The organism is Pseudomonas sp. FW305-96, from assembly GCF_058783825.1.
In genome coordinates, this window is the sequence record NZ_JBYSYW010000002.1 from 56166 (window position 1) to 139941 (window position 83776).

Genomic DNA, 83776 nt, shown 5'->3' on the forward strand with positions numbered 1-83776 from the left:
CAGGTAGCGCTTGTAGATGGTGAAGCCCGGCTCGAGGTTGCCACTTTTCAGGAAGTCGTCGAACTGGGTCTTCCATTTGTCGAATTCGGCGATGTCGGCTGCGGTGAAGTAGCTGCGCGAAGGGTCGAGCAGCTTGATGTAGCTGTCATAGATGATGACCGAACGGGCGTCGTCCAGCGGCGGCTTGCTGTAGTGGTGGCGCTTGAGCAGCTCGACGATGTTGAGGCTGGCGACCACTTCGTCGCGGTCCGGCTGCAGGCTGTCCCACTTGTTGGCGGCGGCCGCATTGCCACCGAGCGTGAGGCTGCCCAGGCCGATCATGAGGGCGAGGGCGGTGCTGGGGAGGAAATGCTTCATGCTGATTCGACGTGGAGGCAATTGATCACGCATAGTAGGCCGTCTTATCCGTTCGCCGGTTCCATCGGAGCCGGACGCATACTGCAAAAAGCCTGGGACTTGGCGTGCCCAGGCTCGGTCATATGATTCAACTATGGAGGCACTGTGAAGGCATTGCAAGGCGTTGACGGACATGTGGCGTGGGTCGAGGCCGAGCGCCCGGCCTGCGATGCCGGGCAGGTACGTATCCGCGTGGCCGCCGCGGGCCTGAACCGCGCCGACCTGCTGCAGCGGGCGGGGCTGTACCCGCCGCCTCCTGGTGCCAGCCCTTATATGGGGCTGGAATGCGCCGGCGTCGTCGAGGAAGTCGGAGCGGGTGCCGATTGGCGTGTGGGCGACCGGGTCTGTGCATTGCTCGCCGGTGGTGGCATGGCCGAGGAGGTGGTGGTCGACGCCCGTCATGTGCTGCCGGTGCCCGAAGGGTTGAGCCTGCAGGAAGCCGCTGCGATTCCCGAGGTGTATGCCACGGCCTGGCTGAACATCTTCCAGCTGGGGGCATTGAAGGCTGGCGAGAAGGTATTGGTGCATGCCGGGGCCAGTGGTGTGGGCTCGGCGGCGATCCAGCTGTGCAAGGCCTTCGGCAACCCGGTGTGGGTCAGCGTCGGCTCGCCGGAGCGGCTGGCCTACTGTGAGTCGCTGGGGGCCGCAGGTGGCGTGGTGCGCAATGGCAACCTCGATGATCTCAAGCAGCTTGGTCCATTCGATGTGATTCTGGACCCGGTGGGCGCCAGTTATGCGCCGCTCAACCTGCAGCTGCTGGCCCGTGACGGGCGTTGGGTGATCATTGGCCTGATGGGCGGACGCAAGGTCGAGCTGGACCTGGCGCTGGTGTTGGGCAAGCGCCTGGAAATCACCGGCTCCACGCTGCGCAACCGTGATGACGGGTTCAAGGCCGAATTGTTGCGCGAATTGCGCCAGCAGGTGTGGCCGTTGTTCGCCGAGGGGCGACTGTCGCCACAGTTGGTCGATACCTATCCGGTCGAATTCGCCGAAGCGGCCTATGCGGAACTGGCAAGCAACCAGGTTTCCGGGAAGCTGGTGCTGGTGATCGATCCAACCCTCGTTTGATGGCGGTTCGTGGGAGCGGGCTTGCGCCGCGATGACGATACAGAGGTTGTCATCCCTTCGCGGTGCAAGCGCGCTCCTGCGCCTGTCCAGGCCTTACTCGTGGTTCGGTGGCACCAGGATCGTGTCCCTGGCCTCAGGCAGCATCCCTGGATAATCCAAGGTGTAATGCAGGCCCCGGCTTTCCTTGCGCTGCATGGCCGAACGGATCATCAACTCGGCCACCTGCGCCAGGTTGCGCAGCTCGATCAGGTCACGGCTGACCTTGTAGTTGCTGTAGAACTCGTCGATTTCGTCCAGCAGCATGCGCACCCTGTGCTCGGCCCGTTGCAGGCGCTTGCTGGTGCGCACGATGCCCACATAGTCCCACATGAAGCGCCGCAGTTCGTCCCAGTTGTGCGCGATGATCACGTCCTCGTCCGAATCGGTGACCTGGCTTGCGTCCCAGCAGGGCAGGGCGCGGGGCATGGCGACCTGGTCCAGGCGCGCCTCGATGTCGGCGGCGGCGGCGCGGCCATAGACGAAGCATTCGAGCAGCGAGTTGCTGGCCATCCTGTTGGCGCCATGCAGGCCGGTGAAACTGGTTTCGCCGATGGCGTACAGGCCAGGCACGTCGCTGTGGCCGTGCTCGTCGATCATTACCCCGCCACAGGTGTAATGGGCCGCAGGCACCACCGGGATAGGCTGGCGGGTGATGTCGATACCGAAGGTCAGGCAGCGTTCGTAGACCGTCGGGAAATGGCTCTTGATGAAGTCGGCCGGCTTGTGGCTGATATCCAGATAGACGCAGTCCACCCCCAGGCGCTTCATCTCGTGGTCGATGGCGCGGGCGACGATATCCCGTGGCGCCAGCTCTTCACGTGGGTCGAAGCGCGGCATGAAACGCTCGCCGTTGGGCAGGCGCAGCAGGGCGCCCTCGCCGCGCAGGGCCTCGGTGATCAGGAAGCTCTTGGCCTGCGGATGGTACAGGCAGGTTGGGTGGAACTGGTTGAACTCCAGGTTGGCCACCCGGCAGCCGGCGCGCCAAGCCATGGCGATGCCGTCGCCGCAAGCACCGTCGGGATTACTGGTATAGAGGTAGACCTTGGCCGCGCCGCCGGTGGCCAGCACGGTGAAACGGGCACCGAAGGTGTCCACCTCGCCGGTGTTGCGGTCCAGGACGTAGGCGCCAAGGCAGCGATCTCCGTCCAGGCCCAGGCGCCGCTCGGTGATCAGGTCGACGGCCACGCGCTGTTCCAGCAACTGGATGTTCGGCCGCTTGCGCGCCTGCTCCAGCAACGTGGTGAAGATAGCGGCACCGGTGGCGTCGGCGGCATGGATGATGCGCCGGTGGCTATGGCCCCCTTCGCGGGTCAGGTGGAACTCGAATCCACCGTCGTCGACGCTGTAGTGTTCGTCGCGGGTAAACGGCACGCCTTGCTCGATCAGCCACTGGATGGCCTCGCGGCTGTGCTCGACGGTGAAGCGCACGGCATCTTCATGGCACAGGCCGCCACCGGCGTTGAGCGTGTCCTCGACATGCGACTGCACGGTATCTGTGTCATCGAGCACCGCGGCGACACCGCCCTGGGCCCAGAAGGTAGAACCGTTGGCCAGGTCGCCCTTGCTCAGCACGGCAATGCGCAGGTGGCCGGGAAGGTTCAGTGCCAGGCTGAGACCGGCGGCACCGCTACCGATCACCAGGACATCATGTTGGAATTGTTGGCTCATGTCGGGACACTAGTAATCTTTGGAGGGGGCACGGCACAATAGTCGGGCGCCGATGGCATTGTGAAACTATCGTGAAACCGGGTCGGGGTGCCTTTATAGCAGCCCCGGGCGCCTGATTTCCAATGGCACTTGCGGGTGGGTGGCGATCTTTGTGGGAACTTTCCGATACCCCTGGAAATCCTATACAGGCTGCCCGTACGCCACAGGTTGCTGCGGCGACGCAAGGCGCCGGCTCTATTCTGGGCTGGCACCTGCGTAACGAAAACTGATTATCGGCGCAGCCGGCCGTGACCGCGTTGCGTCTTCCGTGCGAGCCGACCAAGGGCCGCAGGAAACTTGCTTGGAGGGGAGAACTTTTGCGAAAAGCCCGAGTCTATGGTTGCAAGCCTGAACGATGGCTGTTGCAACGCTCCTTCGAGATCACTGAGGAGTGTTCATGCTAACCCAGGAAGAGGATCAGCAGCTTGTCGAGCGCGTGCAGCGTGGCGACAGGCGAGCGTTCGATCTGTTGGTGCTGAAGTATCAGCACAAGATTCTCGGGTTGATCGTGCGTTTCGTACACGACACCCATGAAGCGCAGGACGTGGCGCAGGAAGCCTTCATCAAGGCATACCGTGCGCTTGGGAATTTTCGCGGTGACAGTGCGTTCTACACCTGGCTGTACCGCATCGCCATCAATACGGCGAAGAACTACCTGGTATCCCGTGGAAGACGGCCACCAGACAGCGATGTGAGCTCCGAGGATGCGGAGTTTTACGACGGCGATCATGGTCTCAAGGATCTCGAGTCCCCAGAGCGCGCGTTGTTGCGGGATGAAATCGAAGGCACTGTCCATCGAACCATTCAGCAACTGCCCGAGGACTTGCGCACGGCACTGACCCTGCGCGAGTTCGACGGACTGAGTTACGAAGACATTGCCAGTGTCATGCAATGTCCGGTGGGTACCGTGCGCTCTCGAATCTTCCGCGCTCGGGAGGCCATAGACAAAGCCCTGCAACCTTTGTTGCAGGAAACCTGAGACAGCGGCGATAGCCAAGAGAGGAACCGCCATGAGTCGTGAAGCTTTGCAGGAATCGCTGTCCGCGGTGATGGATAACGAAGCGGACGAACTGGAACTGCGTCGCGTGCTGAACGCCGTCGACGATGCCGAAACCCGTGCCACCTGGTCGCGTTACCAGGTTGCCCGTGCAGCCATGCACAAGGAGCTGCTGTTGCCCAAGCTGGACATCGCCTCGGCGGTTTCCGCGGCGCTGGCCGACGAGGCCGTGCCGGCCAAGGTCAAGCAGGGCCCGTGGCGCAGCATTGGCCGTCTCGCCGTGGCCGCTTCGGTGACCGTTGCCGTACTGGCGGGCGTGCGTTTCTACAACCAGGACGAGATCACTGGCGCCCAGCTGGCCGCCCAGCAGCCAGCCCAGCAGGGCCTGAGCATGCCGCAGGTGCAAGGCCCGGCCGTATTGGCAGGCTATAGTGAAGGCAACGAGCAACCGACCGGGCCGATGGCCAACGGTGTGCTGCAGAACCAGGCCGGCTGGGATCAACGCCTGCCAGGCTACCTGCGCCAGCACGCCCAGGAGTCCGCGCTGAAGGGCAACGAAACCGCGCTGCCTTACGCCCGCGCCGCCAGCCTGGAAAACCGCTAAGTAAGGAGGATCATGCGCGCGCTACCTCTCCTGTCGCTGCTGCTTGGCAGCAGCCTGACGGTACAGGCCCTGGCCGCCAACTCTTCGCCCGAGGCGAGCGAGTGGCTCAACAAGCTGGCAAGGGCCGAGCAGCAGCAGAGTTACCAGGGTTCCTTCGTCTACGAACGTAACGGCAGTTTCTCATCCCACGATATCTGGCATCGCGTCCAGGACGGCAAGGTCAGTGAGCGGCTGCTGCAGCTCGACGGCTCGGCCCAGGAAATCGTGCGGGTCGACGGCAAGGTGCAGTGCGTCAGTGGCAACTTGGTCAGTAGCGTGAGCGCCGCGCCGGACACTGCCGCGCGGGTGCTCGATCCCCTGAAACTGATGAGCTGGTATGATCTGAGCGTGGCAGGCAAGTCACGCGTCGCCGGGCGCGACGCGGTGATTGTCTCGCTCACCCCGCGTGACCAGCATCGCTATGCCTTCGAATTGCACCTGGATCGACGTACCGGCCTGCCTCTACGCTCGTTGATGCTCAACGACAAGGGCCAGTTGCTCGAGCGCTTCCAGATGACCCGCCTGGACACCGACGACGTGCCGACCGACGCCGACCTCAGCGCCGGTGCTGCCTGCAGGCCGGTCGAACAGGTCGCCTCCGGCACCTCCGAAAGCGCTGCCGGGTGGCGTTCCGACTGGTTGCCGCCGGGTTTCGAGCTGGTCAACAGCTCGGTGCGGCGCGACCCCGAGCGCAAGAGTACCGTCAGCAGCCTGATGTATGACGATGGCCTGGCCCGTTTTTCGGTGTTCCTCGAGCCGATCGGCAACGAGCCCGGTATCGATACCCGTGCCCAGCTCGGCCCTACTGTCGCAGTGTCGCGGCGCCTGACCACGCCCAAGGGCAAGGTGATGGTCACGGTGGTCGGCGAGATTCCGCTGGGCACTGCCGAGCGTGTCGCCTTGTCGATGCGGGCCCAGGATGCCCAGGCGCGTCAATGACTGAGCAGTGCCCTGACAGCTCTTGTTACACAGAGCTGACATGAAATTAAGGCATTGTCATTTGCAATCCTGCCGCAAATTTTCTATAGGTCAGGCTTCTCGGAGTCTGGCCTTTCCTGCGTCTGCGGGAACCTTACTGCTAACTACGCTCGTTGTGACGGGAGCCGTATGTCAATACCACGCTTGAAAACCTACCTATCGATGTTCGCTGCCGTGCTGATGCTCGGCCAGGTGCTCAGTGCCCAGGCCGAGGAGTCTCTGCCGGACTTTACCACCCTGGTCGAGCAGGCCTCGCCGGCGGTGGTCAACATCAGTACCAAGCAGAAGCTGCCGGACCGCCGTGTCGCCGCCGGGCAGATGCCCGACCTGGAAGGCCTGCCGCCGATGTTCCGCGAGTTCTTCGAGCGCAACATGCCGCAGCAGCCGCGTTCGCCGCGCGGTGATCGCCAGCGTGAGGCGCAGTCGCTGGGTTCGGGCTTCATCATTTCCAGTGACGGCTACGTGCTGACCAACAACCATGTGGTGGCCGACGCTGACGAGATCATTGTCCGCCTGTCCGACCGCAGCGAGCTGCAGGCCAAGCTGGTGGGTACCGACCCACGCACCGACGTGGCGTTGCTCAAGGTCGACGGCAAGAACCTGCCGACCGTCAAACTGGGCGATTCGGAAAAGCTCAAGGTCGGTGAGTGGGTGCTGGCCATCGGTTCGCCGTTCGGCTTCGACCACTCGGTGACCAAGGGTATCGTCAGCGCCAAGGGCCGCACGCTGCCCAACGACACCTATGTGCCGTTCATCCAGACCGACGTGGCGATCAACCCGGGCAACTCCGGTGGGCCGCTGTTCAACATGAAAGGCGAGGTGGTGGGCATCAACTCGCAGATCTTCACCCGTTCCGGCGGCTTCATGGGCCTGTCGTTCGCCATCCCGATCGACGTGGCGATCGATGTATCGAACCAGTTGAAGAAAGACGGCAAGGTCAGCCGCGGCTGGCTGGGCGTGGTGATCCAGGAGGTCAACAAGGACCTGGCCGAGTCGTTCGGCCTGGACAAGCCGGCCGGTGCCCTGGTGGCCCAGGTCCTGGAAAACGGCCCGGCAGCCAAGGGCGGCCTGCAGGTGGGCGACGTGATCCTGAGCATGAATGGCCAGCCGATCGTCATGTCCGCCGACCTGCCGCACCTGGTGGGCAGCCTGAAGGATGGCGAGAAAGCCAAGCTTGAGATCATCCGCAATGGCAAGCGCCAGAACCTGGATGTGACCATCGGCGCATTGCCCGAGGATGACGCCGACATCGGCATGGGTGCGGGTGCCGATGGCAGCGCCGAGCGCAGCAGCAACCGTCTGGGCGTATCTGTCGCCGACCTCAGTGCCGAGCAGAAAAAGTCGCTCGAACTCAAGGGCGGGGTGGTCATCAAGGAAGTCCAGGATGGCCCGGCGGCCATGATCGGCCTGCGTCCGGGCGATGTGATCAGCCACCTGAACAACCAGGCCATTGCCTCGGCCAAGCAGTTCACCGAGATCGCCAAGGAACTGCCGAAGAACCGTTCGGTGTCCATGCGCGTGCTGCGCCAGGGGCGTGCCAGCTTCATCACCTTCAAACTGGCTGAATAAGCGGATTGCAAGGTAGGAAAGGGCAGCCTCGGCTGCCCTTTTTCTTGAGCAAGCAGGAGTAAAGGTCCTGCGTGGGAGCGGGCTTGCCCCGCGATATTGTCAGATCAGGCAACAATTTCAACTGATCGGACGCCATCGCGGGGCAAGCCCGCTCCCACGCTAACCGATAGGCAGGTGACAAGGGTTCTCCCATATCCCTGCGGCTTGAGGTACAATTCCCGGCTATTTTTCGGCGGGCGTCCGGCTCGCAGCCTTTTCGAGTGTTGACCTGTGAGTGATTTGAGTCATATCCGCAATTTCTCCATCATCGCCCACATCGACCATGGCAAGTCGACGCTGGCCGACCGTTTCATCCAGATGTGCGGTGGCCTGTCGGCGCGCGAAATGGAAGCCCAGGTCCTCGATTCCATGGACTTGGAGCGCGAACGCGGTATCACCATCAAGGCCCACAGCGTCACGCTGCACTACAAGGCGCAGGATGGTAAAACCTACCAGCTGAACTTCATCGACACCCCCGGCCACGTTGACTTCACCTATGAAGTCTCGCGCTCGCTGGCGGCGTGCGAGGGCGCGCTGCTGGTGGTCGATGCCGGCCAGGGCGTCGAGGCGCAATCGGTGGCCAACTGCTACACCGCCATCGAGCAGGGCCTGGAAGTCATGCCCGTGCTGAACAAGATGGACCTGCCCCAGGCTGACCCGGACCGCGTCAAGGACGAGATCGAGAAGATCATCGGCATCGACGCCACCGACGCCGTGGCTTGCAGTGCCAAGAGCGGCATGGGCGTCGACGAGGTGCTCGAGCGCCTGGTACATACCATCCCCGCTCCGACCGGTGAGATCGACGCCCCGCTGCAGGCGCTGATCATCGACTCCTGGTTCGACAACTACCTGGGCGTGGTCTCGCTGGTGCGTGTGCGCCAGGGCCGCGTCAAGAAAGGCGACAAGATCCTGGTCAAGTCCACCGGCAAGGTGCATCTGGTCGACAGCGTTGGTGTGTTCACCCCGAAACACACCCAGACCGCTGATCTGAAAGCCGGTGAAGTGGGCTTCATCATCGCCAGCATCAAGGACATCCATGGTGCGCCGGTGGGCGACACCCTGACCCTGTCCAGCACCCCGGAAGTCGAAATGCTGGCGGGCTTCAAGAAGATCCAGCCGCAGGTCTACGCGGGCCTGTTCCCGGTCAGTTCCGACGACTTCGAGGACTTCCGCGACGCCCTGCAGAAGCTGACCCTGAACGACTCGTCGCTGCAATACATGCCGGAAAGCTCCGACGCCCTGGGCTTCGGCTTCCGTTGCGGCTTCCTCGGCATGCTGCACATGGAGATCATCCAGGAGCGCCTGGAGCGCGAATACGACCTGGACCTGATCACCACCGCGCCAAGCGTGATCTACGAGCTCGAGCTCAAGACCGGTGAGACCATCGTCGTCGACAACCCATCGAAGCTGCCGGACGTCTCGTCCGTCACCGACTTCCGCGAGCCGATCGTCACCGCGACCATCCTCGTGCCGCAGGAGCACCTGGGCAACGTCATCACCCTGTGCATCGAGAAGCGTGGCGTGCAGCGCGACATGCAGTTCCTCGGCAGCCAGGTGCAGGTGCGCTACGACATGCCGATGAACGAAGTGGTCCTGGACTTCTTCGACCGGCTCAAGTCCACCAGTCGCGGCTACGCGTCGCTGGACTACCATTTCGACCGCTACCAGTCGGCCAACCTGGTCAAGCTGGACGTGCTGATCAACGGCGACAAGGTCGATGCCCTGGCCCTGATCGTGCACCGCGACAACGCCGCCTACAAAGGCCGTGCGTTGACCGAAAAGATGAAGGAACTGATCCCTAGGCAGATGTTCGACGTGGCGATCCAGGCAGCTATCGGCGGCCAGATCATTGCGCGGACAACCGTCAAGGCGCTCAGAAAGAACGTACTGGCCAAGTGCTACGGTGGTGACGTCAGCCGTAAGAAGAAGCTGCTGGAGAAGCAGAAGGCCGGTAAGAAACGCATGAAGCAGGTAGGTAACGTGGAGATTCCACAGGAAGCCTTCCTCGCTGTGCTCAGGTTGGATAGCTAGGTCCTATGTCGCTAAATTTCCCGCTGTTGCTCGTCATCGCCGTCGCTGTCTGCGGTCTGTTGGGTCTGATCGACCTGCTGTTCCTGGCCCCGCGCCGGCGGGCGGCGATCGCCAACTACCAGGGCAGCGTCAGCCAGCCTGAAATGGCCGTGGTCGAACGCCTGAACAAGGAACCCTTGCTGGTTGAATACGGCAAGTCGTTCTTCCCGGTGCTGTTCATCGTGCTGGTGCTGCGTTCGTTCCTGGTCGAGCCGTTCCAGATCCCTTCGGGGTCGATGAAGCCGACGCTGGAAGTGGGCGACTTCATCCTGGTGAACAAGTTCTCCTACGGCATTCGCCTGCCGGTGATCGACAAGAAGGTCATCGAGGTGGGTGATCCGCAGCGCGGGGATGTGATGGTGTTCCGCTACCCGAGCGACCCCAACGTCAACTACATCAAGCGTGTGGTCGGCCTGCCGGGCGACGTGATCCGCTACACCGCCGACAAGCGGCTGTTCGTCAATGGCCAGGCGATTGCCGAGCAGCTGGTCGGCAGCGAGCCGGGCACCCTGGGCAGCGCCGAGCTGTACAAGGAAAAGCTCGGTGAAGCCGAGCACCTGATCCGCAAGGAAATGACCCGCTATCGCATGCCGCCGGACCAGCAGTGGACCGTGCCGTCCAGTCACTACTTCATGATGGGTGACAACCGCGACAACTCCAACGACAGTCGCTTCTGGGATGATCCGAACATTCCCAAGGAACTGCATGGCATGGTTCCGGACCGGAATATCGTCGGCAAGGCCTTTGCGGTCTGGATGAGCTGGCCAGAGCCGAAACTCAGCCACTTCCCGAACCTGTCGCGGGTCGGGCTGATCCATTGAGTAACGACGGCGCTGTCCATGGACGGCGCCGATTGCATTTCTGACATAGGCTGTGTTCTCAGGGAACGAGGCTTTCGCCGTTGTCGGCGTCTGACCACAGTCAAACCGTCTTTCAGGATGTTGATTTGAACAACGCGTTGAACATTGCCGGGGTCGCCCCATGAGTGGTTCCCTTGCACGCCTGGAGCGCAAGCTCGGCTATACCTTCAAGAATCAGGACCAGATGCTGCTGGCCCTGACCCATCGCAGCTACGCCGGGCGCAATAACGAGCGCCTGGAGTTCCTGGGTGATGCCATCCTCAACTTCGTGGTCGGCGAGGCGCTGTTCGAGCGCTTCCCGCAGGCGCGTGAAGGCCAGTTGTCGCGTCTTCGCGCCCGTCTGGTCAAGGGCGAGACCCTGGCGCGGCTGGCCCGCGGCTTCGACCTGGGCGAATACCTGCGCCTGGGCTCGGGCGAGCTGAAGAGCGGTGGTTTCCGTCGCGAGTCGATTCTTGCCGACGCCCTCGAGGCCTTGATCGGTGCGATCTACCAGGACGCCGACATGCAGACCGCACGCGAGCGAATCCTCGCCTGGCTGACCGACGAGTTCGATGGCCTGACCCTGGTCGACACCAACAAGGACCCCAAGACGCGCTTGCAGGAGTTCCTGCAGTCGCGTGCCTGCGAGTTGCCACGTTACGAAGTGGTGGATATCCAGGGCGAACCGCACTGCCGGACCTTCTTCGTCGAATGTGAAGTGGTCCTGCTGAACAAGAAAAGCCGCGGCCAGGGCGTGAGCCGGCGTATCGCCGAGCAGGTCGCCGCCGCCGCCGCATTGATCGCCCTGGGCGTGGAGAATGGCAATGACTGAGAATACTTCGACCCGCTGCGGCTATGTGGCCATCGTCGGTCGCCCCAACGTGGGCAAGTCCACGCTGCTCAACCACATCCTCGGCCAGAAGCTGGCGATCACCTCGCGCAAGCCGCAGACCACCCGCCACAACATGCTCGGCATCAAGACCGAGGGTGACGTGCAGGCGATCTACGTCGACACCCCCGGCATGCACAAGGCCAACGACAAGGCACTGAACCGCTACATGAACCGCAACGCCTCGGCGGCCCTGAAGGACGTCGACGTGGTGATCTTCGTGGTCGACCGCACCAAGTGGACCGACGAAGACCAGTTGGTGCTGGAGCGCGTGCAGTACGTGACCGGCCCGCTGATCATCGCGGTCAACAAAACCGACCGCATGGAAGAGAAGGCCGAGCTGATCCCGCACCTGCAGTGGCTGCAAGAGCAGCTGCCGAACGCCGAAGTGATGCCGATTTCCGCGCAGCAGGGGCACAACCTCGAAGCGCTGGAAGCACAGATCGCCAAGCACCTGCCCGAGAACGATCACTTCTTCCCCGAAGACCAGATCACCGACCGTAGCAGCCGCTTCCTGGCCGCCGAGCTGGTGCGCGAGAAGATCATGCGTCAGCTCGGTGCGGAGCTGCCGTACCAGATCACCGTGGAGATCGAGGAATTCAAGCAGCAGGGCCATGTGCTGCACATCCATGCGCTGATCCTGGTTGAGCGCGACGGCCAGAAGAAGATCATCATTGGCGACAAGGGCGAGCGCATCAAGCGCATCGGCTCCGAGGCGCGCAAGGACATGGAAGTACTGTTCGACTCCAAGGTCATGCTCAACCTGTGGGTCAAGGTGAAGGGCGGCTGGTCCGACGACGAGCGCGCCCTGCGTTCGCTGGGTTACGGCGACCTGTAAGCCCTTCGGCGGCACTGCCTCTGCTCCTGTGGGAGCGGCGATGCGGCGGCCCGACTTGCCTCGCGGTGGTGAACGCGGGGCAAGTCGGGCCCCTCAACGCCGCTCCCACAGTCATGTCCGATATCGAGTGGTCTGTGATGGAACAACCCACCCCCCAGCCGGCCTACGTGCTGCACAGCCGCGCCTACAAGGAAACCAGTGCGCTGGTGGACTTTCTTACCCCGCAAGGCAAGGTACGCGCCGTGCTGCGCCGGGCGCGGGGCAAGGGCGGTAGCCTGGTGCGGCCGTTCGTGCCGCTGGAGGTGGAGCTGCGCGGGCGCGGCGAGTTGAAGAACGTCGGCCGTCTGGATGCCGTCGGTATTTCAGCCTGGTTGCACGGTGACGCGCTGTTCAGCGGGTTGTACCTCAACGAACTGCTGATGCGCCTGCTGCCCGCCGAGGCGCCGCATCCGGCGCTGTTCGAGCACTACACCCTGACCTTGCAGGCCCTGGCCGCCGGGCGTGCGCTGGAGCCGCTGTTGCGCTCCTTCGAATGGCGTCTGCTGGATGAGCTGGGTTATGCCTTCACCCTGGACCATGACGTCAACGACAGCCCTGTGGTCGCCGAAGGCCTTTATCGCCTGCAGGTGGATGCGGGCCTTGAGCGGGTCGAACTGTTCCAGCCCGGTTTGTTCAAGGGCGGCGAACTGCTGGCCCTGGCCCAGGCCGACTGGGAGGCGCCTGGCGCCTTGCTTGCCGCCAAGCGCTTGATGCGCCAGGCACTGGCGGTCCACCTGGGGCCCAAGCCATTGGTCAGCCGGGAACTGTTTCGCAAGCGCTGAGCACGACGTATGCTGTGGCCCTCAACTTTCAGGAGTGCCCCTTCGTGACTCACAGCAACCGCATGCTTCTCGGCGTCAACATCGACCACGTGGCGACCCTGCGCCAGGCCCGGGGCACCCGCTATCCAGACCCGGTCAAGGCCGCCCTGGACGCCGAGGAAGCGGGTGCCGACGGCATCACCGTGCACCTGCGCGAAGACCGCCGGCACATTCAGGAGCGCGACGTGCTGCTGCTCAAGGACGTGCTGCAGACCCGCATGAACTTCGAGATGGGCGTCACCGAAGAGATGATGGCCTTCGCCGAGAAGATCCGCCCGGCGCATATCTGCCTGGTGCCGGAAACCCGCCAGGAACTGACCACCGAAGGCGGCCTCGATGTCGCCGGCCAGGAGGCGCGGATCAAGGCGGCTATCGAACGCCTGTCGCGCACCGGTGCCGAGGTGTCGCTGTTCATCGATGCCGACGAGCGGCAGATCCAGGCCTCGCGCCGTGTCGGCGCGCCGGCCATCGAGTTGCACACCGGCCGTTACGCTGATGCCGAGACACCGACCGAAGTGGCAGAGGAACTCAAGCGCATCGTCGATGGCGTGGCGTTTGGTGTTGGCCAGGGCCTGATCGTCAATGCCGGTCATGGCCTGCATTACCACAACGTCGAGGCGGTGGCCGCGATCAAGGGCATCAACGAGCTGAACATCGGCCATGCGCTGGTGGCCCATGCGCTGTTCGTCGGCTTCAAGGCCGCGGTGGCCGAGATGAAAGCGCTGATCGTCGCTGCTTCGCGCTGAGTCAATCGCGAGGTAAGCACCTCCCACAGGCTTTGCTGGAGCTCCTGTGGGAGCGAGCTTGCCCCGCGATAGCTTTACTCGGCCTTGAATACCAAGGTGAACCGCGTCGGCCCTTCGACCTGGCTCGTGACCTCGACCCGCCCCCCATGCAATTGCATGATCGACTTGACGATCGCCAACCCCAGCCCGGTTCCGCCCTCCAGCCGTGAACGCCCGGCTCCTGCCCGGTAAAAGCGTTCGAACAGGTGCGGCAGGTGCGTCTCGTCTATCCCCGTGCCCTGGTTCTGCACCCACACGGCAATCTCGTTGCCCAGCCGCTCGATACCTACGGCGACCGGCTTGCCCTCTGGTGCATGGCGAATCGCATTGCTCAACAGGTTCGACAGCGCCCGCTGGAACATCAACCGGTCCGCCAGGGCCGTGCCCCAGCCTTGCAGGTGCAGGGAGATACCCTTGAGCTCGGCACTGAAGGCGAACAGTTCACTCACCCGGGCCACTTCGTCCGCCAACGTCAGTGGCGCCAGGGCAACCTGGGTCTGCGGCTGGCTGACCTGGGCGAGGAACAGCATGTCGTTGATGATGCGGTTGAGGCGGGTCAGCTCCTCGACGCTGTCTTCGAGGGCTTCGCGGTACTTGTCGCCGTCACGCTCGCGGGCCAGGGTCACCTGGGCCTTGCCCATCAGGTTGCCGATGGGCGTGCGCAGCTCGTGGGCCAGGTCGTCGGAGAACTGCGACAGTTGGCGCACGCCCTGGTCGAGCCGGTCGAGCATGACGTTGATGGCGCGCGCCAGGTCGGCCAACTCACTGGGCAGACCTTGGTCGGGCAGGCGGTGTGCCAGGTCCTGGGCCGAAACCTGCCCGGCGATCCGGCGAAAGTGCCGCAACGGGCGCAGGCCGCGCTGCACCAGTTTCCAGGCGGCGATGCCGATCAGCACCAGCAGCAGCGGCAGGGCCAGCAGGGTCGAGTGCAGGTAGGCTTGCAGCAGGCTGTTGTCATCGCTGCGGTTGAGTGACATCAACACTTTTACCGGGGTGTCGTCGCGCAGGCGCATCAAGCGGCTGGCGGTGAGGATCTGATTGTCGCCGTCGTCGCGCCAGGCATGGAAGGTCAGCCGTTCGTCCGCTTCGAGGTTCAGCAAGTGCTGGGACTGCATGGCCGGGCCAAGGCTGAGCAGCGCTGGATGGCGGCCATTGACGGCCAGCACGCTGAGGCTGAGGTTGTCATGGCCCATGACCAGGTCGAGCAGGGGGTGGGCCCGGGCGCTGAGGTCGTCGCTGCGCAGGTCCACCCGCAGGTTGTGCTCGACCTGCTGCATCTTGCGCGTCAGGTCCTTGCGTGCCCGGCTATCCAGTTCATGGTCGAGGGCGAATACCGCCAGGCACGCCAGCAGCAGCACCAGCGCCGCGCCCAGCAGGGTGACGCCCAGGCCCAGGCGCAACGACAGGCTGGGGCGCTTCACGCCCGCGCCTCGAGCACGTAGCCGACGCCGCGCAGGGTATGGATCAGCTTGTCGTCGAAGGGGTCGTCGATCTTCGCCCGCAGGCGGCGGATCGATACCTCCACCACGTTGGTGTCGCAGTCGAAGTTCATGTCCCACACCAGCGAGATGATCTGGGTACGTGACAGCACTTCGCCGCTCTGGCGCATCAACAGGTGCAGCAAGGCGAACTCCTTCGCCGTCAGATCGATGCGCTGGCCGTTACGCCAGGCGCGGTGTCGGCCGGGGTCGAGCTCAAGGTCGGCGACCTTCAATGTGCTCGGCTGCAGGCGCTGGTCGTTGCGCCGGAGCAGGCTGCGGATACGCGCCAGCAGTTCGGGGAATTCGAACGGCTTTAGCAGGTAGTCGTCCGCGCCCAGGTCCAGCCCCTTGACCCGATCGGCGAGCCGGCCGTGGGCGGTGAGCATCATGATCCGCGTGGACGACTCGGCGCGCAGGCGCTGTAGTACGCCCCAGCCATCGAGCCCGGGCAGGTTGACGTCGAGGATCACCAGGTCGTAGGGCTGCTGGCGGGCCAGGTGCAGGCCGTCGGTGCCGGTGTAGGCGCAGTCGACCACATAGCCGTTTTCGCGCAGGCCTTGCTGCAGGTAGTCAGCGGTACGGGGTTCGTCCTCGATGATCAGTAGGCGCATGGTCGGGCTCTGTGTGGAAAGGGGGCGATTCTCGACCCTGTAGTGACATCAGGGTCAAGCGGCGAGGATGTTACTGGATGCGAATGGCGATAAGAGGAGGATTGCTGATTTGTAATCTGCAGGTCATATGGGCGACAGGCTTGTCGTCATCGCGGGGCAAGCCCACTGCCACGAGTTTCTGTGGGGATTTCAGGACTGTAATGTCCGCCTCACCTTGCTGTTAGCTGCGCCTTGCCATGATGGCCCTGTCGATACGGTTATCACGAGGCAAGCACGATGAACCTGACCAAGTACCTGCTGCTGGCGATCCTCGCCCTGGGCAGCACCAACGTTTTCGCCGAGGGTGGCGCGGAGCGTTCCAAGCAATTCTGGCAAGCCTTCCGCGAGGACCAGGCGCGTCTGCATGGCGACAAGCAGCAGGCCGTGGCCGAGCGTGAGCGCAAGGCCGAAGAGAAGGCCCGCGAGCTGGCCAAGGATTGAGCACCACACGCCTGCGCCGCGACAGCTCCTCGGCGCAGGTGAGCCTGGGCGCCCGAATGGGCGCCTTTTTTTATTTACGCGCCAGCAATGTGGCGCGGCGTGGCGCCGGCAGGCCTTCAATGGTCTTGCCGTGGTCATTGGGGGCGAGGAAATCGCCAAGCGACTGGTAGCGCATCCACTCGGTGCTGCGTTGTTCCTCGACGCTGGTGACGCTGACATCGACGCAGCGCACATCGCTGAAGCCGGCGCGGCGCAGCCAGCGCTCCAGGGCTGGCACCGACGGCAGGAACCATACGTTGCGCATCTGCGCGTAGCGGTCCTCGGGCACCAGCACCTGGTTTTCGTCGCCCTCGATCACCAGGGTTTCCAGTACCAGCTCGCCACCCTTGACCAGGCAATCCTTGAGCGCCAGCAAATGCTCGATGGGCGAGCGGCGGTGGTAGAACACGCCCATGGAGAATACGGTGTCGAAACCTTCGAGGTTGGCCGGCAGCTCTTCGAGGGCGAACGGCAGGTGCCACGCCGGCAGGTCCGGCAGGTACTGCTGCACGGCCTGGAACTGGCAGAAGAACAACCAGTTGGGGTCGACGCCGATGACCATGTCGGCGCCGGCACCGAGCATGCGCCACTGGTAGTAGCCGTTACCGCAACCCACGTCGAGCACGCGTTTGCCCTTGAGATCCAGGTGCGGGCCGACCCGCGACCATTTCCAGTCCGAGCGCCATTCGGTATCGACATGCACGCCGAACAGGTCGAACGGGCCCTTGCGCCAGGGCGACAGGCCCATCAGCGCCTGGCGCATCTGCGCCCGGGTGGCGTCGTCGCAGGCGCAGTCCAGGCGCAGGCCGTCGACCAGGTCGATTTCGCTCGGGGTCAGCTGCGGCAGTGCGTCGAGGGCGCCGCGCCAGCGATCGAGGTCGCCGTGGCCCTTTTCCAGCTTGCTTTCGAGTTGTGCCTGCAGGCCTTGGGACCAGGTGGCAAGGGGCGTGCCGGCCAGGCGGCGGACGAGGGGGGACAGATCGATCATGGCAGGGCTATCAGCGAGGCAAAGTTGAGGCATTGGAACCAGGGCACGACCTTGGAGAAGCCGGCGGCGCGCAGGCGCGCTTCATGGGTTTCCAGGGTGTCGGGTTTCATCACGTTCTCGATGGCGCTGCGTTTCTGGGCGATTTCCAGTTCGCTGTAGCCATTGGCACGCTTGAAGTCCAGGTGCAGTTCGTTGAGCAGTTCCTGCTCCTGGGCGTCGGTGAAGCGCAGTTTCTCCGAGAGAATCAACGCGCCGCCCGGCAAAAGTGCCTGGCGGATGCGGGCAAGCAGGTCCAGGCGCTGTTCGGGGGCGACGAACTGCAGGGTGAAGTTCATTGCCACGACCGAGGCCGGCTCGAAGGGCAGGGCCAGAATATCGGCCTCCAGCACCTGCGCCGGCAGCAACTCCTGGAACATCGAGTCCTGGGCTGTGAGGTACTGTCGGCAGCGCTCGACCATGGCCGCCGAGTTGTCCACCGCGATCACCCGGCAGCCGTCCGTGCGCACATGGCGACGCAGCGCCTGGGTCACTGCGCCCAGCGAGGCGCCGAGGTCGTACAGCGCGGAGTTGGGTTGGGCGAAGCGCGCGGCAAGCACGCCGAGGTTCTCGACGATGGTCGGGTAACCGGGCACCGAGCGCTTGATCATGTCCGGGAACACCTGCACCACGTCTTCGTTGAAGACGAAGTCGGGCACCTGCTCCAGGGGTTGGGCGAATAGGCGGTCGGGTTGTTTGCTCACGGTGGGTCCAGGCGGCTGGCAATCTACAGGGGCGGCATTCTAGCCAAACCACGGCAAGCTTGCATGACTGGCTGACCGGCGCCGTGCGCTCAGTTGACCCGAATGGCGCAATCGAAGGTCTGTACGGGACGTACTTCCGGGGCCCAGGGCTGCTGGTAGACCAGGATCAGGTGGCCCTCACCAGCGGCCTTGGCCTGGAAGCGCCAGCTGGACAGGCCGCCGCTGCCGACGATGCCGGCTTGCTCCGGAGAGCTGTACACCTCAGGGCCGAGGCTGCGCAGGATCTCCGAAGCCGGGTTCTGCACCAGCCAGCGGTAGCCGGTGGTGGGGTTGCTGGGCAAGGTGAGGGTCAGGGTCTGGCCGACCTGCAGGCGCTTGGGGCATTCGCTTTCGCCGTCCAGTTCGACGGTGCGTTGCGGTTGCTGGGCGCAGGCGGTGAGCAGGGCCAGGGCGGCGGGGACGAGCAGGCGAGGGAGGGACATGTTGGCTCCTGAAGCTGGAATGGCCTGAGGATAACCGAAGCTGTCGGAAGTTTGTGTGGTCTGCGCGGGCTCTATCGCCGGCAAGCCGGCTCCCACAAGTAGGATACATGCCGCACTGTGTGGGAGCCGGCTTGCCGGCGATAGGGCCGCAACGCGGCCCCGTCCTCTTTAGAACAATACTTTCGCCACGTCGGCGAAGCGCTTGGCGAAATGTACGCTCAGCCCGTCCTTCAGATACTCGGGCAATTCTTCGAAATCGCCACGGTTGGCCTCCGGCAGGATCAGTTCGAAGATCTTCTGTCGCCGCGCGGCGATCACTTTCTCGCGGACCCCGCCGATCGGCAGCACCTGGCCGGTCAGGGTCAGCTCGCCGGTCATGGCCACGCCTCTCTTCGGCGGCTGGTCGCGAGCCAGCGACAGCAAGGCACTGGCCATGGTCACGCCGGCGCTGGGGCCATCCTTGGGGGTTGCGCCCTCGGGCACGTGCAGGTGAATGAACGCCTCGTTGAAGTAGCCGGGCGTGCCACCGAACTGCTTGAGGTTCGAGCTGATGAAGCTGTATGCGATCTCCGCCGATTCCTTCATCACGTCACCCAACTGCCCGGTGAGCTTGAGACCGCGGTTGAGGCTGTGGATGTGGGTGGCCTCGATCGGCAGGGTGGCGCCGCCCATGCTGGTCCAGGCAAGGCCGGTGATAACGCCCTTGCCGGCCAGCACCTGCTCGCTGCGGAACACCGGCATGCCCAGGGCGGGCTCGAGGTCCTTGGCGGCAATCTTGAGCTTGGCGTCCGGGTCTTCCAGCAGTTTGACCACCGACTTGCGCACCAGCTTGCCCAGCTGTTTCTCCAGCTGGCGCACACCGGCTTCGCGGGCATAGCCCTCGATCACCGCGCGCAGCGCGGCGTCGTTGATGCTCAGGCTGGTCTTGGCCACGCCGGCCTTGTCCAGCTGCTTGGGCCATAGGTGGCGCTTGGCGATGGCCAGCTTCTCTTCGGTGATGTAGCCGGAAAGGCGGATCACTTCCATGCGGTCGAGCAAGGGGCCGGGGATCGAGTCCAGGGTGTTGGCGGTGCAGACGAACAGCACCTTGGACAGGTCCAGGCGCAGGTCCAGGTAGTGGTCGAGGAAGTCGACATTCTGTTCCGGGTCGAGGGTTTCCAGCAGCGCCGAGGCCGGGTCGCCCTGGTAGCTCTGGCCCATCTTGTCGATCTCGTCGAGCATGATCACCGGGTTCATCACCTCGACCTCCTTCAGCGCCTGCACCAGCTTGCCCGGCTGGGCGCCGATGTAGGTGCGGCGGTGGCCCTTGATCTCGGCCTCGTCACGCATGCCGCCGACGCTGAAACGGTAGAACGGCCGGCCCAGGGATTCGGCGATGGACTTGCCGATGCTGGTCTTGCCTACCCCGGGCGGACCCACCAGCAGGACGATGGAGCCGCTGATCTCACCCTTCCAGGCGCCGACGGCAAGGAACTCGAGAATGCGTTCCTTGATGTCGTCGAGCCCGGCGTGGTGGCGGTCGAGTACCTTGCGCGCGTGCTTGAGGTCGAGCTTGTCCTTGCCGTACACACCCCAGGGCAGCGCGGTGGCCCACTCCAGGTAGTTGCGGGTGACGGCATACTCCGGCGAGCCGGTCTCGAGGATCGCCAGCTTGCCCATCTCCTCGTCGATGCGTTTTTTCGCTTGCTCGGGCAGGGTCTTGCCCACCAGGCGCTGTTGGAACTGCTCCACGTCGGCGCTGCGGTCGTCCTTGGTCAGGCCCAGCTCCTGCTGGATGACCTTGAGCTGTTCCTTGAGGAAGAATTCGCGTTGATGCTCGCCGATCTGGCGGTTCACCTCGGCTGATATCTCGTTCTGCAGGCGGGCGACCTCGACCTCCTTGCGCAGCATCGGCAGGACCTTTTCCATGCGCTTGAGCATGGGCACGCAGTCGAGCACTTCCTGCAGCTGGTTGCCGGTGGCCGAGGTGAGGGCGGCGGCGAAGTCGGTCAGCGGCGACGGATCGTTGGGGCTGAAGCGGTTGAGGTAGTTCTTCAGTTCTTCGCTGTACAGCGGGTTGAGCGGCAACAATTCCTTGATCGCGTTGATCAGGGCCATGCCGTAGGCCTTCACTTCGTCGGTGGGCTCCGCCGGCTGGCGTGGGTAGTCGACCTCCACCAGGTAGGGCGGGCGGTGGTGCTTGAGCCAGGTGCGGATGCGCACGCGGGTCAGGCCCTGGGCGACGAACTGCAGCTTGCCGCCTTCGCGGCTGGCGTGGTGGACCTTCACCAGGGTGCCGTATTCGGGCAGGGCCTTGGTGTCGAAGTGGCGGTGGTCCTCCGGCGGGGTGTCCATGAAGAACAGCGCCAGGGAGTGGTGCGGGGTCTTGGCGACCAGATCGAGGGTTTCGGCCCAGGGTTCTTCATTGACGATCACCGGCAGCACTTGCGCGGGGAAGAACGGGCGGTTGTGGATCGGGATCACGTAGACCTTGTCCGGCAGTTGCTGGCCGGGCAGGGCGAGATGGTGACCGGGGGCGGTCGCGGGATCGAGATGTTCGACTTCGCTGTGTTCGTCGGGATGTTCCGGGAAATCCTGCTGGTCGCTCATGGGGCACCTGCGTGAATGGCTATGGTGCTTAGATGGGGCGGTGGTTGGCAGGTTTCAATGGTAGACGAAGGGGGGAGAACTGCGGAGGGAAACAATAGCGGGGCAAGCCCGCTCCCTCGATGGGAGTGGGCTTGCCCCGCGACAGGCGTGATGCTTACTCAGCCAATTTGTAAGCGATGATGTAGTCGCCCATTTTCGTGCCGAGCGAGCCATGGCCGCCTGCAGTCACCAGCACGTACTGCTTGCCATCCTTGCCGGTGTAGCTCATCGGCGTGGCCTGGCCGCCTGCCGGCAGGCGAGCCTTCCACAGCTCCTGGCCGTTCTTCACGTCGTAGGCGCGCAGGTACTGGTCCAGGGTGCCGCTGAGGAAGCCGACACCGCCGGCAGTGACGATCGAGCCCCCCATGCTTGGCACGCCCACCGGCATGCCGATCGGTACCGGGGTGCTGTCACGGGTGGTGCCGTTCTTGTGCTTCCACACCACTTTGTTGGTGAACAGGTCGATGGCTGCCACGTAGCCCCAGGCCGGCGCCTGGCACGGAATGCCCAGCGGCGACATGAACGGATGCATGGTCACGGCGTACGGCGCACCGGTGTTCGGCTGCACGCCGCTGGTTTCGCTCTCGCGCTTGCTGCCTTCGGCGACCTGCTCGCGTGGGACCATCTTCGACACGAAAGCCATGTAGTTCGGCGAGGTGAAGAGGATCTGGCGCACCGGGTCGACCGAGACGCTGCCCCAGTTGAACACGCCGACGTTGCCCGGGTAGACCAGGCTGCCCTGCTCGGACGGCGGGGTGTACTGGCCTTCGTAGCGCAGGCTGCGGAACTGGATGCGGCAGAGCATCTGGTCGAACGGCGTGGCGCCCCACATGGCCTGTTCGGTCAGGTCAGGGCCGAGCAGGTTGAGGTCGGAACGGGCCTGGGTCGGTGCGGTGTGGTCGCCCTTGACCGCGCCTTGGGGGACCGGGATCTCGCGGATCGGCACGATCGGCGTACCGTCGCGGCGGTCGAGCACGTACAGGCTGCCTTGCTTGGTCGGCACGATGACCGCCGGCTTGACGCCGTCGTCGGTCTTCAGGTGCACCAGGGTGGGCTGGCTGCCGACGTCCATGTCCCACAGGTCATGGTGGGTGAACTGGTAGTTCCAGCGCGCCTTGCCGGTGGCCAGGTCCAGGGCGACGATGCCGGCGCTGTACTTCTCGGCGCCAGGGGTGCGGTCGGCGCCCCACTGGTCGGGCGTCTGGTTGCCCAGCGGCAGGTAGATCATGCCGAGGTCTTCGTCGACGCTGGCGATCGACCACATGTTGGCCGAGTTGCGGCTGTAGAACTTGCCGTCGGCCAGGGGCTTGGTGTCTTCGGGGTTGTTGCTGTCCCAGTTCCACACCAGATGGCCGTCGTGCACGTCGTAGGCGCGGATCACGCCGGACGGCTCGTTGGTCGACTCGTTGTCGGTGACGTGGCCACCGATGATCACCAGGCTGCGGGTGATCGCGGCCGGCGAGGTGGAGTAGTAGCCACCGGCGGTGAACGGGCCGATGCCGCGGGTCAGGTCGATCACGCCCTGGTTGGCGAAACCTTCGCAGACCTTGCCGGTGTCGGCGTTGATGGCGATCAGGCGGGCGTCGGCAGTAGGCAGGTAGAGGCGGCGCGGGCAGGCCTGGGCCACGGCCTGGCCTGCGTCGGTGATCTTCGGCGCGGGGCTGCCATCGCGGCTGACGTAGCTGTTCTCGTCATAGTACGAGACGCCGCGGCAGGTCATGTGGGCGAAGCCCTTGAAAGTGCCGGTGGGGCTCTTGACCTGCGGATCAAAGCGCCAGATCTCGGCGCCGGTATCCGGGTCCAGCGCCAGCAGGCGGCTGTGGGCGGTGCAGGCGTAGAGCATGCCGTTGACCTTCAGCGGCGTGTTCTGGTTGGTCAGCTCCACCGGGTCGTTCTCGGTCGGCAGGTCGCCGGTGCGAATGCGCCAGGCCTCTTCCAGGCGGTAGGCGTTCTGCGGGGTGATCTGGCGCAGCGGCGAGTAGCGGTCACCATGCTCGGTGCGGCCGTAAGCCTGCCATTCACCGTCGGGCATGGCCGGGGCGGCGCTGCCCATTTCGCTGTTGTCGCGGGTGAACTCGCCACGGATCTCGCCCGGGTGAGTGAACTGGCTGGCCAGGGCGGTGGCGCCGGAGGCGACCACGGCGACGCTGAGCAGGGCAGTGTTGACCTTCGATGCAGGGCCCACCAGTGGGCGGCGCGCCCACGGCAGCAGCAGGACCACGCCGATGGCGAACCAGATGGCCAGGCGAGGCACCAACTGCCACCAGTCAAGGCCCACTTCCAGCAGCGCCCAGGCGGTGCTGCCCAGCAGTACCAGGCCATACAGGCCCAGGGCGATGCGACGCTTGGCCAGCAGCAGGATGCCGGACAGGGCGAAGCCGATACCGGCAATCAGGTAGTAAAGCGAGCCGCCCAGCTGGCTCAGCTTGATGCCGCCGGCCAGCAGGGCCAGGCCCATCAGCAGCAGCAGCACGCCCATCAGGCGCGGTAGCCAGCGGGTTCCATTCTTGGCACCGTCAGTGCTCATCGTCTGTTCTCCGTAGTGTGAAAGGGTCGGGTTAGAAACTGCTCTGGATCTTCAGGCCGCCGATCAACGCGTCGTCGACCCGCGACACCCCGCCCGGATGGCGGATGTACTGCAGGTTCGGGCGTACGGTGAGCCAGTCGGCCAGGTGGATGCCGTAATAGAGTTCGGCGCTGTACTCGGTGTCCTGCACGGGCAGGAAGCCGGGGTTGTCGTAGTCGTCCAGGCCGTTGGCCTGGTTGATGAGGCGGGCGTTCTTGCGATAGCCGGGGTTGACGTGCACGCGGGCCAGGGCGAAACCGATGTCGTCCTTGGCGCGGGCATCGAACGGCCCTTTGTAAACCACACCTGCCTGCACATAGTTGTCGATGGCATTGGTCTTCTTGTCGTGCACCGTGGCGTTGGCGAACAGGCTCAGGCCGCGGGACTGGTCGGAGGCCAGCGAAGTCACCTGCTGCTGGGCACCGAGCCACAGGCCGTGCTTGCTCGAGCTGCTGCGATAGGCGGCGCCGCTGATGGCGGCCGGCGTACCGTTGCTGTCCTTGAGTACATCCTGTGCCTTGGCATTACTGTAGTAGTAGCCGGCGCGATATTCCCCTTTCAGGCCATTGACCCGTGGGCTCCAGACCAGTTCTATCGGCATCACCGCGCCCTGGGTGCCGCTGCCGCTGAGCTTGAAGCCGTTGCCGCTCTCCAGGTTCGAAGGGTTCTGCTCGAACACGCCGACCTGGGCGTAGAGCGCCTCGTTCAGGTTGTAACGCACGCGCAGTGCCCACTGGCTGACCGGCCAGTTGTACCAGATGCCGCCGACCCAGTTGCCCACCTGCGAGCCGCAGAACGCCAGGTTCTGGAAATCGCAGGGGAAGCTGTTGAAGTCCTCGCCTTCGCCGAAGCGGCCGAATTTCACGTCCAGCGCGCCATCGAAGTATTTCTGCTTGATCCACATCTGCGTCAGTCGCCAGGTCTGGCCACGGCCCCAGACTTCCTGGGCCGAGGTGAAGCCGCCGACGCGCGGGTCGTTGATGCGGTCGTTGCTGATGTTGTTGCCGTGGCGTTCGGTGACGGTCAGCTGCACCTCGGTGTCGTGCCAGCCGAGGATCTTCTGCAGGTCCATGTTCACGCCGAAGGTGAACTGGTCGCTGTAGCGTGCGGCGCGGTCGTGGCTGTAGCCACCGTGCAGGTTGCTGCCCATCTCGCCGGTGTAGCCAAGGGTGAAGTCATAGCCCCTCTCCAGCAGTTCGCTGCGGGTACCGCCCCAGTCGCCGAGCATCCACTTCGAGTCCTTGGCGAACATTTCGCTGGCACTGGTGGTAGGGGACAGGGCACCGAGCAGGGTGGCGAGGGCGAGGCCGGAGTAACGGGTATTGGGCAGCTGGAGCATGAGATAGCGCTATCTTTTGATTGTTGAGGAAACGGCAAGCGCAACGAGGCCTGAAAGCATCGAAGGGAAATGGCTGCGATTGAGGAACGATGAAGCGATTCAGCTTGCGGCGGGGAGGATATAGGGGAAGTTGTAAGAAAAAAAGACAAAATGTCGCAGGGGATTGTTGCTGATGGCGTAACAGTCACCTGGCCCATCGCGGGCAAGCCCGCCCCAGCGTGGGAGTGGGCTTGCCCGCGATGCGGTCAGAACGAGGTGCGCAAGCCAACCTGCACACTACGCCCCGGCGCCGGCGCGATATCGCGCAGGATCGAGGTGGCATAGCGCACGGTCTGGTCGGTGAGGTTCTCGCCGCGCACGAACGCCAGCCATTCACTCTGGCCGATGTCGAAGCGATACCCCAGGCTTGCGCCAAGGGTGGTGTAGCCGTCGGTGCCGGTTTCGTTGGCCGGTTTGCGCCGTTGCGACGCGGCATGCTGCACATCGACCCGCGCTTGCCAGCGATCCAGTTCCCAGACCAGGCCGCTGTTCAGGCGCAGCGGTGCGATACGCGGCAGCGGCTCGCCGCTGTTGAGGTTCTTGGCCCGGGTGTAGTCGCCGGACAGTTCCAGGGCGAAGCTGCCGTAGCGATTTTCCAGCAACGTCCAGCGGTCCTGGGCCTCGATACCGTAGAAGCGTGCGCGCACACCCTGGTAGGCATACTCGGGGATATCACCGTGATCGTGATCATGGTCGTGGTCATGATCGTCGCCATGGTCGTGATCATGGCCTTCACGCAGGTTGCCGGTGCCGATCAGGCCGATGTAGTTGCGAAAATGGCTGTAGAACACACCGACGCTGCCCTTGTGGGTGCCGTTGTCGAAGCGCAGGGCCAGGTCGCCGGAGATGGCCTTTTCCTTGTTCAGGTTCGGGTCACCGATCTCGTAGGCGCCGGTCGCCACGTGGGCGCCGTTGGCATACAGCTCGTAGAAGGTCGGCGCGCGCTCGGTATAGCCGAGGTTGGCGGCCAGCGACCAGATCGGGTCGAGCTGGTACACCGCGCCCGATGACAGGCTGAAGGCGTTGAAGCTGCTGGCGCTGTCGGCCCCGGCAAAGGTTTCGTTGCCCTTGGCATCCGGATCGACCCGGGTGTGTTCCATGCGCGCGCCCAGGCTCAGGTTCAGGCGCTCGCTGGCCTGCCATTGTTCGAGCAGGAACAGCGCCAGGCTGTCGGTATCGGTGTGCGGGACAAAGGCTTCCTCGCCCAGTGCGGAGAACTCGTTGCGGCTGACCTGAGCACCGATCACGCCCTCGACCGGCCCCAGCGGCTGGTGGCGTGCCTCTATGCGTGCCTCGTAGCCCTTGTTCTTGAAGGTGGTGTGCACTTCACCGCTTTCGATCTCACGGTGCTGGTAGTCGGTGTAGCCGGCATCGACCTTCACCGAGCTGAATGGTCCGTCGAGATCGCGCAGTTCCGAGGCGAAGCCGTAGTGGTCCTGCTGCATGTCCAGGCGTACGCCGGGCTCGGCTACCGAGCCGTAGTTGCTGTCATAGCGGCTGTAGGACAGACCGGTATAGCCGTGATCCCAATGATAGGAACCACCGATCGCGCCGCCGTCCTGGCGTCCGTCGCTGTTCTTCAGGCGGTGCTCGCTGCCGGGCTCGTCGGCGTCGCGCACCTTCGAGCTGCGGGCATAGCCGGGGATACGCAGGTCGTTGAACTGGCGGCTGTTGGCATCCAGGTGCAGGGCGAAGGCGCCGTTGCCGGCCTCCAGTTTGCCGGCACTGCTGCGCGTGGTGTCGGCGCCGCCGTAGCGCAGTTCGCCCGCGCCATGGATGCCTTCGATGGGCGTGTCGGGGATGCGGTTGTCGAAGGTGTTGACCACCCCACCGATGGCGTTGCCGCCGTAGAGCAGGGCGGCCGGGCCGCGGACGATCTCGACCCGCTCGACGGTCACCGGGTCCAGCGGCACGGCGTGGTCGTAGGACAGCGACGAGGCATCCAGGGCACCGACGCCGTTGCGCAGGATACGAATGCGGTCACCGTCCAGGCCGCGGATTACCGGGCGGCTGGCGCCAGGGCCGAACCAGGTGGAGGCGACACCAGCCTGTTTGTTGAGGGTCTCGCCGAGGCTGCCCTGTTGCTGCTGCAGCAGGTTGTCGCCTTCAAGGACGGTGCTCGGGGCAGCCAGTTGGGCGTTGCCCAATGGGTTGGCGGTAATCACCTGGGGTTGCAGTTCCACGGCCTGGCTGGAAGTCGAGGCCAGCCAGAGCGCGACGGCAAGGGGGGAGAGGTGCAGCGGCATGTGACGCATGGGGATGTGGCGTTCCTTGGCAGATTCTTTGTGTTGTTACAATATAACATCACTATTTCAGCACAAGGCTTCCCGTGCTTGCCAGTGGTTTTTGCATCGTCTTCAGCCGGCCTGTGGCGGGACAAGCAACCTCGATTCCACCCGCTCGCTACACTCGTGTAAGGTGCGCACCTTCCCGAACCTGGAGCACTGCATGAGCACGGCCAACCATAACGCGCTGCACGGCAAGACCCTCGAACAGATCCTCACCGAGCTGGTGGCGCACTATCAGTGGCAGGGTCTGGCCGAACGCGTCGACATCCGCTGCTTCAAGAGCGATCCGACGATCAAGTCGAGTCTGACCTTCCTGCGCAAGACCCCATGGGCACGGGAGAAGGTCGAGCAGCTGTACGTGAAGCTGCAGCGCAAAGGCTGATGCCGCGCCGGCCTTGGCTTGCCCTGGCGGCTGTGCTCGGCTGGGCGGGGCTGGCGATCCAGCTGTACCTGGTACTGCTGGCACGTTGGCAGGAGCAGGCCAGCCTGGTCGGCGGGATGGTCAACCTGTTCTGCTATTTCACCGTGCTGAGCAACACGCTGGTGGCCACGGTGCTCAGCCATGCCGCATTCGGCCGCGACTCGCCGGCCAGGCGCTGCTTCCTTTCACCTGTGGTCAGCTCGTGCGTTGCAGCCAGTATCGTGCTGGTGGCGCTGGCCTACAGCCTGCTACTGCGCCACTTGTGGCAACCCCAGGGCTGGCAATGGCTGGCGGACGAACTGCTGCACGACGTGATGCCGCTGTTGTTCACCCTGTACTGGTGGTTCGAGGTGCCCAAGGGGCGGCTGCGGCTCTGGCATCTGGCAGCCTGGGCACTGTACCCGATGCTGTATTTTGCCTTCGTGCTGCTGCGCGGGCATGAGATCGGGGTGTATCCCTACCCGTTCGTCGACGTTGCGCGGCTGGGCTATGGGCAGGTACTGATGAATGCAACAGGGGTGCTGGCTGGGTTCTGGGCGATCGGGCTGGTGCTGCTGGGGCTGGACCATTGGCGAGGACGGCACTGAGGCAGCAGCACCCTCGGCAAAACTGTTTATTTCGCCACCCTCGTAGTATCGCGTGTAAGCATTCGCTTACTCGTTATGTAAGTGATTGCTGTAGGGATCAGTAAATCAATGTCGTTTCCAGTGGCGTAATTTTTCCAAGTAATTGAAATATATATTTTTTATAAATATCAGAAGATGTTACGCCTGAATCATCCTGAGATATTCGTTGCTTGTCCCAAGGCGGGGAATCGCTAGTATTCGAACTGTGTCTACGGACTGACACAGGCTCTCACGGATGATGGCCAAGGACATCGCGGGATGCGATTCATCAGGACGATGATTGGGACATACAGGGACTACGGAAAAAATGTGGGCGGGTCAAACCGCCCCTTTTTTTTGCCTGCTGAAAATGAAAAAAGGCCCTCGCGGGCCTTTTTCGTACCTGGGCGCTGTCAGCGCTCCAGATCGGCGATCTTGCCAGGCTTGCCATCCCACTCTTCGGCGTCCGCCAGGGCGTCTTTCTTCTCGGTGATGTTCGGCCAGATCTCGGCCAGCTCGGCGTTCAGCTCGATGAAGTTCTCCATGCCGGACGGCACTTCGTCTTCCGAGAAAATCGCCTGGGCCGGGCACTCAGGCTCGCACAGCGCACAGTCGATGCATTCGTCCGGGTGAATCACCAGGAAGTTCGGGCCTTCGTAGAAGCAGTCCACCGGACAGACTTCCACGCAGTCGGTGTACTTGCATTTGATGCAGTTGTCGGTGACGACGAAGGTCATTTCTAATTCTCTCCTCAGGCGACGGCAGCTTGCCCTTCCTTCCAGGGCAGCGCGGTTCACGGTGCTGGCTGCAGACCAGGCTAATAACCTGCAGCCTTCGCAAACCGCGCCGGATTCTACCAGCTTGCGCGGTGGGCCGTTATAACAGGTTTTTCAGTTGATATAGCATTTCGATAGCTTGGCGCGGCGTCATGTCGTCCAGCTCCAGCTTGCCCAGCTTCTCGATGGCCGGGTGTGGCAGGCTGGCGAACAGGTCGCTCTGGTGCGGCACGTGAGGCGTATTGTCGTGCGGCGTTGCAAGCGGCGCTTCGTGGGGCAGGCTGGTGGTCTCCAACCGGCCCAGATGCTCGCGGGCACGCTGGATCACCGCCGCCGGCACGCCCGCCAGTTGCGCCACGGCCAGGCCGTAGCTCTGGCTCGCGGGGCCCGGCAGCACGTGGTGCAGGAACACGATGCGTTCATTGTGCTCGGTGGCGTTCAGGTGCACGTTGGCCACCAGCGGCTCGCTGTCCGGCAGCACGGTCAGTTCGAAGTAGTGGGTGGCGAACAACGTGTAGGCGCGCAGCTGGGCCAGGCGCTCGGCGGCGGCCCAGGCCAGCGACAGGCCGTCGAAGGTGCTGGTGCCGCGGCCGACTTCGTCCATCAGCACCAGGCTGCGGTCGGTGGCATTGTGCAGGATGTTGGCGGTTTCGCTCATCTCGACCATGAAGGTCGAGCGCCCGCCGGCCAGGTCGTCGCTGGAGCCGATACGGGTGAAGATACGGTCCACCGGCGACAGTTCGCAGGCGGCTGCCGGCACGAAGCTGCCGATATGCGCCAGCAGCACGATCAGCGCGGTCTGGCGCATGTAGGTGGACTTACCGCCCATGTTCGGGCCGGTGATGATCAGCATGCGCGTGCTGTCGTCCAGGCCCAGGTCGTTGGCCACGAACGGCGTGGTCAACACCTGCTCGACCACCGGGTGGCGGCCCTGCTCGATGCGCAGGCACGGCTCGTCGACGAAGCTTGGGCAGTTCAGGTCCAGGTTCAGGGCGCGTTCGCCCAGGTTGCTCAGCACATCCAGCTCGGCCAGCGCCGCGGCGCTGTCCTGCAGTGGCGCCAGGTGCCCGATCAGGGTTTCGAGCAAGGCATCGTAGAGCATCTTCTCGCGCGCCAGGGCACGGCTCTTGGCCGACAGCGCCTTGTCCTCGAACGTTTTCAGCTCGGGGGTGATGAAACGTTCGGCGCCCTTGAGCGTCTGCCGGCGGATATAGTCGGCGGGTGCCTGTTCGGCCTGCTTGGTCGGCAGCTCGATGAAATAGCCATGCACGCGGTTGTAGCCGACCTTGAGGTTGGCCAGGCCCGTGCGGGCCTTCTCGCGGGCTTCCAGGTCGATGAGGAACTGGCCGGCGTTCTCGCTGATCGACAGCAGTTCGTCCAGTTCACTGTCGTAGCCGGTCTTGAGCACGCCACCGTCGCGGATCACCGCCGGCGGATTGTCGATGATCGCCCGCTCCAGCAGGCCAGCCAGCTCCGGGTAGGTGCCGGTGATCGCGGCCAGGCGCGCCAGGTGGGGTGCCTCCAGCTCGGCCATGGCGTTCTGCAGCTCGGGCAGGGCGCCGAGGGCGTCGCGCAGGCGCGCCAGGTCACGCGGGCGGGCATTACGCAGGCCGATACGCGCGAGGATCCGCTCGATGTCGCCGATTTCCTTGAGCTGCGGCTGCAGCTTTTCGAAGCGGTAGCCGTCGAGCAGGCAGCGGATCGAGTCCTGGCGTGCCTTGAGCACCTTCAGGTCGCGCAGCGGACGGTTCAGCCAGCGGGTCAGCAGGCGGCTGGCCATGGCGGTCTGGCAGCGGTCGATGACCGATTGCAGGGTGTTGTCGCGGCCACCGGCCAGGTTGATGTCCAGCTCCAGGTTGCGGCGGCTGGCGGCATCGAGGATGACGGTGTCGTCCAGGCGCTCGTGGCGCAGGCTGCGCAGGTGGGGCAGGGCTGTGCGCTGGGTTTCCTTGGCATAGCCCAGCAGGCAGCCGGCGGCGCCGATGGCCAGGGTCAGCTTGTCGCAGCCAAAGCCCTTGAGGTCCTGGGTGGCGAACTGCTGGCAAAGGCTCTTGCGTGCCGAATCACGGTCGAAGTCCCAGGGGGCACGGCGCCGGGCGCCACGGCGCTTCTCCGCTGGCAGGCCCTGCGGCCAGTCATCCGGGATCAGCAGCTCCACCGGGTTGATGCGCTCGAGCTCGGCCAGCAGGTTCTCCCAGCCCTTGATCTCCTGCACGGTGAAATTGCCGCTGGTGATGTCCAGCACCGCCAGGCCGAACAGCCGCTCATCGCCGAGCAAGGCGGCAATCAGGTTGTCGCGACGCTCGTCGAGCAACGCCTCATCGCTGATCGTGCCCGGGGTGATGATGCGCACCACCTGGCGCTCCACCGGGCCCTTGCTGGTGGCCGGGTCGCCGATCTGCTCGCAGATCACCACCGACTCGCCGAGCTTGACCAGCTTGGCCAGGTAGCCTTCGAGCGAGTGGAACGGAATCCCGCACATGGGAATCGACTGGCCCGCCGACTGCCCGCGGGCGGTCAGGGTGATATCCAGCAGTTTCGCGGCTTTCTTCGCATCTTCGTAGAAGATCTCGTAGAAGTCGCCCATGCGGTAGAACATCAGCTGGTCCGGGTGCTGGTTTTTCAGCTTCCAGTACTGCTGCATCATCGGGGTGTGTGCGGAGAGATCAGACATTCAGGGCCTTACAGCGGGTGGTCTGGTGGCAAATTTCGAAACCGTCAATGGTACAGGCTTTTTCCGCTGGGCGCAGGTTGGATGGGTGGGGCAAATCTGCGCGGGCTGTCAGGCGTTGGCCTCAGCCCGGGTGGCCGAAGAACTGGTTGAGGAGGATCAGTTCCATGATCACCACCAGCACGCAGAACATCACGAAGCCTCGGCTAAAGACTCGCCGTGGCCGTTCAAAGGACGGCCAGTCCTGGATGTTCAGGGCCGCCATCAACGCAATGATCAAGCCGACAAGCAGGTAGGTGGGCCAGCGGCGTCGCGGCGAAAGGTCCATGCCGTTTTCCGATCCATGGTAAGAGATGCCGACGATAGCGATGGCCCGGGGGAGGGGCAACCTTTGTTTTCCGCTTGCCTGGCCATTGCATTTGCGCTGTTACGGTTGCATTATGCGCATTATGCAAAAACGCAACGTAGCCTCCGTACTCAGAGAACTGCTCGCCCGCCACGGCCTGTCCCCCACAGAGCTGCATCGGCGCACGGGCGTGCCTCAATCCACCCTGTCGCGGATTCTCAGCGAGAAGATCGTCGATCCTTCGGACAAGCACGTCTCGAAGATCGCCGAGTACTTCGGCGTGAGCACCGACCAGTTGCGCGGCCGCGTCGAACTGGGCGAATCGCGTGACGCGGCCCCTCTCACTCAAGGCCATGCGGCCCTGAGCGACATCAGCCTGTGGGACGATGAAACACCCGTCGAGGACGACGAGGTGTCCGTGCCTTTTCTTCGTGAGGTCGAGTTGGCAGCAGGATCAGGAAGATTCGTCATCGAGGAAAGCGAGAATGCTCGCTTGCGCTTCGGCAAACGCAGCCTGCGCCACAATGGCGTGCAGTTCGACCACGCCAAGTGCGTGACGGTGCGTGGCAACAGCATGTTGCCGGTGCTGCGCGACGGCGCCACGGTCGGGGTCAACACCGGCAAATGCACCATCGGTGACATCATCGACGGCGACCTTTATGCCATCAACCACAACGGGCAGCTGCGGGTCAAACAGGTGTACCGCCTGCCTACCGGCATTCGCCTGCGCAGCTTCAACCGCGACGAACACCCTGACGAAGACTACAGCTTCCAGCAGATGCAGGAAGAACAGATCAGCCTCCTCGGCCACGTCTTCTGGTGGGGCATGTACGCTCGTTGATACCGACCCTCGATAAAAACCCGCCTCGGCGGGTTTTTTTTCGCCCTCAGAAAAGCCCTACACACCGCATCCGATAAGGCCTTCATGCATTTCGGCAAATGCCTGTGCATAAATATTTCTAAAAATGCATTGACTGCATATGCATGCATGCATAACCTGTATCTCAAGCCGGTCAGCAACCGGTTGTTACACAGGCAGCGATGAACAGGCCTCGACTGTTCAGAGGGTTGGCAACTGGCCCGGGTGTGCAGCGTAAAGCACCACGATCAGTTATTCGGCGGGCAGGCGGCCGCGGTCGGAGTCACTAATTTGAAGCGGAACCGTGCGGCGTCACCAGTCGTGGCCGGCGGTTCGACAACGCATTACTGAAAAGCCTGCGAAGCGGGCTTTTTGGAATGCCGAGGCAATGCGCGGGCCAACGTCCCGCCAGCTTCATTCCTACGGAATTCATCGCAACGGAGGTGAAATGAGTTTCGAAATCATCAACATGGGCGCGGCGCCCACGGGCGTCGGCGGCGACACGGTGCGCACCGGCTTCGACAAGGTCAACCGTAACCTGGCGCTGATCAGGGATCGAGCGTTGCAGGCGAACTACTCACCACTGGTGGGCCAGCTATACCGTGAAGTGGGCGTGGCGGCGTCACACACCATCGTGTCCAGCTTCACGCTGCGGACAAAAATGCCTGCCGAGGATGGAGTTGCTCCGCTGGTAAGGCTGCATGGCTGTGTGAACGGTTATACCTCGCCCATCACCATCGATATGAGCTGGTACTTCTATCTGGGCCAGGTCAATACCGCGGTGGCCTTGGTCAATACGTCGTCGCCGAACATAGGTTCCCTGGCATCTGGGGGCGGGCTGAAGATCACCGTCTACGCCGAGAACGGCAAGGCAAATCTGCACTTCAAGCTGCCTATGGGCATTTACCTGCCGCGCTTTGCCGTGAGTTGTACCAACCCTGGGGCATTGTCCGTGGACAACGGTCTGGAGGCGGGCTGGACCGTCGTCTTCGATGCTCCTGCGCCACCCAGCAACCTGGTGCAGGCACCGTTTAACGTCGTCACCACCCTCAACACAGCCAACTGCAAGGTTGGCAACGATGGCACGATCAAGGTGGCCTGAATGCGCGCAATCATCACGCTGCTCAATGATGGCAGCACCCACGATATCACCCCTGCCGACGCCCTCCTGGCTTCGACACTGGTTAGTGAAGGTGTCTTCCGGGTGACTGGCAGCCTCGGTCTGGTGCCTTTCCCCCCCGTGAGCGTGGGCTGGGGCTACTCGCTCAGCCAGATGGACAGCAAGGCTGACGTGGCGGTTGAACATGATGAAGTCTCCGGCGACCTGCTGGTGACCGTGACCCGCGACGGCCAGCCCTATCGGCTGGTCAGCACGTTGATGCTGCATGTCCTGGCCGAGGATCTTCCCGTCGTGCCGATCATCCAGTCGATGGAGGGTTGAGCGTGGCTTTATTTCAAGGAGACAGGACTTTGACAAGTGAACAACAGGCATTGCTCGACATGCCGCTCTGGCTGGTGATCGTCCTGGCATTGCTGGGCGGCCTGTCAGGCGAAATGTGGCGGGCCGACAAGGCCGGTGCTCGTGGCTGGGCATTGCTGCGCCGCCTGGCACTGCGCTCTGGCGCCTGCATGGTCTGCGGCGTGTCGACGGTAATGCTTCTGTACGCCAGCGGCATGTCGATCTGGAGCGCCAGTGCCTTCGGCTGCCTCACCGCCATGGCTGGCGCAGACGTCGCCATTGGCCTTTACGAGCGCTGGGCGGCTCGCCGCCTGGGCATTGAACAACCGGTGTCAGGCGTAGACGCTGACGATCGCCGGCCGTGAGCAGGGAGTTTTCATGAACGAAACACAACTGGCGCAACTGCTCGCCGCACTAAACAACCAGGCAGCGGTGCAGACGGCCCTGGGGCAGTCGATCGAACGCCTGGCGCTCAGCAACGAGCAACTCGTGGCATATCTGAAAAGCCGTGAGCCTGATCCTGACGCCCCTCCTTACCTAGATGGCTCCAAGCCAGCCTGAATTCTTTCCGTACTTGCAGCTGCTGTACCCGCCCGTCCGGGATTCCCCGCGACGGCTTTCATCATGTTCAAGGAGAACACCCTTATGTCGATTCTTACCCAAGGCACCCAGATCTATGCACTGGTTCCGCCGGTTTCCGGTACTGGCCCGCTCAGCGTGCTGGAAGTCGAGCATGTGACCTCGTTCGAGCCGGGCGGCGCGCCGGCGGAGCAGATCGAGGACACCACCCTCGATGCCGCAGAGCGTACCTACCAGAAGGGCCTGCGCACCCCGGGTACCGCCACCCTCGGCTTGAACGCCGACCCGACCAATGCCAGCCACATTCGCCTGCACCAGCTGTCCGAGGCCAAGGGCAGTACCACCGTCAAGTGGGTAGTGGGTTGGTCCGATGGCAAGGACGTGGCGCCGACCGTCAACAGCAAAGGCGATGGCTTCGAGCTGCCAGCCACCCGTACCTGGTTCGCCTTCGAAGGCTACGTGGCCGACTTCCCGTTCAACTTTGCGCTCAATTCGGTGGTTACCACCTCGGTGAGCATCCAGCGCACCGGCGGCTCCACCTGGGCGAAAAAGGCCTGAGCCCGGAGGACTGAATGAACATCAATCAACTCAAGGCCCTGGGCGGTATCGTCGACAGCCAGCGGGTCCGCAAGGAAGTGGTCTGGAACCGGCCTGATCCGCAGACCGGGGAAATGCTGGCCCAGACCCTGGTGGTGCATGTGCGCCGTCATTCGTTCGGAGTGATCGAGCGTCTGTTCGCTGAACAGGCGTCGTCTCATAGCCGCAACGCGCATTACCTGGCCGCGTCCATCAGCCTCGGCGAGGAGGGGGACGAGCCGTTAGGCGTCGAAGACGCGTTCAACCTCGAACCCTCGCTGGGCTTCGTGCTGCTCAACGCCATCAACGAAGTCAATGGCACCGGCAATACACCGGCAAAGAACTGACGGCCGCCGATGAGTTCTGGCATGAGCTGGTGCTCAACGGCATCGGCGGCCGCACGATCAGCGAAGCCAAGGAACGGCTGAGCTACGCAGAAGCCAGGGACTGGGCGCAGTACATCCAGCGCCATGGCTCGTTGCACGGCGGTCGCCGGCTGGAAGCCAGCATCGCCATGTTGGCGCTGCAGGCCAACCATCAAGCAGGCGGCACTGCCGAGTTGATCGATTTCATGCCTCACGAGCGGCGCCAAGGGGTGTCGCTCGAGAGTGCCATACAGCAGTGGTGCTGATGATCGGCACCACCTTCTTCACGAAACCCGCCACGGCGGGTTTCATCATGATCAGGGAGTAGGCCCATGGCAACCAACCTTGCCAGTTTCAGCCCGACGATCGACCTCTCCAGCCTCGAACGGGCACTGTCAAGGGCCTCGGCCCTCAGTGACCGCACCCTGCGCGAGATGCAGAAGAATGTCGAGGCTTTCAATACCAAGTACCTCAAGAGCGTAGGCGCGGTCGCCGATTCGAGCCTGGACATCTCGAGGAGAGCGCTGGATCGCTTCCAGTCCGCCTACGCGCCACCGAGCTGGGAGCAGGCCGTGCAGGAGGCCCCCGAGCGGCCCTACAGCGAGGCGCTGCGCAAGCAGCACGCCAGCGCCGAGCTCGAGGTGGCGAAGATGAGCATGAGCAAGCGCCAGGGCGGGTTGGCCGACCAGCTGTCCAAGGTGGACGAAGGCTACTACGCCGAACGGGCTCAGTTCGAGCAGGCCAACCCGCTGGGTGCCGCAGGCCCCGATGGCGCGAATTACCAGCAGCAGCTGGAGGACATGCGCGCCCGGCATGCCGACATGACCAACCAGGTACTCAACGACTACGACATGATGAGTCAGGCGCGTGGCGACTGGATGGTCGGCGCCTCTGCGGCTTGGGAGGAGTATCTGGAGACCTCCGGCAACGTCGCGGCGCAATCGCAAGCGGTCTTTGCCAGCGTCTTCGATCGCATGGGCAATGCGGTGCAGACTTTTGCCACTACCGGCAAGCTGTCGTTCTCTGACTTCGCCAAGTCGGTGATCGCCGACATGGCCGCGCTGGCCGCCAAGACTGCAGCCTCCAAGGCTCTGAGCAGTCTGCTCGGGTTCGGCATGAACCTGGTCGGTTCGTGGTTCAGCGGTGGCGCCGCGCCAACTGCCACCAGCATGTCCGTGGGTGGCACCAGCACCACCTTCACCCCGCAACTCAACGCCTCAGGTATGACCTATGGCGGCTCCGCCTTCGCCAAGGGGGGCGCCTTCACCAACGGCGTCGCGACCACGCCGACCCTGGCGCCGATGGCGCTGTTCGGCGAAGCCGGCCCTGAAGCGATCATGCCACTGACCCGCGGCGCCGATGGCGCGCTGGGCGTTCGCGCGCTGGGCGGCGGCTCCGGCGCCAGCCACAGCAGCGAAGTGGTGATCCAGCAGACCATCAACGTGGCCGCGGGCGACGGCAATAGCGCGGCCGGCGAGGGCAATGCCCAACGCCTGGCCAACGCCTATGCCGGTGCCGCCCGCCAGGGCGCCAGCGAACAGATTTCCCGCGAGCTGATGCCGGGCGGGCAGATCTGGTCGGCGATTCACGGCCGCTGAGCAAGGAGAACATCACATGGAAACCTTTACCTGGAGCCCGAAGACCGAACCGACCGGGACCGTGGAGTACCGCGTGCGCACGGTGCAGTTCGGCGACGGCTACCAACAGGCGGTGGCCGACGGGATCAACAACCGCAGCCAGTCCTGGCCGTTGGTGTTTATCGGCGACGAAATCAAGATCCGCGCGATCGCCGAGTTCCTCGACCGTCACGCTGGCAGCCGCGCGTTCCGCTGGACCGCGCCACTGGGCAAGCCGGGCCTGTATCGCTGCAAGGGCTACCAGCCCACCGCCAAGGGTGGTGGCTTGTACAGCATCAGCGCGACGTTCGAGCAGGCCTTTCACCCATGACCGAGGAGAGCCGCCATGGCGCTGATCAATGACATCCAGAAACTCGAACCGGGCGCGGAAATCGTGCTGTTCGAGATCGACGGCAGCGAGTTCGGTGCTGATACCCTGCGCTTTCACGGTCATGCCATCACCCATGAACCCGATGTGCTGGACGCGGCTGACCTGCCGGCTCGTTCGATCTGGTGGCAGGGCAATGAGTATGCCGCCTGGCCGGTGCAGATCGACGGCATCGGTGCCAACAGCAATGGCAGGGCCACCCGCCCGAAGTTCACCGCCGGCAACGTCGATGGCCGGGTCACGGCGTTGTGCCTGGCCTTCGAGGACCTGCTCAAGTTCAAGCTGACCGTGCGCCAGACCCTCGGTCAGTACCTGGACGCGCGTAACTTCGCGACTGGCAACAGCCAGGCCGATGCAACCCAGGAGGCCTTGGAGATCTGGTTTCTCGACCAGAAGACCCAGGAGGACGACGAGCAGGTGCAGTGGGAACTGTCCTCGCCCGGCGAGATCGACAGCCACGGCCTGCCAGGCCGACAGATGACCGCCTATTGCCATTGGGCGATGACCAATGGCTACCGTGGCCCGAACTGCGGCTATACCGGCAGCCTGCGTTTCGATGACGAGGACCGTCCCACCGACGATCCGGCCAAGGATCGCTGCAAGGGGGGGCTGCGCTCATGCAAGCTGCGCTTCGGCGAGGCGGCCGAACTGCCCCACGGCGGCTTCCCGGCCGTCTCGCTGATCGCCCGGAGCTGAAACATGGCACCTGACCTGCTCGAGGCGATTCGCGTCCATGCTGCCGAGGACTACCCCCGCGAAGCTTGTGGGCTGGTCATCGACCGGGCCGGGCGGCTGGTCTATCAACGCTGTCGCAATACCGCCAACGAACCCGGCGAAGAGTTCCGCATCGATCCGCACGACTACGCGGCGGCGGAAGACCTCGGGGAGGTTGTCGCGGTGGTGCATTCGCATCCTGACGCCAGCAGCCTGCCGTCCACTCGCGATCTGGCCATGTGCGAGGCCACGGGGCTGCCTTGGCATATCCTGTCCTGGCCGGAAGGCGACCTGCGCACGATCCTGCCCAAGGGCGACACCCCGTTGCTGGGGCGTCCCTTTGTGCATGGCCTGTGGGATTGCTGGCAGGTATGCGCCGACTGGTATCAGCGCGAATGGGGCCTGACTTTTGCTCCCTATGCCCGCGAGGATGGCTGGTGGGAGGATGCCCAGGGTCCGAGCCTGTACGAGCAGGCCTATGTCGATGCCGGCTTCGTCGCCGTCGACACCCCGCGACGTGGCGACATGCTGGTCATGGCTATCGGTCGTACCGCGCACCCCAACCATGCCGGTATCTATCTGGGCAATGATCCGCGCCTGCCCGGTGAGCAATGGACGCCCACTGGTGCCGGCCCGTTCCTGCTGCACCATCTTTATGGGCGCCCCAGCGAAGTGATCGTGTTCGGTGGGCCGTGGCTGGATCGCACCCGGCTGGTGTTGCGCCACCGCGATGCCGAGGTTGGCGAATGAGCGGCTTTCGATTCATGCAGATTCGCACAGGAGGCCCTAGATGGCTGTATCCGTGATCAATGTGCCAGCCCTGACCACCATCAAGTTGTCCGGTGTCCTGGCACGCAAGTTTGGCCGGGAACACCGGCGCCGCCTGGACAGCGGCCAGGCCTGGGAAGTGTTCCGGGCCCTGCGCAACACCCTGGAAGGTTTCGAGGAGGAGATCCGCCGGCTTGACCGTCTTGGCATGCGTTTCGCGATCTTCCGCAATCGCCGCAACGTCGACAGCAATGCCTTCGCGCTGGGCGGCACCAGCGAGCTCCGTATCGTTCCGGTACTGGCCGGCAGCAAGCGTGGCGGCATCCTGCAGACCATCGTCGGGGCGGTGATGATCGTCGGCGGGATGTACTTCGGGCAGACCTGGGCGGTGCAGATGGGCGCCGGCCTCATGGCCGGCGGCGTGATGCAGATGCTCAGCCCACAGCCCAAGGGCCTCAAGCTCAGCGCCAGCCCTTCGAACACGCCGGGCTATGCCTTTGGCAATGCCCGCAACACCGTCACCACCGGCCTCCCGGTGCCGCTGTGCATCGGTAAGCGTCGTTGGGGCGGGGCGATCGTCAGCGCCGCCATCTACGCCGAGGATCGCCTGTGAGGCCAGGGCATGGCTCGGTCAATACGGCTGCCCCGGGCAGCCGCTTTTCGCAGAAGGAGTTGCCATGTCAGCAACCACCATTGATTCGCCGTTGACCCGCGTCAGACTCGGTGGCCAATTGCGCCAGTTCGGCAAGACCTTCGAACTGGCGGTGAACACACCGCGCGAGGCGATCAAGGCCCTGTGCGTGCTGGTGCCTGGTTTCGAGCGCTTTCTCGCCAATGCCCGCTCGCGTGGCCTGGAGTTTGCCGTGTTCAACGACCGCCGCAATGTCGGCGAGTCAGAGCTGGGTTTCCAGGCTCGGGAAGAAATCCGCATTGTGCCGGTGGTCATCGGCAGCAAGCGGGCGGGCACCCTGCAGACCATCGTCGGTATCGTCATGATTGCCGCAGCCGCCATCTATAGCGGTGGTGTCGGCGCCGCCTTCGCTTCGGAGGGAACCGCCGGGTTCGTCGCCCACATGGGCGCGGCGATGGCGCTTGGCGGCGTGATGCAGCTGCTCAGCCCGCAGCCCAAAGGGCTGAGCATGAGCCAAGCGCCGGAGAATACCCCCGGCTACGCCTTTGGCGCGGCGCGCAACACCACGGCGTCTGGCAACCCGGTGCCGCTGTGCGTGGGCAAGCGGCGATGGGGCGGCGCCATCATCAGCGCGGCGATCTATGCCGAGGACCGCGCATGAGGGCGGCAGCAAAGTGTACAGGTGAGCGAACATGAACCAGGGTCTTCAAACATGGGATGCCCATGGCACGCTGATGCTGGACGGTTCGATGCGTGTGGGCAAGATTATCGATGTCTTCGAAAGCACAACCGACAATGGGGCGCGTGCCATCGCCAATACTGAGCTGGGCAGCGTGTTTCTGTTTCAGGAGGAGACCTCCTTCGATCTGGGCAGTAGGACGTTGTATGTGCTACCCCAGGTCAGTTATGCGCAGGGGGTCGTGAGCTGGGTGTTCGTCGACTTCAAGTTTGGGCGTAACTATCTGCCCCGACGAAGCATGCGTATCAGCGTGGGGGTGTTCTGATGACCGTCGGCCTGTCCGTCTTCAGGGATGATGGAGGATGGCAACTGACCTCCCAGGTACGCACGTCGATGCTGTCATTTCGTACGACTTACAGTGGCCCCTTCACCGCGATGACCAGCCCGCTTGCGGGAACCTCCTATTACTTCGATGTCGCCATCCCGGAACCTACCCGCTCGGTATTTTTCAACTCGGCAACTGCCATGTCGATCATCTTCGAGGCGCGGACAGGCAACGTCTGGCGTTTTCGCGTATCGACTCCGGCGCCGGTGGAAATCTTCGGCTTCAGCGAGCAGGTACCGGCCTCTTCACGCTCCGGGTTCCAGTTGTTCGATGAACAAGGAGCGCTCGCATTCGACTCGGACAGCCAGTTGCTGAGGATCGTCGATGTAGTGCCCAACGCAGCCATCGGCACGCGCCGGCCCTGGCCCACCGCAGCGCGCCGGTATGCCGCGGGGATAGGGCACTCTCCCAAGCAAATGACCCCAGCCAGCCTTGGCGGGGTGCCCTGGATGATTCTGCGAGGCACCGGCGTAATGCTGGGGCCACAGACGGGGGTGGTGGAGGGCTGGCTGGTAACCGGGCCGACCGCTGGAGAGATGATATCGCCGTCACCCAAAATGCCAGCACCCACGCTGATGATTATCGACGTCACCGGCTATTGAACATCCGCCGAGCATGGCCCGCGCCTCAGGCCGTGGCCCTTTGCGGCGCAACCCCATTCAGCCAACCGCCCTTGAGGCGGTTTTTTTACGCCTGGAGGAATACATGGGCGAAACCAACAGACCCGTGATCACCGGCCGCAAAGGTGGTCAGAAGAAGCCCAAGACGCCGATCGAGGCGCCGGACAGCCTGCGCTCGGTCGCAGTCGCCAAAATGCTCCTGGCCATCGGTGAAGGTGAGTTCGCTGGCACGCCGACGCCCCGCGACATATACCTCGACGGCACGCCGTTGATGGATGAGCAGGGCAATTACAACTTCCCTGGCGTGAAGTGGGAGTGGCGCACAGGCTCGGTGGAGCAACCGCACATTCCCGGTATCCCCTCGGTGGACAACGAGATCAGCCAGGGTATCGAGTTACGCAGCGACAAGCCTTGGGTACATGCCATCAGCGATACCCGCCTGTCGGCGGTGCGCCTGCGCTTCGCCTGGCCGGCGCTTCAGGCCATGGACAGTGCCGGGAACATCAATGGCCATCGCATCGAGTATGTGATCGAGGTGGCCACCGATGGTGGTGCCTACCAGGAAGTGCTCAAAGATGCGGTGCACGGCAAGACCACCAGCACCTACGAACGCACTCGCCGTATCGACCTGCCCGCGGCCCAGACGGGCTGGACCTTGCGCGTACGCCGGCTGACGCCGAACCAGAACAACAACAAAGTCGCCGACACCATGCAACTCGCCGGCCTGACCGAGGTGATCGACGCCAAGCTGCGCTACCCCAACACCGCGCTGCTGTACATCGAGTTTTCCGCCGAGCAGTTCCGCAACATTCCGGCGGTGACCGTGGAGTGCCGGGGCCGCAAGTGGCCGGTCCCGAGCAACTACGATCCGGACACCCGTGCCTATATCGGCGTGTGGGACGGCACCTTCAAGGAGGCCTGGACCGACAACCCGGCCTGGGTTACGTACGGTATCTGCACCAACGACCGCTTCGGCCTCGGCCGCAGGATCAAGCCGTGGATGGTCGACAAGTGGGAGCTGTACCGCATCGCCCAGTACTGCGACCAGCTGGTGCCCGATGGCAAGGGTGGCCAGGAACCGCGCTTCATCTGCAACCTCAACCTGCAGAGCAAGGCCGAGGCCTGGTCGCTGCTGCGCGACATCGCCGGCATCTACCGCGGCATGACCTACTGGGCCCAGGGCCAGCTGTACAGTCTGGCCGACATGCCACGGGCCACCGACTTCGACTTCGCCTACACCCGGGCCAATGTCATCGGCGGCAAGTTCAACTATTCCAGTGGTTCGGAGCGTAGCCGCTACAGCCGCGCGCTGATCAGCTACGACAATCCGTTGAACAGCTACGACACCGATGTCACGGTGGTCACCGACGAGAAGTTGCAGCGCCGCTACGGCGACAATCCGCTCGAGATCAGCGCCATCGGCTGCACCCGCGAATCCGAAGCTCAACGCCGTGGCAAGTGGGCGCTGGCGACCAATGCCCGTGATCGTGGCATCAGCTTCCGGGTCGGCATGGACGGGCGCATCCCGTTGCCGGGCTTCGTCATTCCGGTGGCCGACGAGTTGCTGGCCGGACGCGCTATCGGCGGCCGGATCGCCGCAGCAAGTGGCCGCCAGGTCACCCTCGACCGCGATACCCAGGCCAAGGCGGGTGACCGCCTGATTCTCAACCTGCCCGACGGCACCTGCGAGGCGCGAACGGTTGAGGCGGTCGCAGGTCGTCGCCTGACGTTGACCACCGCCTACAGCGTCGCCCCCGAGGCCGAATTGGTCTGGGCGCTGGACGCGCCGGACCTGAGCGTGCCGTTGTACCGCGTGACCAGCGTGTCGCGACCCGAGCCAGGGGTCTACGAGATCAGCGCGGTGCAGTACGAGCCGAGCAAGTTTGCCCACATCGACAGCGGCGCGCGGCTGGAGGAACGGCCAATCAGTGTCACGCCGATCAACCTGGTGCCGCCGCCGAACAGCGTCAGCCTCAGCAGCAACCACGCGGTCAGCCAGGGCCTGGCGGTCAGCACCCTGACCATTGCCTGGCCAGCGGTGCCCGGCGCGGTGGCCTACGAGGTGGAATGGCGCAAGGACGACGGCAACTGGATCAGCCTGCCGCGCAGCGGGGCCACCAGCGTCGATGTCACCGGGATCTACGCCGGTGACTACCTGGCGCGGGTCCGTTCGATCAGCGTCGGCGAGATCACTTCGATCTGGAAACTGTCCGAGCTGACCCCGCTCAAAGGCAAACTCGGCACACCACCGGCAGTGGCCCAGTTGCTGGCCACCAGCAAGGTGTTCGCCATCGCTCTGGACTGGCGGTTCCCCGAAGGTACAGGCGATACCCAGCGTACGGAAATCTGGTATGGCAGCAGCGCCAATCGGGTCGATGCGAAAAAGCTCGGCGACTTTGCCTACCCGCAGGCCGAGCATGAGCTGCAGGGCCTGGCCGCCGGCGCGCAGCTGTTCTTCTGGGCGCGCCTGGTGGACCGCAGCGGCAACGTCGGCAAGTGGTACCCGGAGGGCATCGGCGTGCGTGGGCAGTCCAGCGCCGAGCAGAGCGACTATGACCGCTACTTCTCCGGCAAGATCAGCGAGTCGGCGCTGGGCAAGCACCTGTTCGAGCGTATCGAGCTGATCGATGGCACGGGCAATGGTTCGGTGAACCAGCGTCTGCAGAACCTGAACAGTGACGTACAAACGCGCCTGGACGATGTCGCCCGCGCCGCCAATGCGCTGAGCTACGACTCGGCAAAGGCCTATGTCACTGGCGATATCGTGCGTCAGGCCCAGGGGCTGTATCAGGCCCTCAAGGCGGTGCCGATCAAGACGCCGCCGCCCAGTGCCGGCTACTGGCTGGATGTCGGCCAGGTGGTCAAGGACAGCAACGGCCTGGCGGCGCGGATGAGCAAGGCGGAAAGCCAGATCACCGCCGCCGAAGGCGTCAATACGGTGCAGAACACCCAGCTCACCGGTTTGCAAAGCGCCTTGTCGGGCAAGGCGGACGCCGCGGCCCTGACCACGCTGAGCAACAAGGTCAGTGAGTCCCAGGGCAAGCTCGACAGCCAGGCTTCGGCGATCACAGGCCTCAAGGCCGCGCTGGGCCAGCAGCCGGACAATCTGGTGATCAAGGGCGACTTCGAGGATGGCGACGCCCAGCCCTGGACCTTCGACGCCAAGCTGTATCCGGCGCCTGCGGTTGTCGTCCCGGCCAACTTGGCCGGCACCCGTTATGGCAAAGCTATCGCCTTTTATGGCAACAGCTTCTGCGGCACCACCAACAACATTCTCTGCGGCTCGGAGGAACAGTTCGACCTGGCGGCCGAGGTCAGTTCCGATGAAATGGCGGCCGGGCAGACAGCCCAGTTGCAGATGCAGTTCTACGACAAGGACAACAAGAACCTGGGCTACCTGGCGGCTTTCAGCTTCCCGGCCGCCAGCACCAAGGGCTTCCGCAAACTGAGCGGGCGGGTCAAGGCACCGGCCGGCACCGTCAAGGGGCGTATTCTCATCCGCACCGAGCCGGCCAACGGTACCGGTCGCTCGCTGTGGTGCAACATTGTCGCGCGACGGGTCACCCAGGCCGACAATGCCAATGCCGGTGCCATCAGCGAGCTGGGTGCGACGGTCAGCCAGCAGGGCCAGACCCTGGTCGCCCAGGGGTCGTCCATCAGCGACCTGACCAGTCGCGTCGGTGACGTGGCAGGTCAGGCGGCAGGGCAGGCCAAGGCCATCAGTACCCTGCAGACCCAGGCGACCCAGCTCGACGGCAAGGTCACCGCCCAAGGCACGCGCCTGGATGGTATCTACGCCCAGGTCAATCCGCCGTTGGCGGGAAGCGGCAGCGACCTGGCGGGTTCCACCCAGACCCTTGTCGGCGTGTGGTCCGAGCAGTCGGCGCGCATCGAGGACGGTCTGGCAATGGCACGCAAGCTGGACACCGTGCAGGTGCAGCAGGGCCAGACCAACGCCTCGGTGCAGCAGCTCAGCCAGGCCCAGGTCGGGATCGACAAGAAACTGTCGACGATGTGGTCGGTGAAGATGGAGGTGACCAACGATGGCCAGTACGTGGCAGCTGGCGTGTCGCTGGGCATTGAGGACAAACAGAGCCGCTTCCTGGTGCGCGCCGACAACTTCTCGGTGGTCGGCACCCAGGCCGGTGGCCAGCTGTTCACGCCGTTCTCGGTGAACAACGGCCAGGTCTTCATGAACTCGGCGCTGATTCAGGACGGCACGATTTCCAGTGCCAAGATCGGCAACGTGATCCAGTCGAACAATTACGTCGCCGGCCGTACCGGCTGGCGCCTGGACAAGAGCGGCGCGTTCGAGATCAACGGCTCGGTGGATGGCCAGGGTCGCCTGGTGATCACCAACCAGCTGATCCAGATCTTCGATGCCAACAACACCCTGCGTGTACGCATGGGTATCTGGGGGTGATGGATGAAGCTCGGGTTGCAAACCTGGAATGAAGACGCAAGCCCGAACCTGGACACCAGCAACCGACTGGGCACCCTGCTCGGCTCGGTAGTGACCGGGACCCGTGCAGGGAGCCTGATCGTGCCGGAGCTGGCGCGTGGCGAGCCGTTCTATTTCTTCCACCCCGAGGTGTTGCCGTCACGGCCACCGAACTTTCAGCTGCCGTATGAGCTGATCTATCCGGTGGTCAAGCTCCAGGGGCAAACGCTCAGCTGGAGCTTTCCGGCGTTCCGCTATACGGGCGCCTATGCGCAGTACGGCTACAGCGTTTCGGTGAAAATTATCTATGGGGTGTTCTGATGGGGCTGGAAGTCTTTGCCGAGGGCAATCACATTCAACTGACGGGCAACAATCCGGTACTCAGCCTGGTGCACAAGCGTACGGTTGCACTGGTTGCAGGATTCGATCCGTTCAACCGGACACTGATGGCCGGTGCCGACGTGACCTTGCCCGCTCACGGTGTGCTGTTGCTGGGGGATACCCAGGGCCAGTACATCTCGGTGGAGTACGGGCTGGGGCACAAGGATGTGGTGCGGTTCGCCTGCTTCAACCCCACGGTGATCACGATCTATGTGTTCGCCAAGGCGCCGATCATGCCTAGCAAGTGGGGGTTGCAGAGTTATTCGGCAACCGGTGAATTGCTCTATGACTCCAGCCACAAGACCTTGCGCATCGCCTATGCCGGGCCGGTGACCAAGGCCGGGTTGGATTTCCCGGTGGTGCCTGGCAACACCTATGCCGCCGGGCTGGCGTACTACCGCCGTTACTACCTGGTCCCGCCATTCCACACCACGACCTTTGTCCAGCGCGACATGATCCGTGTCGATCACGGCAGGGTCAGCCTGGGACGTCGCCTGGCGGTCATCGAGGACAGCAACTGGTCCGACGAAATGTTTCTGGAGCCCAATGCGAGCATGCCAGACCCTGAACCCGGCCCCATGGCGCCCCTGATCATCGCAAGCGTTTCTGGCTACTGACGATAGCGCGGGTTCCCCGGCGACAACCTTTCTTCTACCCGTAGCGCCAGCCAGCGGCTGGCGAACGGCCCAGCATGGAAATACACATGGCCAAGCAGACTATCAACCTCGGTACCGCCCCCGGCGGTACCGGCGGCGACACCCAGCGCTCCGCCTGGGTCAAGGCCGTCGCCAATTTCGACGAACTCTACCAAGCCGATGCCAACCTGCAGACCACCAAGGCCGCGGCGGGCAACAACGCTGATATCAAGGCGTTGACCGGTCTGGTCACGCCCCTGACCCTCGCCCAGGGAGGCACTGGTGGCAAGAATGCCGTCGAGGCCCGCGCGGCCTTGGGCCTGGGCACCGCCGCGACTCGTAACGTCGGGCAGGCGGCAGGCAACCTGTTGGAGGTCGGGGCGTTTGGCGTGGGTGGCAAGTCGTCTCCCTACAGCGACTCGATCAACCGCATGGAGGGTGGTTTCTCGCTGATCACACCCAACACCCAGTACGTCGGGGCCACCGGCATCAGCTACGGCTCGGTGCTCACGGTGCCCTACAGCGAAGGCGAATTCCGTGGCGGGCAGCTGTTCTTCGGACAGGCGCCTGAGGCCCGCCTGGTGCTGCGATCGGGCAGCTTCGCCACGGCGACCTTCAATGTCATCTACCACACCGGCAATACCACCCGTGCCGCAGACGGCACCCTCAAGGCGATCTGACCATGACCCGAGCCGCAATCAATCTCAACGGCCCGACCGGCGAGGTCATCGACGTGACCTCCCTGGGGCGCAACACGATCAGCAGCCACAAGGCCGGCATCGGTGAATACCGGGTGCAAGGCACCCTCGGCATGGCGCCGCCGCCTGAGGGCTGGGGCTATGTGATCAACCCGCTGGATGCCGGTGTCGAGGTGCGTATCCGACATGTCGCGCCAATCCTGGAGATCAGCGTCAGCCGCGACGGTGTCGCCAGCGATCTGCAGCACAGCCTGACCTTGCACGTGGCGGTCGAGGCGTTACCGCTCGAGCCGCTACCGGAACCCCAGCCCGATCCACTGGCCGCTGCCCTGCGCGAGATCGCCAAACGGCGCGCCCAGGCCGATCAAGTCATTGCCCCCCTGCAGGATGCCGTTGACCTGGAAGAGGCCAGCGCTCTGGAACTGGACAACCTCAGGGCCTGGAAGCGCTACCGCGTGGCGCTCAACCGCCTGGCCGACCAGGACGGTTTTCCTGAAACCCTCGAGTGGCCAACCGCACCGCAATGATCGCCACTTTCCTGCATGAGGAATCGCCCATGAGCGAGCTCTCCATACTCAGTGCGACGCTGACTGCCAGGGTGCGCGAAGCGCTGCCGGCGCTGGCCTCAGTCGACGGCCAGGACCGCACCGACACAATGCCCGCGCTGCCCGCCCTGCGCCATGGCATCTTGCGCATGATTGCCGACGGCTCACCACGCGATGGCCGCTCGGTATTGCTTGCCACCTTCGAGGCCGACATCACCCTGGATCCGACCCAACCCGAGGCGCGGCTGCAGGGCAGCGAGTTGGCCGCGCAGCTGATGGACCTGCTGCGTCAGCAACTGTGGGGGCTGGACTTCGTCGAAGCCTGCCGCAATGTTCAAGCGCAGTACGACGGCGCCGGCTGGAAGGTGCGCTGGGAACAGCCAATCCTGTTCGGCGAGCCGCGCTGGGACTGGCCCGATCAGCCTCCTGGCAGCCTGATGCTGGGGCTTGACCCAGACACCGGTCCGGGCAAGCAGCAGGCTTATTGGGCGCCAGTGGATCTGTCATGAGCTACGCCACGGCGAGCGCGTTGGTGGAGCTTGAGGTCAACGTATTGGCCACGGCAGGTTTCATGAACAGCGCGATCGTTATCCAGGCAGACATCATCACTGGGGGAACTGAAAAGTTCGAACCACATCGCAGGGCAACAGGGTATTGGGATCAACTTCATGATCAATGAATTTGAGATGAATATTGTTCAGCCAGGATAGGCAGGAATGAATATCACCCATCAACGTGTCACCGCATATGATGCGACGCGCATGCACGTGCGCCTCGGTATTTGGAGTTGATATGTCACAAGGGCTTCAGGTGTTTAATGTCACGGGTTTAACGACGGTCGATATCACTGATCGTCTTACCCGAGTCATTGGCCAGATCTACTCTGGCTCTAGCGCTGGCAGTATTCAGGTCCCGGCTTTTGGGGTATATGGCACCGGCTGGGCCTTTGTGCAGCAACGCAACGTTTCAGCAGACGCTTCCGGAAAACGGACAGTAAGGGTGGATATAAGCGGAACTGTGCTTAGTTGGGACTTTCCGGGGCTGCCTGAGTGGGCGATTCTTCCGGGCACTATTGTGTATGGAGTGTACTGATGCCTGCCGGGCTTCAAATACTAAATGCTAGCGGCACCCTTCAAATTGATGAATGCTTCAAAAGCATGGTATTGACTCAGAAGGGTACCGTAGTCTTGAATCGGCCGAACTTTACGGGAATAAATCCGTATCAACAGGCCGCTTACGCGACGATCAATTATCCTGTAAGTGCAAGGCAGCCGGTTTTAGCGCTCAGATCCCCGGTGAACGTGTGCTATCTAACAACAGATACCGGGTTTAATGTGTTTGGTTTGCCGAATCATGTGGGAGCTACCGTCGAATATTTTATTTTTGACCAAGTGGAGTTTGGAGTCCGCCCTGGAAATGTTGGTTTGCAGGTGTGGGGCTCCGCAGGCACTGAGGTGTTCAATAGTAATAATAACTACATGAAAGTTTTGAGTTCGTATTCTGTTGATCTGGTCGTGTCTGACGTGGGTAATCCACCGACTGTCCCTACTTATTCCGGTTCAGCGCCCTCCGGTAGGAAGTTGGCTGTATGCATGGGCGTGCAGAGTACCGGGCATTTCATTCAGGGTGTGGGAACCTCAGCGCAGCCGGTGGCAATTATAAGGTACTGGCAATGTCAATGTATTACCCCCACGGATAACACTTTCACGCTGTCGAACAGAGTAATTCAGCAATTTGGTGGTCCGATAACTGCTCGGCCCGGGTCGTCAGGGGCTATTAGTCCATTTAATAGCGGCTTGATTTTGGATGTTACTGGATATTAGGGGGACGAATGGCTCAACAAAGCTTAGAGTTTGGCACTGCCCCGGAGGGCGCAGACGGTGATGACGCACGCACAGCATTCACAAAGACAAACTTGCGCATGACCAGCGGCGGCGAGCCACGTTGGGGTTGGTCCAATCAGTCTCTTGGCAGCCTGATGTTGGGGCTCGACCCAGGCACCGGCCCCGAAAAGCAGCTGGCCTATTGGGCGCCGGAGGATCAGGCATGAGCTACGCCACGGCGATGCATGACCGCATGCTGGCGTGCCTGGTGATTCCCTGCTCGGTGGTGGCGGTGGACTTGGCCGCGGCCCGGGTGCGGGTAAGCGACGGCGACTGGACCAGCGCCTGGGTGCGCTGGCATAGCCAGGCCGCCGGCAAGGCCCGCCACTGGCGGGCACCGAGCCTGGGCGAGCAGGGTGTGCTGCTCAGCCCCAGCGGCGAGCCGGCGCAAGGCACCTTTGTGCCTGGCCTGTATGGCAATGCCGGCAGCGCACCGGATGACCGTGACCATGTGGAAGTCTGGCGTTTCGCCGACGGCGGTTCGCTGAGCTATGACTGGCAGGCCGGGCGCTACGACATCCAGCTGCCCACCGGCAACGCGCGTGTCCAGGTCGGCACCAGCACCCTGTTGGTCAGCGACAATGCGATCAGCCTTGACGCCAGTGCCATCACCCTGACCGGCAAGGTCATGGTCAACGGCCCGCTGTTGGTCAGCGGCGACATCAATGGCGGCGGGCGCATCATCGACACAGCCGGCAACACCGCCAATCACAAGCATTGATCCATTGTGCTGCGAGCGCGCCACGGTCAGCGGCACCACTTTGTCGTGAGACCTGACCGGGTTGGCGGCGTGGGCCATACAGCCGGGCATCACCGTCTTCGCAGGGCCAGGATTGGGCAGTAACCAGGGTTCGGTTGCGGCCTTCAACAACGGATTGGTTCTGGACTTAACAGGATACTAAGAGGTCATATGCCACTCGATTCGATCAAGCTGGGAACCCCTCCCAGCGGCGCGGACGGTGACGTTCTGCGCACCGCATTCATGCGGATCAACAACAACTTCAAGATGATGGACGACATGGGGCTGACAGCGCCCATTTCGCCTACCCGGGATATTTCCGACCTCAACCAGGCGATCAACCCAGGTTGGTACAGCGCGCTGAGTGGAACAACGGCGCACCTTCCGCCAGGGATAACCTACCCAGTGGTCTGTGTGGCACAGACAGCCGTTGGGTTCATTGTGCAGATCGCGCTGGATCCCATGACCGGCAAGTCGGCGAGTCGAGGCTTCAATGCCAATATCCAGGCCTGGACCGATTGGCGTTCAACCCCTGCTTCGTCCGACCTGGGTACAGCGGCCTTCGCGGCACTGACCACGTCCACTGGCGACTCCACCACTGGCCGTGTGTTGAAGGTCGGGGATTTCGCCATTGGCGGCTTCACCCCAGGCGTGGTGGAGGGTGACATCGATGCGCTGCGCTCCACCGGAGACTACTACGTCGAAGGCAAAAGCCTTGGTGTCCTGCCATTCAATACCAACGGTTACCTGCGTGTCTGTTCGGTGGCAGGTAGCTACTCAATGCAGACGTTCACCGCTTACAACGACAGCAGCCTCTACCAGCGAATGCTGATCAATGGCAAATGGACCAGCTGGTATGAGAAGTGTGCCCCGACCACTCGGCTGAGTGTTTCCAGTAACCTGAACTTCGAATACAACCGTGATTGTCAGTTCGTCGATACCACGGTCAACCGACCCGCTTTCATTGCCTATGGCGTAGTGCGCACCATGTGGCGAGTGGCCAACAGTGAATGCGTGCAGGTCGCCTGGTCGGTCACCAATGAATTCACGGCCATGCGCCGGGTAATTGGGGGCGTCTGGACGGCATGGGTCAATACCACGCCGATAGGGACCGTGGGGCAGGGCTGGCAAGCGACCGCCCGGGCACTCAACACCTCCTATGTGAACGACAGCGGACGACCCATCCAGGTCAAGGCACTGGTTGGTCCTGCCACCCAGGTCAACTCATACCTGCAGTGGGTCGTCGGTGGCGTCACCCTCACCGGGTCCTACAGCGGCGCAGCAGGTCAGTACATCGACAGTGGCGCCATCATTGTCCCGGCGGGCGCGGCGTATGGTTTGTTCGTTGGCAACAACCCGGGGCCACTCAACAGTTGGTTCGAAATGCGATGACAGGAGGTCGAAATGTTTGATCCGCACATGAAGTATTACCGTGACGAGCCATGGGATGGCCTGGCGATGATCCATGCCTTCAAGGTTGATGGCACACAGGATGCGTATATCGAAAACGCACTGGTTCCGCTGACCGAAGCCGAAGTCCAAGCGTACTACCAAAGGCTGTTGACGCCCGATCCTGTCAGTACTGCGCAGGCTGAAATCGCGCGTCTACGCAGCCTTGCCGACGCCGCCATCGCTCCGCTACAAGATGCCGTCGAGCTGGATGACGCCCACGAGGCCGAGGCCGTTCGATTGCAAGCATGGAAGCGCTACCGCATCGCGTTGAACCGTGTGTTAGAGCAGCCAGGCTACCCTGCCGCGATCGACTGGCCAGCGCTGCCGTCCTGACCCTGTCGAGTCGAATCCCAAGCCCACGCTCGTGGGCTTTTTCATATCAGGAGAACGTCATGCATATCCGCGCATTGGATGAGCATGGGACTAGAGGTGCCCCATGATCGGCATGGATCGCCGCACCGGCCAGCCACTGTCGAGCGTCGCCCACCTGCGTCAATCCATCGAAGACATCCTCACCACACCACTGGGCAGCCGGCGCATGCGCCCTGACTACGGCAGCCAGCTGCGCCGCTACGTCGACCTGCCGGTCAACGAAGGCTGGAAGAGCGCGGTGCAGGCCGAGGTGGCCCGCGCCCTGGGGCGCTGGGAACCGCGCCTGCAACTGGAGCGGGTCAAGGTGGTGGCCGTGCTCGACGGCCAGGTCAGCCTGGCCCTGAGCGGCCGTTACCTGGGCGATGACGCCCTGGTGGAGGTAACTGTATGAGCCAGGTCGACCTGTCGAAACTGCCCGCGCCGCAACTGCTCGAAGATCTCGATTTCGAGGTGCTCTACCAGGAAGACCTGACCAGCTTCCGCACCCAGATGGGGGAAGGTTGGACCGCCAACCTGGAAAGCGACCCGGTGACCAAGCTGCTCGAAGTGGGCGCCTACCGCAAGCTGCTCAACCGAGCGCGCATCAACGACGCGGCCAAGGCGCTGCTGCTGGCCTACGCCCAAGGCAGCGACCTCGACCAACTGGCGGCCAACGTCAACCTGCAGCGCCTGGTGATCCAGGTCGCGAACCCGAGCACGATCCCTCCGACCGAGGCCGTGCTCGAATCCGACGACGCCCTGCGCGAACGGGTGCAGCTGGTCTACGAAGGCCTGACCACCGCCGGCCCGCGCAACAGCTACATCCTCCATGCCCGCAACGCTTCGGGGCGGGTCGCCGACGCGACCGCCGAAAGCCCGTCGCCGGCCGTGGTGGATGTCACTGTGCTGAGCCTGGACAGCGACGGCGTGGCCAGCCCAGAGCTGCTGGCGCAGGTCAACGCCTACCTCAACGACGACGATATCCGCCCGGTCGCCGACCGGGTCAATGTGCGCAGCGCCGAGGTGTTGCCATACCGCGTCGAGGCGGTGCTGCACATGGCCGATAACGGCCCGGAGTTCGAGGCGATCCTCAGCGAGTGCCGACGCCGTCTCCAGGCTTGGGTCAACCCGCGCCGACGCCTGGGCGTCGAGGTCGCCCGTTCGGGGATCGACGCGCAACTGCATATCGACGGCGTGAGCCGTGTCGAGCTGGTCGGTTGGAGCGATATCCGCCCGAGCAAGGCCCAGGCCGCCTGGTGTACGGAAATCGAACTGCGGCGGGGTGGCTGACATGCAGAGTCTTCTGCCGCTCAACCGCACGCCACTGGAGCGGGCCATCGAGGTGGCCGCCGACGAAGACCTCAAGGCCGCCTTGCGCACCCTCTACAACCCCGACACCTGCCCGGCGCACCTGCTCTACCAGCTGGCCTGGGCCTGGTCGGTGGACCGCTGGGACGACAGCTGGAGCGAGGCGATCAAGCGCTCGGTGATCCGCTCGGCGTTCTTCGTCCACGCCCACAAGGGCACCCTCGGCGCCCTGCGGCGGGTGGTTGAACCGTTCGGCTACCTGATCGAGGTGCAGGAATGGTGGCAGGCCCAGCCGGCCGGGGTGCCGGGGACCTTTGCGCTGAAGGTCGGGGTGACCGACACCGGCATCAGCGAGGAAACCTACAACGAACTGTCGTCGCTGATCGACGACGCCCGGCCGGTCAGCCGCCACATGACCGGTCTGGCGATCAGTCTCGAAAGCCGTGGCGGTCTCTATTTCGGCTGCGCGCTGCAGGACGGCGATGAACTCGACGTCTACCCGCCGGCACCTCCTGACCTGATCGTCAGTGGCGCCATTGGTCGCGGCGGCCGGGAACACACAATCGATACCTTGGACATTGCACATGGTTGACCAGAATTCCCAGTTCTACGCCATCCTCACCAACGTGGGCGCGGCGAAACAGGCCAACGCGGATGCCTTGGGCATCCCGTGGAAAATCACCCAGATGGGCGTGGGCGACGCCAACGGCGCCGACCCCACCCCCAACGCCACCCAGACCAGCCTGATCAACGAATGGCGCCGGGCGCCGCTGAACCAGCTGAAGGTGGACGACAAGAACAGCGCGATCATCGTCGCCGAGCAGGTCATTCCGGCGGATGTCGGCGGCAAGTGGATCCGCGAGATCGCGCTGTACGACGCCGATGGCGACATGGTTGCCGTGGCCAACTGCGCGCCGACCTACAAACCGTTGCTCAGCCAGGGCTCCGGGCGTACCCAAGTGGTGCGCATGAATCTGATCGTCAGCAGTGCCAGCAATGTGCAGCTTAAGATCGATCCGGCTGTGGTCCTGGCTACTCGTGAGTGGGTCATCGAGGAATTGGCGCGGCAGGACTTCAAGCATTCGGTGCAGGTCGCGACCACAGCGGCGATTACCTTGAGTGGGCTGCAGACCATCGATGGAGTTGCACTGCAGGCGGGGACCCGGGTGCTGGTCAAGGATCAGACGGCGGCCAAGGACAATGGTATCTACTTGGTGGGCGCAGGCGCATGGACGCGCTGCAGCGATGCCGACAGCGATGCCAAGGTCACACCTGGCCTACTGGTGCTGGTCGAGAAGGGCACGGCTAATGGCGATAGCGCTTGGCAGTTGGTCAGCGATGGAGCGACGACCTTGGGTGTCAGTGCTCAGAACTATGAAATGGCCTTCGGTCGTAGCGGTGTGTCGGCAGGGACTTATCGTAGTGTCACGGTAGACAAGTACGGGCGAGTAGTTACCGCGACCAATCCAACCACGGTAGCCGGATACGGGCTGACTGATGTCTATACAAGGAGCCAGGTAGATGCTGTGCTAGCGCTCAAGGCTCCGCTTGCCAGCCCTGCATTTACCGGTGCCCCTACCGCCACGACACCTGTGAGGGGGGATATTTCGACTCGTTTGGCCACCACCCAGTTCGTCAAGGAAATGGGATTATCATTTCCCTCATATGTCACAGGGTTTCCGTCAGGTTCAACCTTGACCCTGTCTGAAGTCGGGCGAATGGTTTATATGAATGGTGGCGGTGCTCCGATATGGAGTAGTACTGTGGTACTACCTTCCTCGGGTATTCCGATTGGTTCAGTATTTTGCCTTTCCGTTGGGTCTGGGGATGGCACCATTACAGTTCATAAACCTGCTGTGGCAGGGGGGTACATCGCAATTGGGTCTCGTGCATATGACACCATTACGATCCGTTCTAATGAACCACCTTTGATGTTGGTATGTAATGCTGATCACACGTATGCAGTGATCGCCGGTGGCCTTTCAAATACTGCCGATTATGCCTCGCAAATTGCCGCGAACGGATGGGCTAAGAGTCCTAATGGCTTAATCGAACAGTGGGGGAGCATTTATCTGCCGGCGAATGTTTCTTCGGCAAATATCGATACGGTATTTCCGCTTAGATTTCCAAATGGTTGTTTGTCTGTCGTTGCCAGTATTGGTGTGACGATCGATGATTATGATCGAGTGTCTTATTATCGTCAGGATAGACAGTCGGTAAGTATCGGGAAGCCAAGTGTCGCAGGGTTTGATGGGCAAGCTTTCTGTGATACCAATGTTTATGATGGTCGCACTGTGCAGTGGCGTGCAATCGGTTACTGAGGAGAGTTTGATGTCAATCTTCGTCGTAAAGGGTGAGCGCTCGTTTTACAATGATGACGTTCATCAGCATATTCCCTCGGGCGCAATGAAGATATCTCAGGAACTTTATGAGAAGCTTCTTCAGGCGCAGTCAGAATATAAGATTCTTGATTTTAGTGTCTGCCCGCCCGTGATCTTGGAAAGAGAAGCTGAGTGGCCGAGCGTGTCGGATCTACAGGCGTTCATCGATGACCAGGTGGCCTCGATTTATGCCAATTGGAGCCGCTTCGAAAAAGAGCATCGTTCTCGTGAGAATGCAGCCCGACAATACAAGGATGCCGGCTATCAAGGCGATGCCAGCATCTGGATCAAGAGTTTCGCGGATTCTGCAGGCTTGACCTGCACCGAGGCTGCGGACCTCATCATTCAGCAGGCCGAACAGCAACGGTTGGACCAGGAGGCTCTGGCGGTATTGCGCATGCGCAAGCATGAGCTGGATATTGCCGATGGCGAAGCCCGATTCGAACGCTATCAGTCTTTGGTGCGAGAAATCGAATTGATCACCAGTCCCGAAACCAAGTGACTTCTGCCTTTCAAGACACCCCGCATATTTGGGGCGTTGTTCATCCTGAACCACCCCGTCCAGGCCCCGCACCCGCCGGGCTTTTTCATATCTGAATCTGGAGAAAACCTACATGAGTGGATTCTTCCACGGCGTCACCGTGACCAACGTCGACACCGGCGCCCGCAGCATCGCGCTGCCGTCGTCCTCGATCATCGGCCTGGTCGACACTTTCACCGAAGGCCCGGGCATCACCGCCAAGGCCAATGACCTGGTGCTGATCACCAGCGAGCGCGAAGCGGTCGCGGCGTTCGGCCAGGACGCGGCGATCACCAAGGCCTGCCGCGCCATCTACAGCCGTGCCAAGGCGGTTATCGTCGCCTGCGGCGTGGCCAAGCTCGAAGACACCGCCGAGCAAACCTCGGCGATCATCGGCAACGTGCTGGCCGACGGCAAGCGCACCGGCCTGCAGGCGCTGCTCGACGGCAAGAGCCGTTTCAACGCCCAGCCGCGCCTGCTGGTCACCCCCAAGCACAGCGCCACCCAGGCCGTCGGTACCGCGCTGGTGGCCCTGGCCGACAAACTGCGCGCCATCGCCATCATCGACGGCCCCAACACCACCGACGAAGCGGCCATCGCCTACGCCAAGAATTTCGGCGCCAAGCGTGCCTTTCTGGTCGATCCGGGCGTGCGCTACTGGGACAACGCCGCAGAGGCTACCGTCGACGCGCCGGGTTCGGCCTGGGTCGCCGGCCTGTTTGCCTATACCGATCGCGAGTACGGCTTCTGGGCCTCGCCTTCGAACAAGGAGTTCGTCGGCATCACCGGCACCACCCGCGCCGTGGAGTTCCTTGATGGCGACGACACCTGCCGCGCCAACCTGCTGAACAACGCCAACATCGCCACCATCATCCGCGACGACGGCTTCCGCCTGTGGGGCAACCGCACCCTGTCGAGCGACCCGAAATGGGCCTTCGTCACCCGCGTGCGGACCATGGACATCGTCATGGACGCGATCCTCTACGGCCACAAGTGGGCTGTCGACCGCTCCATCACCGCCACCTACGTCAAGGACGTCACCGAGGGCCTGCAGGCCTTCATGCGCGATCTGAAGAACCAAGGCGCGATCATCAACTTCGAGGTCTTCGCCGATCCGGAGCTGAACACCGCCAGCCAGCTGGAGCAGGGCAAGGTGTACTGGAACATCCGCTTCACCGATGTGCCGCCTGCCGAAAACCCAAATTTCCGCGTCGAAGTCACCAACCAGTGGCTGACCGAAGTCCTCGATTCTGTCGCTTAAGGAGCGCACCTACATGGCAATGATTCCCGAAACACTGGCCAACCTGAACCTGTTCGTCGATGGCGTCAGCTTCCAGGGCGACGTGCCCAGCCTGACCCTGCCCAAGCTCACCCTGAAGATGGAAGAGCACCGCCCCGGCGGCATGGACATGCCGGTCGAGATGGACCAGGGCATGGAAAAGCAGGAAGCCGCCTTCACCACCACCGGCGTGCGTCGCGAGTCGCTGAAGTTCTTCGGCCTGGCCGACGGCACCGCCTTCAACGGCACCTTCCGCGGCGCCTTCAAGGGCCTCAAGGGCAAGATCAACCCGGTCATCGTCACTCTGCGCGGTTCGCTGAAAGAGATCGACATGGGCGACTGGAAGTCCGGCGACAAGGCCGAGATCAAGCACAGCGTCGCCGTCACCTACTACAAGCTCGAAGTCGATGGCCGCCTGGTCTACGAAATCGACGCCCTGGGCATGAAGCGGGTAATCGACGGTGTCGACCAGCTGGCCGCCCAGCGCGCCGCCCTGGGTCTTTAAGGAGAACGTTCGATGGCTCAAGCGAAGAAACTGCCGCAATGGCTGACCGTCAACGCCGAGCGCGTGACCGTGCGTCTGTCGCGTCCCTGCGAAGCCAATGGCGTGCAGGTCGACAGTCTGTCGCTGCGCGCACCGACCGTGCGTGACATCCGCAACGCACAGGCTGGTGGCGCAATTGACGACGAGCAGCGCGAACTGAACCTGTTCGCTTCGCTCGCCGAAGTCGGCATCAAGGACCTCGAAGGCTTGGCCCTGAAGGACTACAGCCGCCTGCAGAGCGGCTATTTTCGCCTGGTGCAGGACGACGAGGTTTGACCCTGCCCGGCAGAAGGCCGCCGCCAGGCGGCTGGCCAAGGAGCTGAATTTTTCCGCCAGCGAAATCATGACCATGTCGTTCAGCGACATGGTCTGGTGGTTGGCGGAGTGACAAGGAGGAAGCCATGGCGAACACACAGGTGTTCACCCTCGGCGTCACCAGCGACCAGGCATTGGGCAGGTCCGTCGACAGCTTGCGTGCCCAGGTCGAGCACCTGCGCAAGCAAACGGACGGTACCCGGCTCGGGCGGTTGATCGGTGAGGTCATCCGCCTGGGGCTCGAGCTGGACAAGGTGGGCCAGGCTGAAAGGCAGCTGGATAACGACCAGGCAGGAGCCCATGAGGCGCAGATCGAGCGATTGCGCCATGAGGGGAATGAGGTCGAGCGCTTGCGCAGGCTGTATCTGTCACTTGGACGCAAACCGTTGGAACTGCGTTCGGTGGTGGTGGCCTCGAGTGCGGCCGTCGCCAAGGAATCAGCAGTTCCGACGTTGGCGCAGCGCAAGGCGGCCTTGCTGGAGGGGACGAGCACCGCGCCACGGCCGGCCCGGGGTGATCCGCCCGAGGCGCGCAGTGCGGAGCAGGGGCGTGTGCCTCTGGAGTCGGCGAATGCGGGTTTGACGGTGCTCAAGGCTGGAGCGGTAGGTGCCGGTACTGTCGGTGTCGCCGCTGGCGCTGCCTGGGGAGCACGTTCGTACTATCAAAGCCGAACGCCGGAAAGACGCAGCGAGATCACCAAGGGCCTGAAGGAGAACGGTGGCAAGGCGGCGGCCAAGGGCGTCACCAAGCTTGGCTTGGCCATGCTCAAGGATAAGGGCGAGGACAAGGCCGAGGCCGTAGGTGCAGCCCTTGGAGGCGTACTCGGCAATCTGGGCGCGGAGCTCCTGGGCGGCCTGACCAAAAACAAGCAGATCCAGAAGTACGGCGGTGAGATCGGCGAGATGATCGGCGAAGGTCTCGGCGGCCTGGCTGGCAAGGCGCTCCATGGCTTGTTCTCCGACAAGCCCGCCGCCAACGATGCTCCTGCCGATAAGGCCAAGATTCCTGCCGCTGTCACGCGCATGCCTAAAGCCAGTGACGATGTCGAGGAGCCGGAGGAAGAGGAGGAGGAAGAAGAGGTCGACGAAGCCGAGGACGAGGCGGCCTACTTCGAGGCTCAGGAAGCTGTCCCGGACAGCCCGCCAGCCACTGCACCACCAGCCAGCGCGGTTGGGCCCGCCGGTACTGCGTTCACTGGCCTGATGGGCAGGGCAGGGGCCGGCAATGCCAGCGCCTCGGCGGCAAGGCGAGTGTTCAGGCGCATCCCTGGCGCCGCCTTGCTCGACACCGGCCTGCAACTTGCCGAGACCTACAACAGCGATGCCTCGCCCGAGCAGAAACTCGAGGGTTATGGCACCGCCGCTGGTGGCCTGGGAGGCGGTTTGGCCGGTGCTGCGGCCGGTGCTGCCATCGGCTCGGTGGTACCGGTGATTGGCACCGCGATCGGTGGCCTGATCGGTGGCGTGCTGGGCAGCATGGGAGGTGAAAGCATTGGCGGCTGGCTGGGCAAGGCGCTGGGTTCGGGCAAGGAAGAGCCTGCCGCCAAGCCGAGCCTGGGGGAGGCAGTACGGGCAATGGATAGCCCTGCAGCACAGCCGCCGCTACCCGCGCCGCCGGTAGCGACGGCAACGCCAGCGGTCCCACCCGCGCCAATCAACCAGCAGTTCACCTTCACCGCCAACATGCCGGTCACCTTCAGCAACAGCCTCGATGACCCTTCCGTATTGCAACAGCTGGAGGCCATCGCCCGTCGTCAGCTGGAAGAGTTGATGCGCCAGGCTCGTTCGGCGCAGTTGGCCGACACCCCACATATCGCACTTTAAGGAGGATCCATGACCTATCTGGAGCAGCTGCAAGCCACGCTGCACGCCCTGGTCAAGGCGGGAGAGGCAGGGCGTCGGCGTGCCGACGCCATGCTCGATCCGATGAACGACGCGATCGGCCATATACAGGGCGCTGTGGGAGAACTGGAAGGTTTGCCGGTGGTTGGTCCGATCATCGGCGCCAAGTTGCAACGCACGATGCGTGCAATCAGCAATGCCCAGGCCAGGGTCGCCAAGGTGGTGGCCAAGTACGACCAGGCGGTGGCGGTGGTACGTCAGGTGCGTGATCGCATCGACGGTTTTGCCGCCCATGCCGCCAAGGCCGGGGCAGCGATCCGCCGGGTGGTGGGGGAGGTGCGTTCGACCGTGAACGGCGTGCTGTCGACGCTGGGCTTCGCGCCCGAGGCGACGCCAGCCGCCGAAGCGGTCAAGCCATTCCCCCACCTGCTGGTGATGCAACCACTCAAGGCCGGTTCAGCGCCGTACTACTTCAACCTCGATACCGCCGCCTTCGACCAGTTGCGCCGGCAGACCCGCTTCCGCTGGGCCGGCCAGGAGCGGCTAAGCCGCGACACCGCGCAGCAGGCTGTGAGCCTGGGTGAAGAGACCATCAGCATTCGCGGGGCGATCTTCCCGGGTTTCAAGGGTGGCCTCGGCCAGTTGCAGACGCTGCGCAGCATTGGCCGCCAGTTGCTGCCGCTGTCGTTGACCACTGGCTACGGCGAGGTGCTCGGCACTTGGTGCCTGACCAGCATCGAGGAAGAGCAGAGCGTCCTGCTGGCCGGCGGCATTCCGCGCAAACAAGGGTTTTCACTGGAGTTCGTGAGCTATGGCCAAGACCTGCACAACGTCTGAGGGCGACCTGCTCGACACCCTCTGCCAGCACTATTACGGCCACCTGACCGGCACGGTCGAGGCCGTGCTGGATGCCAACCAGGGGCTGGCGGACGAGGCGCAGCCGTTTCGAGCCGGGGTGAGGATCCTGTTGCCGGAACTGCCGATGACGACCAGCGAAACCTTGCAACTGTGGGACTGACATCGGAGCCTCAATCGTGCAACCCCAATTCCGTATCACCGCCGACGGCAACGACATCACCAACCTGATCAACGACCGTCTGCTGCTGCTGCGCACCACTGATAAACCTGGCCTCGAGTCGGACGAATTCGAACTGCGCATCGATGCCCGTGACGGCAACGTAGCGCTGCCGGCCAGGGGCGCGTTGCTGGAGGTGCACCTGGGCTACGCCGGCCAGCCTTTGAGCCGCCTGGGCCGCTACACCGTCGATGAGGTCGAGCTGTCGGGCCCGCCAGACACCTTAGTGATCCGCGGCAAGGCCAGTGACCTGCGCGGCAGCGGCAAGACCATCCGCAGCGGCAGCTGGGAGAACACGACGCTGCAGCGCATCGTCGCCGAGATCGGCGCCCGCAACGGATGGCAGGCGGTGTGCCCGGTGGCCGTGCAGGTGCCGCGGGTAGACCAGTACAGCGAGTCGGACTTCAACTTCGTCACCCGCCTGGCGCGCCAGCACGACTGCACCGCCAAGCTCGCCAATGGGCAATTGCTGGTGCTGCCGCGCCAGGGTGGACACAGCGCCAGCGGCAAGCCTCTGGACGTGGTGGGCATTACACGCACCCAGGTCAGCCAGTGGCAGTTCCGCCTGGCCGACAAGAGCACCCACAAGGCCGTCAGGACCCGCCACCAGGACAGCGCCAGCGGGCGCCTGCAGGCGGTGGAACTGGTCAATGGCGATGCCCCGGACGGCCTGCAGCCGGTCTACACCGACCGTCACCTGTACCCCAACCGTGCGGCGGCGGAACAGGCCGCCCGTGCCCGCCTGGCCAGCTTCAACCGCGAAACCGCCAGCGTGCGCCTGGACATGCCTGGGCGTACCGATCTGTTCGCCGAACGCGCCATCGATGTCCAGGGTTTCCTTGCCGGGCTCGATGGCCTTTATCTGATCGAGTCGGTTGAGCAGGTGTTCACCAGCAGCGGCTGGCGTACCACCGTGCAATGCAATGGCGGTCGCCAGGGCAAGGCCAGGGCCAAGGGCTCCGCGCCCAGGCGGGCGGGGACGCTCAAGGCCTGAGGCAGGGTGGAGATGGTTTCCCGGTGCCTGCGGGCAAACGCGCTTCCTATAGTCGCCTGTTGGTACTCAATCCGCTTCAGGATCATCGTCATATGTTCATCGACCTTCGTTGTGGCCAGTGCCACAAGCTGCTGGCCCGCGTCACCCCGGTTTCCGAGCTCCAGATCAAATGCGGCCGATGCCGTACCTTGAATCATGTGAAAGCCACGCGCTTCGAGCCATCGCCCATGAGCGAGCCACTGGCGGCACTGGCCGCCGTTCGATCCGATCGCAATGGAGAATGCGCCGATGTCGCTCACTGAACAGCAACTCAAGCAGATCTACCCACTCGCCGGCCAACGCGTCGCCGCGTTTTTGCCGGCGCTGAACACGGCCATGGCCAACTGGGAGATCGACCACCCCAAGCGCGTTGCCGCGTTCCTGGCCCAGGTCGGCCATGAGTCCGGCCAATTGCGCTATGTGAAGGAGCTGGGCAACGACAAGTACCTGGCCCGCTACGACACCGGCACCCTGGCCCTGCGCCTGGGCAACACGCCCGAAGCCGACGGCGACGGCCAGCGCTATTGCGGCCGTGGCTTGATCCAGGTGACCGGGCGCAACAACTACCAGGCCTGCAGCCGTGCGCTGTTTGGCGACGAGCGCCTGCTGGCGCAACCGCAGATGCTCGAGCAGCCGCGCTGGGCCTGCGAATCGGCGGCCTGGTTCTGGCACTCGCGTGGGCTCAACGCCCTGGCCGACCAGGGCGAGTTCAACCGCATCACCCGGCATATCAACGGTGGCCTGAACGGCTTGTCCGAACGCCTCGAACTGTGGGCGCGGGCGCGGGAGGTGCTGTGCTGAGCCGCCTGCAACTGGCGGTGTGCATTGGGTTGATGGTGTTGTCCGCTGCCGTGGCCTGGCAGGCGCAGGGCTGGCGCCTTGGTCGCCAGCTGGCCGCACAGGAACAAGCGCTGGTGCAGCAGCGCCTGGACCAGGCCGAGGCGCTGCACGGCATGCTGCTGGCCGAGCGCGAGCAGCGCCAGGGCCTCGAACAACGCCTGCACGACAGCGAAACCAAACATTTCCAGGAGTTGACCGATGCCCAGCACACTCAGGCTCGCTTGCGTGACCGCCTTGCTACTGCCGATCTGCGCCTGTCGGTCCTGGTCGAGCGCGACACCGCCTGTGCCCCAGTGCCTGCCGCCACCGGCGCCGCCAGCGTGGATCATGGCTCCGTACGCGCCCGACTTGACCCGGCGCATGCTCGACGAATTATCGCTATTACCGACGACGGCGACCGCGGACTGATCGCCTTGCGGGCGTGCCAGGCCTATATCCGTGCCCTGGCCCCCTGAGCGCTTGCCAGAAGGGGCGGGAGTGGTAGGGTAGGGCGCAGTCTTGCCAGGAGCCCATCATGGACCCGATCACTGTTCTCTCCACCCGCCTGGGCGAACACCTGCGGCGCTTCAATGCCCAGGTGACCACTGCCGAGTCGTGCACCGGCGGCGGCATCGCCGAGGCTATCACCCGCATCCCCGGCAGTTCGGCCTGGTTCGAGGCCGGCTACGTCACCTACTCGAATGCCCAGAAAACCCGCCAGCTTGGTGTACCCGGGGTGTTGTTCGCCGAGGTGGGCGCGGTCAGCCAGGAGGTGGTCGAGGCCATGGTGCGCGGCGCCCAGGCCGCCAGCGGCGCGCGCTTTGCGGTCGCGGTCAGCGGCGTGGCCGGCCCCGACGGCGGTTCAGCCGCCAAGCCGGTGGGCACGGTGTGGCTGGCCTGGGCCGACGGCGACCACGTGAGCAGCGAGCGCCGACACTTCGACGGTGACCGCGAAGCGGTGCGCCGACAGACGGTGATCGCCGCGTTAGACGGCTTGTTACAGCTTGGTGCGGAGTAATTCGCCCGACGGGGGTTTGCGGAAACGAATCCCTGTGGAATAATACTGGCTACTTATACAGTTATTCCGGCCGTCAGGGCCACGTCGAACACGTGAGGATTTCAATGGACGACAACAAGAAGCGCGCCTTGGCTGCGGCCCTGGGTCAGATCGAACGCCAATTCGGCAAAGGCGCGGTCATGCGCATGGGCGACCACGAGCGCCAGGCGATCCCCGCCATCTCCACCGGTTCGCTGGGCCTGGACATCGCCCTGGGCATTGGCGGCCTGCCGAAAGGCCGTATCGTCGAGATCTACGGTCCGGAGTCTTCGGGTAAAACCACGCTGACCCTGTCGGTCATCGCCGAAGCCCAGAAGAACGGCGCCACCTGCGCCTTCGTCGACGCTGAGCACGCCCTCGACCCTGAATACGCTGGCAAGCTGGGCGTCAACGTCGACGACCTGCTGGTCTCGCAGCCAGACACCGGCGAGCAGGCCCTGGAAATCACCGACATGCTGGTGCGCTCCAACGCCGTCGACGTGATCATCGTCGACTCCGTGGCCGCGCTGGTGCCCAAGGCCGAGATCGAAGGCGAGATGGGCGACATGCACGTCGGCCTGCAGGCCCGTCTGATGTCCCAGGCGCTGCGCAAGATCACCGGTAACATCAAGAACGCCAACTGCCTGGTCATCTTCATCAACCAGATCCGCATGAAGATCGGCGTGATGTTCGGTAGCCCGGAAACCACCACCGGCGGTAACGCCTTGAAGTTCTACGCCTCCGTGCGCCTGGACATTCGCCGTACCGGCGCGGTCAAGGAAGGTGACGAGGTGGTCGGTAGCGAAACTCGCGTCAAGATCGTCAAGAACAAGGTCTCGCCGCCGTTCCGCCAGGCCGAGTTCCAGATCCTCTACGGCAAGGGCATCTACCGCAACGGCGAAATCATCGACCTGGGTGTTTCCCAGGGCCTGGTTGAAAAATCCGGTGCCTGGTACAGCTACCAGGGCAACAAGATCGGTCAGGGCAAGGCCAACGCCGCCAAGTACCTGCAAGAGAACCCGGCCATTGGTAGCGAGATCGAGAAGCAGATTCGCGACAAGCTGCTGACCGCCGGTGCCGCCGCCGCTGCAGCAGCGGCCGCCAAGGCCGGTGCCGCCGAAGCAGATGCCGATGATCTGGCTGACGCCGACGCCGGTTATTGATCTGCCTCCATGTCCGTCGTACTCGACACCCCCGTCGCCGTTCGGCGGACAGCCATGGACCTGCTCGCACGCCGCGAGCATGGTCGTGTGGAGCTGACCCGCAAGCTGCGTCAACGCGGTGCTACCGATGAGTTGATCGAGCCCGCGCTTGATCGGCTTGCCGAGGAGGGGCTGCTCAGCGAGGCCCGCTATCTTGAAAGCTTCATACGCTATCGTTCCGGCTCAGGCTATGGCCCTGGGCGTATCCGTGAGGAGCTTGGCCAGCGAGGTCTGGACCGAGGCGATATCGACCAGGCACTGCGTGACAGCGAAGTGGACTGGGCGGTGCGGTTGAAGGAGGTATGGCAGCGCAAGTTCTCTGGGCAACTCCCCCATGACCCGCGCAGCCGCGCACAGCAAACGCGCTTTCTCGCCTACCGTGGGTTTTCCATGGAAATGATCGGTCGGCTGCTCAGCGGGCGCGATCTTGACGATTATTGAAGCGTGACCAGCATTGATGGCCCACATGGCTGACCCCGACCGGGGCCAGCCATGTGGGCCATTTTGCGTTCAGTTCACCCGCAGGGCTTCCCGGGCTCGTTGGGTGGTGTGCATTGGCTGGGGTTTGGCCCAGTTCTCCGACAGGTTGATGAAGTCCACCAGTTCGCGCAGGCGACCCTGGTCACGGCCGTTGAAGGCAAAGGTCAGGCGTGTCAGGTGGCTGAAGTTGCCTTCTTCGTGCTCCGCGCCACTGTCAGGCTGCTGGTGATACCTGCCGCTCAGGCGCAGGTCGGCAAAACCTTCCTCCACGTCATGCAGCGCGGCCTCGCTCAAGGGGTGGTGCATGCGGATGACGAACTGGTTCTTCAGCCATCGGCTGGAGTGGTAGTTGCTGTAGAACTGGTTGATTTCCTCCACCGCCTCGTCGGCACTGTGCACCAGGCGCACCAGCTTGAGGTCGCTGGGCAGGATGTAGCGGTTTTCTTCCAGTTGACGGCTGATGAAGGCCAGGGCGTCCTGCCAGAAACTACCGCCGGGCGAGTCGAGCAGCACCACCGGAACCAGCGGGCTCTTGCCGGTCTGGATCAGGGTGAGTACTTCCAGCGCCTCATCAAGGGTGCCGAAGCCTCCCGGGCAGAGCACCAGCGCATCGGCCTCCTTGACGAAGAACAGCTTGCGAATGAAGAAGAAATGGAACGGCAGCAGCTTGTCGGTGCCATTGACGGTGGCATTGGCATGTTGCTCGAAGGGCAAGGTGATGTTGAAACCCAGGCTGTGATCGCTGCCGGCGCCTTCGTGGGCGGCAGCCATGATGCCGCCTCCGGCGCCGGTGATCACCATCAGGTCGGAACGTGCCAGCGTTGCGCCCAGCTCCCGGGCCAGCGCATACATGGGGTGCTCCAACGGCGTTCGTGCCGAACCGAACACGGTAACTTTGCGTCGCCCCTTGTAATGCTCGAGGGTGCGGAACGAATGGTCGAGTTCACGCAGGGCCTGCAGGGTGATCTTGGCGTTCCAGCGGTTGCGGTCGTCGTGGGCCATGCGCAGCACGGTCAGCAGCATGTCGCGGTACAGCGGCAGGTTGGGGCTGTTCGGGGCAACCAGTTGCAGTTGCTCGTCGATCTTGCTCAGGTCGATGCCGTGGTCCCTGAAATGGTTGAACAGCAGCTCGTTCGATTGGTAAGGCATTCAACGTCTCCTTCTGCAGCAAAACCTCTGACCGGGTCGATGGCAGGTCCCGGCCGCGACACTGCGTGTGTCGCTGGCTGCTGTGGCTCGAGTGTGCCCCCCGAGCGTTGCAGTAGGCCTTCAAGGCCATTGTTGCAGTGGCAGTTCCATCGCGTTGTCGTTGTTATGGGTACTCGTTATCAATCTAGACGCTGGGGCGCACTCGTGCCGCCACAGGCGTGCAATACCGCCTGTCAGACTGGATCCGATGATGGCAGCGCTTTGGTTAACTGGAGGCGGAAGAGTGATGCAGCGAGGTGGCGGTATGCACCGGCTGGTGATCGAGGTGGACGGGCAACTGTTGCAGTTGCTCGAGCGCGAGGCGAAGGTTCATCACCTGAGCCTGGAGGGGGAGTGTTTGCGTCGGCTGCAGGGGGGCGAGGGGCACTCGCCTTACCTGCTGGCCCTGTTGGCCGAGTTGCGCGCCGATGATGAGCAGCGGCGCGCCAGAGACAGCGATCAGCGGGCCTGAATCACTTTTTCTTGTTGCCAGCCGCGCAGCTGGCAGCGTCGAATGCCTGGTCCATGACTGGTTGGTTGGTCTTGTACACGGTGAAGCGGTAGACCATCACCGCGCCCTTGGACATCAGCTGACGGTAACCATTGTTACGGCAAACGCTGTCACCCAGCTGGCTGCGCACCTGCGCGGGGTTGGCCTGCATGCCTTGCGCATGCTCCTGGCGCACGCTCAGGTGATTGACCAGCGCCTTGCCTTCGACGGTATAGCCCTGGTCGAGGATGTCTTCGTTGATGGCCCGGGGGGTACCGACGCTGCTTTCCTTGGCGACCTTCTGCAGCATCTGGGTCAGCTCGTATTCCTGCTTGGAGGCAGCCTGGGCGGCCAGGGGCAGGGCGAGCAACAGGCTCAGGGTCGGGACGATAAGACGCAGCATGAATCTCTCCTGGTTCGATGACTGGCGCTTTGACCTGCGCCGGCGGGCGGCGTTCCATGAAACTGCTGGGGTTCCCCGGCCGCCTGAGCCGCTGATTATAAAGGAGCGGCCGTAAGGGCTGCACGGCAAATGACGTACGCTCTGGTAGACTCGCATTTTGTTTTTACCGAGTCGTCGTCGTGCCCCTTCCATCTTCCTGCCAAGGCCTGCAGCCATGAGCCACGCGGTAGCGCGGCTGCGCGCCGAGCGCCTGGCGCGCAGCATCAAACCCTTTGTCGCCCGCGGCTCGCGAGCCGAGCGCTGCCCGGATTGCCGGGTGATCGCCACGCACTGCCTGTGCGCGTGGAAACCGCGAGTGCCGGCAGAGGCCGGCATGTGCCTGCTGATGCATGACACAGAGCCACTGAAGCCGACCAACACGGGTTGGCTGATTGCCGACGTGATCGAGGATACCTCCGCCTTCGGCTGGCTGCGTACCTCGGTGGACGAAGGCCTGCTGGCGTTGCTGGACGATCCGCGCTGGCAGCCTTACATCGTCTTCCCCGGCGAGTTCGTCAAAGAGGACCGTGTGGTCAGCGAGGTGCTGCGCGAACCGGGCAAGCGCCCGCTGTTCATCCTGCTCGACGCCACCTGGACCGAGGCGCGCAAGATGTTCCGCAAGAGCCCTTATCTCGACCGTTTCCCGGTGCTGAGCCTGCAGGCCGAGCAGATGTCGCGCTACCGCCTGCGCCGCTCCAAGCGTGACGACCACTTCTGCACCGCCGAAGTTGCCGCCATGTGTCTGGAGCTGGCCGGCGACAGCCAGGCCTCGCAGGCCCTGGATGCCTACCTGGATGTGTTCAGCCTGCACTACCTCAGTGGCAAGCGACGCTTGGCGCTGGATGAGCAGGACGAGGTCCACCAGCGTTTGCATACCTTCCTATAGTCCAAGGGGCAGGCGCGGCGGATTGGTACATACTGTCGTGGCTGGCAGCCAGGGTAGGCGGGGACGACCGGGCAATTGGCTTGACCACCCGGGGCGTGCTCGGCATCCTTGGCGCCGCTTCGGGCACGACGAAGCTGCTGTTACCCCGGACTTCGCCGTGCCATCCCGGCCGGCGGCCCTGCCGTTCGCGCCATGAGTTACCCGCCAGGCGTCTCCCGTACCCCCTGCGCCTGGTACAGAACAGGATCCCTAGATCGATGGCCACATACGAAATCCTGATTGCCGATGACCACCCACTGTTCCGTAGCGCACTGCGCCAGGCCGTTACCCTCGGCCTGGGCCCGGATGTGCGCCTGGTCGAGGTGGCGAGCATCGCCGAACTGGAAACCAGCCTGACCGAAAAAGCCGACTGGGACCTGGTCCTGCTGGACCTGAACATGCCCGGTGCCTATGGTTTCTCCGGCCTGGTGCTGCTGCGTGGCCAATACCCGCAGATCCCGGTGGTGATGGTCTCGGCCCAGGAAGAGGCGGCCGTCGTGGTCAAGTCTCGCGAATTTGGCGCCAGCGGTTTCATCCCCAAGTCCAGCGAGCTGAGCAAGATCCAGGAAGCCGTGCGCAATGTGCTCGACGGCGATGTCTGGTGGCCGCCGCAGGCGTTCGAGAAGGTTGACGTGTCTGCCGAGGCCAAGGCCGCCAGCGAAGGGCTGGCTAGTCTCACCCCGCAGCAGTTCCGCGTGCTGACCATGGTCTGCGAAGGGTTGCTGAACAAGCAGATCGCCTATGAGCTGAGTGTCTCGGAAGCGACCATCAAGGCTCACGTGACGGCGATCTTCCGCAAGCTTGGCGTTCGCACCCGGACCCAGGCCGCGCTGTTGTTGCAACAACTTGAATCGGTTTCGGCCAGCTAAATCCCTGCGCCTTCACGCTTTTTTGACTGCGGTTGAACTAGCCTGCTGGCCTTTTTTCGGTGAAGTGACTGACACACATGTCGCCATTCAAGGGCCAGACCGGCCTCAAACGTATCTTCAATGCCGCCGGCTACTCGCTGGACGGCCTGCGTGCCGCGTTCAAGGGTGAGGCCGCGTTTCGCCAGCTGGTGCTGGTCAACGTGCTGTTGATCCCCACAGCCTTTTGGCTGCCGGTGAGCCGCGCCGAACGGGCGATCCTTATCGCCGTTTGCCTGCTGGGGCTGATCGTCGAGCTGCTCAATTCGGCGGTGGAGGCGGCGATCGATCGTATCTCCCTCGACCGTCACCCCTTGTCGAAGAACGCCAAGGACATGGGCAGTGCCGCGCAACTGGTGGCCATGAGCATGGTCGCGCTGGTCTGGGGCGTGATTCTGCTCGGCTGACGTTCAGGCGATCGGCGGCAGCACGATCTCGTCGCTGCGCTGCACGCCAGCGGTGAAACTGCGGCACAGCTCGAGGAACTCGCGCATGGCCGAAGTCTGGTACTTCTGCTTGTGCCAGATGAAGTAGAACTGCCGCGACAGGTCCAGTGCCGGAGTTTCCACCGGTACCAGGCTGCCGCGGCGGAAAGCGTCGCGCAGGGCCAGGCGCGAGATGCAGCCGATACCGAGGCCCGACTCCACGGCCCGTTTGATTGCTTCGGTATGTTCCAGCTCCAGGCGGATGTTCAGGTTGGCGCGATGATGACGCATGGCCTGGTCAAAGGTCAGGCGGGTGCCCGAGCCTTGTTCGCGCAGGATCCAGGCTTCATGGGACAGCTGCTCGATATCGGCATGGCCGGCTTTGGCCAGCGGATGCTGCGGCGCGCAGAACACCACCAGTTCATCCTCCACCCAGGGCTGCACCTCCAGATCGGGGTGGTTGCAGTCGCCTTCGATTAGACCCAGGTCAATTTCGTAATGGGCAACCTGTTGCACGATATGCGCAGTGTTCTGCACGTGCAGTTTGACCTGGCTCTCCGGATGCACCTGCATGAAGCTGCCGATCAGCAAGGTGGCCAGGTAGTTGCCGATGGTCAGGGTGGCGCCGACGGCCAGCGAGCCGAACCCCGACTTGCCGTTGAGCAGGTCTTCGATTTCCTTGGCCTGGTCGAGCAGCGCCACGGCCTGGGGCAACAGTTGATGGCCCAGGGCGTTGAGGCTCAGGCGTTTACCGGCACGGTCGAACAGCTGGCAGCTGGACTGGCGCTCCAGTTCGGTGATCGAGGTGCTTGCCGCAGATTGCGACAAGGCCAGTACGCCCGCGGCCCTGGACACACTCTGGTGCTGGGCGACGGCGACAAAGACCTGGAGCTGACGAAGTGTGAATCGCATATCTATATAACCGATAACACATATCTTGATAATTCAGTTAACAGATATTGTCGCTGCCCCTAAACTATCGCGCAACTGCGCGTCTTGCGCGCGCCGCGTTTTCCTTCAGGAGCCCCATCGATGAGCAACATGAACCACGAACGTGTCCTCAGTGTGCACCACTGGAACGACACTCTGTTCAGCTTCAAGTGCACCCGTGATCCGGGCCTGCGCTTCGAGAACGGTCAGTTCGTGATGATCGGCCTGCAGCAGGACAGCGGCCGTCCGCTCATGCGCGCCTACTCCATCGCCTCGCCGAACTGGGAAGAGCACTTGGAGTTCTTCAGCATCAAGGTGCCGGATGGTCCGCTGACCTCCCAGCTGCAGCACCTGAAGGAAGGCGACGAGATCATCATCAGCAAGAAGCCCACCGGCACCCTGGTGCTGGACGACCTGAACCCGGGCAAGCACCTGTACCTGCTGAGCACCGGTACCGGCCTTGCGCCGTTCATGAGCGTCATCCAGGACCCGGAGACCTACGAGCGCTTCGAGAAAGTGATCCTGGTACATGGCGTTCGCTACGTGAACGAAGTAGCCTACCGCGAGTTCATCACCGAGCACCTGCCGCAGAACGAGTTCTTCGGTGAGTCTGTGCGCGACAAACTGATCTACTACCCGACCGTGACCCGCGAGCCTTTCGAAAACCAGGGCCGCCTGACCGACTTGATGCGCAGCGGCAAGCTGTTCAGCGATATCGGCCTGCCACCGATCAACCCGCAGGACGACCGTGCCATGATCTGCGGCAGCCCGAGCATGCTCGATGAAACCAGCGAAGTGCTGGACAGCTTTGGCCTGAAGATCTCTGCGCGTATGCGTGAGCCGGGCGACTACCTGATCGAGCGAGCGTTCGTCGAGAAGTAAGGCCAGCGGCATGAATGAAAAAACGCAGGCTTGGCCTGCGTTTTTTTGTGCTCGGAGAAAAGGTTTGCCGTGTTGGCCCTATCGCGGGGCAAGCGACTTGCCCCGCGATAGGGCCCGCAACCACACCGGATCACTCCGGCGCCACCTCCAGCACCCGGATCACATCCGGTTGCGGATAATGCCAGCGCACCTGCACATCCCAGAACTTCACCCCATAGACCCGCTCGGGCGGCGGCACCTGGTAGGCAGGGCGTGGGTCCTGGGCCAGGCACTGTTCGATCAGCTCGACCAGCGGTTCGCCCAGGCGCAGTGCGTGGGTGCGGGCCTGAGGCAGTGCGCCCTCGCTCCATTGCACGCTGATCGGCTCCGGTGCATCACTGGCCATCAGGTTCGATGCCTCGGCGACGCTGTCCGCATACGGCACATAAGGCTTGATATCCAGCACCGGGGTGCCGTCCAGCAGATCGATCCCTGACAGCAGCAGGCGCCCCGGTTCGACGCCATCCAGGCGTACCACCGACTGGCCGATGCCGTTGGGCCGATGGGTGGCCCGGGTGGCGAACACCCCCATGCTCTTGTTGCCGCCCAGGCGCGGTGGGCGCACCTTCAGGCGTGGCTTGTCTTCCAGTGCCTGGTGGAACAGGAACAGCAACCACACATGGCTGACCTGGTCCAGGCCTTCGACGGCATCGCCCTGGTCAAAGGGCGGCAACAGCTCCAGCACGCCACGGGCAGCCGGCGCCAGCTGGGGTTGGCGCGGGATGGCGAACTTCTCCTTGAAGCAGGAGCGAACGATGCCGACCGGCGAGACGGTATGCTGCATCCTGGCTCAGCCGCGCACGCGAAGGGTCAGGCCCTTGAGGAAGTTGCGCAGCAACTGGTCGCCGCAGGGGCGGTAGTTGTCGTGGCCGACCTTGCGGAACAGCGCGCTCAGCTCTGGTTTGGACACCGGGAAGTCGACGGACTTGAGTACCGCATGCAGGTCGTCCTCCTTCAGCTCGAAGGCCACGCGCAGCTTCTTGAGCACGGTGTTGTTGGTCACCGGCACTTCGATCGGTTGCGGCGGGCGGCTGTCGTCGCGGCCGCGACGGTGAATCACCAGGCCGTCGAGGAAGTGTGCCATGACCTTCTCCGGGCAGCGTACGAAGCCGGGTTCCTCTTCCTTTTTTACATAGGTGGCGATGGCCTCGGCGGAAACCTCGAGGCCCGAGAGCTTGATGATCTCGGCCATTTTCTGGTCGTTGGCCTTGAGCATGTAGCGCAGGCTGCGCAGTACATCGTTGTGGTTCATTGCGGCGAATCCTGTTCTGTTGCCGCGTCAGTCATTGCGCGGCGGTAATGCTAGAAGCGTTCTGTAGCGGCCACGTAGCGCCACTGGCCCAGCGGCAGCTTGCCCATCGACACCCCGCCAAGGCGGATGCGGCGCATCGCCAGCACCTTGAGGCCGGCGGTTTCGCAAAGCTGTTCGATCAAGCCCGGTTGCGGGTTCTTCAGCACGATGCGCAGGTGTTGCTCGTTCTGCCAGCTGGCCTTGGCCTTCGGCAGCTCGACACCCTTGCGCTCCACGCCGCGCGCCAGGCGCTCGAGGGCGCCGGGTTTGGCTTCACCACTGACCTGGACGATGTATTCCTGCTCCATGCGGCGCAGGTCGGCCTCCAGCTTGCGGGTTACCCGCCAGTCCTGGGTGAACAGCTGCAGGCCACTGGCGCCGGGCAGCAGCGGGACGATGCAGGCCTGGCGGGCGAAATGCCCATGCAACGGGCGCACGCCCTCGCGGTGCGCTTCGCTGAGGCTGGCCATGCTGATGCTGGCCAGGGCGCTTGCGCTGTTTTGGCCGGCCTGCTGGTTGAGCAGCAGGGTGACCGGTTCGAGAGAGTCGGCACGAGCGCCCGGGAGCAGCTCGACCTGCTGTTCGGCGACTTTGAACTGGGGTTGTTCGACCACCACGCCATCGACCGTGACCCAGCCACCCTCGATGTACAGTTCGGCCTCGCGGCGGGAGCAGCCAAGCTGTTCGATGAGGCGTTTGGAGAGACGAATGGGTTCGGACATGGACACGGGCATCACGCGGTAGGGAAAGCCGTCATTGTACCTGCCTGGGCGAGGTAGCGGCTGCAAATCGATGTCATTTGCGCCATTTCGGAGCGGGGTAGTGGTTTCCTGAGTTCGCGTACTAGGACGTTGTACGAACAAGCCTCATATGGAGTAGGGGATAGGGCTGCCCTAGGCCGTCGGTTTCCGAACGGCCATAGGTCTCGAAGCCTTCATGCAGGTAGAAACCCAGGGCTTGCGGGTTCTGTTCGTTGACGTCCAGGCGCTCGGCGTTCAATTCGTGCACCGCGTGGCGCAGCAGGCGCCGTCCGATACCCTGGCCACGGTGTTCGGGCGCGACGAAGAGCATGTCGACCCGGCCGTTTGCCACCCCGGCAAAGCCGAGGATGCGCCGCTTGCTGTCCTTGCAGCAGACCAGCATCACGGCATCGAGGTATTTGCGCAGCACGTGCTCGCGCAGCAGCAGAATGTAACCCTCGGGCAGGAAATCGTGGGTGGCGCGAACCGACGCCTCCCATACCCGGACCAGCTCGGGATAATCGCTCAGATGAGGTGTGTGCAGCGTGACGGCGGGCGACATCCTGTGATCCTCCGGGAGGCCATTGAGGAAAACATAGATGCAAAAAAATACCCCGCCAGCGGGCGGGGTATTTTCAGGCGGGTTTCGCTCAGATGGGCTCGGCCCACATGTCGTACTCGTCGGCGTCGACGATGCGGCAGCGGACCTTGTCGCCCGGCTTGAAGCCGTGGTCGCCGTCGATGAACACGCTGCCGTCGATCTCCGGCGCGTCGAAGAAGCTGCGGCCCACCGAGCCCTGTTCCTCGACTTCGTCGATCAATACCTCGATTTCCTTGCCGATGCGCTGTTGCAGGCGCGCGGCGCTGATCGCCTGCTGGTGGGCCATGAAGCGGTCCCAGCGGTCCTGCTTGACGTCGTCCGGCACCTCTTCCAGGCCCAGGTCGTTGGCCGGGGCGCCTTCGACCGGCGAGTACTGGAAGCAGCCGACGCGGTCGAGCTGGGCTTCGGTCAGCCAATCCAGCAGGTATTGGAAATCTTCTTCGGTTTCGCCGGGGAAACCGACGATGAAGGTCGAGCGGATCACCAGCTCAGGGCACTGTTCACGCCAGTTCTTGATGCGCGCCAGGGTGCGGTCTTCGAAGGCCGGGCGCTTCATCGACTTGAGCACCTTGGGGCTGGCGTGCTGGAACGGGATGTCCAGGTACGGCAGGATCTTGCCGGCGGCCATCAGCGGAATCACGTCGTCGACGTTCGGGTACGGGTAGACATAGTGCAGACGCACCCAGGCGCCCAGGCTGCTCAGCGCCTCGCACAGCTCGAGCATGCGGGTCTTGACCGGGCGGCCGTTCCAGAAATCGGTCTTGTACTTGACGTCCACGCCGTAGGCGCTGGTGTCCTGGGAGATCACCAGGATCTCCTTGACGCCGGCCTTGACCAGGCGCTCGGCCTCGCTCAGGACTTCGCCGACCGGGCGGCTGACCAGCTTGCCGCGCATCGACGGAATGATGCAGAAGCTGCAGCTGTGGTTGCAGCCTTCGGAAATCTTCAGGTAGGCGTAGTGGCGCGGGGTCAGCTTGACGCCCTGGGGCGGCACCAGGTCGATCAGCGGGTTGTGGTCCTGGCGCGGTGGCACCACTTCGTGCACGGCATTGACCACCTGCTCGTACTGCTGCGGGCCGGTGACCGACAACACGCTCGGGTGCACGTCACGGATGCTGCCTTCTTCGACACCCATGCAGCCGGTGACGATGACCTTGCCGTTCTCCTTGATGGCTTCGCCGATCACTTCCAGCGACTCGGCCTTGGCGCTGTCGATGAAGCCGCAGGTGTTGACCACCACCACGTCGGCATCCTCGTAGGTAGGCACGACTTCATAGCCTTCCATGCGCAGCTGGGTCAGGATGCGCTCGGAATCGACCAGGGCCTTGGGGCAACCCAGGGAGACGAAGCCGACCTTTGGGGTGGCGGGAGTGGTGGACATGGCTAACCTCGGTATTGAATACAGGTCGCCCGGCCGGTAACGGGGGCGATCCTGGCGGGCGCTTTCGGCGCCTCTGATCAAAAAGTGCGCAATTCTAGCGAGCACAAGGTCGCTTTACCAGCAGAAATACGACGAACGCTGCGCTATGCTTCGCGCCGTTGCGCCGGGGTATCCGGGAGGGCCCGGCGCGGGTAGGCATTCAACCGGTCTAATAGGCCGTCTGCGGGAGTGGTCGATGGTTCAGGCAAGCAGTCATGCCGAAGGCGGGCACGCGGGGAAGCAGGGGGCAGCACGGCCGCTGGGCCTGCTCGTGGCGGCCGTTGGGGTGGTCTATGGCGATATTGGCACCAGCCCGCTGTATACCCTCAAAGAGGTCTTTACCGGTGGTTATGGCGTACAGGTCAACCATGATGGAGTGCTGGGCATCCTGTCGTTGATCCTCTGGTCGCTGCTGTGGGTGGTTTCGTTCAAGTACGTGATGTTCATCCTGCGCGCCGACAACCAGGGCGAGGGCGGCACCATGGCCCTGACCGCGCTGGCGCGGCGGGCCACGGCGCAGTATCCGCGGTTGCGCATGCTGATGGTCGGTTGCGGCCTGATTGGCGCCTCGCTGTTCTACGGCGACAGCATGATCACCCCGGCGGTGTCGGTGCTGTCGGCGGTGGAGGGCATGGGCCTGGCGTTCGAGGGTATCGACCACTGGGTGGTGCCGATTGCACTGGTGGTGCTGGTGGCGCTGTTCCTGGTGCAGAAGCATGGCACCGAGAAGATCGGCAAGGCGTTTGGCCCGATCATGGTTGCCTGGTTCCTCGCGCTGGCGGCGCTCGGTGTCCATGGCATCTTGCAGAGCCCAGAGGTGCTGAAGGCGTTCAACCCGGGCTGGGCCTTGAACTTCTTCATCGTCCACCCCGGCATGGGCGTGGCCATTCTTGGTGCCGTGGTGCTGGCGCTGACCGGTGCCGAGGCCCTGTACGCCGATATGGGCCATTTCGGCCGCAAACCCATTGCCCGTGCCTGGTTCGCCCTGGTGCTGCCGGCGCTTGTGCTCAACTACTTCGGCCAGGGCGCCATGCTGCTGCAGAATCCCGAGGCGGCGCGCAACCCGTTCTACCTCTTGGCGCCGTCCTGGGCTTTGCTGCCGCTGGTGGGGCTGGCCACGATGGCCACGGTGATCGCCTCCCAGGCGGTGATCTCGGGGGCCTTCTCGCTGACTCGCCAGGCCATCCAGCTGGGCTATGTGCCGCGCATGCAGATCCAGCACACCTCCAGCGACGAGCAGGGGCAGATCTATATCGGCGCAGTGAACTGGGCGTTGATGGTCGGCGTGGTGCTGCTGGTGATCGGCTTCGAATCCTCCGGCGCCCTGGCGGCGGCCTACGGCGTGGCAGTGACCGGCACCATGCTGATGACCACCATCCTGGTCTCGGCGGTCATGCTGCTGTTGTGGAAGTGGCCGCCGGTATTGGCTGTGCCCCTGCTGCTGGGCTTCCTGTTCGTAGACGGGCTGTTCTTCGCCGCCAACGTGCCGAAGATCGTGCAGGGCGGTGCTTTCCCGGTGCTGGCGGGTATCGTGCTGTTCGTGTTGATGAGTACCTGGAAGCGTGGCAAGCAGATCCTGGTCGATCGCATCGATGAAGGTGCGTTGCCGCTGCCGCTGTTTATCAGCAGCATCCGCGTGCAGCCGCCGCATCGGGTCGAGGGCACCGCGGTGTTCCTGACCGCGCGCTCCGATGCCGTACCGCACGCGCTGCTGCACAACATGCTGCATAACCAGGTGCTGCACAGCCAGGTGGTGCTGCTGACGGTGGTCAGCGAGGACCGGCCGCGGGTGCCGGAGCATGAGCGCTTCGAGGTGGAAGCCTATGGTGACGGGTTCTTCCGGGTGCTGCTGCACTTCGGCTTCATGGACGAGCCGGACGTACCGGCGGCGCTGAAGCTTTGCCACTTGGACGAACTGGACTTCAGCCCGATGCGCACCACCTACTTCCTGAGTCGGGAGACGGTGATCGCCTCCCGCCTGGAGGGGATGTCGCGCTGGCGCGGGAACCTGTTCGCGTTCCTGCTGAAGAATGCCAACGGCAACCTGCGGTTCTTCAACCTGCCGCTCAATCGGGTGATCGAGTTGGGGACGCAGGTCGAGATCTGAGGGCACAAACATCGCGGGGCAAGCCCGCTCCCACAAGGATCACACAAGCCTTGTGGGAGCGGGCTTGCCCCGCGATGGGCCGCAAAGCGGCCCCTTTCCCTATCATTTCTCAGCGACGTTAGCCTTTCCCTGGCGGGTCTCGATCTCACCGATCAGGCGCTTGGCCAGCGCCGGGTAGTTTTCGTCGAAGTGGTGGCCGCCGGGCAGTTTCATGCGCTCACCCACGGCGGTCTTGTCGGTGCAGCCGCTTTCGTCGGTCTCTTCCACACCATAGATGCACACCACCTTCGCTGCCGGCAACCTGGCCATCTCCGGCCCGGTCGGGGCTTCCTGGCCTTCCTTGCCGAGCCAGCCCTCCACCTCGATCTCGAAACTGCCGCTGCGGGCGAACGCCAGCAGGATCACCGCATCGATGCGCTTCTGGTCGTCTGCGGACAGGCGGTTATAGATAGCCGGCAGCACGTCGGCGCCGAACGAGTAGCCGGTCAGCACGAAGCGCTTGGTGCCCCATTTCTGGCGGTAGTGCTGCATCAGCTCGGAGAGGTCGGCGGCGCTCTGCTCCGGGGTCTTGTGCTGCCAGTAGTAGCGCAGGGTGTCGATGCCGACCACCGGGTAGCCAAGCTTGGCCATCTCGCCGGCCACATCGCGGTCCAGGTCGCGCCAGCCGCCGTCGCCGGAAAGGAACAGGGTGACGGTGTCGGTGGTCTGCCCGGCCGGGACTTCCACCACCGGGATGGCCAGGGCGTTGCCATCGTGGCCGACCAGGGCCTGGGTCAGTTGCGCCTTGAGTACCTGGGGCAGGTGAATGTCGTAGTCGGCGATGCTGGTTTCGGCGTTGGCCTGGTCGCGCACGAAGGCGGCACTGGCGTCATCCGGGTTGTCGTTCCAGGCCACGTTCCAGTGGCCGTGGGCGGCGGACTTGGGCAGGGCGGCCTGGCAGCCGGGCTGCTCGACGGTGAAATCCACCGAGATGGCTCGCGCCCTGTCGTCGCTTTGTGCGGCCAGCCAGCGCCAGGCCTGGGCAGCGCCCGGGCCGATACCGGCAACCAGGGTCGGTTTGTCGGCCAGTCGAGTCAGGGCCTGGTCCATCGCGACCTGCTGCTTGGCGCAGTCGGCCGGTGGCAGGATCACCTGCACCAGTTGCGCCTCGCCGGCCTGGCTCAGGTCGAGCAGTTGCTTGTCGGTCAGGGCTTGGTCCTGTGGCACGCCGATGGCCACTCGGGCCTTGGCATGCACGCCGGGCGTGGCGCGGGTCAGGGCGCTGCCGTCGTCGAGCGTGAGGTGCTCCAGGCGAGCCTCGGGGGCCGGGCGGGTCCACAGCCAGAAGGCCGCACCGCCGGCCAGTACGGCGAGCAACAGGGGAATCAGTACGTACAGCCAATAGCGTCGGATCATCAACGTTTCACCAATCCAGTCAGGCCGCCAGCGATCAGGGCGGCGGTGTCAGCCAGTGCAACCAGCGGGTCGAGCCCGGCCGGCACGGCCATGTAGCGGGGTTCCCAGTCCGGCTGGAACTTGTCCTTGAAGCGCCGCAGGCCCTGGAAGTTGTAGAGCTGTTCACCGCGCTGGAACACCATCGAGCCCAGGCGCTGGGTCAAGGGGGCGCCACGCCGCGGCTGCAAGCCGGAAAGGGGGACCATGCCCAGGCTGAAGCGGCCGTAGTCGTGGCTTTTGTAGTGCAGGATCAGACCGACCATCATGAACTCCATGGTCAGCTTCGGTGCTTCTGGATGCGCGCGCATCAGGTCGAGGCTGGCCAGCTCGTTGCTGTGGGTCTCCAGCAGGTTGGCGAAGGCCACCGGACGGCCCTGGAAGCGGATCAGCGCGATGCGGAAATGCTGCAGGTACTCGGGGCTGAAGCGGCCGAGGGAGAAGCCTTTTTCGCGCACGTTCTTGCCGCTGAGCCAAGCGTCGGAGATCTCCTTGAGTGCCTCCAGCGGGGCGTGACCAGGCTCATGGATCTCCAGGGCCAGGCCGTCGCGGCCGCCGCGGTTCCAGGTGTAGCGCAGGTCCTTCATTTCCTTGCCCTTGGCATCGATATCGAAGCGGCGCAGGTCGACCCGCGCTTCCTCGCCGAGCTTGATCGCGGTCAGGCCGATGTCCATGTAGAACGGCAGGTTCTCCGCACGCACCTGGTAGAACACCGGGCGGGCATGGTGCAGGTCGCACAGGTCGCGGAACTGCCAGATCATTTCGGCGCGTTCCTGGGCCGGGCCGATCGGGTCGTACAGGGCTACCAGGCTGCGGCCGCGACGGGCATACATCAGGAAGGCGTTGTCGTTGGGGTGGAACAGCAGCGCCTTGTCACCGGTCAGGGCCAGCCCGCCATCGGGCTGGTCGGAGGCAAGCAGGATGCGGTTGGCGCGTTGCAGTTCGTCTTCGCTGGGCAGATGGATCACTGGCCGGGCGGTGCGCAGAAGCCAGGTCAGGGCGACGATCACCAGCAGCACGGCGCTGCCCAGCGCGGCGCGCAAGCCCCGCGGCGCATCGGCATCAAGGGTGAACTGCCACCACAGCTTGTGGGTGTAGGGCACGTCCTGGTAGGCGAACAGCAGCAGCCATACCGAGGCGCCGACCACGCAGGCGCTGGCCACCAGGTACACCGGCGAGAACGGCAGCTCCAGCAGGCGGCTGGGACGGTAGAACGAGCGGCGGAACAGGGCGAGCAGGGCAGCGGTGAAGCACATCAGGCTGGCTTCTTCCCAGTCGAAGCCCTTGAGCAACGACAGCACCGCGCCCACCAGCAGCAGCACGGTGGTCAGCAGCCAGGCGGCCGACAGGCGCCGGCGCAGGCCCTGGGCGAGCAGCAGGCAGAGCACGCCGATCAGGCTGGCGCCGAAGTGCGAGGCATCGATCAGGCGGTGTGGGATCAGGAAGCCCATGTGCTCCAGACGGCTGTCGATCTCCGGGGTAGCGCCGGAGAACAGCAGCACCACGCCGGAAAGGAACACCAGGATCGCCAGCACCGGCGCGGCCAGGCCTGAGGCTGCGCGGATCGCTTGCTGGGTGACCATCAGCCGGCGGGCTTCGTTGGCCAGTAGCAGTACGCAAGCGACCAGCAACGGCAGCACCACGTAGATCAGCCGGTATAGCAGCAGGGCGGCCGCCAGTGGCGCCGCGCCCAGCTGGTTGGCGAACGCGGCCAGCAGGATCGCCTCGAACACCCCGACGCCACCCGGCACATGGCTGAGCACTCCGGCGGCGAGGGCAAGCAGGTAGACCAGCACGAACGCGCCAAAGGGCGGGGCTTCGGGCAGCAGCAAATAAAGCACGGTGGCCGCTGCGGCGACATCCAGGGCGGTGATCAGCAGTTGCAACGCAGTCAGGCGCGCGCCTGGCAGGCGCAGGGTGCGGCGCCCGAACTGCACAAGCAGGTTGTCGGCCAGCGGCTGCTCAGGCAGGCGACGGCGGTACAGGCCCATGACCAGGGCTACCGCCGCGACCAGCACGGCGATGGCGATACCGCCCAGCAGCGGTGCAGGCAAGCGCAGCGCCGTTGCCGCTGCTGGCAGGTCGCTCAGGGTGGCCAGTGCCGCCAGCGGCGGCAGTGCGCAGCCCAGCGAAAGGCTGGCGAACACTGTCATGCGCGCGACCTCTGCGGCCCCCAAACCTTGACGGGCATAGAGGCGATAACGCACCGAGCCACCCGACAGCATCGACAGGCCTATCGCGTTGCCAATGGCGAAGGCGCTGAAGCCACCGAGCACCAGGGTTCGGGGCGGCAGTTGCACGGCGGCATAGCGGCTGGCCGACCATTCGTAACCCAGCAGGATCACGAAGCCGGCCAACGTGGCCAGCAGCGCGCCGAGCAGCGACTGGGTCGGTACGCTGAGCATCGCATCATGCAGGGCGTAGATATCCAGTTCGCTCAATAGATGGCGGCAGGCAATCAGGCCCATGGCGAACAGCAGCAATGTCAGCGCCAAACCCAGCGGCTGACGGTACTTGCTCAGGCGTTCCAGCCAGGGCAGGCGCTGCGCCGCCGCCGGCAAGGCCGTGGTCAACGGTGCCTGGGGCTCGGGAGTGGGGGCGGTCATGGAGTGCCTCGTGCGCAGCGCGCGAGGTGAAGGCAAGGTGCGGCCAAGTGAAAGTCCCTTTGGAAAAACGTATCCGAATATTACTCCGCGCCGGCGGCTTAATCTGTTTCAGGATAGTTAAAGATAGTTCATTCAGCCGTCTGCAAGGGCTGGAACCAGGGCTTGGCGAGGAGGAATCGAAAGGGTAGGGGGCTGAATGCAACAAACCCCGCACTGTCTTGCGACAGGCGGGGTTTGTTCTGACGAATATGGTTGCGGGAGCCGGATTTGAACCGACGACCTTCGGGTTATGAGCCCGACGAGCTACCAGGCTGCTCCATCCCGCGCCTGTGGGATCGAATTCTACGGATTTCCCAACCGCTGTCAAGCGTTACTGCTTGATTTTTCGTGGGTTTTTCTTTCGGTGTAAATATAGAGGCAATAAAAAAGGCCACTGCGTGAACAGTGGCCTTTTCTTGAATCTGGTTGCGGGAGCCGGATTTGAACCGACGACCTTCGGGTTATGAGCCCGACGAGCTACCAGGCTGCTCCATCCCGCGC

The 83776-nt window shown here is 63.6% G+C and carries 89 protein-coding genes and 2 tRNA genes (1 of these 91 running past the window's edge); 65 read left to right on the forward strand and 26 right to left on the reverse strand.

Features of this window, described 5'->3' with window-relative positions:
• Positions 1-357: the start of a carboxy terminal-processing peptidase gene (locus AC3WL2_RS01620; protein ID WP_172670906.1), read on the reverse strand. It extends 1725 nt beyond the left edge of the window; only the first 357 of its 2082 coding nucleotides appear in the window; it begins with the start codon at positions 355-357; its stop codon lies beyond the left edge, outside the window.
• A gap of 144 nt (positions 358-501) precedes the next feature.
• Between AC3WL2_RS01620 and AC3WL2_RS01625 the strand changes: the two genes are divergently transcribed.
• Positions 502-1464, forward strand: a complete 963-nt coding sequence (locus tag AC3WL2_RS01625) for an NAD(P)H-quinone oxidoreductase (RefSeq protein ID WP_102681608.1) — start codon at positions 502-504, stop codon at positions 1462-1464.
• Between the two features lie 93 nt (positions 1465-1557).
• Here the strand turns inward: AC3WL2_RS01625 and nadB are convergent, their stop codons facing one another.
• Entirely contained in the window at positions 1558-3171 is a 1614-nt protein-coding gene (gene nadB / locus AC3WL2_RS01630; RefSeq protein WP_046856844.1) for an L-aspartate oxidase, read from the reverse strand.
• Between the two features lie 436 nt (positions 3172-3607).
• On the opposite strand from nadB, the gene rpoE reads away from it, so the two are divergent.
• The 10 genes from rpoE (at position 3608) to pdxJ (ending at position 13678) form a co-directional block, all read left to right on the forward strand.
• Entirely contained in the window at positions 3608-4189 is a 582-nt protein-coding gene (gene rpoE / locus AC3WL2_RS01635) for an RNA polymerase sigma factor RpoE/AlgU (RefSeq protein ID WP_010220971.1), read from the forward strand.
• A gap of 31 nt (positions 4190-4220) precedes the next feature.
• Positions 4221-4811: a sigma-E factor negative regulatory protein gene (locus AC3WL2_RS01640; protein WP_102681609.1), complete on the forward strand. Its 591-nt coding sequence runs from the start codon at positions 4221-4223 to the stop codon at positions 4809-4811.
• A gap of 12 nt (positions 4812-4823) precedes the next feature.
• Positions 4824-5789: a MucB/RseB C-terminal domain-containing protein gene (locus AC3WL2_RS01645; RefSeq protein ID WP_102681610.1), complete on the forward strand. Its 966-nt coding sequence runs from the start codon at positions 4824-4826 to the stop codon at positions 5787-5789.
• Between the two features lie 201 nt (positions 5790-5990).
• On the forward strand, positions 5991-7397 hold the full coding sequence (locus AC3WL2_RS01650; protein WP_371918089.1) for a DegQ family serine endoprotease: 1407 nt from the start codon (positions 5991-5993) through the stop codon (positions 7395-7397).
• Positions 7398-7667: 270 nt separating this feature from the next.
• Positions 7668-9467: a translation elongation factor 4 gene (gene lepA, locus AC3WL2_RS01655; protein ID WP_038705563.1), complete on the forward strand. Its 1800-nt coding sequence runs from the start codon at positions 7668-7670 to the stop codon at positions 9465-9467.
• A gap of 5 nt (positions 9468-9472) precedes the next feature.
• Positions 9473-10327 carry a signal peptidase I gene (gene lepB / locus AC3WL2_RS01660; RefSeq protein WP_102681612.1) on the forward strand — a complete coding sequence of 285 codons (855 nt, stop codon included), beginning with the start codon at positions 9473-9475 and terminating at the stop codon, positions 10325-10327.
• 160 nt (positions 10328-10487) lie between these two features.
• Positions 10488-11177 (forward strand): ribonuclease III, encoded by a 690-nt coding sequence (gene rnc, locus AC3WL2_RS01665; protein ID WP_023630413.1) that lies wholly within the window; start codon positions 10488-10490, stop codon positions 11175-11177.
• Positions 11170-12072, forward strand: a complete 903-nt coding sequence (gene era, locus AC3WL2_RS01670; RefSeq protein ID WP_031315023.1) for a GTPase Era — start codon at positions 11170-11172, stop codon at positions 12070-12072. The genes rnc and era overlap by 8 nt, the downstream gene beginning before the upstream one ends.
• A 137-nt stretch (positions 12073-12209) precedes the next feature.
• Positions 12210-12893: a DNA repair protein RecO gene (gene recO, locus AC3WL2_RS01675; RefSeq protein ID WP_102681613.1), complete on the forward strand. Its 684-nt coding sequence runs from the start codon at positions 12210-12212 to the stop codon at positions 12891-12893.
• A gap of 62 nt (positions 12894-12955) precedes the next feature.
• Positions 12956-13678, forward strand: coding sequence for a pyridoxine 5'-phosphate synthase (gene pdxJ / locus AC3WL2_RS01680; RefSeq protein ID WP_219730207.1), 723 nt, complete (start codon positions 12956-12958; stop codon positions 13676-13678).
• A gap of 74 nt (positions 13679-13752) precedes the next feature.
• Here pdxJ and AC3WL2_RS01685 read toward each other — a convergent pair whose 3' ends face one another.
• Together AC3WL2_RS01685 and AC3WL2_RS01690 are read right to left on the reverse strand one after the other, a co-directional pair.
• On the reverse strand, positions 13753-15138 hold the full coding sequence (locus AC3WL2_RS01685; protein ID WP_102681615.1) for a heavy metal sensor histidine kinase: 1386 nt from the start codon (positions 15136-15138) through the stop codon (positions 13753-13755).
• On the reverse strand, positions 15135-15809 hold the full coding sequence (locus AC3WL2_RS01690) for a heavy metal response regulator transcription factor (RefSeq protein ID WP_102681616.1): 675 nt from the start codon (positions 15807-15809) through the stop codon (positions 15135-15137). The genes AC3WL2_RS01685 and AC3WL2_RS01690 overlap by 4 nt, the downstream gene beginning before the upstream one ends.
• A gap of 276 nt (positions 15810-16085) precedes the next feature.
• Here AC3WL2_RS01690 and AC3WL2_RS01695 point away from each other — a divergent pair, with 276 nt between their 5' ends.
• Entirely contained in the window at positions 16086-16289 is a 204-nt protein-coding gene (locus AC3WL2_RS01695; RefSeq protein ID WP_102681617.1) for a hypothetical protein, read from the forward strand.
• 70 nt (positions 16290-16359) lie between these two features.
• On the opposite strand, the gene cmoB is transcribed toward AC3WL2_RS01695, so the two are convergent.
• The 7 genes from cmoB to AC3WL2_RS01730 form a co-directional block, all read right to left on the reverse strand.
• Positions 16360-17316, reverse strand: coding sequence for a tRNA 5-methoxyuridine(34)/uridine 5-oxyacetic acid(34) synthase CmoB (cmoB, locus tag AC3WL2_RS01700; protein WP_102681618.1), 957 nt, complete (start codon positions 17314-17316; stop codon positions 16360-16362).
• Entirely contained in the window at positions 17313-18056 is a 744-nt protein-coding gene (gene cmoA, locus AC3WL2_RS01705; RefSeq protein ID WP_102681619.1) for a carboxy-S-adenosyl-L-methionine synthase CmoA, read from the reverse strand. Before cmoA ends, cmoB begins: the two co-directional genes overlap by 4 nt.
• Before the next feature lie 89 nt (positions 18057-18145).
• Positions 18146-18538: a protease inhibitor I42 family protein gene (locus tag AC3WL2_RS01710; RefSeq protein WP_046856831.1), complete on the reverse strand. Its 393-nt coding sequence runs from the start codon at positions 18536-18538 to the stop codon at positions 18146-18148.
• A 168-nt stretch (positions 18539-18706) separates the two neighbouring features.
• The gene (gene lon / locus AC3WL2_RS01715; RefSeq protein ID WP_102681620.1) at positions 18707-21127 is read right to left on the reverse strand and encodes an endopeptidase La; all 2421 of its coding nucleotides are present in this window, start codon (positions 21125-21127) and stop codon (positions 18707-18709) included.
• Between the two features lie 154 nt (positions 21128-21281).
• Positions 21282-23693, reverse strand: a complete 2412-nt coding sequence (locus tag AC3WL2_RS01720) for a glucose/quinate/shikimate family membrane-bound PQQ-dependent dehydrogenase (RefSeq protein ID WP_102681621.1) — start codon at positions 23691-23693, stop codon at positions 21282-21284.
• 31 nt (positions 23694-23724) lie between these two features.
• Positions 23725-25071: a carbohydrate porin gene (locus AC3WL2_RS01725; protein ID WP_102681622.1), complete on the reverse strand. Its 1347-nt coding sequence runs from the start codon at positions 25069-25071 to the stop codon at positions 23725-23727.
• Positions 25072-25316: 245 nt separating this feature from the next.
• Positions 25317-27365 (reverse strand): TonB-dependent receptor, encoded by a 2049-nt coding sequence (locus tag AC3WL2_RS01730; RefSeq protein ID WP_102681623.1) that lies wholly within the window; start codon positions 27363-27365, stop codon positions 25317-25319.
• A gap of 193 nt (positions 27366-27558) precedes the next feature.
• On the opposite strand from AC3WL2_RS01730, the gene AC3WL2_RS01735 reads away from it, so the two are divergent.
• Together AC3WL2_RS01735 and AC3WL2_RS01740 are read left to right on the forward strand one after the other, a co-directional pair.
• Entirely contained in the window at positions 27559-27780 is a 222-nt protein-coding gene (locus AC3WL2_RS01735) for a VF530 family protein (protein WP_102681624.1), read from the forward strand.
• The gene (locus tag AC3WL2_RS01740) at positions 27780-28406 is read left to right on the forward strand and encodes a Pr6Pr family membrane protein (protein WP_102681625.1); all 627 of its coding nucleotides are present in this window, start codon (positions 27780-27782) and stop codon (positions 28404-28406) included. Before AC3WL2_RS01735 ends, AC3WL2_RS01740 begins: the two co-directional genes overlap by 1 nt.
• A 431-nt stretch (positions 28407-28837) precedes the next feature.
• Here the strand turns inward: AC3WL2_RS01740 and fdxA are convergent, their stop codons facing one another.
• From fdxA to AC3WL2_RS01755, 3 genes are all read right to left on the reverse strand, one after another.
• Positions 28838-29161 (reverse strand): ferredoxin FdxA, encoded by a 324-nt coding sequence (gene fdxA / locus AC3WL2_RS01745; RefSeq protein WP_023629582.1) that lies wholly within the window; start codon positions 29159-29161, stop codon positions 28838-28840.
• 139 nt (positions 29162-29300) lie between these two features.
• On the reverse strand, positions 29301-31874 hold the full coding sequence (gene mutS / locus AC3WL2_RS01750) for a DNA mismatch repair protein MutS (protein ID WP_102681626.1): 2574 nt from the start codon (positions 31872-31874) through the stop codon (positions 29301-29303).
• Positions 31875-31995: 121 nt separating this feature from the next.
• Complete coding sequence (locus AC3WL2_RS01755; RefSeq protein ID WP_102681627.1) at positions 31996-32199, reverse strand: hypothetical protein; 204 nt, start codon at positions 32197-32199, stop codon at positions 31996-31998.
• Between the two features lie 112 nt (positions 32200-32311).
• Between AC3WL2_RS01755 and AC3WL2_RS01760 the strand changes: the two genes are divergently transcribed.
• The 45 genes from AC3WL2_RS01760 to recX all read left to right on the forward strand — a co-directional run bounded on the left by AC3WL2_RS01760 (position 32312) and on the right by recX (position 66775).
• Complete coding sequence (locus AC3WL2_RS01760) at positions 32312-33058, forward strand: LexA family transcriptional regulator (protein ID WP_046856822.1); 747 nt, start codon at positions 32312-32314, stop codon at positions 33056-33058.
• A gap of 466 nt (positions 33059-33524) precedes the next feature.
• The gene (locus AC3WL2_RS01765; RefSeq protein ID WP_102681628.1) at positions 33525-34178 is read left to right on the forward strand and encodes a hypothetical protein; all 654 of its coding nucleotides are present in this window, start codon (positions 33525-33527) and stop codon (positions 34176-34178) included.
• On the forward strand, positions 34179-34517 hold the full coding sequence (locus tag AC3WL2_RS01770) for a hypothetical protein (protein WP_102681629.1): 339 nt from the start codon (positions 34179-34181) through the stop codon (positions 34515-34517).
• A gap of 29 nt (positions 34518-34546) precedes the next feature.
• Complete coding sequence (locus AC3WL2_RS01775) at positions 34547-34900, forward strand: phage holin family protein (RefSeq protein WP_102681630.1); 354 nt, start codon at positions 34547-34549, stop codon at positions 34898-34900.
• 13 nt (positions 34901-34913) lie between these two features.
• Complete coding sequence (locus tag AC3WL2_RS01780) at positions 34914-35096, forward strand: hypothetical protein (RefSeq protein ID WP_102681631.1); 183 nt, start codon at positions 34914-34916, stop codon at positions 35094-35096.
• 84 nt (positions 35097-35180) lie between these two features.
• Positions 35181-35672 carry a phage tail tube protein gene (locus tag AC3WL2_RS01785; protein WP_102681632.1) on the forward strand — a complete coding sequence of 164 codons (492 nt, stop codon included), beginning with the start codon at positions 35181-35183 and terminating at the stop codon, positions 35670-35672.
• Positions 35673-35686: 14 nt separating this feature from the next.
• Entirely contained in the window at positions 35687-36037 is a 351-nt protein-coding gene (locus tag AC3WL2_RS01790) for a phage tail assembly chaperone family protein, TAC (RefSeq protein WP_046856817.1), read from the forward strand.
• Positions 36038-36066: 29 nt separating this feature from the next.
• On the forward strand, positions 36067-36321 hold the full coding sequence (locus AC3WL2_RS01795) for a phage tail assembly protein T (protein ID WP_102681633.1): 255 nt from the start codon (positions 36067-36069) through the stop codon (positions 36319-36321).
• A gap of 66 nt (positions 36322-36387) precedes the next feature.
• Entirely contained in the window at positions 36388-37653 is a 1266-nt protein-coding gene (locus AC3WL2_RS01800) for a phage tail tape measure protein (RefSeq protein WP_102681634.1), read from the forward strand.
• Positions 37654-37669: 16 nt separating this feature from the next.
• Positions 37670-38002, forward strand: a complete 333-nt coding sequence (locus AC3WL2_RS01805; protein ID WP_046856814.1) for a phage tail protein — start codon at positions 37670-37672, stop codon at positions 38000-38002.
• Between the two features lie 15 nt (positions 38003-38017).
• On the forward strand, positions 38018-38755 hold the full coding sequence (locus AC3WL2_RS01810) for a phage minor tail protein L (protein WP_102681635.1): 738 nt from the start codon (positions 38018-38020) through the stop codon (positions 38753-38755).
• 3 nt (positions 38756-38758) lie between these two features.
• Positions 38759-39523: a C40 family peptidase gene (locus tag AC3WL2_RS01815; RefSeq protein WP_102681636.1), complete on the forward strand. Its 765-nt coding sequence runs from the start codon at positions 38759-38761 to the stop codon at positions 39521-39523.
• A 40-nt stretch (positions 39524-39563) separates the two neighbouring features.
• Positions 39564-40154 (forward strand): tail assembly protein, encoded by a 591-nt coding sequence (locus AC3WL2_RS01820; protein WP_102681637.1) that lies wholly within the window; start codon positions 39564-39566, stop codon positions 40152-40154.
• 64 nt (positions 40155-40218) lie between these two features.
• A complete protein-coding gene (locus AC3WL2_RS01825) occupies positions 40219-40833 on the forward strand; it encodes a tail assembly protein (protein WP_102681638.1) in 615 nt (204 codons plus the stop codon).
• Positions 40834-40864: 31 nt separating this feature from the next.
• Positions 40865-41176, forward strand: a complete 312-nt coding sequence (locus AC3WL2_RS01830) for a hypothetical protein (RefSeq protein ID WP_102681639.1) — start codon at positions 40865-40867, stop codon at positions 41174-41176.
• A complete protein-coding gene (locus AC3WL2_RS01835) occupies positions 41176-41838 on the forward strand; it encodes a hypothetical protein (protein ID WP_102681640.1) in 663 nt (220 codons plus the stop codon). Before AC3WL2_RS01830 ends, AC3WL2_RS01835 begins: the two co-directional genes overlap by 1 nt.
• 103 nt (positions 41839-41941) lie before the next feature.
• Positions 41942-46279: a TipJ family phage tail tip protein gene (locus AC3WL2_RS01840; RefSeq protein ID WP_102681641.1), complete on the forward strand. Its 4338-nt coding sequence runs from the start codon at positions 41942-41944 to the stop codon at positions 46277-46279.
• Positions 46280-46294: 15 nt separating this feature from the next.
• Positions 46295-46618: a hypothetical protein gene (locus tag AC3WL2_RS01845; RefSeq protein WP_146022579.1), complete on the forward strand. Its 324-nt coding sequence runs from the start codon at positions 46295-46297 to the stop codon at positions 46616-46618.
• Positions 46618-47295 carry a hypothetical protein gene (locus AC3WL2_RS01850; RefSeq protein WP_102681643.1) on the forward strand — a complete coding sequence of 226 codons (678 nt, stop codon included), beginning with the start codon at positions 46618-46620 and terminating at the stop codon, positions 47293-47295. Before AC3WL2_RS01845 ends, AC3WL2_RS01850 begins: the two co-directional genes overlap by 1 nt.
• 86 nt (positions 47296-47381) lie before the next feature.
• On the forward strand, positions 47382-47993 hold the full coding sequence (locus AC3WL2_RS01855; protein WP_102681644.1) for a hypothetical protein: 612 nt from the start codon (positions 47382-47384) through the stop codon (positions 47991-47993).
• Positions 47994-47995: 2 nt separating this feature from the next.
• Positions 47996-48538 (forward strand): tail fiber assembly protein, encoded by a 543-nt coding sequence (locus AC3WL2_RS01860; protein ID WP_102681645.1) that lies wholly within the window; start codon positions 47996-47998, stop codon positions 48536-48538.
• Positions 48539-48567: 29 nt separating this feature from the next.
• The gene (locus tag AC3WL2_RS01865; protein ID WP_102681726.1) at positions 48568-49065 is read left to right on the forward strand and encodes a hypothetical protein; all 498 of its coding nucleotides are present in this window, start codon (positions 48568-48570) and stop codon (positions 49063-49065) included.
• A complete protein-coding gene (locus AC3WL2_RS01870) occupies positions 49062-49235 on the forward strand; it encodes a hypothetical protein (protein WP_158247493.1) in 174 nt (57 codons plus the stop codon). Before AC3WL2_RS01865 ends, AC3WL2_RS01870 begins: the two co-directional genes overlap by 4 nt.
• A 412-nt stretch (positions 49236-49647) precedes the next feature.
• Positions 49648-50379 (forward strand): hypothetical protein, encoded by a 732-nt coding sequence (locus AC3WL2_RS01875; RefSeq protein WP_146022578.1) that lies wholly within the window; start codon positions 49648-49650, stop codon positions 50377-50379.
• A 223-nt stretch (positions 50380-50602) separates the two neighbouring features.
• Complete coding sequence (locus AC3WL2_RS01880; RefSeq protein WP_102681646.1) at positions 50603-51160, forward strand: phage baseplate assembly protein V; 558 nt, start codon at positions 50603-50605, stop codon at positions 51158-51160.
• Between the two features lie 189 nt (positions 51161-51349).
• Positions 51350-52570: a pyocin knob domain-containing protein gene (locus AC3WL2_RS01885; protein ID WP_102681647.1), complete on the forward strand. Its 1221-nt coding sequence runs from the start codon at positions 51350-51352 to the stop codon at positions 52568-52570.
• A gap of 12 nt (positions 52571-52582) precedes the next feature.
• Positions 52583-52963, forward strand: coding sequence for a tail fiber assembly protein (locus tag AC3WL2_RS01890; RefSeq protein ID WP_102681648.1), 381 nt, complete (start codon positions 52583-52585; stop codon positions 52961-52963).
• A gap of 103 nt (positions 52964-53066) precedes the next feature.
• Complete coding sequence (locus AC3WL2_RS01895) at positions 53067-53393, forward strand: GPW/gp25 family protein (protein ID WP_102681649.1); 327 nt, start codon at positions 53067-53069, stop codon at positions 53391-53393.
• Entirely contained in the window at positions 53390-54271 is an 882-nt protein-coding gene (locus tag AC3WL2_RS01900; RefSeq protein ID WP_102681650.1) for a baseplate assembly protein, read from the forward strand. The genes AC3WL2_RS01895 and AC3WL2_RS01900 overlap by 4 nt, the downstream gene beginning before the upstream one ends.
• Before the next feature lies 1 nt (position 54272).
• A complete protein-coding gene (locus AC3WL2_RS01905) occupies positions 54273-54881 on the forward strand; it encodes a phage tail protein I (protein WP_102681651.1) in 609 nt (202 codons plus the stop codon).
• Positions 54874-56610, forward strand: a complete 1737-nt coding sequence (locus AC3WL2_RS01910; protein WP_102681652.1) for a phage tail protein — start codon at positions 54874-54876, stop codon at positions 56608-56610. Before AC3WL2_RS01905 ends, AC3WL2_RS01910 begins: the two co-directional genes overlap by 8 nt.
• A 10-nt stretch (positions 56611-56620) precedes the next feature.
• Positions 56621-57172 (forward strand): hypothetical protein, encoded by a 552-nt coding sequence (locus tag AC3WL2_RS01915; RefSeq protein WP_102681653.1) that lies wholly within the window; start codon positions 56621-56623, stop codon positions 57170-57172.
• A 112-nt stretch (positions 57173-57284) separates the two neighbouring features.
• Complete coding sequence (locus AC3WL2_RS01920) at positions 57285-58451, forward strand: phage tail sheath subtilisin-like domain-containing protein (protein ID WP_102681654.1); 1167 nt, start codon at positions 57285-57287, stop codon at positions 58449-58451.
• Positions 58452-58464: 13 nt separating this feature from the next.
• Complete coding sequence (locus AC3WL2_RS01925) at positions 58465-58974, forward strand: phage major tail tube protein (protein ID WP_023628885.1); 510 nt, start codon at positions 58465-58467, stop codon at positions 58972-58974.
• Positions 58975-58986: 12 nt separating this feature from the next.
• Positions 58987-59289, forward strand: a complete 303-nt coding sequence (locus AC3WL2_RS01930; protein ID WP_102681655.1) for a phage tail assembly protein — start codon at positions 58987-58989, stop codon at positions 59287-59289.
• 125 nt (positions 59290-59414) lie between these two features.
• The gene (locus tag AC3WL2_RS01935; protein ID WP_102681656.1) at positions 59415-61151 is read left to right on the forward strand and encodes a hypothetical protein; all 1737 of its coding nucleotides are present in this window, start codon (positions 59415-59417) and stop codon (positions 61149-61151) included.
• A 9-nt stretch (positions 61152-61160) separates the two neighbouring features.
• The gene (locus tag AC3WL2_RS01940; RefSeq protein ID WP_102681657.1) at positions 61161-62006 is read left to right on the forward strand and encodes a phage tail protein; all 846 of its coding nucleotides are present in this window, start codon (positions 61161-61163) and stop codon (positions 62004-62006) included.
• A complete protein-coding gene (locus tag AC3WL2_RS01945; protein WP_102681658.1) occupies positions 61981-62187 on the forward strand; it encodes a tail protein X in 207 nt (68 codons plus the stop codon). The genes AC3WL2_RS01940 and AC3WL2_RS01945 overlap by 26 nt, the downstream gene beginning before the upstream one ends.
• 16 nt (positions 62188-62203) lie before the next feature.
• Positions 62204-63238 (forward strand): phage late control D family protein, encoded by a 1035-nt coding sequence (locus AC3WL2_RS01950; protein ID WP_102681659.1) that lies wholly within the window; start codon positions 62204-62206, stop codon positions 63236-63238.
• 92 nt (positions 63239-63330) lie between these two features.
• Positions 63331-63540 carry a Com family DNA-binding transcriptional regulator gene (locus tag AC3WL2_RS01955; protein ID WP_102681660.1) on the forward strand — a complete coding sequence of 70 codons (210 nt, stop codon included), beginning with the start codon at positions 63331-63333 and terminating at the stop codon, positions 63538-63540.
• Positions 63527-64078: a glycoside hydrolase family 19 protein gene (locus AC3WL2_RS01960; RefSeq protein ID WP_102681661.1), complete on the forward strand. Its 552-nt coding sequence runs from the start codon at positions 63527-63529 to the stop codon at positions 64076-64078. Before AC3WL2_RS01955 ends, AC3WL2_RS01960 begins: the two co-directional genes overlap by 14 nt.
• A 32-nt stretch (positions 64079-64110) precedes the next feature.
• Complete coding sequence (locus tag AC3WL2_RS01965; RefSeq protein ID WP_102681727.1) at positions 64111-64572, forward strand: lysis system i-spanin subunit Rz; 462 nt, start codon at positions 64111-64113, stop codon at positions 64570-64572.
• A 59-nt stretch (positions 64573-64631) separates the two neighbouring features.
• Positions 64632-65114, forward strand: a complete 483-nt coding sequence (locus tag AC3WL2_RS01970; RefSeq protein WP_102681662.1) for a CinA family protein — start codon at positions 64632-64634, stop codon at positions 65112-65114.
• A gap of 104 nt (positions 65115-65218) precedes the next feature.
• Positions 65219-66295: a recombinase RecA gene (recA, locus tag AC3WL2_RS01975; protein ID WP_028690616.1), complete on the forward strand. Its 1077-nt coding sequence runs from the start codon at positions 65219-65221 to the stop codon at positions 66293-66295.
• A gap of 9 nt (positions 66296-66304) precedes the next feature.
• On the forward strand, positions 66305-66775 hold the full coding sequence (recX, locus tag AC3WL2_RS01980) for a recombination regulator RecX (RefSeq protein ID WP_102681663.1): 471 nt from the start codon (positions 66305-66307) through the stop codon (positions 66773-66775).
• Between the two features lie 69 nt (positions 66776-66844).
• Here the strand turns inward: recX and AC3WL2_RS01985 are convergent, their stop codons facing one another.
• Positions 66845-67963 carry an LOG family protein gene (locus AC3WL2_RS01985; protein ID WP_094010100.1) on the reverse strand — a complete coding sequence of 373 codons (1119 nt, stop codon included), beginning with the start codon at positions 67961-67963 and terminating at the stop codon, positions 66845-66847.
• 304 nt (positions 67964-68267) lie between these two features.
• Here AC3WL2_RS01985 and AC3WL2_RS01990 point away from each other — a divergent pair, with 304 nt between their 5' ends.
• Positions 68268-68474, forward strand: coding sequence for a hypothetical protein (locus AC3WL2_RS01990; protein ID WP_102681728.1), 207 nt, complete (start codon positions 68268-68270; stop codon positions 68472-68474).
• Position 68475: 1 nt separating this feature from the next.
• On the opposite strand, the gene AC3WL2_RS01995 is transcribed toward AC3WL2_RS01990, so the two are convergent.
• Positions 68476-68895, reverse strand: coding sequence for a quorum-sensing-regulated virulence factor family protein (locus AC3WL2_RS01995; RefSeq protein ID WP_046856783.1), 420 nt, complete (start codon positions 68893-68895; stop codon positions 68476-68478).
• A gap of 214 nt (positions 68896-69109) precedes the next feature.
• Between AC3WL2_RS01995 and AC3WL2_RS02000 the strand changes: the two genes are divergently transcribed.
• The 3 genes from AC3WL2_RS02000 to AC3WL2_RS02010 all read left to right on the forward strand — a co-directional run bounded on the left by AC3WL2_RS02000 (position 69110) and on the right by AC3WL2_RS02010 (position 71171).
• Positions 69110-69820, forward strand: coding sequence for a tRNA-uridine aminocarboxypropyltransferase (locus AC3WL2_RS02000; protein ID WP_102681664.1), 711 nt, complete (start codon positions 69110-69112; stop codon positions 69818-69820).
• Between the two features lie 257 nt (positions 69821-70077).
• Positions 70078-70728 (forward strand): response regulator transcription factor ErdR, encoded by a 651-nt coding sequence (gene erdR, locus AC3WL2_RS02005; protein WP_023631045.1) that lies wholly within the window; start codon positions 70078-70080, stop codon positions 70726-70728.
• 77 nt (positions 70729-70805) lie between these two features.
• Positions 70806-71171: a diacylglycerol kinase gene (locus tag AC3WL2_RS02010; protein ID WP_023631044.1), complete on the forward strand. Its 366-nt coding sequence runs from the start codon at positions 70806-70808 to the stop codon at positions 71169-71171.
• A 3-nt stretch (positions 71172-71174) separates the two neighbouring features.
• Here AC3WL2_RS02010 and finR read toward each other — a convergent pair whose 3' ends face one another.
• The gene (gene finR / locus AC3WL2_RS02015) at positions 71175-72101 is read right to left on the reverse strand and encodes a LysR family transcriptional regulator FinR (protein ID WP_023631043.1); all 927 of its coding nucleotides are present in this window, start codon (positions 72099-72101) and stop codon (positions 71175-71177) included.
• 120 nt (positions 72102-72221) lie between these two features.
• Here finR and fpr point away from each other — a divergent pair, with 120 nt between their 5' ends.
• Complete coding sequence (gene fpr, locus AC3WL2_RS02020; RefSeq protein WP_046856781.1) at positions 72222-73001, forward strand: ferredoxin-NADP reductase; 780 nt, start codon at positions 72222-72224, stop codon at positions 72999-73001.
• 130 nt (positions 73002-73131) lie between these two features.
• Here fpr and tsaA read toward each other — a convergent pair whose 3' ends face one another.
• From tsaA to rimO, 5 genes are all read right to left on the reverse strand, one after another.
• The gene (gene tsaA / locus AC3WL2_RS02025; RefSeq protein ID WP_102681665.1) at positions 73132-73824 is read right to left on the reverse strand and encodes a tRNA (N6-threonylcarbamoyladenosine(37)-N6)-methyltransferase TrmO; all 693 of its coding nucleotides are present in this window, start codon (positions 73822-73824) and stop codon (positions 73132-73134) included.
• 6 nt (positions 73825-73830) lie between these two features.
• Positions 73831-74292 (reverse strand): YehS family protein, encoded by a 462-nt coding sequence (locus AC3WL2_RS02030; protein ID WP_046856779.1) that lies wholly within the window; start codon positions 74290-74292, stop codon positions 73831-73833.
• Between the two features lie 50 nt (positions 74293-74342).
• A complete protein-coding gene (locus tag AC3WL2_RS02035; protein WP_102681666.1) occupies positions 74343-75053 on the reverse strand; it encodes an rRNA pseudouridine synthase in 711 nt (236 codons plus the stop codon).
• 121 nt (positions 75054-75174) lie between these two features.
• On the reverse strand, positions 75175-75633 hold the full coding sequence (locus AC3WL2_RS02040; protein WP_102681667.1) for a GNAT family N-acetyltransferase: 459 nt from the start codon (positions 75631-75633) through the stop codon (positions 75175-75177).
• An 88-nt stretch (positions 75634-75721) separates the two neighbouring features.
• The gene (rimO, locus tag AC3WL2_RS02045) at positions 75722-77053 is read right to left on the reverse strand and encodes a 30S ribosomal protein S12 methylthiotransferase RimO (protein WP_102681668.1); all 1332 of its coding nucleotides are present in this window, start codon (positions 77051-77053) and stop codon (positions 75722-75724) included.
• Between the two features lie 235 nt (positions 77054-77288).
• Between rimO and AC3WL2_RS02050 the strand changes: the two genes are divergently transcribed.
• Positions 77289-79199 carry a potassium transporter Kup gene (locus AC3WL2_RS02050; protein ID WP_102681669.1) on the forward strand — a complete coding sequence of 637 codons (1911 nt, stop codon included), beginning with the start codon at positions 77289-77291 and terminating at the stop codon, positions 79197-79199.
• Positions 79200-79301: 102 nt separating this feature from the next.
• Here AC3WL2_RS02050 and AC3WL2_RS02055 read toward each other — a convergent pair whose 3' ends face one another.
• The 4 genes from AC3WL2_RS02055 to AC3WL2_RS02070 all read right to left on the reverse strand — a co-directional run bounded on the left by AC3WL2_RS02055 (position 79302) and on the right by AC3WL2_RS02070 (position 83775).
• On the reverse strand, positions 79302-80594 hold the full coding sequence (locus tag AC3WL2_RS02055) for a virulence factor family protein (protein WP_102681670.1): 1293 nt from the start codon (positions 80592-80594) through the stop codon (positions 79302-79304).
• On the reverse strand, positions 80594-83236 hold the full coding sequence (gene mprF / locus AC3WL2_RS02060) for a bifunctional lysylphosphatidylglycerol flippase/synthetase MprF (protein ID WP_102681671.1): 2643 nt from the start codon (positions 83234-83236) through the stop codon (positions 80594-80596). The genes AC3WL2_RS02055 and mprF overlap by 1 nt, the downstream gene beginning before the upstream one ends.
• Before the next feature lie 249 nt (positions 83237-83485).
• Positions 83486-83562: transfer RNA gene (locus AC3WL2_RS02065), tRNA-Met, on the reverse strand.
• 136 nt (positions 83563-83698) lie between these two features.
• Positions 83699-83775 (reverse strand) — tRNA-Met (locus AC3WL2_RS02070).
• Position 83776: the final 1 nt, after the last annotated feature.

Bases quoted from the DNA above. Each gene is read 5' to 3' on its own strand.
- nadB (WP_046856844.1), bottom strand. From the start codon at position 3,171: ATGAGCCAACAATTCCAACATGATGTCCTGGTGATCGGTAGCGGTGCC.
- rpoE (WP_010220971.1), top strand. From the start codon at position 3,608: ATGCTAACCCAGGAAGAGGATCAGCAGCTTGTCGAGCGCGTGCAGCGT.
- AC3WL2_RS01640 (WP_102681609.1), top strand. From the start codon at position 4,221: ATGAGTCGTGAAGCTTTGCAGGAATCGCTGTCCGCGGTGATGGATAAC.
- AC3WL2_RS01645 (WP_102681610.1), top strand. From the start codon at position 4,824: ATGCGCGCGCTACCTCTCCTGTCGCTGCTGCTTGGCAGCAGCCTGACG.
- AC3WL2_RS01650 (WP_371918089.1), top strand. From the start codon at position 5,991: ATGTTCGCTGCCGTGCTGATGCTCGGCCAGGTGCTCAGTGCCCAGGCC.
- lepB (WP_102681612.1), top strand. From the start codon at position 9,473: ATGTCGCTAAATTTCCCGCTGTTGCTCGTCATCGCCGTCGCTGTCTGC.
- rnc (WP_023630413.1), top strand. From the start codon at position 10,488: ATGAGTGGTTCCCTTGCACGCCTGGAGCGCAAGCTCGGCTATACCTTC.
- era (WP_031315023.1), top strand. From the start codon at position 11,170: ATGACTGAGAATACTTCGACCCGCTGCGGCTATGTGGCCATCGTCGGT.
- recO (WP_102681613.1), top strand. From the start codon at position 12,210: ATGGAACAACCCACCCCCCAGCCGGCCTACGTGCTGCACAGCCGCGCC.
- pdxJ (WP_219730207.1), top strand. From the start codon at position 12,956: ATGCTTCTCGGCGTCAACATCGACCACGTGGCGACCCTGCGCCAGGCC.
- AC3WL2_RS01690 (WP_102681616.1), bottom strand. From the start codon at position 15,809: ATGCGCCTACTGATCATCGAGGACGAACCCCGTACCGCTGACTACCTG.
- AC3WL2_RS01695 (WP_102681617.1), top strand. From the start codon at position 16,086: ATGAACCTGACCAAGTACCTGCTGCTGGCGATCCTCGCCCTGGGCAGC.
- cmoB (WP_102681618.1), bottom strand. From the start codon at position 17,316: ATGATCGATCTGTCCCCCCTCGTCCGCCGCCTGGCCGGCACGCCCCTT.
- AC3WL2_RS01710 (WP_046856831.1), bottom strand. From the start codon at position 18,538: ATGTCCCTCCCTCGCCTGCTCGTCCCCGCCGCCCTGGCCCTGCTCACC.
- lon (WP_102681620.1), bottom strand. From the start codon at position 21,127: ATGAGCGACCAGCAGGATTTCCCGGAACATCCCGACGAACACAGCGAA.
- AC3WL2_RS01720 (WP_102681621.1), bottom strand. From the start codon at position 23,693: ATGAGCACTGACGGTGCCAAGAATGGAACCCGCTGGCTACCGCGCCTG.
- AC3WL2_RS01725 (WP_102681622.1), bottom strand. From the start codon at position 25,071: ATGCTCCAGCTGCCCAATACCCGTTACTCCGGCCTCGCCCTCGCCACC.
- AC3WL2_RS01730 (WP_102681623.1), bottom strand. From the start codon at position 27,365: ATGCGTCACATGCCGCTGCACCTCTCCCCCCTTGCCGTCGCGCTCTGG.
- AC3WL2_RS01735 (WP_102681624.1), top strand. From the start codon at position 27,559: ATGAGCACGGCCAACCATAACGCGCTGCACGGCAAGACCCTCGAACAG.
- AC3WL2_RS01740 (WP_102681625.1), top strand. From the start codon at position 27,780: ATGCCGCGCCGGCCTTGGCTTGCCCTGGCGGCTGTGCTCGGCTGGGCG.
- fdxA (WP_023629582.1), bottom strand. From the start codon at position 29,161: ATGACCTTCGTCGTCACCGACAACTGCATCAAATGCAAGTACACCGAC.
- mutS (WP_102681626.1), bottom strand. From the start codon at position 31,874: ATGTCTGATCTCTCCGCACACACCCCGATGATGCAGCAGTACTGGAAG.
- AC3WL2_RS01755 (WP_102681627.1), bottom strand. From the start codon at position 32,199: ATGGACCTTTCGCCGCGACGCCGCTGGCCCACCTACCTGCTTGTCGGC.
- AC3WL2_RS01760 (WP_046856822.1), top strand. From the start codon at position 32,312: ATGCGCATTATGCAAAAACGCAACGTAGCCTCCGTACTCAGAGAACTG.
- AC3WL2_RS01765 (WP_102681628.1), top strand. From the start codon at position 33,525: ATGAGTTTCGAAATCATCAACATGGGCGCGGCGCCCACGGGCGTCGGC.
- AC3WL2_RS01770 (WP_102681629.1), top strand. From the start codon at position 34,179: ATGCGCGCAATCATCACGCTGCTCAATGATGGCAGCACCCACGATATC.
- AC3WL2_RS01780 (WP_102681631.1), top strand. From the start codon at position 34,914: ATGAACGAAACACAACTGGCGCAACTGCTCGCCGCACTAAACAACCAG.
- AC3WL2_RS01785 (WP_102681632.1), top strand. From the start codon at position 35,181: ATGTCGATTCTTACCCAAGGCACCCAGATCTATGCACTGGTTCCGCCG.
- AC3WL2_RS01790 (WP_046856817.1), top strand. From the start codon at position 35,687: ATGAACATCAATCAACTCAAGGCCCTGGGCGGTATCGTCGACAGCCAG.
- AC3WL2_RS01800 (WP_102681634.1), top strand. From the start codon at position 36,388: ATGGCAACCAACCTTGCCAGTTTCAGCCCGACGATCGACCTCTCCAGC.
- AC3WL2_RS01805 (WP_046856814.1), top strand. From the start codon at position 37,670: ATGGAAACCTTTACCTGGAGCCCGAAGACCGAACCGACCGGGACCGTG.
- AC3WL2_RS01810 (WP_102681635.1), top strand. From the start codon at position 38,018: ATGGCGCTGATCAATGACATCCAGAAACTCGAACCGGGCGCGGAAATC.
- AC3WL2_RS01815 (WP_102681636.1), top strand. From the start codon at position 38,759: ATGGCACCTGACCTGCTCGAGGCGATTCGCGTCCATGCTGCCGAGGAC.
- AC3WL2_RS01820 (WP_102681637.1), top strand. From the start codon at position 39,564: ATGGCTGTATCCGTGATCAATGTGCCAGCCCTGACCACCATCAAGTTG.
- AC3WL2_RS01825 (WP_102681638.1), top strand. From the start codon at position 40,219: ATGTCAGCAACCACCATTGATTCGCCGTTGACCCGCGTCAGACTCGGT.
- AC3WL2_RS01830 (WP_102681639.1), top strand. From the start codon at position 40,865: ATGAACCAGGGTCTTCAAACATGGGATGCCCATGGCACGCTGATGCTG.
- AC3WL2_RS01835 (WP_102681640.1), top strand. From the start codon at position 41,176: ATGACCGTCGGCCTGTCCGTCTTCAGGGATGATGGAGGATGGCAACTG.
- AC3WL2_RS01840 (WP_102681641.1), top strand. From the start codon at position 41,942: ATGGGCGAAACCAACAGACCCGTGATCACCGGCCGCAAAGGTGGTCAG.
- AC3WL2_RS01850 (WP_102681643.1), top strand. From the start codon at position 46,618: ATGGGGCTGGAAGTCTTTGCCGAGGGCAATCACATTCAACTGACGGGC.
- AC3WL2_RS01855 (WP_102681644.1), top strand. From the start codon at position 47,382: ATGGCCAAGCAGACTATCAACCTCGGTACCGCCCCCGGCGGTACCGGC.
- AC3WL2_RS01860 (WP_102681645.1), top strand. From the start codon at position 47,996: ATGACCCGAGCCGCAATCAATCTCAACGGCCCGACCGGCGAGGTCATC.
- AC3WL2_RS01865 (WP_102681726.1), top strand. From the start codon at position 48,568: ATGAGCGAGCTCTCCATACTCAGTGCGACGCTGACTGCCAGGGTGCGC.
- AC3WL2_RS01870 (WP_158247493.1), top strand. From the start codon at position 49,062: ATGAGCTACGCCACGGCGAGCGCGTTGGTGGAGCTTGAGGTCAACGTA.
- AC3WL2_RS01875 (WP_146022578.1), top strand. From the start codon at position 49,648: ATGCCTGCCGGGCTTCAAATACTAAATGCTAGCGGCACCCTTCAAATT.
- AC3WL2_RS01880 (WP_102681646.1), top strand. From the start codon at position 50,603: ATGAGCTACGCCACGGCGATGCATGACCGCATGCTGGCGTGCCTGGTG.
- AC3WL2_RS01885 (WP_102681647.1), top strand. From the start codon at position 51,350: ATGCCACTCGATTCGATCAAGCTGGGAACCCCTCCCAGCGGCGCGGAC.
- AC3WL2_RS01890 (WP_102681648.1), top strand. From the start codon at position 52,583: ATGTTTGATCCGCACATGAAGTATTACCGTGACGAGCCATGGGATGGC.
- AC3WL2_RS01895 (WP_102681649.1), top strand. From the start codon at position 53,067: ATGATCGGCATGGATCGCCGCACCGGCCAGCCACTGTCGAGCGTCGCC.
- AC3WL2_RS01900 (WP_102681650.1), top strand. From the start codon at position 53,390: ATGAGCCAGGTCGACCTGTCGAAACTGCCCGCGCCGCAACTGCTCGAA.
- AC3WL2_RS01905 (WP_102681651.1), top strand. From the start codon at position 54,273: ATGCAGAGTCTTCTGCCGCTCAACCGCACGCCACTGGAGCGGGCCATC.
- AC3WL2_RS01910 (WP_102681652.1), top strand. From the start codon at position 54,874: ATGGTTGACCAGAATTCCCAGTTCTACGCCATCCTCACCAACGTGGGC.
- AC3WL2_RS01915 (WP_102681653.1), top strand. From the start codon at position 56,621: ATGTCAATCTTCGTCGTAAAGGGTGAGCGCTCGTTTTACAATGATGAC.
- AC3WL2_RS01920 (WP_102681654.1), top strand. From the start codon at position 57,285: ATGAGTGGATTCTTCCACGGCGTCACCGTGACCAACGTCGACACCGGC.
- AC3WL2_RS01925 (WP_023628885.1), top strand. From the start codon at position 58,465: ATGGCAATGATTCCCGAAACACTGGCCAACCTGAACCTGTTCGTCGAT.
- AC3WL2_RS01930 (WP_102681655.1), top strand. From the start codon at position 58,987: ATGGCTCAAGCGAAGAAACTGCCGCAATGGCTGACCGTCAACGCCGAG.
- AC3WL2_RS01935 (WP_102681656.1), top strand. From the start codon at position 59,415: ATGGCGAACACACAGGTGTTCACCCTCGGCGTCACCAGCGACCAGGCA.
- AC3WL2_RS01940 (WP_102681657.1), top strand. From the start codon at position 61,161: ATGACCTATCTGGAGCAGCTGCAAGCCACGCTGCACGCCCTGGTCAAG.
- AC3WL2_RS01945 (WP_102681658.1), top strand. From the start codon at position 61,981: ATGGCCAAGACCTGCACAACGTCTGAGGGCGACCTGCTCGACACCCTC.
- AC3WL2_RS01955 (WP_102681660.1), top strand. From the start codon at position 63,331: ATGTTCATCGACCTTCGTTGTGGCCAGTGCCACAAGCTGCTGGCCCGC.
- AC3WL2_RS01960 (WP_102681661.1), top strand. From the start codon at position 63,527: ATGTCGCTCACTGAACAGCAACTCAAGCAGATCTACCCACTCGCCGGC.
- AC3WL2_RS01965 (WP_102681727.1), top strand. From the start codon at position 64,111: ATGGTGTTGTCCGCTGCCGTGGCCTGGCAGGCGCAGGGCTGGCGCCTT.
- AC3WL2_RS01970 (WP_102681662.1), top strand. From the start codon at position 64,632: ATGGACCCGATCACTGTTCTCTCCACCCGCCTGGGCGAACACCTGCGG.
- recA (WP_028690616.1), top strand. From the start codon at position 65,219: ATGGACGACAACAAGAAGCGCGCCTTGGCTGCGGCCCTGGGTCAGATC.
- recX (WP_102681663.1), top strand. From the start codon at position 66,305: ATGTCCGTCGTACTCGACACCCCCGTCGCCGTTCGGCGGACAGCCATG.
- AC3WL2_RS01985 (WP_094010100.1), bottom strand. From the start codon at position 67,963: ATGCCTTACCAATCGAACGAGCTGCTGTTCAACCATTTCAGGGACCAC.
- AC3WL2_RS01990 (WP_102681728.1), top strand. From the start codon at position 68,268: ATGCACCGGCTGGTGATCGAGGTGGACGGGCAACTGTTGCAGTTGCTC.
- AC3WL2_RS01995 (WP_046856783.1), bottom strand. From the start codon at position 68,895: ATGCTGCGTCTTATCGTCCCGACCCTGAGCCTGTTGCTCGCCCTGCCC.
- AC3WL2_RS02000 (WP_102681664.1), top strand. From the start codon at position 69,110: ATGAGCCACGCGGTAGCGCGGCTGCGCGCCGAGCGCCTGGCGCGCAGC.
- erdR (WP_023631045.1), top strand. From the start codon at position 70,078: ATGGCCACATACGAAATCCTGATTGCCGATGACCACCCACTGTTCCGT.
- AC3WL2_RS02010 (WP_023631044.1), top strand. From the start codon at position 70,806: ATGTCGCCATTCAAGGGCCAGACCGGCCTCAAACGTATCTTCAATGCC.
- finR (WP_023631043.1), bottom strand. From the start codon at position 72,101: ATGCGATTCACACTTCGTCAGCTCCAGGTCTTTGTCGCCGTCGCCCAG.
- fpr (WP_046856781.1), top strand. From the start codon at position 72,222: ATGAGCAACATGAACCACGAACGTGTCCTCAGTGTGCACCACTGGAAC.
- tsaA (WP_102681665.1), bottom strand. From the start codon at position 73,824: ATGCAGCATACCGTCTCGCCGGTCGGCATCGTTCGCTCCTGCTTCAAG.
- AC3WL2_RS02030 (WP_046856779.1), bottom strand. From the start codon at position 74,292: ATGAACCACAACGATGTACTGCGCAGCCTGCGCTACATGCTCAAGGCC.
- AC3WL2_RS02035 (WP_102681666.1), bottom strand. From the start codon at position 75,053: ATGTCCGAACCCATTCGTCTCTCCAAACGCCTCATCGAACAGCTTGGC.
- AC3WL2_RS02040 (WP_102681667.1), bottom strand. From the start codon at position 75,633: ATGTCGCCCGCCGTCACGCTGCACACACCTCATCTGAGCGATTATCCC.
- rimO (WP_102681668.1), bottom strand. From the start codon at position 77,053: ATGTCCACCACTCCCGCCACCCCAAAGGTCGGCTTCGTCTCCCTGGGT.
- AC3WL2_RS02050 (WP_102681669.1), top strand. From the start codon at position 77,289: ATGGTTCAGGCAAGCAGTCATGCCGAAGGCGGGCACGCGGGGAAGCAG.
- AC3WL2_RS02055 (WP_102681670.1), bottom strand. From the start codon at position 80,594: ATGATCCGACGCTATTGGCTGTACGTACTGATTCCCCTGTTGCTCGCC.
- mprF (WP_102681671.1), bottom strand. From the start codon at position 83,236: ATGACCGCCCCCACTCCCGAGCCCCAGGCACCGTTGACCACGGCCTTG.